The sequence below is a fragment of the Chloroflexus sp. genome, assembly GCF_049970315.1.
Lineage (GTDB): Bacteria > Chloroflexota > Chloroflexia > Chloroflexales > Chloroflexaceae > Chloroflexus.
This window is the reverse complement of the sequence record NZ_JBMFNE010000006.1, coordinates 33,382-148,724: the sequence shown is the minus strand read 5'-3', so window position 1 is coordinate 148,724 and position 115,343 is coordinate 33,382. Positions and strand designations below refer to the sequence as shown.

The window sequence follows — 115,343 nt, the reverse complement described above, 5'->3', positions numbered from 1 at the left end:
GTGGTGCCCTTTGCTTCCTTTGCGTTCTTTGCGCCTTTGCGTTAACCCTTTGCGCCTTTGCGTTAACCCTTTGCGCCTTTGCGTTAACCCTTTGCGCCTTTGCGTTAACCCTTTGCGTTAATGTCCTTTGCGTCAGCGGTGTGGACCACGCAATCGCCATGTACCGATAATACCGTAAGGCAGGAACAACACGATCAGAAGGTAAACAATCCCAAACAACAGCGGCCAACTCGGTCCAAAGAACACATTAAGCCAATAGCCAAGCAACTGGATCACACCGGCACCCAACATCGACCCGATCAACGAGCCAACACCGCCGATAATCGTCATCAGCAGTGCATTGATAGTCGTACCAACCCCAAGTACAGCAGGATTCGCGTTAAGATTCCAAAGCGCGTTGAACGCACCGGCGAGCGCTGCCATCACACCACTAACCGTAATCGCGATCAATTTGAACGTCAGGGTATGGTAGCCCAGCACCTTCGCCCGCGTTTCGTTATCGCGAATCGCCATCACCATCGCAAAGTAGACCCCGCTAACCCGGAGTGAAAGGAGACCGATGATCAGGCTTTGACCAATAGCAATGACGATCACCGTCAAAAGTGCTGTGCCAAGATCCCAGCCCGCATGTTTCAGCAAAATACCGATAGTGTACGCACCGTTCCAAAAAAGAGGGCATGCCCGAATGAAAGAATACCGGTATAGCCCATCAGAATGTCGTAACTCATGACAAACACCGCCAAAATAAAGACCTGAATCAGCATACCTTGCCAGAACTTAGGTACACCGCTATCGACGGCCTGACCAGTTATAAGGGCTATCACGAACGGAAGCTTGCAGACCATGGTGTTGGCGCGCAATCGCAATTGCCTCAAGCAATGCATGGAGCGGCTCCGGCGTTAGGCTGTTCTGGTGTTCTGGTCAGTTAAGCGTAAGGGTGACAACCGGCCTGTCTCGTTGGATGTTGACGACGTTATCCATGCTCGATAGCTAGCACTGTCTCGCCACTGCACGCCGTCTTACCGTCAAGCTGAGGGTTTGTGTGCGCTGTACCCCGCTTGGCACGAGCACACGTAGTGCCGCCCGGATGTAACCGTAGAGCAGCATACCGTGGGCAATGGTGCGGCCAAACCGCGTTGCTGCGGCAGCGGTAGGATCGATATGGATCGGGTTTGTATCGCCGCTTACCGCTGCAAACCGATTGATATCAGCTTGGGAAACGGTGTGCTTACGACTGTAGCGCGTGCCAATCGGAAGTGCTGTCATGCCCCTCCTCCTTCAATCCGCACTTTAGCCCAATGCGGTACGAGCAGCGCCAGAAACCGGTCGGGTGCTTCGAGGTTGGCCGAATGGCCCACTCCGGCAATGATCTGGGCTTCAACCCCTAACGCTTCTGCGGCGCGTTTAACTGTCTCCGTGGTGACGAGCGGATCAAGTTCGCCACCCATCACCAGCGCCGGCACGCCAATGTTTCGCAGCGTGTTGCCCGGCTTCCAAGCACGCAAAGCGTTGATCGCGCCGTTAGCTGCACTGAGCCGCTGGCTATGCCCAATTGCAACCAGTTCACGCCACAAGTCATCTTCAGGGGCAGTAGGCGCCATCGCCTTGATCGCTTGGGCAAAGAAATCGGGGTTGTCTTTCAGCAGTTGCTGGCGATCCGGTTGATAGATCTCATCCGGCATCCCATCAACCCACGGCGGTGCGAGGACAGCGAGCGTGGCGACCCGCGTCGGTTGGTCGAGGGCCGCTTGTAGCACAACTGCTGCTCCCAACGAGTGACCGACCAAATGGCAACGCTCAATCCGTAATGCATCGGCAAAGTGCCAGAGGTCGGCGGCCAACGATGACATCAGATAGTCGTTGTCGGGGCCTTGCGTGGCACCGCGTCCGCGGAGGTCGGGAGCAAGGCCGCGGTACCCGGCTGGAAGGCGTTCGAGGACTCGTAGCCACCAACCACTACTTGCCCAGTTGCCGTGTACAAAGATAACCGGTTCGCCGCTACCGGCTTCAAGGTAGTGCACGGTCAGATCACCTACCTGTACCGTTGGCATTGTTCGCTCCTTCGGCACTACGGCTTAACCCTGCTGCACATGCGCATGAAATTCGCGGTTAAAATCGTCAGCTTTTTCGATGTATGGTGTGTGACCACAATCGGCAAAGACCACTTCTCGGAAGCGGCCACCGGCAGCCGCGTAACGCTCGAGGACGGCACGGGTCTGGCCGATCATCGGTTGCGGTGGATGCAGCTCAGCACCGGGCCAGTCGGGCAATACGCCAAGCTGACCGAGCGTACCAACATCGAATAGCGACATATCGCTTACAATCTGATCATCGGCCCCACGTATCCAAAGGATGGGTGGTTTGGGATCGGCGGCGAGGAAACGTTCGACCGCATTACCGACATACAGGGGTGAGATGGCGTTAATCGGTCCCCATACGCCCGGCGCAACACCTGGCCAATTGGGCGAGGGTTTGAAATCACCGGGATAGCGTTGCGGTCCGACCTTCTCACTCAGCATCGAGGCCAACAGCGCCTCTTCACGGGCTGGTCGAAAGGGCGGTTTCCAGTAGTAGGTATTCATAACCACCCGTGGCGCAGCCGGACCGGCCTCTTCCGTCGTATCACCGGCAGCCATCCGCTCGACAAACGCCTGATTCACGGTGCCACCGCCCGATCCGGCTCCGTCCGGCCAGCAGAGTTCGCCATTGAACCCTTTGCAGCCACCAAAACCGTAAGGTGAACCCGGTGCAGCGAGGGTAGCAGTGATGATGCGCTGCGGTGCTGCGGCGATTAGATTGAAGAGTACCACTCCACCTAATGAATGCCCTACCGCGTGACACCGCTCAATACCGAGCGTGTCGAGCAAGGCCAGCAGATCATCAACCCAATCGCCACAACCGCGTGTCGCGTCGATCAAGCGGTCTTCGGTCTCGCCGTAACCGCGTAGATCAGGCGCAATGGCACGGAAGCGGCTTGGCAAAGCCAGCATTGTCTCTTCCCAGAAGGTGGCCGACGAGGCATTACCATGAATGAAGAGAATCGGCTCGCCGTCAGCCGGGCCATTGCTTAAGACGTGCATCTGCAGCCGTGGCGTCTGAACCATCGTCGAGGTAATCCCGGGGAGGGTGGGAATCTTGCTCATATTACGCTCCGTTCCATGAAACCACTGCCAATCGCATAATGCGGTCGTTATGTCCCTTGTTGAAACATCCGCTTCAAACCTTGTTTGTCAATCTTGCCGGCTCCGGTTTTAGGTAATTCAGGAAGGGTGATAATCCGTTTCGGCAGCTTGTAGCGGGCCAGTCGTGTGCCGGCAAACGCGAGCAGGTCTTGTTCAGCGAAGCTACTGCCGGGTCGTACAACGACTGCCGCCCACCCGACTTCACCCCAGTGCGGGTCGGGCATCCCGATCAATGCTACTTCGGCGACGGCCGGATGACCGGCTAAGACGCTCTCAACTTCGGCAGGATAGATATTTTCGCCGCCGGAGATGATGACGTCTTTCAACCGACCAACGATGCGATAACACCCATCGGTGTCAAAGCTGGCTAGATCGCCGGTGCGCAGCCAACCATCGACGAAAGCTGCCGCCGTCTCGGTCGGCCGCCGCCAATAGCCGGCACAGACGTGTGGGCCGCGAATCTGCAATTCGCCGATCTCGTCGGGACCACAGAGCCGGCCATCGGCTGCGACGACCCGCAGGTCGATGAACATCAGCGGGTAGCCGACCGCGCCCGGCTTCACGCGCACCAGCTCCGGTGGTAGCCAAAAGGTGTTGGGGCCGGCTTCGGTGAGACCGTAACCGGTCTTGAAATCGATGCCGCGTTCCCAAAAGGCGTGGAAGATCGGTTCGGGACAAGGGGCGCCACCGCTGATCACGATCCGCATACGACGAAAATCAACCGTCGGCCAGCGTGGGTGCTGTTGCATAGCGATAAACATCGTCGGTACGCCAAAGAAGAGGGTGGCCGGGCCGTGATCGATCAAGTCGAAGACCTGATCGACGTTGAAGCTGCGGCAGACAATCGAGGCACCACCGATTTGGACGAGTGGTGCGGTGAAGACGTTCAAGCCGCCGGTGTGGAAGAGCGGTGCGTTGAGAATAGCGACATCGTCGGGTCGCAGCCCCCAACTCATCACCGTATTGACGGCGTTGGCGGCAATGCTGCGATGGGTGAGAATAGCACCCTTCGGCGTGCCGGTACTGCCGCCGGTGTAGCAAATGACCCACGGGTCATCCCAGCTTAATTCAACCGGGGTATAGGTAGCGGAAAGCGTATCACGCTGGGTTATGACCGGATCGTGTGGAAGCGCCGGTGCAGCACCGTCGATGGCGAGCCAATGGGTGACAGAAGTAGTCCGTTCTCGCAGCAGGAGGGTGGCTGCGGTGTATTCAGGGCCGTAGGCTAAGACACGCGGCTCGCCGTCGGCGATCAAGTCGCTCAGCTCGGTGGGGGTTAATCGCCAATTGAGTGGTTGCAAGATGGCGCCAATTTTGCCACAAGCAAACCAGAGATCGAGGAGATCGACACAATTTTGAGCTAGTGTGGCTACCCGATCACCACGTTCGACGCCTAATGTGCGTAACAAGTGCGCTGTGCGATTCGCCGTTGCATTCCACTCGCCGTAGGTGATCGGGCGCATGTCGTGTTGGGCATCGAACAACGCCACCGTATGCGGTGATAACAGTGCGCGCCGACCAAGCCAATCGCCAAGGTTCATCACATCCATGTGTTCCGTGCGGCGTCACCGCCGCGGTATGCGCACACGCGCAGCGTACAACCGGGGATTTGCTGCTTAGGGTAGCAACGAGAGGTTGCGGTACAGTTACAAATCGGTAACAGGGGGTAAGATGGGATCACCGTGACGGAGTCGCTCGGCAAAGGCAATGGTCTCCGGCGCCGGTTCGACGTCTAGCTCGCGGGCGAGCGTTTCACTGCAACGTTGAAACATCCGCAGGGCAGTGGCGCGGTTCCCGCACCGGGCGTAGGCCAGCATCAGAAAGCGGTAGGCCCGTTCCCAGCACGGATCGGAGACGAGGATACGTTCAGATAGCGCAATCAGCTCGTCGTCGCGACCTTGCTCGGCTAGAAACTGGGCCAGGCGATCTGCGCTACGCAAGAAGGTATTGCGCAATCGTTCGCGTTCGGCAATGGCCCAACTTTCGTAGAGTGCCTCGGGTAAGAAATCTCCCTGATAAAGCTGTAAAGCGGTTTGCAGTTGTTGGATGCCTTCAGTAATCCGCCCGTGATCGAAGAGGTGGAGACCTCTCGCGCAACCGATACTAAACTCGGCACAGTCGAGCCAGATGTCGGCGTTCGGACGCAGGCGATACGCCCTGCCATCACGCACAATGAACGCCGAGAGAACATCGGTGCGGCTTGGCTCTAAGACGCGGTAGAGGGTGCTGAGCGCCACTTTAAAATCGCGGATTCCCGCTTCTGGCCCAAGGTGTGGCCACAGCATTTCGATGAGTTCTTCACGTTGCAGCCACCGATCGCGATGGACGATTAGTGCCTGAAAGAGTTGGCGAGCTTTGTCGCGCTGCCATTCGCGAGCCTCGATCTCGTGATCGCCACGCCACACGCGAAAGCCACCGAGTGTCTGGACCCGTAACTGATAGCCGGGATGCACATCGAGGCCGCGCAGGCCAAGGATCGATAATAACCGGTCGATGTATTCGCGATGATGACCACGCGAACGTGCCGCCAACAAGATTGGCAATACCCGGCGTGGATCGATCAAGCCAAGAAACGTAGGTCGTGTAAACAGATAGTCGTAGCCGTGCGTTGCACTTAACTCTAGAGCCTCGACGATGGCAGCGATTGCTGCTGCCTCTTGTCGTAACTCGTGATACCCTAACGCCAGCCAGAGCGCTGCTACTGCCTGACCAAATCGGTCACTACAAGCGCGTAAATCGGCACGTGCCGTTACCAACAGCTCCGGCGCCCGCTCTACCTCACCGACCAGCAAATGACTCACCCCACGTTGAATCTGGATCATTGCACCTAACCAGAGATCGCCGGCCCAGCGACAAAAGGCTTGTCCATCGGCGGCAGCGCTCTCGGCAGCGGCCAGATCACCGGCCAGGCCGTAGAGACGGGTCATCCCCCAGAGTGGTTCTACCCGTAAGCGTTCTACGCCCAATGCCATACCTTCGGCTAATGCTTGCCGGTAATAATCGAGCGCACGCGCGCGTGCTGCGCTGCCCTCGGTTGCACTCTTTAACAACCACGTATGACCAATTCGCGCATATGCGACCGAGGTGATGAACCGTGAGTTACGTTCAAACCCGACCTGTACCCCTTCGGTAGCAAAAGCCAGTGCTTGTTCAGGATCGCCCTCAAATGCGGCGATCAATGCTAGTACCAACACTGCTTCACGATGCCCTCGTGGGGCTGGAGTTACACCGCGTGCCGTCACAATTCGTTCATGATCGCGCCACGCCTGTAGTAAGGCACGTGCTGCGGCAAGCTGGCCGGTACGCAGCTTAACCCGTGCGCTCAGTAAATCGGCGGCAGGGCTTGCCGCACGCAACTGTTGAGCCTGTTGCTGCAAGGCTTCCGCTTCAGCCGGCTGTCCCATATTCAGCTTGTTTTCGGCCAGCAACTCCAGTACGCAGGCGCGGGCCAGATGATCTTCGAGCCCTTCGCTCACCCGTAGCGCCTCTTGCAACACACTCTCGGCTTGGGATGGCTGCACTTGATCGATATAAACCTGCGCCAATCCGTATAAAGCGCGGGCCAATTCAGCCCGATCACCGCGCTGCCGACTCGTCGCTTCGGCTTGGAGGTACCAGCGCCGTGCTTCATCAAAGCGAGCACGTAACCGATACAGATCACCGAGGTAGCATTGCAACCGTGGCCGCGCGGCGATGATCTCGGCCGGGAGGGGGTCAATCCAATCGGCTAACGTGTCGAGCCGACCATTGCGCAACACCTCTTCGCCGGCGCTTTCAATTGCATCGGCAGCGATGCTGCCTTCACCGGCGGCAAACCAATGATGGATCGCTTCTTCGGCAGCACCGATGGCGGTATAATGTCGCGCTGCTCGGCGGTGTCGCTCTGCGATATCGGGGTCATGCCGAATCTGCTGACGCAAAAAGTCGTGGAAGAGGTGATGATAGCGGTAGTGTTCGTCGCCTAGCTCGACGATAAAGAGATCGCGATCACGCACCTGGGCGAGTAGCTCGGCACTATCATGGGCCTGTCGTACTGCGTCACACGCTGCCGCTGTTAAGACCCGCAACGGGGCTGTGTCCCGTAAGAAGGCCGCAATCTCTGGTGGCTGTCGAGCCAGTACGTCCGACGCTAAAAAGTCAAACAGTGCCGCCAAAGACGTTGGGCTGTCTGCTAATACCTCGGCCACGCTCCGCACCTGCCTACTACGTAGTCCTTGCCAGACCAGTTGCAGTGCGATGGGCCATCCTTCGGTCTGGTGACTGAGTAGATCGATGTCGGTGTCGCTCAGCACGATGCCAAAAACCTCGGTGAAGAGCGCAGCTATTTCGTCGCGGGTAAAGGACAAAGCTTCGCGGTGTAATTCGAGCACCTCACCGCGCGCACGCCAGCGTACCAATTCGCCACTGACAATCGGGTAGCGGGTGGCGATCAACAAACTGAACCACGGCGGTGCGTAGGTAATTAACCGTTCGGTTAAGGCTCGAATCTCCGCCGAAACAGTGACAAAATGGTAGTCATCGAGAATAAGAAGGGTGGGTTTGGGTGTAACACCTGCCAGCGCATTCAGCAACTCGTCGAGCATGCGCGTCCATACCGTGCGGTCGGCGGGCCGGGCCTGTAGCATCGCCAGTACGTCGGGAACACCTTGCGGCAGCACCGGCGCACATGCTGCCGTCAAGTAGGTAAGAAATGTGACCGGATCACGATCATCTTCGCCGATGGTATACCAACACACCGGCGCCATGCTCGTCGCTAACTCGGCCAGTGCTGTCGTTTTGCCATAGCCGGCCCCGGCCTGTACCAGGGTTACCCGGTAATCAAACGCCTCGCGGAGTCGCGCCGTCACCGCCGGACGGACCAGTCGGTAGCGGTGTGGTCGCGGTGGCGTGACTTTAGCCTGCAACAACACTGTCTCCTCACCCGCCATAGCGGTATGATGATACATGGCCACTGATGGTACCGAGTATTATACCAGCAGCGCAAAGGGGAGCGAAGGCGCAAAGGGCGCAAAGGTGCCGTAGAGCCGGACGGCTGTCCGACCCCGCAGAGGGCGCAGAGATTTTTCACGCAAAGGAGCGAAGGCGCAAAGGGCGCAAAGATTTTGGGGAAGCGCCGCCGCTTCTATTGTCATTGCGAGCGGTAGAAACGATACAAAAACAGACGATTTTTGTGCCTTTTGCATATCTTTGTGGCTATTCCCACCTGCTTGGTGTGCATCCCTGACCCCCTTTGCCTATTCTCCGCCACCTACGGTATACTTCATAGCGGCGTAGTCTTCTGAACAAAGGAGCACAGGCTATGAGTAGCGCAATGATCGGTGTGATCGGTGGCAGTGGACTGTACGCGATGCCTGATCTCAAGAATCCCGAAGAAGTGCGCCTCACGACGCCATTCGGCGATCCGAGTGATGCGTTTGTCATTGGTGAGTTGGAAGGTCGCCGGGTAGCGTTCCTGCCTCGTCATGGTCGTGGTCATCGCCTCAATCCGAGCGAAGTGCCGGCGCGGGCCAATATCTATGCCTTCAAGCTGTTGGGAGTGCGCGCTTTGATCTCGGTGAGCGCTGTCGGTTCGCTGCGCGAGGACTACGCTCCCGGTCACGCCGTTATTCCCGACCAGATTTTCGATCGGACTAAAGGCATCCGTCCCGCCACCTTCTTTGAAGGTGGGGTCGTAGCCCATGTAGCGTTTGACCGTCCCTTCTGCCCCAATCTGAGCAATATTCTCTTGCACGCGGCGCAAACCGCCGGCGCGGTGGTGCATCAAGGCGGGACGTTGGTGGTGATGGAGGGGCCTCAGTTTTCGACCAAGGCCGAGAGTGAAGAGAATCGGCGGCGCGGCCACAGCCTGATCGGTATGACGGCGCTGCCCGAAGCGAAGTTGGCGCGCGAGGCCGAGATTGCCTATGCGACCTTGGCGATGGTCACCGATTACGATGTCTGGCACCCGGAACACGATGCAGTTACCGCCGATCAGGTGATCAAGGTGCTGAGTGCGAATGTAGCCCTTTCTCAGCAGATCGTGCGGTTGGCCGTGGCCCAGATCGATGAAACCTTTACCAGTCCGGCCCACGATGCGTTGCGTCATGCTATCGTCACCCATCCCGATTACATTCCGCCCGCCATCAAAGAACGGTTAGCGCCGATTGCCGGCCGCTATTGGTCGTGAGGCATTATGCAGGGTGAAGTCCGGATTCTACCCCTTCGTGGAATCGGCGAGGTGCGGCCGGGTGATGATCTGGCGGCTATTCTCGCCGCCGCTATCGATGCCGTTGGCGGTCTGGAATCGGGCGACATTGTGGTTGTCACCCAAAAGATCGTCTCAAAAGCCGAAGGTCGTTTGGTCGATCCGGCAACGATTGAGCCATCACCGTTTGCACAGCAGATTGCCCGATCTGCCAAGAAAGATGCTCACTATCAAGAGGTGGTCTTGCGTGAGAGTAAGCGGATCGTTAAGATGGCGAACGGCGTCCTCATTACCGAAACCCACCACGGCTTTGTATGCGCCAACAGCGGCGTTGATGAGTCGAACATTGATGGCGGACGACGGTTGGCATTGTTGCCGCTTGATCCCGATGCAAGTGCTGCCTCGCTACGTACCGCCTTGGCAGCCCGCTACGATCATGCGCCGGCGGTGATTATCACCGACACCTTTGGTCGGCCATGGCGCGAGGGACAGGTCAATGTAGCGATTGGTGTGGCCGGTATGGAGCCATTACACGATTTTGCCGGTATTGCCGATCCCTACGGCTATACGATGCAGGCCACCCTGATCGCCGTTGCCGATGAGTTGGCCGCTGCCGCTGAATTGGTGATGGGGAAGATTGATCGGGTGCCGGCAGCGCTGGTTCGCGGTTTTGCCTATCGTCCCAGCGAGACGGCTACTGCTCGACGCTTGATCCGTGATCCACGCTTCGATCTGTTCCGTTAGTACGTCTTGAGTGATAGTAAGTCGGGAAGGAGTCTCGCCAACAGCTTGTCAGACCCTTCCCGCTGTTGTCAACCCTCGCTTATTTGTATCCACACGGTACATCTATGGATTTCTTCACGCTTGTTCAGACCCGGCGCACGGTGCGCGTATTCCGACCCGATCCGCCGTCCCGAGCGGCGATTGAACAGATTTTGACCGCGGCGAGCTGGGCGCCGTCGCCGCACGGTCGTCAGCCGTGGCGATTTGTCGTGGTTGAGACTGCTGAGCGTAAGCGGGTATTGGTCGATGCAATGGGTGCTGCATGGCGGTACCATCTGACCCTCGATGGTCACGATCCGGCTACCGTCGAAGCACGTCTGCGACGCTCACGGGAACGAGTACTGAATGCACCGGTCATTATCATTCCCTGCCTGTATCTGAACGATCTCGATACCTATCCCGATCCCGAACGGCAAGCTGCCGAAACGACGATGGCAATCCAGAGTCTGGGTTGTGCCGTGCAGAATATGCTCTTGGCAGCTTTTGCCCTTGGTTTAGCCGCCGGTTGGATGTGCGCGCCGTTGTTTGCTCCCGATGCCGTTCGTACCGCACTGCACCTAACTGACGACTTGCATCCACAAGCCTTGATCCCGATTGGGTATCTGGCCCAAGAACCGAAGCGGCGACCGCGTCGTAGTCTTGCCGAGTTGATCGTACAGTGGCAGTAGGTGAAGGAGGTTAATGGCCTCGTTGACTTTCGTCGCTTTCAGGAGGAGAAGTTATTGCAAGCGTTAATCTATCTCGCCGGTTTTGCCGTTATCTGTTTGGCTTCGCACCAGATCGGTGAATGGTTTTCCCGCCTTCGCTTACCTTATATCGCCGGTTATCTCTTTACCGGTGTGTTGGTCGGTTCATTCGGTTTGCAACTGTTACCCTCGAATATCGGCGATTCGCTACGGTTTATCGACCAAATCGCATTAGCGGTGATCGCGTTTGTGGCCGGTAGCGAGTTGTTTTACAAGGATTTGGTCAATCGCTTGCGGTCGATCTTGTGGTCGCTTGGGTTGATCATCGTGGTTGCTCTGAGCTTGATCGGAGGGTCGCTCTTTTGGCTGCTTGATCTGATTCCGTTTACCCAGGGTTTGGCTATCGGTGACAAAATTGCCGTTGCACTGTTAGGTGGGACGATCCTACTAGCCCTGTCGCCACCCTCGACCATCGCCGTGATTAGAGAGCTACGTGCCCGCGGTCCGGCAACGCGCTTGATCTTGGGAATAACGATTGCGATGGATGTTGCGATTATCGTCATCTTTGCCATTAGTTCGTCGTTTGCGGTAGCGTTGGTTGAGCAGCGTGGCGTGAATTTGGTGTTTCTGGCTCTTTTGCTCCTCGATTTGGTGCTGTCAGGGGTGCTGGGGGCTGGTACCAGTTGGTTATTACAACAGGTGTTAGGTCAAGGTTGGTCGCGCTGGCTGAAACTGGCGCTGATCGTCGCCCTTGGTTATGCCATCTTTGCCGGTGCAGCGTGGTTGAAAGCCTTTTCCGCAGCAAACTGGCCGATCAAGCTGGTGATCGAACCGTTACTGGTTGCGTTAATCGGTGGTTTTCTGATCACCAATTTCTCGCCTTACCGTGATGAGTTTGCTGAATTGTTGCACGACATTGGCCCGGTCGTCTATGTGGCGTTTTTCACCATTACCGGTCTTGGTCTAAAGCTCGATATTTTGCTGACTGCGCCGATCTTCGCGGCTGTGTTGTTTGTGGTGCGGGCACTGGCCCTTTGGCTGGGGAGTAATCTCGGTTTGTGGCTTGCCGGTGAACCGATTCGTTTTCGTCGCTTGCTCTGGCTGGGCCTCATCACCCAAGCCGGGATCGCGCTTGGTCTGGCCCGCGAGTCTTCGCTCCTATTGCCGGGATTAGGTGAAGCCTTCGCCACGTTGATTATTGCGGTGATTGTGCTCAACGAGATTGCCGGTCCGTTGACGTTACGGTTTGCTTTGCAGCGGCTAGGCGAGGCAAACTTGCCCGAACCGGGTATTCGTGAAGATGTGCGTGATGTGCTGATCCTTGGGATTGAACAGCAATCGATTGCGCTGGCCCGCCAACTGAGTTCGCGCGGTTGGCGCGTGCGTGTCGCCGATACCGACCTCGATCACGTGCGCCGGTTGGCTGCCGAAGATGTTGATGAGCGTCATATCCCGGAAGTCAGTCTGGAAACGTTGCGTGGCCTGATTGACCACTCGACCGATGCTGTAGTGGCATTGTTGTCAAATGATGAAGACAATCTGCGTGCCTGCCGAATTGCACTCGAGAAATTTGGAGTGCCGCGACTGATTGTGCGGTTGAACCGGCAAGACCTGCGTGAAGAGTTTCATGAGTTAGGTGCGATCATCGTCGATCAGGCCACTGCGATGGTGAATCTGCTCGAGCAAGCCGTGCGCGCACCGCAATCACTGTCGCTGTTGTTGCATACCGACCCGGTTTATGATGTGGTGCAGATGACCGTCACCAATCGTGATGTCGACGGGCGACTGGTACGCGATTTACGCTTACCCGCCGACGTCCTCTTGCTCGAGATTAGTCGGGATGGTCAGGCGATTGTCCCGCACGGCTATACGCGCTTGCGCTGCGGCGACGAGATTACCGTCGTCGGTAAACCCGAGAGCTTGCGGGAGGTGAGTTTGCGGATTGGGTGATCAGCTTGCCCCGCCGATGTCTTGGCGGTTCAGTGTGCGATAGGCGCTGTAGCCGAAGATCAAGCTGTAGACGAGGATCACGATCAGCGCTTGCCACTGCGGTGGAAGCAGAGCAGTGTCGAGAGCTGAAGTCAACACACTCTGGTCGAGACCGAACATACGACTGTTCTCGATAATGAGGCGATTAATGTTTGGCTGCAAAAGCAGATTGACCAACGAGCGGATAAACGGATCGATGGCGCCAATCGTGTTAAGCGAGCCGGCGCTCACATCGAACACGAGAAAAATCAAGCCGGTACTGACGCCGGCGATGACCGAACGGCCCACGATGGCGCCGACGCACGCGATCAACGTGTAGGGTAAGAGGACGAGGAGCGCGCGTAGCATCCCGACCGGCACCAACAGCAGATCGATTACGCTAAGGCGCTGTGGCAAACCGAGCAGCCCACCGAAAATCAACGCCAATCCCGTACCGAGGAATAGTGTTATCGCCATGGCGGCAAGTAAGGCCAGTTGTAGGGCCGTCACTTTTGCCAACAGATAGATCGTTCGATTGGGCATACGGGTAAGCAAAACGCGCAGGGTACCCCAATTGAAATCACTACCAAAGAGACCGGCCGCTAAAATGACAGCAAGTATCCCGCCGGTGCCGTTGATTTCACCGAACATCGCCCCAAACACGCCGGGTAAGCTCAATTGGAGTTTTATCTGATCGATAGCCGCCGGACTAAGCAGACCAAAGGTGATTTCACCACCACTAAATAACCCTTCTTGCAAGGCAACTACCAAAAACCATAGGGTCTCCCGTAAGGTGGCAAGGAACAAAAAGATGCCAAGCAGGAGATGCGCCATCGGCCGCCGGACAATCTTCACCCATTCGGCGGCCAGCATCTGACCAAATATTCTCAAAGGAGAGATTTCCGTGTTCATACCTGAACGACTTTCTCTCTATGGCTCGGCTTTGGTTACCGTCAAGAAAAACTCTTCCAGCGAATTCGTACCGGCGCCAATCTCGGCTACCACAATGCCGGCTTTAATCAGCAAGGTATTAATCTCAGCAGTCCGTTCGGTGGCGGTATCGATCAAAATGGCATCCCCTTGGACGGTAACGCTACCAACCCAAGGTAACGTGGTTAAGATACTCACTGCCGGCCCCGGATCACCTGCTACTCGTACCCGCACACTCTGACCACGTCGTAACAGTGTAGCGACTTCACCGATAGCGATCAGCTTTCCCTCTTTCATAATCGCTACGCGCTGACACAGTTGCTCGACCTCGTGCAACAAGTGGCTGCACAGCAAGATCGTGCGGCCACCGGCGGCGAGTTCGCGGATAAGGTTACGAATCTCAACCGTTCCCGCCGGATCGAGGCCGTTGGTTGGTTCGTCGAGCATGATCAACTCGGGATCGGGGAGCAAGGCCGCGGCAATGGCCAGTCGCTGTTTCATACCTTGTGAGTAGGTCGCTACCTTATCACGCGCTCGATCACTCAACTCAACCATCTTCAGCACCTGCGGGACACGTTCGAGCGCAATCCCACCGGCGCGCGCCAATACCCGCAGGTTATCGGTGCCGCTCAGGTAGGGGTAGAACGCCGGTGCTTCGATCATCGCACCTACTCGCCGCAGTGCCAGCATCGGTTCGCGTTGCACATCGTAGCCGAGCACCATTGCGCGACCGTGCGTCGGCTTGACCAACCCCAACAGCATCGCAATCGTGGTGGTTTTGCCGGCGCCATTGGGGCCGAGGAAGCCAAAAACTTCCCCTTTGTTCACGGTGAGATTGAGCTGATCGACAGCGAGTCGTTTGCCGTAGCGTTTGGTGAGTTCAAACGTTTCAATCGCATACATAGCAGGCTCTCGTTGAGTTTTTCGCTGCTATGATAACACAACGAGTGATAGCTCATAGTGGCGGTTTGCAGCGATTGGGTAACAGCTCGCCTCATTTACGCCCGCTCTCCGGCTAGCAAGTTAAGCAACCGATCATCGTCACGCACCGCCGCGAATGCTACTGCTCGTCCGCAGAGCGCACCGATGACATTACCGGTGCCGTTGTAGGCGCCGATTGCCCATACATGCGAGCGCACCTGACGGGCTATCGGTAAGACGCGCCCAACGTGAAATGCGACCCGGGCCGCCCAACGCCGTTCAATCGGCGCCCGACTGCTAATCCGTTCCCGTAATATCTGTTCGAGCGCCGCTTGTACCGGTGCCGAAGGTTCTGCCGGCGCTTCCCATTCATCCGCTGCAAATCGGTCACGACAGCCACCGAGCGTGATGCGTCCATCCGGCAATTGCTGCCAGTAATCGTACCCCCAGCGCGTATAGACCGGCCACGGGATGGATCGTTCGGGATCGGGCGCTGTTGCCAACATTTGCAGACGTGTGGTACGGACTACGCCACGTAGCTCAGGGAGTAGTTGTTCGAGACCGCCATCGACGGCCACGATTACGTGATGTGCGTGGATCTGACCTTGTGGGCAACGTACTATTGTGTCATCAATCGTCAGCGCCGGTGTGTGGGTGAAGAGCAGTGCGCCACCACGTCGCGCTTGCTCGGCTAATAAGCGACAGCGCTTGAGCGGTTGAAACGAACCATCGGTGGGCAGAAAAAGCCCTTCGCCTTCGGAGCCACGGTACGGTTCAACCGGTAGATCATCTGCCCGCATCGCCTGCAACTGTGCAGCGCAATCGACGATTTCCTCTGCCGAAGCAGCGATGCGTAACGAACCAACCTGCCGCACAGCATTCGGCATCATTACCGCCATTCGTTCGATTTCGGCGATGGTGAGTCGGTAGATCGCTGCCGCGCGCTCACGACCAAGCACAGCGACGGCATTGTGGTAGAACGCGGCAAGTCCGGCCAGTAGGAAGCCACCGTTTTGGCCGGCAGCCCCACCACCAACCGTTGTTGCATCGATCCCGGCCACGCGCATCCCAAGCTCAAGTAAGGTGTGAATACAACTCAACCCCGATCCACCAAGGCCGATCACACAGACATCAACGGCTATGGCATCGGTTAGGGTCGGATAGGCAGGTTCCGGTTCGTCGTACCAAACTGAGCGTTGAGGATGCAGGTGATCGTGTCTCATCGATTAGCTAGCTATTCGACCGTTCGAGCGGTGGCTGCAAGCCTTGCCGAAAAATGCGCACAACCAGCACCGCCGTGGCTTCCGGATCGGCGGCCAATGGCAGGTTCCGTCCGCCCACAAACGGAAAACAGAGCAGCGCAGAGAAGGTGCGGATTACATCCACCGGTTGCAAATCAGCAGCCACTTCGCCGTTGGCAATCGCCGCTTCGGCGAGCCGGAACACTCGCGCTTGGGCTTGCAAGAGTTCATTGCGCGAGTTCGGATGCTTCTCTAGTAACTCGGCCACTTCCGGCAACCAAAGTTGGAACGCAGCAGCGTGATGTTGAATCTGGAAGATGATACTGGCACGCAATAGATCACAGAGTTGTTCAAGTGGCGAGCGGTCAGTCGGTTCACCAACGGCTGCAGCGGCAAAGAGATCGCGGATAAGACGGGCGATCATTGCTGCCAGCAGGTCTTCACGGGTCGGGAATTGATTATAGAGAGTTGGTTTTGAAATACCGACGCGCGCGGCGAGGTCGTCCATCGCGAGAGCGGCAAAGCCGCGTTCAGCGATGAGTTGCTGGGTTGCAGCGAGGATCTCGTCGCGTAACAGTTGGCGACGGCGTTCACGGAGCGTTGTGCTCATAAGCGTCTACACTCAATCGGCCAACGACGTTGTTGTTAGCCGGTACTATACCATAAATGAGAAAACGATACCGCAGCCGAGATACTACGAACTACGGCTGCGGTAGAGGTAAAGCGGCATCATTTATCGGTGAGGATGGTAATCCGCACACTCATCCCGGCGCGCAATCCCTCTTGCTTGTCGAGTTTGACGCGGACGGTAAATGTGCGGACGTTCCCGACGGTGTTCGCCACCGGCGCCACAAAATCAACCATACCGGTAAAGACGGTACCGGGGAGTGCATCAACCCGCACTTCGACCGACTGCCCTTCGCGTACACGGGCAACGTCGGTGTCGCTGATCGCTGCCTCGACGTGCAATTCGCTATCATCAACGATCTGTACCGCCGGTAAAGCCCCTGTCCCGGCTAAATCGCCCGGATCGACGTTTACTCGCGCGACGATCCCATCAAAGGGTGCACGTAATACAGATTTTTCGAGGTTGAGTTTAGCGGCAGCCAACGCCGCTTCGGCGGCTTTCAGGGCTGCCTCGACGGTAGCCAGATTTTGACGGGTAGGCGGGGCGGTGATCCGTTCCAAATTGGCCCGGGCTGCTGCTACTCCGGCTTGGGCAGCGGCTAATGCTCCGGCCCGCTGATCACCGCGCAGACGGTCGAGTGTGGCTTGAGCTTGCGCAACCGCAGCGTCGGCAGCCGCGATCAGATCGGCAGTGGGACCATCGAGCAATCGTTGCAAATTGCTTCGCGCCGTGCGTACTTGCGCTTCAGCGGCGGCAAGACCGTCAATTTCGTTCTGGCGCGCTTGTTCATACGCTAATTGGGCCTGCTTGTAACGCGCTTCCGCCGACTCGACGGCGCGCAGTAGTTGCTCTTCGGCGTCCTTCGCCTCTTTCGGCAGTTCTAACCCGAACTTCGCCAATTGCTGCTCACGTTCGCGGTTCTTCCAGTAGAGATCGGAATAGGCTTGCTGCGCGTCACGTAATGCGTTGGCGGCTAAGGTTAGTTGTAACTCGGCGTTGGTCTTCACCGCCGAGAGGTTGGTGCGCTGAATGTTCAAATTGGCTTCAGCCTGCTCGACTGCGGATCGGGCAGCGGTCAATTCTGCCTCACTTGGTCCGTCGAGGAGATCGTTGCGTCGGGCAATGGCCTGTTGTAGAGCGGCCTCGGCGGCGGCGATGTCAGCATCGGTAACGCTCCCACGCGCTTGACGCAGAGCAGCTTCGGCCTGTGCCACCTGCGCTCGCACCGCAGCAATCTCTTCTGGAGTGGCGCCCTCGATCAGGCGCTCATAATTGGCCCGCGCTTGAGCCAAATTTGCTTCAGCCTGTGTAACCTGCAACTCCAGCTCACGCGCATCGAGCGCCACCAGCGGATCGCCGGCTTTTACTCGGTCCCCTGCCTCCACAAAGACCTCGGCGACCACACCGGGGACGCGGAAGCTGAGATCAGCACTGCTACGGGCTACCACTTCACCACTGGCAGTCACGCCCAGGCTGATCGTTGGCGAGCTACCGAGATCAATGTTCGTTATCGGGGCCGTCGTCGGTTGGCTAACAACCGTTGGCTGTACCTCGACTACCGCCGTTGTAGGTACGGCAGTCGGGGCAGGGGCAGGGGCTGTACAGGCCGCCAATACGACCGCTAGCGTCCCGCCGATCAAACTAGTACCAATCACTCGTCGCATAGTCCGTTGGCTCCTGTAACATGGTGTTTCGTGTCGTGTTCATCTCCGAATCGGTACGTGTTTCCAGGTCGGTTTTGTGCTTTTTCCCTTGCATCAGTCTCGATGCAAGGGACAAGCCAGCGCTAATCTGCCGAAGGTTCGCCGGCCGGTGTAGCCGGTGTGGTCGGTGGTACTGCCGGTCGGGTGACGGGTGAGGTGGCCGGTCCTGATGTCGTTGCGACGTGTGCTCCGGGACCAGGAGCGGGCAGTTCAAAGTCCTCGTGCGGTTGCACACCGCTAAACCGCTGCTTCAGCCACGTAACCGCCGCGTCCATCAGGCTATACACTGTTGGCACGACCAGTAACGTGAGTAAGGTTGACGTAAGCATACCACCGATCAGTACCCATGCAAGCCCTTTGCGGAATTCGTTCCCCTCACCGGTTGCCAAGACGTGGAGGCCGAGCGCTGTCGGCATGGCCCCCGCCACCAGTGAGAGCGCCGTCATCAAGATCGGACGCAACCGGATCGCGCCGGCCAGTTTGAGCGCCGAGTGCTTGTCAAGGCCCAGGTCACGCAGTCGGTTGGTGAAATCGACTAACAAGATCGAGTTCTTCACCACCAAACCGAGGAGCATAATCAGACCGATCATACCGGTGATGTCGAGGTCAATGCCTACCAAGCGCAGCGCAAGGAATGCACCGATGAAACTGAACGGCATTGCCATCATGATCACCAGGGGCTGAGTGAAGCTGCCGAATTGCGAGGCCAGCACCATATAGACGAAGAGCACCGATAAGCCCATGGCGAGGAAGAGCGACGAGAAGCCTTCATTGGTCTGGGCAATAGTACCGACGTAGCTAACAACCACGTCGGCCGGAATGTCCAGCTTCTCCAGCCGCGCTTGTACGGCTGCCTGTGCGTCCGACAGATTGACACCCTCAAGGTTGGCGCCGACAAGCACCTGATTAAGTCGGTCGTAGCGGCGGATCGAGACCTGACTAGACGTCAGTTCCACCGTGCCCAACGCGCTCAGCGGAACCACACCACTCCGGGTAGGGATACTGATCGCACTAAGCGTTTCGATGCCGGCTCGATCTTGTGGCGCTAGTCGCACCACCACGTCGAGATCGGTATTACCGGTGCGGAGCACTGTCGCCCGCTCGCCGTTGATCAATGCACGCACCGAAGCGGCAATGTCCTCGTTGGTAATGCCTAGTTCACCGATACGAGCCGGATCGGCGCGGAGGCGTAATTCCGGTTTACCCAGTTGGAGATTGCTATCGATATCGACCAATCCCGGCACTGCCGCCATCTCACGCTTGATCGCTTCGACCAGCGGGGCGAGTTCGGTAGCGGGACGAGTCGTTTGCAAACTGACTTGCAATTCACGTCCTTCCACACCGGCGCCCGAGGGCTGGAAGCTCGGTACCGAGAAGCTTAGGCGTGGCAAGAAGCTCAACTGATCACGCAGGCGCTCTTGGGTGGGTAACGTTGGGGTACGCCCGACCAGCGTCACCGAGAACTCGGCCCGCTCTGGGAAGCCGGGGAAGCCGACCCGCGTAATCACATTCTCAACCGCAGGATCGTTCAACAAGATTTGCTCAGCCTGGCGGGCCAGCCGGTCGGTTTCGGCCAAAGGCGTTCCCGGGGTTGCCTCGAAGCGCATAATAAACTCGTGTGGATCCTGCTCAGGGAAGAAGGTTAACTTCAACCCACTCGCCACCCACATGCTCAACACAAGGACGGCTAGCGCAATGCCGACCACGATTAACCGATTGCGGAGGCTCGCCAACGTCCATCCGAGCAGCTTTCCGTACCATCGCCCCATCCGACCGGGGTCTTCATTGGCTTCTTGCAATAGCCCAATATCGCGCTCACTCACCTCATCCGAGATCGGTACCTCAACAATCGGCTGATGATCGTTGCGGTGCGGCTTCGGTTTGATTTTGATATTGGGGAAGAGATTGGCCGATAACATCGGTGCAAAGGTAAATGCTTCGGCCAACGACAGCAAGATCGCGATTGAGACGACTAACCCAAACGATTTGAACACGATCCCGGCGACCCCTTCGGCGAACGTCACCGGTACAAAGACGGCTACAATCGTCAGTGTCATCGCAACGACCGACAAGCCGACTTCCCACGTTCCCCGCGACGACGCAACCCGCGCACTTTCTCCACGTTCGAGGTGACGGAAGATATTTTCGCGCACCACAATCGCATCGTCAATGACGAGACCGACGCAGAGCGAGAGGGCAAGCAGTGTGACAAGGTTGATCGTTAGGCCAAAAATCGGCATAAAGATGAAGGTGCCGATCAAGATCACCGGCAACCCCGACATCGTAATGATGGTACTGCGCAGATTACCGAAGAAGAACCAGACCACCAGGAATGCGGCGATGGAAGCAAAGATCAGCTCTTCGAGCGAAGAGGCAACCGATGAACGCACCGCTTCCGAACTGTCAACCGGAATGGTGTAGGTCAATTCGGGGAACGGCGCAAAAGCTTGCTCAAGCGCCTTGTAAACGTTGTCGGCCACCGTTACCGTATTGGCGCCCGACTGCTTGAGCACACTGAGCAGAATCGCCTCGCTGCCGTTGAGCCGTGAGATAGTGGTTACCTCGGCTACCCCCTCGCTCACGACGGCAACATCGCTCACGCGATACGGTGTTCCTGAAATTTGCACATTGGCAATATCGGCTGCACTGCGCAGTAATGAGGGTACCCGCAAACTGATCTCGGTGTTATTCTCGATCAGCGAACCAAGACCAAGATCGGCGTTTGCTTGCTGCAACGAACGGCTGATCTGGGCTGGCAATATGCCGTATGCTTGCAACTTCGCCAGATCGAGCCAGACGTTAATCTGGCGCTCTTGTCCGCCGTTCACCGTCACCGAACCAACACCGGGAGCACGCTGGATCAGCGGTACCAATTGCTCTTCGACCAATGTACGCAACTCAAGCGGTGAACGCCCACTCGTGTCGGCAATGGCGATTTGCATAATCGGTGCCTGGTTCGGATCAAACCGCTGGAAGATTGGTTGCCGAACATCGCGCGGTAACTGGGGGAGAATGCTGTTTACGCGCTGGCGGACATCCTCTTCGACTTGCTTTGCCGAGTTGCCGGCTTCAAATTCGAGGAGAATGGTCGCGATACCTTCGCTCGCCTGTGATGTGATATGCTTGAGACCGGCTAGCGTATTGACCGCATTCTCCACCGGGCGCACGACCTGATCGACGACACTTTCCGGGCCGGCGCCGGGGTAGGTGATGGTGACGGCGACGATCGGGACATCAATTTCCGGTAGTAGGTTGACGGGGGTTGAGCGGAATGAGAGAATACCGAAGGTGATGAACGCCAGCATCACCATAGTGATGAAGACTGGCTGCCGAATCGAGACATCAGCGATCCAGATGCCGTTGAGTTTTTCCCGACGTTGCGGGCCCATGGGTGATCCTCCCACAAGATGCGATTGCAAAGCTTTTGTCAACAACTTGTTTTTACTATACCGTAAAATTTTTTGACGATCAAGGATGAAAATAATGAAGGTTCATCGAGTGCTGAGCGTGCTGTTCGTACTCTGGTGGGCTTGACCGGCTCTCGCGATGGCTCAGCCAACTGAAGTGTCATTGATTGAGTACGAGCGTCTTTTACGGGCGGCGTATGCGGCAGCCCAGCGTGGTGACCGACTCGAATTACAGGTGTTGGCCGATGAGTTAACGATCGTCAGCCACATGCGCATGCCCGACGGGCAGCTCGCTTCGGTCGATCAGCGTTGGTTGACCGAGGTATTGCTGGAGTCGGAACCCGATTTGCTTGCGGTGACAGCTCGCCTCGGTGCGCTAATTGACGCGCTCCCTCCTTCCACTACGCCGCCTGCGCAAGCACTTCAGCGGTGGGAAGAGGTTGTTAACGAATCACCGTTTGATCGCAATGAACCAGGCTGGCTAGAACAATTCTTCGAGTGGTTGTTCGGTCTGCTCGAACGACTCAATCCACCATTGCTGGAGGTGTCAATTGATGGACCACAATCCGATGCCTCGTTCAATCTGCGACCGTTTGTCTGGATAGGGATCGGATTGGCGATGCTGATCTTCGGTGGTGTGCTCTTTTTTTGGATACATGAGGTGCGCTTGACCATCCAAGCGCCGAAGCAGCAGGATCCTCCCGCTGAAGCCGACCCGATTACCTGGAGTGAGGCGCAACGGTTGGCAGCAGCAGCCCGGCAAGCCGGTGATCGGCGTAGTGCAGTGCGTTATCTCTATCTCGCTGCGCTGCTTTGGTTCGATGAACAAGGTCTACTGCACTACGACCGTTCGCTGACTGATCGTGAGTATTTACAACAACTGCGCGACCGACCATCATTGCGTGACCGTCTTGCTCCTGTGGTCAACACCTTCGACGCGGTGTGGTATGGGCAGCAGGTGATTGACGAGCAGGCATTTGCCCGCTACGAACAGCAGGTTGCTGCGATCAAGGCCATCACAACTCAGATAGGCAGAGCCTATGAAGCTACGGCTTGAATTTGTCCTCCTGATCGCGATCTTTGTCGGATTGGGTGGGTTTGCCGCCTACAGTGCCGAACAGAGCGGACAGAGTTCGTTGGGGGCACGGATAACATCGTTTAGTAGCAGCGATGAAGGTGCCCTGGCCCTCTATCGCTGGCTCGAACAGACCTATGGGAGCGTCGACCGACTGGCCTACCGTCCGTTTGGTTTGGCGCCAACCGATGGTCTGCTGCTGGTATTGGGACCAGGTGAGCGCTACAAGCCGGCAGAAGTTGCCGATGTAGTGGCATGGGTCGAAGCCGGTGGTGTAGTGGTTGTGGCCGACGATGTGCCGAGTCCGCGCAGTCAGGTGAGTCCGTTGCTGGAGGCGTTTGGGTTACGGTTGGAGCGAATTGGGCAAGTGGTGCGTAGTGCCGAGGTTGTCCATCCTGCCCTGGGGATCGTGCCGGTAGCTGAACTGCCGATCCAAACCCAAGTTGCCGTAACTGCGACGAACCAACCACCAACGTTCGCGCCATTGGCAGTTGCTGCCGGAAAACCGGTGGTGACCGGGTTGCGTTATGGTCAGGGATATGTGATCGCGCTGTCGAGTCTCTATCCGTTTACCAACGTCGGTTTGCGTGATCCGGCAGCGGCAGCGCTTCTCCTCAATATCGTTAGCTGGTTGCCGTCCGGTGAGCGCATTGTGTTCGATGAGTTTCACCATGGATTCGGTCCGGCTACCAATTTGCGCACACTATTGGCTGCTGTGCGTCCCATCGATCGTGAGGGCCTGCGGCGAATCTTAGCGGCATTGCGCCGTGCCGATTTGAACGAAACCGGTTTGCTTGCGTTGGTCGCAGAGGCCGATCGGTTGGGATGAGGAGGGTACGTGGGAAGTTTTCGTAGTAGTTGGCAGCAGGTAAGTGCATTACTCGATGACGGAGTGTCGTTGTATCGCCGTTACGTGGGTGGCTTTGCTGTGCTTGCCGGTATGTTTAGTCTGCCGGCATTGTTGGTGACGTTCAACGCTATTTTTCACATCGAACGTTTTGAAGATGCCTCGTTCACCGATCTGGTTCTCATTGTATTCGGTCTGTTCCTTTCCTCACACTTCATCATCCCACCGCTCACGCGAGCTACCCGCTTGGAGATCGACGGTGAGACGTTTACGGTAGGTCGCGTCGTGTGGCGGTGGCCAAAGATCGGGCGGTCGCTGATCGCACTGGTCTACGGCGGTGTGCTGGCTATCTTTTGGGGAATAGTTATATCATTCATTAGTAGTATCTTATTCAGTTGTGTCGGAGTATTCTTCATTGTAGGATTTTTGCTGTCATCGGCCGTAACAGAGGCATTCTTGATCTTTTTTCCAATCGTCATTGTTCTCCTGTTAGTCGCCTACGGTGGGTATCTCATGTTCAACAGTACGGCGATCGTGGCTGCGCTGTACGGTGTGCAACCGCTTCTCGACGACACCATCCCGTTGCGCAAAGCGCTCCAATTGTCGTGGAGTCTGCTGTTTCACCGTTTCTCTTATAATACACTCGTGTTTTGTTGTGCTGCCGCAGTCTTCGGGATGGTAGCGATGATTGTTACCTTAACCATCGGTTTGCTGCTACCGGCGCCGTTTGGGATTCAGCTTGGGGTTGAACATCCGCTCTTCCGTGGTCTGAGCGCAGTTGCGTGGGTGATCGGGCTGAATACCGCATTGCCACTCTTGCCGATATGGAGCACACTGCACTACCGGCAGATGCTGGCCGAACGTACCGGTGTCCGGTTTGCGGTGCGTCTTCAGCAGTTACGGCAGGCGGTTACCTCGTCAAGTTGACATAATTTTGCTTGTGAGATAATCTCTATGAACACAATTGGCGTGCTCAAAGTTAGTGGTCACGAACTCGACGATCCACACTTTTTGGCCGGTCTAACCGGCGTCATCCGTACCATGACCCAACCGCTGGTACTGGTGCATGGTGGTGGGAAAGAGATCAGCGTTGCTGTTGAACAAGCCGGATTGCCGGTTGAGTTTGTCGATGGCTTGCGGGTGACGACGCCGGAAATTATGGCGATTATGCAGATGGTTGTCTGCGGTTCGATCAATAAACGGATCGTTACGGCGCTGGTTAATGCCGGAGTACGGGCGTTAGGTCTCAGTGGGCTTGATATCGGCTTGTTACGTTGTGATCCGTACCGGCCAAATGGGCGTGATTTGGGCCGGGTCGGGGTTGTAACTGAAGTTGACGGTGCGGCGCTGCGCCATATCCTGGCGTTGGGCTGGTTGCCGGTGATCGCGCCGGTTGCGTTGGGTAGTGCTGATGGTCTTAGCTACAACGTCAATGCCGATATGGTTGCTGAATCCATTGCCGGCACCCTCGGTAATACCGAGTTGATCTTTGTCAGTAACGTGCCGGGGGTGTTAGTTGATGGTCAAGTTGTGCCGCGCTTGACGCCTGCCGCCGTTGAGGATTACATTGCTTCGGGCGTGATCAGCGGGGGGATGATCCCTAAAGTGCGTTCGGCCTTAGCAGCCTTGCGTCGTGGGGTAACCGGTGTTCGGATTGTCAATCTGGCCGGGCTACGTGATGGTGGTACCCGTTTCGTCGCCGAGGAAGCAGGATCATGACCGACCGGCAACATCTTTTGCGGTTGTTTCCCGATCTCGATCCGGCGGCCCAGGCCGATCTGTCCGCCTTGTGGCAGGTGGCTACCTATCCGGCCGGTCACATTTTTCACCTGCCCAATGAGGTTGGGCAGTATGTCTTTCTGTTGCAGCAGGGGCGGGTACGAATCTATAAATTGTCGGCGGAAGGGCGTGCGTTGACCCTCCTCGTCCTCAATCCGCCGAGTCTCTTTGGTGAGATGACCTTGGTCGGTTCCGGCACACACGACACGTGCGCTGAAGCAATGACCAATTGTGTAGTGGCGCAGATTGACCGTGAGACGTTTCGCGACTTTTTGAATCGGTATCCGGGAGCAGCGCTTGATGTGATGGAGCTGATGGGATCAAGGCTGCGCACAATGGAGCAACGCCTCGCCGATATTGCGTTCAAGAGTGTGCCGCAGCGTTTGGCAGCACTGTTGCTCGATCTGGCCGGTGATTCGGTTGAGGAGGCGGCGCCGGCGAGGTTGGTGCGTTACACACATCAGCAGTTGGCCGAGATGATCGGTACCTACCGCGAGACGGTGACGAAGGCGCTCGGCGATATGCGTGAGGCAAATCTGATCCGCATTGACGATGAGGCAATTGTTTTGGTCGATCCCGATCGGCTCCGGCGGCTAGCGTCGTAACCAAAACGGTTTCATCTACCTCATCGGGAGGCGGGACACGGCAATGCTGTGTCCCGCTCTCGCTTATCGGTAAGGTTATGCCAGCCGCTCAAAAATCCCGGCGGCTCCCATCCCGCCTCCGATGCACATTGTCACCATTCCGTACCGCCCACCACGCCGCTCAAGCTCATCGAGGATCTGGACGGTCAGTTTGGCGCCGGTGCAGCCGAGCGGGTGACCAAGGGCGATTGCGCCACCGTTGACATTAACCCGTTCTTCGTCGAGGTCGAGCTGGCGAATGACGGCGAGCGCCTGTGCCGCAAAAGCTTCGTTTAGCTCGATCAGGTCAATATCGGCCAGCGTGAGACCGGCCAGCTTCAAGGCTTTCGGAATCGCCACAACCGGCCCGATCCCCATCACCTCTGGTTCGACCCCGCTCACCGCAAAACTCACGAAGCGGGCGCGCGGTTTGATCCCAAGTTCGGCGGCGCGTTCGGCACTCATCACAACCACTGCTGCCGCACCGTCGCTGGTTTGTGACGAATTACCGGCCGTAACCGTCCCATCGGCGGCAAAGACCGGCTTGAGTTTTGCCAACGCCTCTGCCGAGGTGTCGGCGCGTGGCCCCTCATCACGGGTAAAGATCTGAACGTGACGTTGCGGTTGTCCGTCTGGCCCCGGTTCGACCATTTCAACCTCAACCGGCACGATGCTGCTATCGAACAGACCGGCTGCTTGGGCCGCTAATGCGCGCCGGTGCGAGCGCAAGGCAAACGCATCTTGATCGGCGCGGCTGATCTCAAACCGACGAGCCACACGCTCGGCCGTCAACCCCATACTCAAATAGACTGCCGGATCGTGTTGGGCAAGGTAGGGATTGGGAGAGAACTTGTTACCGCTCATCGGTACCATGCTCATACTTTCGGTACCACCGGCGACGATGATGTCGTTCTGACCGGCCATTATCTGATACGCCGCCATTGCAATCGTCTGCAAACCTGACGAACAGAACCGGTTTACGGTTACGCCGCAGACACTATCGGGTAAACCGGCACGCTGGGCTGCAATACGGGCAACGTTCAATCCCTGCTCACCTTCCGGCATAGCGCAGCCCATAATCACATCTTCAACTAAGGCCGGCTCGATCCCGGCGCGTTCGATGGCTGCCTTAATCACAATGGCGGCTAAATCATCGGGCCGCACCGTGCGTAATGCGCCACGACCGGCTTTACCGACGGCGGTGCGCACCCCTGATACGATCACTGCTTCACGCATGGGAATACTCCTTATCTAATATCTATGAACGCTAATTCCGCAACGGCTTACCGTGTTCGAGCATGTGACGCGCCCGCGCCTGTGTGCGCTCGTCTTTCAGCAGTTCAATGACAGTCATCCGCTCCAGGTTGTGCATGTAGACGTCGTCAACCCATTGCGGGCTGCTCAACTCGCCGCCACACAGCACATAGGCGAGCTTTTCGGCCAATACTGCATCGTAAGGTGTGGCAAAACCGGCTTCGCGCATCTGGTAGATCCCGATACGCGCTGCCGCTAAGCCATCGCGACCAAGCGCATAACACGGTTTAGCCGTGATCGTCGGTGTGTAACCATCGGCAACCAATCGCAGGACCTCACGTTTTGCTTCACCGATCAGGTAATCCGGGTTAAAGACGATCCGGTCGGTCGGGCGTAGTAAGCCGAGTTCCTTCGCCTCATGTGCGCTGGTGGCAACTTTTGCCAGCGCTATCGTCTCGAACACCTGCTGGAAAGCCTTGAGGGGATCATGGCCGTTGCGGGCAGCGGTCGCAATAATCCGACGATTCATCTCGGTACAACCACCCCATGCTGGGATGACACCGACGCCAAACTCAACAAAACCCATGTAGGTTTCGGCAGCCGCTACCGAGGCAGCCGTGTGCATCGACAACTCAACCCCGCCACCGAGCGTCTGCCCAAACGGTGCACTCACGACCGGCTTGGCGCTATCGCGCATACGGCGGAAGGTTTGTTGGACCAGGGCGGCATACTCATCGATGTCGTCCCATGCACCGGCCATCACCGCCGTGCCTACATCGTTGAGATCAAGGCCGGCCGAAAAGCGGGGGCCTTGGTTGCCGATCACCATCCCCACCCACGGCCCTTGCTCAAGTTCATCGAGCGCCTTGATCAGTATCTCAATGACTGGGCCACCTATCGTATTCGCTTTCGAGTGCAATTCAAAGCAGAGGACGCCATCACCGAGATCGATCACACTGGCGCTGTCGTTGCCGAACAGTTCGCGACCGGCAGCCTTCAGCGCGGCCAGATCGATTGCGCGCGGGTCACGGTTGATCGGCTCCAGCTTGCCGGTTGCCACATTGTACGCCGCCGGTTGGCCGTCAATTTCGCCGTAGAAACGGCCCTCGGTCTTGATAAGTTCGTCAACCCATGACGGAAGTGTTTCGCCGAATGTCCGCATCCGCGCTGCGGTTTCAGCGATGCCCATCGCTTGCCATAGTTGGAATGGCCCCTGTTCGTGAGCGAAGCCCCAGCGCATCGCATTGTCAACGTCGGCCACACTATCGGCGATCTCCGGCAACCGTCGTGCTGCGTAAGCCATCATCGGATAGATCGCCGCTGCTACCAGTTGTGCCCCGCGGTCGTGCTCGGTTTCGGCTTTGTCGAGGATAAAGCGTAACCGTTCGGGCAACGACTTGATCTTGCGTGCCGCTGCAATTAATGCGTCAACCGATGCCGTCCCTTGTGGTGGTATATACTCGAGCGTCTGGAGATCGATGGGCCAAAACTCGCGCTTACCGTCACGCTTCATCTCCTTGTAAAAACCCTGACCTACTTTCTTCCCCAGCTTCCCGGCAGCAACCATCCGTTGGGTGAGATCGTTCTGACGGTAGACTTCACGGCTCTCATCATCGGGAATGGCGTCGTACAGATTACTGGCAACGTAGGTCATGACATCAATGCCGACCTGATCGAGCAAGCGGAAGCTGGCTGTATTCGGTCGCCCAATCAGCGGTCCGGTCAGTGCATCGACCTCTTCCACCTGATAACCGTGCTGGAGGGCGAAGTTGAGCAGCACTTGCCCAGCGTACACAAAGATCCGATTACCGATAAAATTTGGACGGTCTTTGCAGATGACAACTCCTTTGCCCAGTCGCTCTTCGGCAAACTGGCGGAAAGCTGCGACCACCGTCGGGTCGGCGTCATCGCCGGGGATGATCTCAAGCAAGCGCAGGTAGCGGGGTGGATTGAAAAAGTGGCTGCCGAAGAAATGGCGGCGGAACGCTTCACTGCGTCCTTCAGCGATAATACGGATCGGAATACCGGATGTGTTGGTGGTGATGATCGCCGTTGGTTTGCGAACCTCTTCCAACCGCGCCATTAATGCCTGCTTTGGGCCGATCTGCTCGACAATCGCCTCGACGATCCAGTCACATTCAGCTAAGCGGTGAAAGTCATCTTCGGTGTTGCCAAGTGTGATTAGCTCGGCGCTACGCTCGGTGTACAGATTCGACGGACGCGCCTTGCGCATGCGCTCAAAGCCCTGCTGGACGATGCGGTTGCGAACCTGCGGATGCGAGAGGGTAAGTCCCTTGGCTTCTTCGTCGGGTGTCAGCGAGCCAGGTGGAACGTCGAGCAGCAGCACCGGAATGCCCGTTCCGGCGACCAGAGCGGCGATCGCAGCGCCCATCGTCCCGGCGCCGATCACGCCAACACGCTTGATGTGATAGGTCATTGGGTCCTCCTTGACCATTCGATCCAAACGACAATGTTGCGGACGGTGACGCATTGGTCAAGCTTACGGTACGGTCTGCATCGCCCGATAGACTTAGACGCACTGCGTCATGGAATGACACTATCATACCATAAGTTTGCGCAGTTCGTAAGCGAAGCGGGATACATTTGACGTCGTTTCTGCTTATGCTACAATGTTAATCAATCTACTTGACTATTGGAGGGAATGATGCGCATCTCGAGCAAAGGCGAATACGGGCTACGCGCCGTTTTTGACTTGGCGCAGCACTATGGCGAAGGGCCGATCCAGAGTGAGTCCATTGCGATCCGGCAGGGCATTCCGGTCAATTACCTGAACCAGTTACTGATCACCCTACGCCGGGCCGGCTTGGTCGAGAGTTTGCGTGGCCCACAGGGTGGTCATCTGTTGGCCCGTTCGCCGGAAACGATCTCACTCCTCGAGGTGCTGACGGTGCTCGAAGGCCCGATTCTCCCTACCGAAGGTGGTCGCGATGATTTGCAACCGACGGAGCCGCTCGACCGTGCGTTGATCGATGAGGTCTGGAGTGAATTGCGGACCCTGATCGAACAGCGTCTGGCCAGACTTACCCTCGACGACCTTTGTCAGCGTAAGCGCAGTCGCGATGGTGCGGTGATGTACTACATCTGATTCTCGGTCACAATATCAACCCAACGCTTTCCATCCAAAAACGCAACCACGACATTGCCCCCGCGATCAGCAGGGTTGGAATGAGCGCAATGGTGGCCGGCCCGGCGAGTTGGCGCAGGCTGGTAATTTTGCCTTCATACCCCATCAAGAGGCTGGTCAGTAACAGACAAACCAAAAACAGGACGCCGAGAATGCCGAAGAAGGCGAGAAAAGCCAACGGCCAAAAGGTAATACCGAGATTACCGTAGATGGCAGCCAATGCCAGGAGGTCGATCACAATAATGCCGAGGATTTCGCCCCAATGGGCAAACACCGGTTGGTGAGGATCGACGTTTTGGCGAAGACTGTTGTTGAGGACAAGGTGGAGTGCGGTTGCGACGGTGATGCCCATGCCCATCCCGGTGAGCGTGCGGAGAAAGTTGTCTGGCGGGTACCAGTTGGGAAGGCCGAGATCGAGAAATAGGGAGTTGAAGCCGTCAACTGCCATGATACCTACGAACGCTACCAAAAGGAGTGAGATAGGCCACGGCGGGATTTTGCCGGCTCTGCCCCGACCAATTGCGTAGAGATAGATAAACGTGAGCATAAAACTCAAGTAGATGCCACTGTTCCGGGCACAGAGCGGGAATTGGAGACCACCGACGAAGATGTTGTGTTGTTGCGCACAAATCCCATGCACGACAGCGTACATCTTCCATTCAAGTGGCATACCGGGGCTGAAGAGCAGGGCCAAGAGCAAAGCGCTGAAACTGCCCAGAAAGATTGGCCCCCACGGTATAGCTCGTCGTGCTACCACTTTCCGCGCCGCAACCCGCTCTTGCGCCATACGCACGATCTCTTCTGGCGTTTGCTCACTCATTTTACCTCCGCAAGTCGTTCGGTCAGCCGCTCACGTGTGAGGGCGCCGACATGTCGCACGGCAATCGTTCCGTCACGGTTGATGAAGAAGGTGGTCGGTAGGTTGACGACGCCGTACCGCTCACCGATCACACCGTCGCGATCGGTAATGAGCGGGAAGCTGACGCCTACTTTGGGAGCGAAAGCGCTGATCGCTTCGGTTGACTCACTCCGGTTGACGGCCAGGATGACCAGATCTGGGTTAGCGCGACGTGCCGCATCGAGCGTCGGCATTTCTTCGACGCAGGGCAAACACCATGTTGCCCAAAAGTTGATAATCACCGGCTTGCCGTGCAGATCGCTCAGCTTATGCACGCCATCAGGTAGGGTATAGCTAAAATCCGGCGCACGTTCACCGGGGATGGCCGCCCAATCCGGCTTGCGGTCGATTAAAGTACTCTCCGCTGCAATCGGCGTCTCACCGACGACGAGGGGTGGGTTGGTTTGCGATGTTTGCGTGCAGGCAGCGAGTAGTATCGTCAGACTGAGGAAGATAATGAGTCGTTTCATAGGACAATTGTACCACTAACTATCTTGTCGCATCGTTGCGTCTGTTGGATAAACAGCTTTATAATGCTTCGTCGGATCACACGACCGACGCCCTGAGTTGTCAGGTTTCTATGTCTGTATCATACCGCATTCGCCAGTTTCGTGCGGCAATCCGTGCTACCGTCACACCCGCCGAATATGCAATGGTAGCACGCATCTTGCCGCCGGCAGAATATCACCTGTTTCAACAAATGCCGCTCTACGATCAACGGCATTGCCTTGATGTCTATTACACCCTGGTAGCTGCCGGCGAACAAGATCCGTTGCTGTTGCGGGCTGCGCTGTTCCACGATTGTGGGAAGGTTAGTGACGATGGCCGACCGTTAGCGTTGGGATGGTACGTGATAGCAACCATCCTCAAGCGTTGGCCGGCTCTTTACCTGTTCGCTGCCCGTCTTGCCCCGCCGATTGCTATCTATGCCGAACATGCGGCTCGTGGTGCGCGGATGGCGGCGGCCGCCGGTTGTCCGCCGGAGATTGTCGAGACGATCCGGCACTATCACGATCCACACCCAACCGGTCGTGCTGCCCGCTTGCAGTGGGCCGATAATCAACACTGACACACAGAATAGTATGTCGTATGAGATAACGTTGCCTGCCTTTACCGGCCCGCTCGATCTGCTCCTGCGCCTGATTGAGCGTGCCGAGCTTGATATTACTGCGATTGCTCTCGCCAGTGTCGCCGATCAGTATCTGGCTCACGTGCGCATGCTTGATCAGGTTGAGCCGGGAGAGTTGGCCGAGTTTGTCAGTGTAGCGGCACGTCTTGTCTTGATTAAGTCACGAGCGCTTTTACCACGCTCGCCTGTTGTTCCAACGGCGCCGGTTGATGAAGATGCCGAACAGTTGGCGGCGCAGCTCGAGTTGTATCGTCGCTTCAAACAAGCAGCCGAGATATTGCGGGTATGGCAGGAGAGCGGACGCAGTACGTTTGTTCGTGTTACGCCACCATTGTTGCCCCTTACCCCACCACCGGCCACATACCGCGTCGCCGATCTGTTGCAAGCGCTGGCCCGTCGCGCGCAGTTGCAGTTGCCGCTCGCAGCGGAAGAACCGATCGTGCTGACTCCCCGCCTGATGGTAGCCGAAGTAGTCGGTCGTATCCGCGCTCGCCTCGAACGGGCAACGTGGTTTGATTTCAGCGATCTCCTTTCGGCCCAACCAACCGCCGAAGAGGTGATCGTGTCGTTTTGGGCGGTGCTTGAGTTGTTGAAACGACAGGCCATTGTTGTGGAACAGACAACGCTGTTTGGTCCCATTCTTATCGGGCGTGGCACCGCACCGATTGAGACGACCGACACCGATGAACGAGAGTTGTAATCGGTGTCGGTATGTGCGACAATGCAAGCAACACCGGCATGCTTCGTTGTGTGAAGAGACTGCTATGAGCGGTATTTCGTCCGATCAGATGAACCGTGCGCTGCCCCTCGGCGATCTGCTCGCCTTCGATGATGCGCTGCGGGCCGACGATACGCCGGAAAGTTTGCTCGGTGAAGTGGTTGAAACCCTGCGGCGGATTGTCAACAGCCCGTGCGTTTATGTCCGCCTGCGTGATACCGAACGCGAGCTGCTGCACGCGGTCGCGTTTGCCGGGATTGCGCCGGAGTTGGTCGAGCAATTGCGGGCAATACCGATTGGACCTGACGTGTATCAACCGTTGTTGCACGATGCGTATCGCCAGAGTAGTTCGTTTCTCGTACCTGCTGAGGCATTGCCGGTCGGGGTACCGGATACGGCGGCGATTGCCCGGTCGGCGGCGTTACTGACTCCATTGCGTGGCCGCGGTGACCGTCTGATCGGGGTGATCGTTATCGCATGGCCTGTACCACCCGATCCGGCAACGGTGCGGATGGTTGAAGCGGTTGCCCGGCAAGCAGCTTTGGCGGTTGAGAATGTGCGATTGGCCGAGCGAAGTGCTCGTTTGCTGGCGAAGGAGCAGTTGCTGGCCGAGTTAGGGCGGGCGGTTGGAGCAACCCTTGATCTTAACACCATCCTGCGCCAGACCGTGGATCGCCTGGCCGCGGCTTTCGGTAGTGGGTTGGTAGCCTTACTTGATGACGAAGGCGAACTCCTCGTTGCTGCCGCAGCATCGCCCTTGACCGAACTTATTGGTCGGCGCTTGCCTTTAGCCGATAAAGCGTTGGCGTGGGTTGTGCAGAATGGTCGCCCGTTCGTGATCGAAGATTGCCGGTCGCCGGAGGGGGCACAATCCATCTTCCCACCCGACGTGATGTCGTGTGTCATTGCACCGCTGCGCAGTGGTGGACGAGTCATCGGTTTGCTCAGCGTGGTGAGTCGTCGCGTTGGGGCGTTTAATGATGAAGATGTCGATCTGCTCGAAGCGATTGCTGCGCAAGTGAGCGGCCCCATCGTAAGCGCCCAACTCTACGCCGAGTCACAACGATTAGCCAGGCAGGTACAACGCCGCGCCGATCAATTGGCGGTGCTCAATTCGATAGCGCGGATTGTCACCGCAACGCTTGATCTCCACGAATCATTGCCACTCGCGACACAACAGATTCAACAGGGATTTGGCTACCCACAAGTCGATCTCTTTCTGCTCGATGAAGACGCCAGCGAATTGGTGCTGGTTGCTTCTGCCGGTCAGTACGCGCCGGCCCGGGTTGGTCATCGCCAACATATCAATCTGGGCCTGGTCGGGCGGGCAGCCCGGAGCGGTAAGATTGTGCGGGCCGAGGATGTTGCCGCCGAGGCCGATTATCTTGGCCTCCGTGAGCGGCTCGATATTCGCTCTGAGCTGTGTGTGCCCCTGATCGCCAACGGCAAAACCTTAGGAGTACTAAATATCGAATCACCACAACCGGCCGGGCTAACCGCCGAGGATGCGGCAGTGTTGGAGACGGTGGCCGATATGTTAGCCGGCGCCGTCGAGAATGGGCGGCTCTACCAGCGGGCGCAGCAGGCAGCGGCCCTCGAGGAGCGCAACCGATTGGCGCGCGAATTGCACGATAGCGTAAGCCAACAGCTCTTCAGTATGACCCTCACTGCCCAAGCCGCCCGTTCCCAATTTGAGCGCAATCCGGCGCGCGTTCCCGTGTTGCTCGAACGCCTGCATGAGACGGCAACCGCAGCTCTCGCCGAGATGCGGGCGCTTATCTTTCAATTACGCCCACCGGCGCTACGCGATCAAGGCCTAGTGGCTGCAATCCAACAGCATGCTCAACATCTTGCGCATCGAGAAGGCTTGCGCATCGAACTCAATGTGATCGGTGATGAGCGGCATGTCCGTGGCATTGAACAACCGCTCTTTCGTATTGTGCAAGAGGCTCTGAACAATATCGTGAAACATGCGGCAGCACGCAATGTGCGTATCCAGCTCGAACTCACCGCCGATCAGGCACGCCTCTGCATCGCTGACGATGGGCAAGGCTTCGATCCGCATGCCTACCCCTCCGGTGAGGGTCGTCATCTTGGGTTACTCGGCATGCGGGAACGGGCCGCCGAACTTGGCGGATCGTTTACGGTTCGTTCGCAGCCTGGCTCAGGAACAGAGATCGAGGTGATCGTTCCCTTGCGCGAGCGTCATACTGCAGGCGAGTAAAGCTGCTGCTCATAACGAAAAGGTGGTGGTATGGAACAGATTACGGTACTGCTCATTGATGATCATCGGGTGGTACGGCAAGGCCTGCGTGACTTCCTCGAACTGCAATCCGACATTGAAGTGGTCGGTGAAGCGGCCAGTGGGGAAGCAGGGATCGAACTTGCCCGTGAATTGTTGCCAGACGTCGTCTTGATGGATCTCGTGATGCCCGGCATCGATGGCGTCGAAACAACGCGCCGGATCAAGGCAGTTAGTCCTTCCTCACAAGTGATCGTGCTCACTAGCTTTGCCGACGACGATAAAGTGTTTCCGGCGATCAAAGCCGGTGCGATCTCATACTTGCTCAAAGACATCTCACCCGAAGAGTTGGCGCACGCCATCCGCGCTGCTCGTCGTGGTGAAGCGGTGTTGCACCCCGATGTCGCCGCCAAACTGATGCAAGAGTTCAACACACCGCGCCCCAATGAGGCACCGGTCGAGCAACTCACACCGCGTGAAATGGATGTTCTGCGGCTGGTAGCGAAGGGTATGTCGAATAAAGAAATCGCCGACACCCTGATCGTTTCGGAAAAGACGGTAAAGACCCATATTAGCAATATTCTCTCGAAGCTGCACTTAGCCGACCGCACGCAAGTGGCGATCTACGCGCTACGGAAGCGGCTTGTGCCGATTGATGAGGAATGATAGTATGCAGCATGCGCGCATTGTTTTACTCGGTACCGGCACCGGTCTTCCCGATCCGGATCGATCCTATACGCATTTAGTGTGGGATGGACCAGGAGGGCCGTTCCTTATCGATGTCGGTGGCGAGAGTTACCGTCGGCTCCTCGCCACAGGGATCGACCCACAACAGTTGCGTGGTGTGTTTTTGACCCACAGCCACTGCGATCATATCAATGGGTTAGCGGCGTTGATTTTCAGCTTGCGACTCGGCGGGCGTAACGAACCGCTACCGATCTACGGCCTTGCAACCACCCTTGAGTTGGCATCAGGATACGTGACGGCAGCAGGTTTGGAAGAATGGGCCGCCTTGGCCGACTGGCGACCGGTTACTGCCGGTGAGCAGGTATCCCTTGGCGAGGGTCTTGAGCTGGCAACCGCAGTAACGGCCCATAGCCGGCCATGCCTTGCCGTTCGGCTGAGCGCATCCAACGTTAGCCCCATCTGCTATTCGGCCGATACCGAACCGTGTCCTGCGGTGACCGAACTGGCGACCGGAGCCGACCTGCTGATTCACGAGGCAACCGTGGCCGAACCCTTTGCCGGTCATACGACACCGCGACAGGCCGGTGCAGTTGCGGCAGCAGCCGGTGTGCATCGTTTGGTGTTAGTCCACTTCAGCCCGCGCTGGACGATGCCGGTTGCCCAGGCCCTGGCCGAAGTAGCGGCAGGTGGCTTCACCGGCGAAGCTCAGGTTGGCACGGATCTGCAAGAACTGTTGGTATCGCAACAGTGAGTCGATTTGCGTACTCTAGCGAATCAAGGACAGCGGAATCAACACGCTGGAAGATATGAACGGCGCAACCATCTGTGTGCAGACCGGTACCACGACTGAGTTGAACCTGGCCGACCAATTCCGCGCCCGTGGTCTGACCTTCACGCCGGTCGTCTTCCCCGACGGTGACTCGACACGCGCCGCCTACGACGCCGGTCAGTGTGATGGCTTCACCACCGACAAATCGGGGTTGATCTCGAGCTTAACCCTGCTCTCCAACCCGGCCGACCACAAGATTCTCGAAGTCACGATGTCGAAAGAGCCACTTGGGCCGGCGGTGAAACAGGGTGATCCGCAGTGGTTCGATGCAGTACGCTGGATTGTCTTCGCTACCTTCCAAGCCGAAGAGTACGGAATTACGTCGCAGAACGTGAACGAGTTCTTGAACAGTGACGTGCCTGAGATTCGTCGCTTCCTCGGGATTGAAGGCGATCTCGCGGCCGGTATCGGATTGCCCAATGATTTTGCGGTGCGTATTATCCGTCACGTCGGTAACTATGCGGAGATTTATAACCGCAACCTTGGCCCCGATACCCCCTTCAACCTGCCTCGTGGTTTGAATGCGCTGTATACTGACGGTGGTCTGCTCTACTCGCCACCCTTCCGCTAAGCGCTGATCAGGTCTGGTAGAGACGTTGCCCGGCAACGTCTCTACCACGAATTGGCCGGTGGTAAGCTCATTATTCGATGATAAGGAGTAACGCATGGCCGTTGGTTCGCCGCCACTTCCCTCTGGTAAAGTTAACATCCCCTTTTACCGCGATACGCGCATTATTGCGATCATTGTGCAGGTTGTGTTTGCGATTGCGGTCGTTGCTCTGCTGTGGTACCTCTACTCGAATATGATGAATGGATTGCGGCAGGCGAATCTGTTGCCGACGTTTGCCTTCTTGTCGGTACCGGCCGGTTTTCCGATTTCAGAAAGCGTGATCGAGTACGATCCTTCCAAGACGTATGGGCAAGCGTTTATCGTTGGTATTCTGAATACGATTCGAGTGGCCGGGATCGGAATTATCCTGGCTACTTTGCTGGGATTGATACTCGGTATTGCTCGCCTGTCCGATAATTGGTTGTTACGAAACGTAGCGTTGGTGTATGTCGAAATTGTGCGAAATATTCCGTTACTTTTGCAACTCATTTTCTGGTTTTCGCTTACCCGTCTCTTTCCCCGCATCCAAGAGAGTATCGAGGTCGGTGGTCTCATGTTTCTGCACAACCGCGGGGTTACTCTGGCATGGCCACAGACTGCCAACGACTTTGATAAGTGGATGTGGTGGGTATACGGTGGGATAGTCATCGGGATTATCTTCTATGTGGTACGGCGTATTCAGTTCGCCCGTCGTGACCGACCCGGCGTTGCGTTACCTTACGCCATCCTTATCGCGTTTGCGATAGCACTCGTCGGCTTTTTGCTCTCGTATGTCCTGTACGGTGCATGGCCGGTAAGCCTCTCGATCCCTGAGCGGCAACGATTTAACTTCGTCGGTGGAATTACCGTTACCAACAGCTTTGCTGCGCTATTGGTAGGGTTGGTCATCTACACCGCCGTCTTTATCGGTGAAATTGTGCGCAGCGGTATTCTGGCGGTGAGTAAGGGTCAGCGTGAAGCGGCTCGTGCCCTCGGTCTTACACCCGCCCAGACAATGCGGCTCGTGATTTTGCCGCAGGCACTGCGGGTGATCATTCCACCACTGACCAGCCAGTACCTGAACCTGACCAAGAATAGTAGTCTGGCGATTGCCGTCGCGTATCCCGATCTCTTCTACGTAGCAAATACGATCAATAACCAGACCGGGCAAGCAGTGCCTGTCATCCTGATGTTGATGGCCAGCTATCTCTCGGTCAGTTTGCTGACCTCGCTGTTTATGAATTGGTACAACCGCCGCATTCAGCTCGTCGAGCGCTAAGGAGACGCCAGTGGCTACCGATGTTAGTCGCCCAACTTCACGCCGCGCCCCACGCCAGCAGCTCGGTCTGGTTGAATGGCTGCGCAAAAACCTCTTTTCGACGTGGTATAACGTGATCATTACCCTGGTACTGCTGTACGTGATCGTACAAGCCGTCACGAGCTTTGTGTCGTGGATGATCACTGCGCCCGGTTGGCCGGCGGCGTTTACCAATATCAAGCTGCTTCTGACGTGGACGTATCCGGTCGATCAACTCTGGCGTCCCCAAGCGGCGATGGGGCTGGTATTGCTGTTGTTCGGTTTGAGTGCCGGTGTATGGGGTGGGATTGTGCGGACAGTCGCGATGGGGGCGGCGCTTGTCTGTGTTGTTATCGGTATTGCTGCCTTTACCTTCCCCGATTTACCCGACCAAACCTCGTTGCCCGGCTGGTTGTTCTTGTTTCTCTGCGCTGTCCTATTGGTTGGTGGCGATCAAGGGGCACGCCGGATCAGGGCTACGCTGCGCTGGCCGTTGATCATCGCGTGGATTTTGTCCTATCCGGCGGTGATTCTCATCTTACGCGGCGGTTTGGGTCTACCAATTGTCGAAACGAAGCTGTGGGGTGGGCTGATGCTGACCCTCCTGTTGGCAATCAGCGGTATTGTCCTCTCCTTCCCACTCGGTGTGTTGCTGGCTTTGGGTCGGCGCAGCTCACTACCGGTTATCCGCACATTCTGCGTGCTCTATATCGAACTGATTCGTGGTGTGCCGTTAGTGACGGTGCTCTTTATGGGCGCTTTGCTGCTGCCACTCTTTCTCCCCGGTGGTGAGAGCATCGATGCGCTGGTGCGAGCTACGGTGGCCGTCACCCTGTTCAGCGCAGCATACCTTGCCGAAAATGTGCGTGGCGGTCTCCAAGCTATTCCGCGTGGCCAAGTCGAAGCTGCCCGCGCATTGGGTTTGAATGTGGTGCAGACGACCTTGCTCATTACGCTACCGCAAGCACTACGGGCAGTGGTGCCGGTGCTCGTTGGGCAGTTTATCGCTCTTTTCAAAGACACCTCATTGGTCGTTATTATCGGCTTGGTTGACCTGCTCGGTGCCGCGCAGAATATCGTTGGTCAACCACAGTGGCTTGGTACCCCCGGTGGTGTGTGGCGTGAGACGTTTCTCGTCATTGCCGCAGTCTATTGGCTCTTTAGCTTCACGATGTCGCGGGTGAGTAAGCAAATCGAAGACCAGATTGCGCGTAGCCGGCATTGAGCACGTGAGACTGAGCACGTAAGGTTGGTCGTCACGATGGACATCTTCGATCGTGTGAAAGGTATATCCCTATGAGTGGTAATGGGAATAGTGAATATATCATCATCTGCGAGAACGTAAATAAATGGTACGGCGATTTTCATGCACTGAAGGATGTGAGCTTACGGGTCAAACGTGGTGAAGTTGTTGTAATTTGTGGACCATCAGGTAGCGGTAAGAGTACCTTCATTCGTACCATTAATCGGCTTGAAGAACACCAAGAAGGTCGGATTATCGTTGATGGCATCGAGATGACTAATGATATTCGCAATATCGATGCTATTCGTCGGGAAGTAGGAATGGTCTTCCAGCAGTTTAATCTCTTCCCGCACCTCACCGTGATGCAGAATATTACCCTCGCCCCGATTTGGGTGCGCAAGAAAACCCGCAAAGAGGCCGAGGCAAAGGCGTTGGAACTGCTCGAACGGGTGGGGATCAAAGAACAAGCCCACAAGTACCCCGGCCAGCTTTCGGGTGGTCAGCAGCAGCGGGTGGCCATTGCGCGCGCATTAGCGATGGAGCCACGCATTATGCTGTTTGATGAACCAACCTCGGCGCTTGACCCGGAAATGGTCAAAGAGGTGCTTGATGTTATGAAGACACTGGCCCGTAGCGGTATGACAATGCTCTGCGTTACGCACGAGATGGGGTTTGCCCGCGAAGTGGCCGACCGGATCATCTTCATGGATCAGGGCCAAATCGTCGAAGAGGGTACCCCTGACCAGTTCTTTACTAATCCACGTAATGAGCGCACGAAGCTCTTCCTCAGCCAGATTTTGTAAAGGTGTGGTGGCGTTAAGCCTCTCCGTCCTCTTCATCGGCCGTATTTTCGCGGCGGCGAGCAATTGCCGCCGCGTAGATTGCCTCAATCGCAAGTGCTGCTCGTTCCCACGATAGTTCAGCCACCGCTCGTGCGCGCGCTCCGGCGGCACGCTCGGCGGCTAGCTCGCGGTTGGTAAGGGCCAGCTCCAACTGCGCCGCAAAATCTTCGGTACTACCGCGTTTGGCGTAGAACCCATACGGCCCTAGAATCTCACGATTGACCGGCGTGTCAAATGCTACTGTCGGTAGCCCCATCGCCATGTAGTTGCCGATTTTGCCGTTCCCTTCGGTCAGACTCATCTTTGGGGCGACGGCTACTTCGCCCAACGCTAAATAACTGTGCAGATCGCGGTAGATGATTCGCCCCGGCAACGTGACCCGATCGGCAATGCCCAGGCTCGCCGCGAGGTTACGGTAGCTTTGTGGGTCAGGATGGCCCATGATCAGAAAATGAAGATCATCGTATTTTTGACACAAACTCCGGGCAACTTCGAGCAATAAGTTGGTACCCTGATAGGGCGCGAGCAAGCCGATGTAGACAACGATCCGCCGGTCAGGCGGAATGCCGAGTTGTGCGCGTAATTCAGCGCGCTGGGCAGCCCACGCCGGTGAACCGTCGTAGGGCCGGAATCGTTCGGTGTCCACCCCATCGGTTATTGTAAAAAGGCGGTCTTCCGGTACCGACCCATCGCGCCGCAACAGATTCGCAGCGTTGTGCGTAGAAGTCATCACTGCATCGGCCGAACGATTCAGCATTCGTTCGAGCCGCGTCAGTGGAATAAAGAGCGGGTTCGTCTGCCGAATAAAGCCGTGGTCGAGCATTTCGCTCGTCATACTGCCCTGATAGTCGAGGATAAGCGGTCGGCGGAGCAGCCTCTGCAACGGTAGCCCGATGGCTGCGGCTTCGTGGGTATGGGCATGGATAATGTCGGGGCGGAGTGCAAGGGCGGTACGGAGGACACGCCAGCCCAATCCGACATCAAGGTACAGTTTATGACGCGAAGAACCGACCACGGCACGTTTGATCCACGGTACATCCCACGAGCGATAGATAGTAATGCCGGGAATATCATCACCGTTGTGGTAGGTGACCAGGACAATCCGATGTCCACGCCGTTGTAATGCGCGAATCTCTTCGAGAATACGAACATGATTACCGTAGTCGGAAAAGAAGCTGGTCGAGGCTATCATCAAAATGGTGTACGGCATAGCAGTCTGTGCGTTAACCGCGCGATGCAGCAGAGATGGCGGGGTCGGTGCTGCGTTGCACAACGAGGTGCAATGGTGGCTCACCTGGCAGTTGCGCGCCGGCTAGAATCGCTTCATAATGCAATTCAGGGTATGGTAATCCCAGGCGGGTGATCCAATCCTCTGGTAACAGATCGGGGTCGAAGGTAAGATGAACCACGCCACGTTCACCGTAAAACATCGTTTCAACCGCTTCAAAACGCTCTTCAATAACCGTGGAGCCGTCATAGAGACCACGTGCCCAACTGACACCGTTACCGCCAACTTCGATCCAGACACTACGGGTGTTGAGGAGAGCAGCCAGGGTGCGGGCGAGCGTGCGATCGGCGAAGTAACGCGGATCTTCCCAGATCGTCACCCATCCTTGGGCAGGTGGCGCAATGAAGAAGTGGCGCAAGGGCTTGTCGGGTATCATGATCAGGCCGCTGATAGCGTGCGGCGGTTGATCAACGGCGGTATAGCCCTGCTCAAGGAGAATTGCCAGCAGAGTCGCTGCTACGCTCTGGTGGCTCGCATGAGCAACGTAAATGGCGGCGCTGTTGTTCATCATCGGCGCTATTGTATGCCAGCCGCTAGTTATGTGCAAGTGGAGTTTGTGATGAATTTCGCCGAACTACGTAAGGAGTATACGCAACGAGGTTTACTCGAATCTGAAGCCGATCTCGATCCGATTGTGCAGTTCACACGCTGGTTAGACGAAGCGGTAGCTGTCGGCTTGATCGAGCCAAATGCGATGACATTGGCAACGATTGATCCTGATGGTCGACCCTCGGCGCGGATGGTCTTGCTGAAAGGAATTGATGAACGTGGGTTCGTCTTCTTTACGAATTATCAGAGTCGGAAAGGACAGGCCTTGGCCGTGCATCCGGCCGTTGCGCTGGTCTTCTATTGGCCGGAACTCGAACGGCAAGTACGGGTCGAAGGCTTCGCCGAGCCGATCAGCGCCGAAGAATCGGATGCCTATTACGCGAGTCGACCGCTTGAGAGTCGGATTGGAGCGTGGGCTTCACCGCAAAGCCAGCCGATTGCGAACCGGGCCGAACTCGAACGGCGTGTTGCTGAGATGGCCGAACGCTTCGCCGATAACCCACCACCACGCCCACCATTTTGGGGCGGGTATCGAGTGGTACCGGATCGGATCGAGTTCTGGCAGGGGCGGCCATCTCGTCTCCACGACCGATTACGTTACACGCGCACAGCCAATGGTTGGCAGCGTGAGCGGTTAGCCCCTTGAGCGTGTCGTAGATAGAGGTATCGATCAAAATTTGGTAAAATTGGATCGTTGCCCTTCCTGCTTGTATCGTTTATAATGGCGACAACGATTACCCGATCGTGATCGGGCAGTCTCCCGGCCCTTTGTGTTTCTTCTCATACTAAAGGTGGCCGGTTATGTGGAGGAGGATCGCACGCATGTTTGGTTCTAATCGCAAATCCGCCCAACCGCAACCAGTGGTCAATGGCCGAGCAGAAACCGTGATCGGGGCCAATACGCGCTTTGTGGGTACCTTGAATGCCGAAGGGAATGTCCGCATCGATGGTGCGGTGGAAGGCGATATCGAGGTCGTCGGTAATCTGATCATTGGCGAGACGGGTCGGGTGATTGCGACGATCAAGGCACGGAATGTGCATGTCTCAGGTGCCGTTAAGGGGCAGATTACGGCACTTGAACAACTGGAGATCTCACCTACCGGTAAGGTTTGGGGCGACATCACGACTGCGGCGCTACATATTGAGCCAGGTGGTTTGTTCCGTGGTCAAAGCTCGATGACGACCAATATCGAAGAACCACTCCTACTGGAAGCACCCCGTTCATCATCAGAGGCGTGAACGGCACGAGCCGAGCATGCCGTCGCAGCTTGTGCGCGACTGGAAGCACCCCGTTCATCATCAGAAGCGTGAACGGTCTTGTGTTCGATCACCGATGAGCTTGTCTCTTAGGTCAGGCTTCCTACTGGGAAGCTACTTCTAATTCATTATGCCACGGCACCGCCATTCCTCGCTGCCAACCAATATGACGACACGCCTCCGGCGAAGCTGGGCGATGCTGCGTGGTCGATCACGACGTTGGCTGGCAGCGACGTTCCCCGGTGGTGGGCGTACCGTGATCTCATTAGCGGTGATCGCGCTGCTGATACTCTTCGCCGGTGGGATTGCGGTCAATTTAGTCAACCAATTGATCATCGCCCGCCACCTTGAACGTGAGTTAGCCGCAGCTCACAGCGAAGTGAGTGCGTTGCAGGCGACAACACAAGCTTTAGCAGCTCGCCTTGAGTATGAGCGTTCCGATGCTGCTACCGAGGCTTGGGCGCGCGATTTAGGGTTGGTTCGTGATGGCGACATTGTTATTGTCCCTGAGCGGGTGCCGTCGGCCATCCCGCAGCCTCCGCCCACGACACCGGTGCCTTCACCGTTGCCTACTCCACCGCCGAACTGGCAACGTTGGTGGCATGCGTTTTTTCCCTAAGCAGTGTGCTTATCGGGCTGTTTCCTCCCCTAGCTCTGCAAGTTGGTTGAGTAACATCATCTCAAGAACTCCGATCTGGGTACTGTTGGCAATGGCAATCGCTTGCCACAGGAGCCGGCGGGCCATCTGCCGATCACCCCGATGGAGGCATAGCAACGCTTGTGTGTGCAAACCCAGCACTTGTCCGTATCGGTCACCGAGCGAGCGCGCAATATGGAGCGCTTGCTGAAGTTGATGCTCGCTTTCGCTGTTTGGATTGTCGGCGAATTGGATACGACATAATCCGATAATGGCTCGGTTTTCGGTAAGCCAATCGTTGGTCACACGGGCAATCGCAACGGCTCGCGCCAAGCGACGTTGGGCCTGGCGCAAGTTACCAAGCTCGATCAGGATCCAACCTTGCAGTTCGTAACTCTGAGCCAGTAGCGCACGTGGTGAGAGGAGTCTGTTCAGTTCATTTTTTGCGGTAGTTTGACGTAATATGTTAGTAAACAGACGGTTGATGCCGTGAAGATGGGTAAGTACTTGATGCTGCTGTCCGTTGAAGGTGAAGTATTGGGCCTTGATCAACTCGATACACGCTTGTAAGAAGCGACTTACAACAGGCGACTGCTGCCCAAGCTGTGCGACCTGTGCTTGGGCAGAGGCTGTGTGGGTGTCGAAGAGTTCAAACTGCCCACTGATAAAGGTATGGTGAAGTTGCATTACCGCCACGATGGCTTGAAACGTTGGTTGATGATACGCACCGAAGAGGTCTTGAATCTGCGCAATATCCTCTGCCTGATGAAGATGGTTACCAATCCGATAGTTGAGGATGATCCGAAGAACGAGTAATTCGACACGTTGATCAACGTGGCCTGTTAGCCTGAGGCCGTGCTCAATGTAATGAAAGGCGCTACTGAACAACGATTGGCTAGTCGCGATCAAGGCCGCACGTCGGCAATATTCCATCGCTATTGACGCTTGTTCGGCGCGCAACGCATGCGCGATGATCACATCGTAGACCGCCAGTGGCGCTTCCCAACGTTCTAGCTCAGCCTGGTAGTTGGTGAGATACCACTGATAGACGGCTTGGTGCAGGTCGCGGCGTTGCCCGAAAAGGAGGCTGGTATATGCCACTTCGTGAGCGAAACCAAAGGTGAAACGGTAGACCGGCTCTGGATCGGTCATTTCCGTCTCAATTAATTGATAGTTCAGCAAAATGTCGATGTCTTGGCGTAATTCTGCCTCACTCAGATGAGCCGGATGGATATGGTGAAGTAATCGTAACGGAAAGCTGCGGCCGATCACTGCCGCAACTTTGAGGGTTAAGCTCGTCCGCTCTTCCATCTGATCGATCCGCGCCTGCACGATTCCCACCGCCGAACTTGAAAGCTGGACGTGTGGGGGCGAACCGAGCAAGTGCGCAGTGTCACCTTCAATCCTGATCAACCTTTTTTCTAATAACGAACGAACGTATTCTTTGATGAAGAGCGGTTGTCCGCCGGCATACCGTTCGAGATATTGCAACAAGCGTGCATCCACGGTGGTAACACCGATCAGCTCGCAGACGAGCTGAGTTCGGTCAGCACTGGCCAATCGTTCAAGTATCCGATGGATGCTAAACGGATAGTGCTGTAACTGTTGCATCAATGGTGCAAGATGGTTTGGGAGCGGTCGATATGAAACAACCACCAAGAGGGGGTATTGCGGGAGGAGGGCTTCGACCACTTCTTGGAGCAGGAGCAACGTTTCCCTATCGGCCCAATGTACATCTTCAAGTATGAGCAAAACCGGTTCATATTTCAGCCGTTGTAAGAGGAGTTCGATGACTAACGGTGCCAGATCAAGTGGTTGGAGCGGTGCTAAACATCCTTCAATGTCGAGGAGGTGGGCAAGGGCTGCTACCTGATGCGATGCTGCGAATGGCAGTTTGGCCAAGACTTGTTGAAACCGAGCGCGACGTACTGGCGTCGGCTCACTATCGTCGATCCCGCACAGTTCACCGAGTATTGTCCGCCACGGATACAATGTTCGTTCTCTGGTCCCGATCCGACATTCGCCACGCAGACCCATATAGCCGCGTTTGAGCCACTCGATCCCGATGTAGTGAAGCAAGCTCGATTTGCCGATCCCCGTCTCCCCCTCGATCAACAGGAGCTTACCTTGCTGTCCGGCATCTTCTACCAGTTGATCAATGAGTTGGCGTTCTTGCTCGCGTCCGATCAACGTCACGTGATCGGGTAATGCGGCCCGCAGCGCGTGCGAGTCATGATCATCGGTATGGATCCGTTCGATGAGTACGCTCGCGACAGGAATGAGCTGCTCATACCCCTTGATCATCATGAGTTGTGGTACGCTTGTACGGTATCGCCCAAGTACGTCTTGGCGGACACGGCCTGAGATGAGGATTTCGCCATCGGTAGCCTGTTTCATGAGATGCGCCGCTAAATTCATATCTTCACCTTGGGCAGTATAGACACGGCGCAAGCGACCCCCAACTTCACCAACAAAGAGTGAGCCGACCGAGATGCCGGCCTTCCGAATAACACCGCGATCGCGCAGCTCGAGCGCACAGCCGATAGCCCGGCTGGTATCATCGCCGTGTGCTACCGGTGCCCCGAATAAGAAAACCAGTACCGCACCCTTGTTTCCGATTTCGATTTCGTTGAGCCATCCTCCCCATCGCATTGCAATCGCTTGGGCTTGGGTCACGAGCGGTTGGAGATCCATTGGGTTAGCAGGGAGATCGAAGGCGGCAAATACTGGTACACAGCGACGGTATTCGGCTACGAGCGTGTTTAAGCGTAGACGGCGGGCGAAGCTCGGTGGCAAAAAATGTTCCCATGTGAGTACCGGTGCGTCAAGTGGCGATTGATACGGAGGTGTCGGTTTGTAAACCGAATTCGTCAACAGGAGTTGCACTTGCCCGGGTTGGGCGTGTTGTTCGGCGAAACTAGCAGCATAGATTGGTGTACCCATTAACACTGGATGAATGCCTTGGTTTGGAATGCCGGCCAGCAGGAGATGCACCTGACCCGCACTCACCCCAACGCGCAGCTCAAATGAGTACGGGCCGAATGGAGTTGGGATAGGGTTCAGTGCAGCGATGGCATTGTGCAATGCATAACCACAATGAATGGCGAGTGTCGGATCGGCTATACTGGGCCACCACGCGCTCAGCGCATCACCGGCAATATGGATTACATCACCGCCGTTGGCAGTGATTGTCGCAATCATAGTTTCGAAATAATCGCGCAGAATGCTATGGAGCCGCTCGGCACCATCGGCTAAGGTGGCAAAAGCGGCAGTTAAGCGGGTGAAACCGCTCAGATCGGCGTAGAGAATACTCGCTTGATATGTCCCTATTTGACCGGCCCGGAGTAACCCGGCATCGAGTGCATCACGGAGAGCGGCAGGCACGTAGGGTCGAAAAAGTTGGTTTGAGGCTTGCTGATTCATTGGTATGGACTTGGTGACCGTTTGTTTGCCTTCTATTGTACTCTGACTCTGCTGAAAAGAGTGGTATACTAACAGACGCATTGTTGCGCCTATCCCTCGCCACGTGCGCGTCGTACAGATATTCGGTTCGCTCTCTTTTTTATCTATTGGTCAACATGAAAGGTTGTCTGTGAGCCCTGAACGTTTACAGAAAGTATTGGCTAGTGCTGGGATCGCGTCGCGGCGCGATTGTGAAGAACTCATTGCTGCTGGTCGAGTGACGGTAAATGGCCGAGTCGTGACTGTACCCGGTACGCGCGTCGATCTTGAGCATGATGAAATTTTGGTTGATGGTCAACCGCTGCGGATACCGGCTAAGCGTACCTATATTATGCTGCACAAGCCGGCAGGGGTAGTTTCAACAGCGGAAGATACCCATGGTCGTCCCACAGTTGTCGAACTGGTCGATGTCCCGGCACGTGTTTTTCCGGTAGGACGGCTTGATCTGGATAGCGAAGGATTGATCTTGCTGACCGATGATGGCGAGTTGGCCTATGCCCTTACGCATCCGAGTTTTGAGGTCGAGAAAGAGTACCGGGTATTACTTGATCGAGCATTAACGCCCGATGCATTGCGGAGTTGGCGTAATGGTGTGCTGCTCGAAGGTGAGATGACCGCACCGGCATGGGTTGAATTGCTTGAGACAACTCCTGAAGGTGTGTGGGTGCGGATTGTGTTGCGAGAGGGGCGCAAACGCCAAATCCGCGTTGTCGCCAAGTTGTTAGGCTATGAAGTGCGTCGTCTGATTCGGGTGCGCGAAGGTCCGCTACAGCTCGGTGATTTGCCGCCACGTGCGTGGCGTCATTTGACCGATGAAGAAGTAGCTGCACTTCGCGCACATGTTTCGGTGCGCCGATCGTTAGCGGATGCGCCAACCAGGCCGACCGACGTAGTGAAGTCTCGCGCTCTTGATGAAAAATCTCACCATGCCGGAGCCTCAGCGCCGGTAACGCGGCAGCGATCTGAGCAAAGCGAGCGTCGAATCGCTGACCGTTCGCCTCGGACACAACGTGACGAACGTTTTGCAGAAGGTTCAATGCGGGGCGAGCGGGACACCCGTGCAGGTCGGGCGCCGCGTGGCCGGCAGGACAGCCGCGGTGAGGCCGGTCGTGGGGCGTGGGGCGAGCGGGACGCACGCACAGGTCGGGCGCCGCGTGGCCGGCAGGATGAGGGGAGCCGCGGTGAGGCCGGTCGTGGGGCGTGGGGCGAGCGGGACGCACGCACAGGTCGGGTGCCGCGTGGCCGGCAGGATGAGGGGAGCCGCGGTGAGGCCGGTCGTGGGGCGTGGGGCGAGCGGGACGCCCGTGCAGGTCGGGCGCCGCGTGGCCGGAGCAGTACCGAACGAAATCTGCGACATCGGGACCACGAAGGGCGACCACACCAAGAGCGGGCGTCAAAATCTGAACACCGCTCGCCAACGTCACACCATGATCCGACCAACACATCGGTGGAACGCACGAATCGTTTTGATCACAAGCCATCCAGTATGCGCCGTTCAGTGCAGGAGACTCGCCGTGATACCGAACAAGAATAACTCTCCATCGACACTACCTACTCTCCTTGTTATTTCGAGCGGAGCGAGCCATCTTCCTAACCTAATTTGTCATGTCAAGCGGAGCGAGCCATCTTCAGCAAGCATAATATCCATCGAAACTACCTATTGCGAATGTATGCGATGAGACTTGACAAGAGTCGAGACAGTGGTATACATGATTAGCGTAGCTTTGTGACAGATCGAACAAGAAAGAAAGGTTTCTCATGAAGACGTTGTTTCGAGTGATGGCTATCGCTGTATTGGCAGTAATGGCAATGGCCCTTGCTGCGTGTGGTGGTGGTAGCAGTGGTGGTTCAACCGGCGGTAGCGCCAGCAGTGGTCCGGTAACGCTCGAGATCGGCTCGAAAGGCGAAGAGTTGGCTTTTGACAAGACGGAACTAACGGTTGCTCCCGGTCAGACCGTGACCCTTCGTTTTAAGAACAACTCGGCGGTGCAGCAGCACAACTGGATCCTAATCAAGGGTGGTGATGCCGAGGCGGCTGCGATTGCAAATGCCGGCCTGAGTGCTGGCCCGGCAGCCAATTATCTGCCGGCAGATAAGAGCAATATTCTGGCCGAGACTCCGCTGGCTAACGGTGGTGAGACGGTAGAAGTTACCTTTACCGCTCCCGCAGCAGGTAGCTATTTGTTCATTTGCACAGTACCCGGTCACTATCCGTTGATGCAGGGTAAGTTGATTGTGAAGTAAGGATGACAAAGGGGGCACGACTAGCATGCCCCCTCATCCATCATCCGGCAAATCCTTCTTAGGCTGGCACTTTATGATGGTTAGGGGAACGGTACAGGCGTATCATTAGATGTAACAGGTGACGCTCGACCTCCATCGCCACGGTACGTTCGGCTGACGATAGAGGAAGACGGTTCAATTCCTCAAAATACCAACGGATCATTGCAGTGGTATGTTCGTAAGATACCCCCCAACGCGGCAAGACCCCTCGTGCCCAGCGTAACTCCGTTTCGGCAATCTCCAGTGCGTCAAACAACAGCATCGCACGGATCAAGTCGCTCAGCGGGCGTACCGCAACCTCGGCCATTCGTTCCACCGGGCCGTAATTCTCTTCGAGACGTAGGGTATGGGTAAGCTCTGGGAAGGCCCGTAATAAACGGGTCGCGACCCGTTCGGCAATGACCTGGCGATGCTCTTCCACGCGACGCGCAAGCTGAGTTGCAGCGACTTCATCCATGGTAGATTATCCCTTCCCACTGAGGTCCTGCTTGATATGTTGTTACGCAGTTGGGGACGTAAATGGTAGTGTAATCGTTTAGTGATGACGGATAGATGAGTAGACTTCACAACGTGCTATCTGCTCCCATTATAGCACGCCGGTCAGGAATGGTACCTGTGCATAAGAGCTGAGTTATTTGGAAATTGGTTGTGCAGACCACTTGATGAAAGGGAGCGGTATTGTCCGGTCAGCTAAAGAGTGACTGAGCCGCCCGGACGATCGCTTTCAAGCGTGGTCGGTGCAACCGTTCAAGTGCTTTGGCTAACGGTACCCACTCGACATCAACAATCTGCTCGTCGCCGCCGCACGGACGGGCACGTCCTTTGTAGGCACGCAGCAAGTAGTAATCAACAATTTTTCGCTGTTCACCCTTGGGTCCGCTGATTACATAATCGACACTTCCGACCACATCGATGACTTCAGCACTCACGTGGGTCTCTTCCCATACTTCGCGCACAATTGCCGTCAGTGGTGGTTCGTTGGGTTTGAGCTTGCCTTTCGGTAGTGACCACCACCCATTACGTTTACGGATGAGCAATATCTCAATGGTGCCATCGGGTTTTGTTCGGTATACGACGGCGCCTACACCTCGAATTGGTAGCATGATCCTCTATCCTGTTAGGTTATTTGATAGGTAATAACAGTCGATTGTTTTGATGTATCATACCGCGTTTCACTATCAGGTATGATTAATAGTTGATCAAGTTGGTTAGAGATAGACACCGTTTCAAAGCTGTGGTGTTATGAGCCGGTTCGATCTGTTACTCTTACTCGAAGTAGGTACAAACTGTAGGGAAGGATGGAATGGGACAGGCTGCTGTTGCACGTCACACCGCAGGTCTGGCACACAGTTACCCTATCGCACACCACAGGGGGGCTGGCATAGGCAGGGGACGGCTTCACCCCACCGCAGGTCTGGCATACAGTTACCCTATCGCACACCACGGTGGGCTGAAGTCAAGCGAGGTTAACGACATAGGTGGAATGAGGATGTGGTGTGCGAGGCAAATACACCTCTCTTACAATACACCATACCACACCGCACTCGAAACATGTTACGTCGGGTTTTGGGCATCGTTTATCCTACCGTTGCAGGTTGTTGACGCAAAAGCGCAACAATATCGTTTTCGATCACCGAAGGTAAATTGGTAGGAGCGTAGCGCCGGTATGGTTTGCCATTTCGATCGACGAGAAACTTGGTGAAATTCCACTTGATTGCCGTACTGCCAAATAAGCCCGGCTGCTGACGCTTGAGATAGGCAAACAAGGGATGCTCATTTGGGCCGTTCACGTCAACTTTTGCGAAAAGCGGGAACGTTACCTGATAGGTTCGTTCGCAGAACTCGGCAATCGCTTCGTTGCTGCCCGGTTCTTGCATAAACTGGTTGCTTGGAAAGCCCAGGACGGCAAACCCTTGATCGCGGTAGCGACGATAGAGCTGTTCTAAACCGACATATTGTGGGCTAAGCCCGCACATACTGGCAACGTTGACGATCAATAGCACTTGCCCGCGATATTCGGAGAGCGGTTGCAGAGTGCCGTCAATGCGTTGAGCGGTAAATTGATAGATCGACATACAAAGACCCTCTAACTACATAGTTCCTGATCATTATGCACTCAGGTATATCCTGGCGCAAGAGCAGAAATAACCAAGATGGATTGCTCACTTGCTATGTCCGGCATTGACACTATTGTCTAAAATGATATAATGTATCAATAATGGTTCCAACCTTTACTTACATCGATAGATCTCTATGCCAATCTACGTCTACGAATGCCCCGAATGCGACATCGAGCTGGAAGAGCTGCGTCCTGCATGGCAAGCCGACATACCGGTTGAATGCCCTATTTGTCACGGATGGTGTACACGGGTCGTCAGCACCTTTCACACACGCCGCCAAGCAGAGCCGGTATACGCTACTCCGGCACAGATCGCGCGGGTTGTCCATGGTCTTGACTGTTCGTGTTGCCGGCCGCGCCGGCGTTCATAATCCATGAAAGGAATGATGGAATGGAAGTGCCTCAGCAACCAATTCCGGTAACCATTCTGACCGGCTTTCTCGGTGCCGGGAAGACGACGTTGCTCAATCGCATCTTGAAAGCCGATCATGGCTTGCGGGTTGCCGTTCTCGTCAACGATTTTGGTTCGATCAATATCGATGCGCAGCTCGTAATTGATGTCGAGAGCGAAACGATCTCCTTGGCGAACGGGTGCATCTGCTGTACGATCCGCGATGATCTACTCCAGACAGCATTTACCTTGTTAGAAAGACCACAGCTGCCAGAGTATCTGATTATTGAGGCAAGTGGCGTAAGTGATCCGTGGGCAATTGCCGATACCTTCCTGCTACCGGAACTACGCGCCTATTTTCGCCTCGATAGCGTGATCACGGTTATTGATGCCGAGTATGTACACCGGCAACCTTCGTATGAGTCGTTGATTGTCGAACAGATCAGCGCTGCTGATATTGTCGTGCTGAACAAAATTGATCTCGTGCCGTCCGATCGGTTAACCGAGCTTGAAGCATGGGTGCGGCGGATTGTCCCACAGGCACGTATTCTGCCGGCGATGTATGCCGATGTACCGCTGCGTTTGCTCTTAGATGTGGGCCGGTTGCAACATCGTATGCCACTCCCGCATCTCGTTGTCGCTGCGGAATCCGACCATCACAACCATGATCATCACGACCACGACCATGATCACGGCTCTGCATTTGCAACGTGGAGCTATGTTGCCGATCAACCTTTTACGCTCCAGGCGTTTCGGCGCGTGATTCTTGACTTACCGCCGGCGATCTTTCGTGCGAAGGGATTAGTCTATCTTGCCGAAGTACCGCAGCGTCGAGCGGTGTTACAATTGGTCGGATCGCGTGTGCAGGTCACGGTTGGTGAGCCATGGGGCAATCAGCCACCGCAGACACAGATGGTCTTTATTGGTTTACCGGGCCAGCTCGATGAAACGACATTGTGTCAGGCATTTGACCGTTGCTTGATCGAGCACGCAGCAGGAGTGACCGAGTCGGTTGCTCTCCAACAAACCTGGCAACGCCCCCAGGTGTCGTCAGCCAACCGCAACGCCGACAGTGATCAATCGTGAATTGAGGCAGTTTTATGTTATACTAAAGCTCTTGTGAGAACCGTCGGTCGTTGCACAGGAAGTCATGTATCGTCAACACTCGTTCTGTTCATTTTGCGGTCATCCGTTCGCCGAGTACCAGCCGTGGCCGCGGATTTGCACCAATTGCGGCAGTACAACCTACCGTAATCCGTTACCGGTTGTGTTGTTATTACAGCCGGTTGATGATGGTCTGCTCTTGATTCGGCGGGCCGCTTACCCACGTCGTGGACAATTGGCATTACCCGGAGGTTTTATCGAGATGGGCGAGCGATGGCAAGAGGCCGCAGCTCGCGAACTGTATGAGGAAGCGGGCGTAGAGGTCGATCCGGCACTGATCGGTGATTTCGCGGCTCGTAGTACCCCCGATGGTTATCTGTTGGTGTTTGGTATCGGGCCACAATTGTCGAGCAAAGATTTACCGGCGTTTTTGCCGAATAGTGAAGCGGTGGAACGGGTCATCATTACCTCACCGGTTGAATTGGCGTTTCCCCTGCACACAGAAATGGTGATACGCTTCTTTACCCAGTTGCGCCAATAGCGCCCACTGATGTAATTTCAGATCAATCCGGCCGTACAGGGGTGTTCCATCGGGTTACTCGTACAGCGATCGCTCCGTCGGGTAGGCTGTCCAGCGGTTATTCCGTCGCTCGTCCCTTGCCTATTCGGTATAATCCGTAACTATGAGTGGGCACTACACGATACCAACTCGAATCAGGCTGACCGAAGCACAGCGTGAACAGCTCTACTGGCTGCTCCGTGAGCGTGGACAAGAGCTTGACGATCTTATGACCGACTTAGTCGCCGATTATCTAGCTGGCCAGTCGTTGCCACCCTCGCCGCCGCCGGTTGATCGACAAGCGACGATTCGTGAACAATTGCGGCTGCGACGGAATCAGTTACGTATGTTACGTAACCATTTGCACGATCCGCATAACCCGCCGCCTGACTGGCTACGCGCGATGGTAGCCGAGCTGGAAGAGGAAATTGCACGCCTCGAAGTTGAGTTGCATCGGGAAGGCTAGCATGACCCGGCAACGGCTTGATACCTTGCTGGTTGAGCGTGGTTTGGCCGAAACGCGCGCCAAAGCACAGGCGCTGATTATGGCTGGTCAGGTGTTGGTAAACGGGCAGGTGCAAACGAAAGCCGGTACCCAAGTTGCCGCCGATGCCCAGATTGAGGTGCGCAGTGGTCTACCCTACGTTAGTCGTGGTGGTTTCAAGTTGGCCCATGCGCTTGACCAATTCGAGCTTGATCCGACCGGTTTGATCGCACTTGACGTTGGCGCATCCACAGGTGGCTTTACCGATGTCTTGTTACAGCGTGGAGCTGCTCAGGTGGTGGCGGTTGATGTTGGCTATGGTATTCTCGACCACCGCTTGCGCAATGATCCGCGGGTGATCGTCCTCGAACGCACCAATATTCGCTACCTGACGGCATTACCCGACAATATGCGCGCGGATTGTGCCGTGATCGATGTTAGTTTCATCTCTCTCCGCCTCGTCTTACCTACCGTACAACGGTTGATCACACCGGAAGCGTGGATTGTGGCGCTGATAAAGCCGCAGTTTGAAGCTGGCCCCCAACTCGTCGGTAAGGGTGGTGTTGTGCGTGACCCGGTAGTGCATGCTCAGGTAATACGCGATGTTGTAGCGTTTGCCGTCACTCAGCAGCTCAACCCGGCCGGTCTGACGCGCTCACCGATCACCGGTCCGGCGGGGAACGTGGAGTTTCTCGTGCTGTTCCATCCCAAGCGGCCACCACTTGCCGGCGAATCGGCAATAGAGCGTGTGTGTTCGCCTGAACCGTCCTCTCGATAGGGGTGATACTCCTTCCCGGTGGCGTGTGCCACGTCTTGTCTACCATTTGCACACCTCTCTTTACTCAGCTTTTACTTTGTGTGAAGAATTCATAACTAGCAATGAAGTGCAAAAATGTTACATTTAAAGCATACGTTGACATCTCAAGCAATGGCGAGTATTCCATGCGAGAAGTAGCGCACGCTTCTGCTATTACCCAAATCGGACCAAACTCGATCATCCAGACCGTCGCTGCGTTGCGGGAGCACTACGGAGTCGAGCAGACAGCGGCCTGGCTACGTCGCACCGGGCGGGTAGATTTGCTTGAACGCATGCCCGATCACATGTTGCCTGAGAGTGATTTTGGCGCCCTGATACACGATCTCCGCGCATGGCTTGGTATGCCGGCAGCAATGCGGGTGCTCGACCGGTCGGGTGAACTGACGGCTCATTACGTTGCAACCAACCGCGTACCGACACCGATTCGGCTGATCTTGCCGCATGTGCCTATCGGTCTTGCCTTGCGCATCTTTCTCCCGGCGATTGCTCAACATGCCTGGACATTTGCGGGCAGTGGGCGGTTTAGTTATTCCTTCAAGCCTTCGTGGCAGTTGACGCTGGCCGATAGCATTGAGTCGCGTGGGGTGCGCGCGAGCAATCCGGTCTGTAGTTACTATCGAGCTGCCTTCGAGGGACTACTGCGCTTGGTTGTGAATGACCGGATCCGCGTTCAAGAAGTTGCGTGTCGAGCAATGGGTGCGCCGCATTGTACGTTTTCTATCACCGTCAATCGGTGATCAAAAGGGAGTTTTGCTTTCCTTTTTTCTCTTGCTTGTAGTTCAGAGTTGGTTGTCAGTAAGGAAGAGAGGCTACGCATGCGGATCATGATGATCCAACCGAACTACCATGCCGGTGGAGCTGAGATTGCCGGGTTCTGGCCACCAAGTTGGGTGGCGTACATCGGTGGCGCATTGCGGACTGCGGGATTTGATAACCTGCGTTTCGTTGATGCGATGACAGAGGATTTGCCCAACGATAAGCTACGCCTTATTCTGCGCCACAACCGACCGGATGTGGTGATGGCAACGGCCATTACCCCGATGATTTACAAGGCGCAAGAGACGCTCCAGATCGCGCGTGAAGAACTACCCAATGCGCGCCTCATCCTTGGGGGAATCCACCCAACGTTTATGTACGGGCAGGTCTTAACCGAGGCACCGTGGATTGACTACATTGTGCGCGGTGAAGGCGAAGAAATTATTGTCGAGTTAATGCAAGCAATCGCCGCTGGTAGCGATCGACGTGATCGTTCAAAGATCAAAGGCATCGCGTACCTCGAAGATGGTAAAGTAGTTGCAACACCGGCGCGTGATCCGATCGCCGACCTCGATAAACTTACGCCCGATTGGAGCCTCTACGACTGGAAGCGCTACATTTATGTGCCCCTGAACGTGCGCGTGGCCGTGCCCAACTTTGCCCGTGGCTGTCCGTTTACATGCCGCTTCTGCTCGCAGTGGAAGTTCTGGCGCCGCTATCGCTCGCGCAGCCCACAAAAGTTTGTTGATGAGATTGAGACGTTGGTGCGCGATCACAAGGTTGGCTTCTTCATTCTGGCTGATGAAGAGCCGACGATCAATCGGAAGAAGTTTACAGCGCTGTGCGAAGAGTTGGTCCGGCGTAAACTGCCTGTTTACTGGGGTATCAATACCCGTGTGACCGACATCCTCCGCGATGAAGCGCTTCTCCCACTTTGGCGAGCTGCCGGTCTGGTTCACATCTCGCTCGGCACAGAGGCAGCAGCACAGATGAACCTCGACCGCTTCCGCAAGCAGACGACGATTGAGCAAAATAAGCGTGCAATTGAGCTGATCAAGAAGCACGGGATGGTAGCCGAGGCCCAGTTCATTATGGGCCTGGAAAACGAGACGCCGGAGACAATCGAAGAGACCTATCGCTATGTGCTCGACTGGAAGCCGGATATGGCCAACTGGAATATGTACACGCCGTGGCCATTTGCCGAGCTGTTTGAGGAATTGGGCGATAAAGTCGAGGTACGTGACTACTCCAAGTACAATTTCGTTACCCCGATTATGAAGCCCGAAGCGATGGATCGCGAGGATGTGCTCAAAGGTGTGTTGCGCAACTATGCGCGCTTCTACATGCGGAAGGCGTTCCTGGAATACCCCTTCATCAAGGATCCATTCAAGCGGCGCTATATGCTCGGCTGTCTCCGTGCCTTCATGCAAACGACGATTACCCGCCGCTTCTACGACCTTGGGCGGGTTCATATGCGTGGAACCCAACTCGAGATCGATCTTGGTTTCGATGAGTCACGGGTACTCACGCCTGAGCAGATCGCCGAGATGAAGCGGCGCAAAGAGATGCAAGCCGATACGACCTTTGGCGGGGCCGCGCCCGGCCTTGATCCCGAAGGGATCAAACTGCAAGCCGAGAATCCGCTGAATGTGCCCCTCAATATTCCCGTGAACGAAGCGGCATCTTCCACTCAGTCAGTATCATAGGGCGTGATGATCAGTAGGGATATAGCGGCGCTATATCCCTACCTATTTACCCATTCCCAAGGAGATCACGTAAATCGGGAAATGTACTCGACCGGCGTGGCTGGGTGATCTGTTCGGCGTAGGTACTCAGTTCACGGAGATGGTGCAAAATGCGCTCCATCTCTTCTTCGTTGTCGAGTTCGCGCAGCCGTTCGTTGTAGCGCCGAATGCGTTCCACAACTTGGGCCTTGCGCAAGATCCGCGCACACTGTTCGGCTTCGTGGCGGAAGCGAACATCATCAGGGCGACGTTCGAGTAACTCGAGCAACGGCTTGGCTCCGCCGGTCAGGGGTTCGCCGAGCGTTTCAATCCATGCTTGCAAACTCTCCTGATCGGTTGGACGCTGGTCAAGGGGTGTTGCCAAATATGCCTGCCAAATTGCCTGATGGAGCGGTTCTTCCAGCAGATCTTCGACGCCGGCCCCAAAGAGTTCGCCCGCCTCCCGACAACGGGCATGGTACTCCTCAAGGAGCTTCTCAATCGCAATATTGACGCTCGGATAGCGTAAGGCAAGTGCCAGTAGGTAGGCCTCTGTCTTGCGACGACGTTCATCGAGCGGTGTAGGGGGAGTAGGTGGGAGCGGCGGTTCCTCCGGTCGTGACAGTGGACGTTTGTTCCGGCTACGGTCGCTGCGACGTGCCGGTTGTACTCGTGCGCGCAGCAGATCGACAATCAGTTCGCTCCGTACACCGGTAATCTGTTCTACCCGCGCAACATACACCCGCTGCGCTGCACCATCGAGTTCGCTTAAAAGCGGTATGATTCGTTCTATCGCTTGCCGCTGCTGGATCGGGTCGTGCATGTCGAGTCCGGCAGTGTACGCCTCGAGATAGAAATCCATCACCGGTGCTGCTTGTTCGACCAACTGCTGCCAAAGGTCGGGGTCGGCGGCAATTACTTCGTCGGGATCGCGCCCCGCCGGTAGTCGGATGACACGAATGGTGACATCGTTCTCCAGTCGAACGATTCCCTGGGCGGTTGTTACCATCCGCCCCTCACCTTCCTCCTCACCGGTCGTGCGAATCGTTTCAAGGCCGCGGAGGGTAGCTTTCTGGCCGGCGGCGTCGGCATCAAGCGCTAGATAGACGTTATCGGTCAACCGCTTGAGTTGGTTAATATGCGCTTTACTCAGGGCTGTGCCCAGCGGTGCTACCACATTGCGAAAGCCGTACTGATGCGCAGTAATCACATCGACATACCCTTCCACCACAATCGCGCGGTTGGTAGCCCGGATCGCGTCACGAGCCAGATCGAGACCGTAGAGCACTTCACTCTTCTTAAAGAGGGATGTTTCCGGTGTATTTAAATACTTGGGCTGCGCATCTCCTAATGCTCTCCCGCCGAACCCGATGACCTCACCACGCACGTTACGGATCGGGAAGATGATCCGATTGCGAAACCGGTCATACGGTCCGCGCTCGCCGGGAATGGCGAGACCGGCGGCAATGATGTCTTCGACACTGTACCCCTTTTTATCGTGGAGGTAAGAAAAGAGATGGCCCCATTCATCGAGACTATAGCCGATCTGAAACGCATCAATTGCGTCCTGATTGATCCCGCGACGTGCAACGTAGGCGCGGCCGGGTTCTCCGCGGCTGAGGTTGAGTAACACATTATTGAAGTAGCGCGCAGCGATCCCGTTGATCTCCAGAAGACGAGCACGGCGGGCGTCTTCTTGGCGTTGTGCGTCATTTTTGGGTTCGAGCCGGATTCCGGCGCGCTCGGCCAATAGCTCCAGCGCCTCTTTGAAATCAATCCCCTGTTTGCGCATTACGAAGTCGAATACCGTACCGGCGGCGTGGCATCCGAAGCAGTAGAAACTTTGGGTGTCCGGGTAGACGTAAAAAGCTGGAGTTCGTGTGTTGGGGTGAAACGGGCAAAAACCAACAAAGCTGCGACCACTGCGGCGTAACCCGACTCCCATTGAGTTGATCAGGTCAACAATGTCGATATTGGCTTTAATGTCATCGATGACGCTCATAGTGGTGCATACAGGAATGGGCGGCGTTTTACCATCAAACGACCGGTCTGTAAACGGTATACCGCTGGGTGCTTCGGTATGATACCACACCGGCGAGTAAAGAGGGGCGAGGCAGTGCCTCGCCCCTCCCATCGTTGCTACGCTACCGTGATCAACCGCGTCGGAAGACGAAGTTGCCGTTTTCGACATCGACGATGATCGTGCTGCCTTCCGGGAACGCGCCTTGCAACAGTTGCAACGCCAGCGGGTTCTGGATGCGTTGCTGGATCACCCGCTTGAGCGGACGCGCACCGTAGACCGGATCGTAACCTTCGGTAGCCAACTGGGCACGGGCAGCATCGGTCAACGTTAAGTTGAGCTTGCGGTCGGCCAACAGCTTGCGTAGCCTGTTGAGCTGGATCTCGACGATCTGATCGATGTGTTCGCGGCTGAGCGGCGAGAAGACGATTACTTCATCAATCCGGTTTAAGAACTCAGGCCGCAATACACTGCGCAGCTCTTCCATCACCGCAGCCCGAATCTCACCTTGCGGTGCTCCGGCCCGCGCCAGCTCTTGAATAGTTGCGCTGGCGATATTGCTTGTCATAATGATGACCGTGTTCTTAAAGTTGACCACTCGACCTTGTCCATCGGTCAAACGGCCATCATCAAGCACTTGCAGCAAGACATTGAAGACATCGGGATGCGCCTTCTCGATCTCATCGAATAGCACAACACTGTACGGTTTACGCCGCACCGCCTCGGTCAACTGGCCACCCTCATCATAGCCGACATAGCCGGGCGGCGCACCGATCAAGCGAGCGACCGAGTGCTTCTCCATGTACTCCGACATGTCGATCCGCACCATCGCCTGCTCGTCATCAAAGAGGAACTCGGCCAGCGCACGGGCCAGCTCGGTCTTACCGACACCGGTCGGACCAAGAAAGAGGAAGCTGCCCAACGGTCGGTTCGGGTCTTGCAAACCGGCACGGGCACGGCGTACTGCATTAGCGACAGCGGTAACTGCCTCGTCTTGGCCGACAACGCGCTGGTGCAAGCGCTCTTCCATGTGTACCAGCTTCTCAAGCTCGCCTTCGAGCAGCTTGGTCACCGGGATACCAGTCCACTTCGAGATAATTTCGGCGATGTCGGTCTCGGTGACCTCTTGCCGCAGCAGACGATTTTGTCCACCCAACGCAGCCTCTGCCGCTTGTAACTCACGTTCGAGGCTGACAAGCGTGCCGTATTGTAATTCAGCCGCCTTGTTGTAATCGTACTGGCGTTGTGCCTGTTCGATAGCGGCGCGGGTCTGTTCAATCTTTTCTTTCAATTGCTGGATGCGCTCCAGCTCTTTCCGCTCACGCTGGATCTGAGCTTCCAGCGCCGATCGCTGCTCGCGCAGATTGGCCAGTTCTTGCTCAAGCTTCTCAAGCCGCTCCTTGCTGGCCTGATCCTTCTCTTTGCGCAACGCTTCCCGCTCGATCTCCAACTGCATAATCCGCCGCTTCAGATCGTCAAGCTCTTGCGGATCGGAGGTAATCTCCATACGCAGACGGGCCGCCGCTTCGTCGATCAGGTCGATTGCCTTGTCGGGCAAAAAGCGGTCGGAGATGTAGCGATCCGAGAGCATCGCTGCGGCAATGATCGCACCATCAGTAATGCGCACACCGTGGTGTGTCTCGTAACGCTCCTTGAGACCGCGCAGGATCGAGATAGTGTCTTCGACTGACGGCGGATCAACCATCACCGGCTGGAACCGTCGTTCAAGGGCCGCATCCTTCTCGATATGCTTGCGATACTCGTCGAGGGTTGTCGCACCGACCATGTGCAGCTCACCGCGCGCCAACATCGGTTTGAGCATATTACCGGCATCCATGGCACCTTCGGCAGCGCCGGCCCCGACAACGGTATGCAGCTCATCGACAAACAGAATGACATCGTCGCGCTCTTGAATCTCTTTGAGCACGGCTTTCAACCGCTCTTCAAACTCGCCGCGATATTTCGCACCTGCGATCAAAGCACCGAGGTCAAGCGCGATGACCCGCTTGTTCTTGAGCGACTCGGGAACGTCACCGCGCACAATGCGTTGGGCTAGCCCCTCGACAATCGCCGTCTTACCGACACCCGGCTCGCCGATTAGCACCGGGTTGTTTTTGGTACGGCGCGACAAAATCTGGATCACGCGCCGGATCTCTTCATCACGACCGATCACCGGGTCGAGCTTGTTACGTGCCGCCAGTTCAGTCAGGTCGCGCCCATACTGCTCGAGGGCCGCATACGTCCCTTCTGGGTTAGGACTGGTTACCCGTTGCGCACCACGTACCTCGCGCAGGGCTATCAATAGCTTATCGCGTGTGAGACCGGCCTGCTTGAGGACACGCTCAGCCGCACCACCGGCATGGTCGAGAATGGCCAACAGCAAATGTTCGGTGCTGACATATTCGTCACCGAATTGAGCTAGCTCGTCGTGGGCTTTAACCAGCACCGTGCGCAAGCGCGAACCAAGCTGAACTTGGGCACTGCCACTCGTTATGCGTGGAAAGCGTGCAATTTCGTTATTGATCTGTTGCTTAATCGCACCGACCGGCAGGTTCAGCTTGGCCAGCACCTTCGGAACAACGCCGTCACTTTGATCAAGCAGGGCATAGAGCAAGTGTTCGGGTTGGACTTCGGCATTACCGAGACGCTCCGCCGCTGCCTGCGCTGCTGCAATCGCTTCATACGATTTTTCCGTAAACCGATTGGTATTGAAGGACATACGTCCACCTCCTTAACGTTTCTGCTGCTGTTACTGTAGCAAATCGATATCTGTGACGCGATAGCACAACGTTAACGTTCTATTGGAAAACCTGTGCGCGTCTTTTGCGCATGGATTGCGGTTTACTTTATGACGATAGTTTTTTTGTGAGACGGTGCAAGTGATGGAGGTAGCGTATGAATACGAATGGCGAGACGCCATGGTATCGGCGACCACAACGGCTCTTAGCGATAGCTTGTGCGTTACTCGGTGGTTTGTTAATCGCGTTTGGCCCTGAAACCCGCGCTGCATGGTTGGCAACGGCCACTGCCTCGCAGACGAATCCTGAACCATTGTGGGATGATGTGATACCGACGCCAATCCCTTCACCACTGGTCGTCTATGTCTCAGGGGCAGTCGTTGCACCGGATGTGTATCGCTTACCGCCGGGATCGCGTGTGATCGATGCGTTGCAAGCTGCCGGAGGCCTTACCGAATTGGCCGACATCGATGGGATTAATCTAGCCGCGCTCGTGCAAGATAGCCAGCATATTCGCGTGCCATACGCTGGGGAACGGATGGCGCTGCCGGCGGAGAGTGATCGCAGTACCGATAACGGACTGATTAATCTGAATCGGGCGACTGCCTCCGATCTGGAGGAGTTGCCGGGTGTTGGGAAGACGCTCGCAGAACGGATTATTGCTCGCCGCGAAACCCAAGGGCCGTACCGCAGTGTTGATGAGTTGCGTGAAGTAAGTGGGATCGGTGAAAAGCTATTCAATCAGATTGCACCGCTTGTCACAATTGGGCCATAGGGAACAATTGCATTGACAACCTTGCACAAATCGAGCGACTCGCATATACTCGCGGTGATGTACAAGTGGCGGGAGACGTGCTGGTTGTCGTGTCGTAATGTGTGCTCGGTATGTGCCGCAGCCCGGTGATAGTTGTCGGTTCTCATAGATACGACTGCGGTACCCATCTCAACACCGTTCACCAGCATGTGGGAGTCATACGGGTACGGCTCCGCTGAAGAAGGTATACGCATACCCGTATTTCGATAACCAACATACGCAGTTAGAATCGAGTAGAGTTATGCGTCGGACAAAAATTGTTGCTACGCTTGGGCCGGCGACGAGTACCCCCGAACGGATCGCCGGATTGATTCGTGCCGGAATGAATGTGGCCCGTCTCAACTTCTCGCATGGTACTCATGCCGAACACGCAGCGCGGATTGCGATGGTGCGACGAGCGGCTGCCGAAGCTGGTCGCCATGTCGCTATTCTCCAAGATTTACAAGGACCGAAGATTCGCACCGGGCCACTGGTTAACGGTCAGCCGGTCGAGCTGGTTGCCGGCCAGCGCTTTGTGATCACGACCGAACCAATTATCGGTGATGCTCAGCGCGTCAGTACCACCTACCGGGCCTTACCACTCGATGTGCGGCCACGTGACCGGATTTTGTTGTCGGATGGGTTAATCGAGCTGGTGGTCATCAACCATACCGACACTGAAGTTGAGACCGAGGTCGTGCATGGTGGAAAGTTACGCGAACATCAGGGCATCAATTTGCCGGGTGTGCGGGTCAGTGCGCCGGCCGCGACCGAGAAGGATCTTGCCGATCTCGCCTTTGGTCTCGAACAGGGTGTGGATTTCGTGGCGTTATCGTTTGTCCGCCGCGCAAGTGACGTGCGTGAGGTGAAGGAGTTCATTCGTCGAGCCGGCAAACAAACGCCGGTCATTGCTAAGATAGAACGACCGGAGGCGCTTGAAGTTTTACCGGAGATCTTAGCCGAAGCTGACGGGATTATGGTGGCCCGTGGTGATCTTGGTGTCGAAATGCCACCCGAACGGGTACCGATTGTACAGAAGCAGATTATCGCCGCGGCTAATCAAGCGATGCTGCCCGTCATTACCGCCACCCAGATGCTCGAGTCGATGATCCACAACCCACGACCAACTCGCGCTGAAGCGAGCGATGTGGCAAATGCGATTCTCGACGGTACCGACGCCGTGATGCTCAGCGGTGAGACGGCAGCCGGTGCGTACCCGATTGAAGCTGTACAGATGATGGCGCTGATTGCCGATGCTGTCGAGTCATCGTTGAGCGGTAATCATTCACATACAACACCGCGCTGGTCGATTGTGTCTTCACAATCAACTCCACGTGCAATTGCTGCTGCGGCGTGTACTATTGCGAGTACCTTGCCGGTGCGCTTTATCGTGGTGCTCACCCAGAGCGGCGCAAGTGCTCGGCTCGTCTCCCACTACCGGCCTGAAGTGCCGATCCTCGCCTTCTGCCCAACTGAAGAGACGGCACGTCGCACGAGTCTCTACTGGGGTGTGACACCTATTGTGATTGAGGCGCGTGACCGACTCGACGAACTGGAACAGCAGATCGTGCGGATGATGCGTGATATGGGGATGGCCCGGCGCGGTGATTTGATCGTCCTGAGTGGCGGGCATCCGGTGTATCGCTATGGGCCAACCAACTTTTTAAAGGTCATTACGATTGAATAATATTCTTGACACCAATGCACGTGAATGCTACGCTGTAGCTAATAGCATACCACGTCGGGCAGGATGACCATGCGTATTGTCTCGCTGCTACCGAGCACAACCGAAATAGTCTGTGCATTGGGTCTTGCAGACCAACTTGTCGGCGTGACCCATGAATGTGATTATCCGCCGACGGTGCGCGGTTTGCCGGTGGTGACACGGAGCGTTCTCGACCTACCAGAGACGGTGTCTTCCGCCGAAATCGATACAGCAGTTCGTGAGCGAGCACGCAATGACCTCTCGATCTACCAACTCGATATGGCGTTGCTGCATGCGCTCCAGCCCGACGTGATCCTGACCCAGGCCCTTTGCGAGGTGTGTGCTGTGCCCCTTCGGCAGGTCGAGTCGGTGATGGCCGGTGGTACGGCGCACATTTTATCATTTGAACCGACCAGCTTGGCCGGGATTTTCGGTTCGATCAAGGCGATTGGGCGGGCGCTGGGCGTTCCCGAACGGGCCGATGCTCTGGTTCAGGCGCTGAACGAGCGGGTTAAACGAGTACGTGCGCAAACAGCGCGCGTATCGTATCGTCCACGGGTTGCCTGTTTGGAATGGCTCGATCCGGTGTTTGGGCCGGGGCATTGGAACCCGGAGCTGGTCACTATTGCCGGTGGCCATCCGGTGTTAGGAGTGGCTGGCGAACGAGCACAACGCGTAGCATGGCCAGATGTGATTGCATGTGCTCCGGAAGTCATCGTTGTCATGCCGTGTGGTTTTACCCTCGAACGGGCAGTGGCTGAGGCGCAAGCTCTCTTACCGCAACGTACCGGTTGGTATGCGCTGCCGGCAGTTCGCAATGGTAGAGTCTTTGTTGTTGATGGCAACACCTATTTTAGTCGACCCGGTCCACGGATCGTTGATAGTTTAGAATTGTTGGCTGCGCTCATCCATCCTGACCTATTCGCCGGATGGAGTCTGCCAAACGCAGCGGCCGTCCTGCGATAATTGATGACGGTTGAGCAGAAGACAAGGTTGTAGTTAGGGGAGGTCACGTGCATGGCAAAGTCAGAGCTCACCATTGCCGAGTTATTACAAACGCTCGCTCATGAGCTAGATCAGCCGTTCAGTGTCGGTGAACTTTGCCACCTTATGAAGGCGCGTTGGCCTGTTACCTTTACCGAGGCGTCGGTACGTGATACGTTGCGTTGGGAAGGTATTCGCCACGGCTGGGTGAAGCTCAACCGTAAGCAGTATATGCCGTTGCGTTCGGTGCTCGATGGTCTCCGATTTCGCTGCTGGCCACGACCGCAAGACATCGCCAATGGTCAATTACCGATTGCGCATCTGTATCCATTCTTTGGCGCGCGCCAGCGCGCGTTGCCTCTGATGTACGACGAACAGAATAATGTACTGCGGGTACATGAAGTGTCATCGCCCTCCGGTGCAACATGGCTTGCCCTTGATCTGCACGAATGGTTTCGCCATCACCACTTCGCCGTCGGTGATAGCATCTTGGTGGAAGTACGGTACCGATCACATCCAGAAATGTATCTCACCTACGAACCGGTAGCCGCGTTTCGCACCGATGAGGTTGTAGCACAAGAACAAGCACTTATTGCGGAATTGGTAAAGCGCGTCGGGCACCAGCAGGTTGCGGTTGATGAGGTCGTGTTGCCGATCTTTGCCGGAGCTGCGTGGCGGACTGCCTATCCCGGTCGGCCATGGCAGTACCTTGTGTTGAACGATAGACGGCTGCAATTGATCGATGACTTCTATCTCCAGTTGGTCACCGATCCGTTCGATGTTGATGCAGTAATGATAGTCCAACCCACAGACGAGCGTGTGGTCTTCTCGCCAGCGATCCTCGATCAGGTTCAGGCCCAATCGCTGATTCGCTCCTCTGATCAGACGACCCTCTTAGCGGAAATTGCAGCGTTACAGCAAGCAATTCAGCGTTCGCGGGAACAGGATCGGCAGGCAGGCATTTGGGATGGTCGTTTGACCCGCGAGTCGTATCTGTCCGATGAGGAGGATGATGAAGCTTTCTTGAAAGCCATTAATGAGGAGCTAGGGCCGTTTGCAATCATAACAAGTGATGAAATGGCCTATGCGTTTTTGCGCATGCAAGAAGTATTACCACCTGAGGTGCAAGAGCAATTAAACCACGCTACTCAAGAACAGGCCGAGGTAATTATCGCCGGTCAGTTGAATTGGTTATTGGTCAAGGCACCTGATCTCTTTCCTGCGCTCGATCCGCAGACGATCCGGTATGCATCCGATACCCTGACCGATCAGGTTCAAGCTCATGCTTTGTCATTCGATAACGATGACATTGTCGGTTTGACCGATGACGACGATTGGTACAATGACGATGATCTCGATTGGGATGATGATGATGACGACGAAGATGCATGCCATCTGCAAAGTACCAGTCTCATCAATCAGTATGTTGACTATTTACAAGAGTGTGGGAAAAAGCGCTCGACTGCCCAGACTCAGGCTCGTCTCTTGCAACCGTATGCGTGGTTTTTAGCGTCGTTCTATCGGTTAGCGCTCAGTGAGGGTAGCTATGCGACCCTCGATGAGTTTCTGTTTTACTACTATCCGAATCATTACGATGTCTCGGAGCGACATGTGCGCGAGATGTGTAGTGCACTCAAGCATTTTTACGCCTTCCTCCGCGAACGTGGTATCATCCAAGATGATCGCTTTGCACTTGCCATCTGGCAACGGCGTGATCAAGCGGCCCGCTTAATGGTGCTAACACGTAAGGTTGAACACGAACATCCCGATCAACCGCAGCTTTTGCGAATGCTTTTTAAATCGTTTACGTCGTAATATGGAATTGCGCTTGTTACGATGAGAGTGCGCCGACCTGGGCGCACTCTTACTTTGTGGAGACATGATGATAACCTATACCATTGCAATGCCCGTGCCTCATTCCCATCTCTTTCATGTTCACATTACTATTCAACGGACAGAGACTGGTGATGTTCAATTGTCGTTACCGGCCTGGACGCCCGGTTCGTATATGATCCGTGAGTTTGCCCGCCATGTGCAAGAGTTTCAAGCGACTGACGGTGCAGGTGTCCGTTTGCCGTGGCACAAGGTGCGCAAAGATAGTTGGATCGTGCAGGCCGGTGCAGCAACCCACGTCATTGTTTCGTATAAAGTCTATGCGTTTGATTTGACGGTACGCACCAGTCATCTCGATGGCACGCACGGCTATTTCAACGGCGCGAATGTGTTTATGTACGTTCACGGCCATACGCGCGAGCCGTTGATCCTTCACGTCGATCCACAGCCCGGCTGGCAGGTGACGACCGGTCTCATTCCGTTGCCGACCGATCCGGCGCACCCACAGCGGGCATCGTTTCAGGCAGCCGATTACGATGAGTTGGTCGATTGCCCGGTGGAATGTGGCACGCATCGTCTCTTAACCTTTACCGTCGATGATGTACCGCACCGGATTGCCATTTGGGGCCACGGGAATGAAGATGAAGCGCGTTTGTTGGCCGATACCAAACGTATTGTTGAAGTACAACGGGCGCTGTTTGGTAGCTTGCCGTACCGCGACTATACGTTCATTCTGCATCTGACCGATGGTCGGGGCGGTGGCCTTGAACATCGCAATAGCGCTACCAATATGGTCGACCGCTGGACGTTTACCGACCAGTATGAGCGCTATCTGAGCCTTACCTCACACGAACTGTTTCATGCATGGAATGTGAAACGACTGCGTCCGGCAGTACTTGGCCCGTTCGATTACCAGAACGAAAATTACACGCGCCTGCTGTGGTTGATGGAAGGGGCAACGAGCTACTACGATGAGCTACTGCTGGTACGAGCCGGTCTGATGAGCGAAGAGCGCTATTTGCAAAAATTGGCCGATAAGATCGTACAACTTCAACAGCAACCCGGTCGTCGGTTGCAAAGTCTCGAACAGAGCAGCTTCGACGCTTGGATTAAGTTCTACCGTCCTGATGAGAATAGCATCAATTCCAGTATCTCGTACTATCTCAAGGGCGCGTTGGTATGTTGGATGTTTGATATGGCGATCCGGTCACAGACGAACGGCGAGCGGAGCTTTGATGATGTGATGCGTTATCTGTACCAACGCTATCCGGTCGAAGGGCCGGGTATTCCCGAAGAGGGTGCAGTGCTAGCTGCAATCGAGGCGGTTGGTGGTCAACAGAATGGGTTTCGCGACATGTACGAACAGTATGTAGCAGGAGTTGCCGAACTCGATTATCATGCCGCCCTGGCCGTCGTTGGGCTGGAACCACGCTGGCAATACCGACGGCCACGGCCCAATGGGCAGCCACCGGCCTGGTTGGGGATCAATTGGCGTCAACAAGGTGAACGAACTATTGTAGCTTCGGTGCGCAGTGATGGGCCTGCTTACGAAGCGGGTGTCTATGCCGGTGATGAGTTGGTCGCGCTCGATGGCTGGCGGGTGAATGAGGAACGTCTCAACCAACGCCTGCTGGAACGCCGGCCCGGTGATGCAGTGCGGTTGACCCTCTTCCGTGGTGATGCGTTGATCGATGTCGTTGTGCCATTGGCGGTTGCGCCGTATGATGCGCTATCGTTGGTACCGGTGGCGATTCCAACTGCCGCCCAACTGCGTATGCGGGCGGCATGGTTAGAGCGAATGGTGTAAGCAACGTTGCGTGGACGTAGGGCAGACTCCGTAACCTGCTGTGGATGTCGTTGTGGTATAGTTGCAGATAATCGGGTAATGTGATGAATTCTGTTGAAACGCTGAAAGCAATGGCGGCGGCGGCGGCCGTAGGACTGATCGAGCCGGGAATGGTGATCGGGTTGGGGTTTGGGAGTACGGCCGCGTATGCAACGCGGATGATCGGTGAACGCTTGGCAAATGGCGAACTCCGCGAGATCGTCGGTGTACCGTGTGCTGAAGGGACCGCAGCACTAGCCCGTGAGCTGGGTATTCCCCTCACTACCCTTGATGATGTAGAGAATGTTGATATAACCATTGATGGCGCCGATGAAGTCGATCCAGATATGGCCCTGATCAAGGGTGGTGGTGGCGCATTGCTCCGTGAAAAGATGGTTGCTCAGGCCAGTCGGCGGGTTGTGATTATCGTTGACGAAAGTAAGCTCTCACCGGCCCTTGGGACGCGCTTCGCATTGCCGATTGAAGTGGTTGATTTCGGCTACCGAGCAACGGCTCGCTGGTTAACTGCCCAAGGTGGGGGCGTGCGCTTGCGCCTTCGCTCTGATGGGCAACCGTTTCGCACCGATCAAGGTCATCTGATCCTCGATTGGGCATGTGGCCCGATTGCCGACCCGGCTGCACTGGCCGACCGCTTAGCTGCACGAGCCGGTATCGTCGAGCATGGCCTGTTTATCGGCTTGGCAACTGATTTGTTCGTTGCCGGAGCAACAGGCGTGCGGCATATTGTTCGCACAGATTGCGGTAGAGTAGCGCCATAAGCGTGTCATACCATGTAGAGAAGATTATGCGCTTAGCACCCTCCATCCTCACGGCAGATTTCTCTCGTCTAGGTGAACAGGTCGCCACGGCATGCGAGGCGGGAATCGGTTGGATTCACCTCGATGTTATGGACGGCCAATTTGTTCCCAATATTAGTTTTGGGCCGCCGGTGGTGCGCTCGTTGCGCCCGTTGGCCGACCGATACGGCGCACTCCTCGATGCGCATCTGATGATTGTTGAGCCGGAGCGTTATCTCGCTGATTTTGCCGCCGCCGGCGCCGATCTCATAACCGTGCATGTCGAAGCCACCCCGCACGTCTATCGGGCTATCCAGATGATCCACGACTTGGGTAAAAAGGCCGGTGTTGCCCTGAATCCGGCAACACCGCTCAGTATGGTCGAAGAGGTTATTGATCAGGTTGAATTGATCCTACTTATGACGGTTAATCCCGGTTTTGGGGGGCAAACGCTGATCCCTTCGGTGTTGGCGAAAGTACGGCGGCTGGCAACCATGCTCGGTGATCGTCCGGTGGAGATTATGGTTGACGGCGGTGTGCATCCGGCGACCATTGCGGCTTGTGCTGCGGCCGGTGCGACGGTAGCAGTTGTTGGTTCGGCCGTCTTCGGTGACCAGCCGATCCCGGCGGCGATTGCCGCACTTCGGACAGCGCTCGCCGATTCGGTGCAGACACGCTGAGAAGTAATCTCGACAGCTCTGGTATTCGCTTGCTCGACAGTGGTTGAATGGTAGGTGATAGTATGTATCTCGCCGGCGACATTGGTGGTACCAAGACGATTCTTGCCCTCTTCGATCAGAATACTGGGCCACACACGCCATTGAACATTCAGACATTTCCCAGTGCTCGCTATCCGAGCCTTGCAGCGATCATTGCCGAGTTTCTGTCTGTCCATCCTACGCCGATCGCTGCGGCTGCATTCGGAGTGGCCGGTCCGGTCGTGGCCGGACGGGCCAGCATCACCAATTTAGCCTGGACAATCGATGCCGCTGAGCTGAGTGTGGTGTTGGGTGACGTACCGGTGCGCCTCCTGAATGATCTTGAGGCGATTGCGCAATCGGTGCCAATCCTCAAACCGGCTGACCTCGTGACCCTCACCGCCGGCACACCGGTTGCCGATGGGGCAATTGGCGTCATCGCACCGGGAACCGGTCTCGGTGAGGCGTTTCTGACGTGGGATGGTACACGCTACCGACCACATCCTTCCGAGGGCGGACATACGACGTTTGCGCCACGAAATCAGATCGAAAAAGATTTGCTCGACTATTTACATCAACGCTTTAGTCACGTGAGTTATGAACGTGTCTGTTCTGGGATCGGTATCCCCAATCTGTATGCGTTCGTCCGTGACTGCCTACTCCAACGTGAAACGCCGGCTGTAGCCGAGCAGCTTGCCGCTGCGACCGATCCTACGCCGATTATCGCGCAAGCCGGCATGGCAACCGAAGATATGTGTCTCGTTTGCCGTACAACCCTTGAGTTGTTTGTCGATATTCTGGCTGCTGAAGCCGGTAATCTAGCCCTTAAAGTGTTGGCAACCGGCGGTATGTATATCGGTGGTGGTCTGCCCCCGCGGGTATTGCCGCTGATCAAGCGTGAACGCTTTTTACAGATCTTCCGTGACAAGGGTCGCTTCAGTGATCTCCTGGCTAACGTCCCTATTCATGTCATTCTCGAGCCGAAAGCCGGGTTGTTTGGAGCCGCTGCTGCTGCGATGACTTGACGAGCTGCTATTTTTAGTGTATTACTAACACTAAATCATTGCAAGGGAGAATGCGCGCTCATGCAGGAAGAACGCCCAACTCGCTCTGATATCAGCAAATATCCGTTACCAGCAGTAACGGTTGATGTGGTGATCTTTAGTTTGATCAATCGTACCTTGCACGTGTTGCTTGTGCAACGAAAGCGTTGGCCTTTCGAGGGACGATGGGCGATTCCGGGAGGCTTCATTCGGCTCGACGAATCGTTGGAGGAAGCGGCGCGCCGCGAACTCGAGGAAGAGACCGGTGTGCGCGACGTATACCTCGAACAATTGTATACGTTCGGCGATGTCCAGCGCGATCCGCGCCATCGCGTCATTAGTGTTGCTTACATTGCCTTGGTTCGCGCCGATGCGCAGACGATCCGGGTCAGCGATGAAAGTAGTGATGTCCGGTGGTTCCCGGTTGATAACCTACCAACGCCACTCGCTTTCGATCACGATCAGATACTCGCCTATGCCCTCTCACGTCTGCGCTCGAAGCTTGAATACACGACGCTGGCATTTCAACTTCTGCCCGAACTCTTTTCGATCCTCGAATTGAAACATATCTACGAACAGATTCTGGGGGAAAAGCTCGATAAAGGAAACTTCTACCGTAAAATCAAAGAAGCCGGTATCCTTGAAGAAACACCGTACATCCGCGAGGGACGTGGCCGACCGACTCGTCTTTGGCGCTTCCGTCGTGAACGTATCGGCGATAAGCAGTTTGTCTTTCGCTGGCGAGAGGATCGACGCGATTGAGGCGTGCTTGATACGACGTGGGCGTTCGTTGTTGGTTCAGGCACGTTGGTCGATTGGGTAGACGATGTCCATAGCCGTAATCCGGTTGTTCACGTAAGCAATCTCCACCGGCTCGTTCGAGTGGGTGAATACGATGTATCTTATCAACCCATTCACCCGTTGCCGGACAGCCTATCTGTAGGTACCCTGGCTCTACAGGGTACATTTGGTGATTGCCTTGTAACGTTACACGCTATGATTCAAATAAACAACACAGCAGCTCCGCAAAGCGAGGCGCAATATGCGTATGCTCGAAGTGTTGATTGTTGGCGGCGGGGTGATGGGTGCGGCTACGGCGTATGCACTCGCCCGGCGCGGTCGGCGGGTGCTGCTCCTCGAACAGTTTGCTCTTGGGCATGCACGTGGTAGTTCGCATGGGTTGTCGCGTTTGTTTCGTTATGCCTATCCGCAAGCCATCTACACTCAATTGGCAGTAGCGGCTCGCCAAGCCTGGGCTGCGCTCGAAGCAGATGCTTGTCAGCGTTTGTTGATCAACACCGGCGCACTTGACATAGCCCAGACCGATCTGCCCTACCTAAAGGCATGTGCGGCTCAGTTGGCGGCTGCCGGGGTACCTTTCGAGCAACTCTCTGCGGATGAATTACGCTCCCGTTTTCCCGCGCTCGCAGTGACCGATCAGACGATTGGGCTGTATCAGCCTGATGCTGGTATTTTGCCGGCTTCACGCTGTGTTGCGACGCTGATCGAGCAGGCCCGTCGTTATGGTGCCGTCGTTGCAACCGGGGTTCGGGTTGATCGGTTGTTGCCAGATGGCACCGGGGTACGGGTTGATGCTGCCGGTGCAACGTACCGTGCACAGCGTGTGGTGATTACTGCGGGCTCGTATACACCGGTTCTTCTGCGGCAATTAGGATTATCGTTTCCGTTGTTGATCACACGTGAACAGTCGGCATTCTTTTTGCCCCACCATCGAGTGCTGAGTAAGATCGGGTATCTACCAGTGGTGCGTGATCATGGTCACGGTGACGGTGAATCGTTGTTGGTGTGTTATCCCGATATGGGAGAGGGTGTGAAAGCAGAGCTATTCGGTACTGGCGTTGTTGTTCGTGATCCGTATGTGCTACCGCCACTTCCCGATCCGGTTGAGAGTGAACGGATTGCTCGACGGCTCGAAGCAACGTTGCCTGGTTTTGCAGCACGTCTGTTACGCGCGGAAACCTGTCGGATGACCCACACACCGACTGGTGATTTTCTGATCGACCATCATCCTGAGTATCGCCAGATTTTGTTGGCGGTGCCGTGTTCTGGTCATGGTTTTAAGTTTGCACCGTTGATCGGTGAGATTCTTGCCGATCTTGCGATGCAAGGTACGACCAAGTACGATATTACGACGTTCCGGATCGACCGCTTACGAATGTCACCTGCATTGACATAATGAAGACGAATTTAGGTTCGGCAACCAAAGGCCGGCAATGAGACCAAGCCGAACGAGAGTTGCTTGGGCTGACGACAATACGCCATCAGGCCACACCGCAGACCAACCAGGACAGTGATGGTACGTCGGTGGCACGATGCTCAATCTGCGAAATGTTCTTGCGTTGGTCAAATGGGTTCGACGATCGCCCGTTTCTGAAAAATGATGGTATCTATCAGCAGCATACGGTCATGCCGCATGGTGGAATGATCACCGTTCACCGGTGCAACACGGACGGTGCGCAGGCGCGCGGGACGGTGGGCGGGAGCGTGGTCGGGTGCCGTGGCTCCGGCGGGAACGGTACACCGGTGTGCGTGGGGCGACGCGCGGGACGGTGGGCGGGAGCGTGGTCGCCTTGCTTACCCAACACCGTGCCAACTTGGGTATGCACGATCTTGCGAACCGGGTGACGCTTATCCCCCGTGCCCGGCGCACGCATCAGATAGAGGCATTCGCTGCGGTCGGTACCCATCAGATGGAGGGTGTAGTCAACAACCCAGCCGGTTGCGGTTGTTCCTCGCTCTGTCGATCCGGCAACGACCTATGGTCATCGGTTCTGGGGTTATTGCAGACCGCCGAAGTGAATTGCACGTATGAGTCTTGACGACTTCATCTCAGCCGAGGATTGACTCACCGGATTAGCTTTTCCTACTCGGTGACCCGAATAGCTTAGGCTACCGATAGTTCATCCAGAACGGCTTCGCTGCTGTTACTGCAGATGGTGGGTAGGTCGTTAGCCTGCCAAGCCGGGAGGCATAAAATGCGTTATTTGGCAGAGCTGTACTACTTTCAAGACCAAAGGGAATTCCCCTTCCAGAAATCTGTGATCGTCACAGCAACAACCGTCGCTCGGTGGTGCTCCCATTTTTATGCAGGGATCATCGTTCCTTGGAACTGTAACATCCCCCTTGAGAAGAAAGGACTTCTGCCAACACCATTCAGAAGTAAAGAGATCTTTGTCACCGAATTAGTAAATTGGCTTTTTGAAAACTCGATGTCCGAGGAGTTATTTTGCTTACTTTTAGACGACAAACCGGTGTCACCATTGGGAGAAATCGCCAGGTTTGATCATCGCGATGACACGTGTTGTTGGTTGCTCGATTTGACCGACGATGAGTTCGCCGAATGTCAAGTTCAATGGCAGGTGAACGGTCTACCGAGAGATCTGTTCTATCCAGAGCATCAGACTGTGTGCATTCCATATCCTGGCAGAGGGTTGAAGGCGAAACTGCTAAGGGTATTGTTATACACCTAAACAATGGCAAAAGGAGCAAAGGGCAATGTCTGCTACGACCTAACCGCCCGCAATTCGAACCGCAGGTAGGCCAACGTACTCTCGCAACCGATGGGGATCATAGTGGGACTGTTGGAGAAAGAGCACAAGCTTCTGGGAATCGTAAATAAACTGTTCAGCAACAACGGCACCAAGGAAAACAGCTATGGCTTTTGATCCTGAAAAGCATCATCGTCGGTCAATCCGCCTCAAGGGCTATGATTATCGCCAGCCAGGTGCTTATTTCATCACCATCTGCACCCAGGATCGAGCATGCTTTATGGGAAAGAACACCGGAACGGTTTCCCAATGTGGAATTGGATGCATTCATCGTCATGCCTAATCACATCCACGGTATCATTGTCATAACCCAAAATATTGCCCCCGACGAAACCACCGTAGGGGCAGGCCTCGTGCCTGCCCCCGTGCCTGCCCCCGTGCCTGCCCCCGTACCCGCCCCCACCGTGGGGGATATTATCGGGGCATTCAAATCCATCACACAGTTCGATATATCCAGGGCATCAAACAACACGGATGGCCGCCGTTTCAGGGGCGATTGTGGCAACGCAATTATTACGAACGCATCATCCACACCGAGGAAGCTTTGCATCGCATTAGGGAATATATCGCACGAAACCCCATGAAATGGCGCCGGGACCGGGATAATCCCTAGCAGGTGTGGGAGATGAACTATGGAGTCATCATCACAAAACGCTTCAATGGGACTTACTCATCGGGGTTTTTTTCGCACGGTTAGTTTGGCACATTCCACGGCTCCATCAAGGAACCTCTTATCCCAAACATTTAAAGATGCTTACCGGCATGAGCCGTCGTCACAAGTCGTCGGGTTGCCGCCAAACAAGTAGCGATTGCGCGCAACAAATTCGTAGACGGGCTGCGCCAATGTGAGTGCGCCGGGCAGACGCAATAATTCACCTAACCCACGCAACGCCGGTAATTGCAATAATAATTCCCGTACTGCTTCAGCACCCCGGTAGATCGTACCGTCGGGGCCAACGACGTGTAGTTGCCCCATAGCTTCATCAGGGGTAATCTCGGGAAACCGCGCACGGGCTTCGGCACTGCTGGCATCGATCAGCTCGATCTGGTGGTGCTCATCATACGCCGCTACCAGCGAGGCTTGGCTGCGACACAGACGACAGTTACCGTCGTAGAGCATCGTGTAGGGCATAGATCACTCTTTCCAATTAATACGGTACTATCGCCGTTACCACCAGCGCCAAGACGAGAATACCGATGATAATTGCACTCAGTACGCGGAACCATTGCTGATACCGTTTACGGCTCATCGTTACTACCTCTTCAATGCTCTCACTTGAAGTTTCGTTCAGTTCTAGTTGTATTATACCCACGTTTCATGCTATCGCGCAGCCGAGCGTCGTAACGACTGCATGCACCACCTCAGCAATCACCGAAATATGCTGCGGGGGTGGCGGTGTCCGCTGCGGATACGTGCGGTTACAGAGGACAACAACTGCAATGTCTGCGGTAGGAATGCCAAGTATTATCGGCCCGGTAAACCCACTATGCCCGAATGCAGTCGCTACTGCCGGCCCCATGTACGGTCGTTGTAGCATCCAACCCAATCCACTAATCTTCTGATTGTCAATCGGAGGTTGTGGTGTGCGAGCAGCGAGAACGGTTTCGGGACGTAAGAGCTGTACCCCTTCCCACGAACCTTCACATAACCACAGTTCGATTAGCCTCACAACATCGGTAGCAACACCAAACATACCGGCATGACCGGCGATTCCTCCCAATGTATACGCACTTTCGTCGTGGACGACGCCATGTACCAACCCACCACGCCATTCCCAATCCCATTCGGTTGGCGCAATCCGTCCGCGCCATTCGAATGGTGGGCAAAAGCGCGTGTACTGCATCCCAAGTGGCGCACAAACTAGCTCATCAATCACCGCCTCGAGTGGACCACCGTAGACGGTTGCGACGACCTCACCAAGGAGAAAGGTGTTGAGATTGGCGTATTCGGTGACACTGCCAGGTTGATGTACGGCAGGTGCTGTATAGACGGCACGTCTGATCGCATGCGCACCGACACGGGCCAGTGGTGCCAATTGTACGGCTAGTCCACTCCGGTGACTAAGCAGATGGCGCACGGTGATCGCGTCATTCGCCAGTTCCGGTAACCAGAAACGAGCCGGTAGATCAAGTGGCAACATTCCGGCATCGTGCAGGCGTAATGCCGCTATCGCAGTGAATATTTTGGTAAGCGAGGCTAAATCATAGATGGTGTCGAGCGTTACCGTTTGGGTGCCGGGGTCATCGTACATTGTCGTTCCATAAGCCGCAGCGTGGAGTACACGACCACGTTGGGTGACCAGTACCACTGCCCCGGGAAAGATGCGTTTGGCGATGGCGGTCGTGATAATCGTATTGATAGCAGGGATCATCGTTGTGTCATTCGTATAATTGGTTACGTCGCAGGGCTATTTCTCCAACCCACAAGGCCAGAGCGAGTGAAGCCAGCCACGGCCAGAGTTCTTGCGGAGAAGCCGGCATCGCTACTGATGCTTCGTCTATGACTATGACCTCGGTGCTCCCACCGGTAATTGCAGCAATCTGACGCAAGCGCTCCACACCCTGCGCCGGATCGTGGATCGCGTATTCGGTCGGCGGTACCTGCACATAGCCGATACTACGTTGCAGTGTTTGCCCATCGGCAAATAAGGTTACCACAACCTGGTACGGACCAACTTCACCAAGTGCCACATCACGACTGTAGCGCCCCGGCCCAATTTGTAACAAACTGATGCGCTGGCTGCTTTGGTCAGGGAACGTGATCTGTGCACTCACCTGCGCTAAATCAATCGGTACCCCACCGACAGTCTGGGCATCGACCATCAGCCGAATCCCACGCGAAAGCGGTTCGACCCAAACCTGGAGCGGCCCACTGTCAGGGGTCGGAATGGTGTACTGTACGACTTGGTTCCAAAATCGGTCGTACTCAGACCAAGCCGGCCAACGTGTAGCCCACGGCGCCGCAGTACTGGCCGTCCACGCGACACTGCGACCTAAGCCGTATTGCCAGACGGCCAACAATGGATCGTCCGCCGGACTACTCAGGACTACGGTGGCCTCCGGGCGAGATTGTAACGCGATATAGCCATCGAGGAGCGGTAGGGTGCTCGGATCGAAGTTCCGTACCAGCGGATGCGGCTGGTTGAGACGCACGGGGGAAGGTTGTTCGACGGTCAGTTCGGAGCCGGCGATTTCACTCTCTTGCAACGTGATGCGCGGTAAATCGGCGGCGTCGGGCACAAAGTAGTAGCGTCCATTCCCCCAACGTGCCAATTGATCGAGGAGATCGGTATCGGCGTCAGTGCCGATGGCAATGGTCGAAAGCGTAATCTGAGCAGCACGGGCCGTCTCAACCAACTGCTGGTAGCGTGGGTAGTTGTTGCTATAGCTGCGACCATCGCTCAGTAAGACGGCGTGGCGTACACTGTGTGGCTCAGCGGCCAGCGTCGGTAGCCCAATTGCCAGCGCCCGTTCGATGTTCGTGCCACCGCCAATTGCCATCGTGGCAATACGAGTCTGCAATTCGGCAACGGCCGATCCCTCGCCAACCGTTTGGAACGGTATCGTCCAGATCGTATCGGTGTCGAAGGCGAGGATGCCGATGCGGTCGTCGGCTTGGAGCGCAGTGAGGGCAAGAATGGCGGCCTCTTTCGCCAAATCAAACTTACTCACTCCGAACGAGGCACTCATACTGGCCGAACGGTCAATAATCAGCAAGAGCGAAATCGGTGTGCGTTGTGGGCGTGGTGGAGGTTCCATCAGGAGAGGCAACGCTTCGGCCAACGGCGTGCGGGCATAACTGCCAAGGGTAAACGATTGATTGCCGCCGATGACCGTCAGCCCTTTGCCTTCGCTCCGCACGACTTCGCGCAACGACATCATCTGTTCAAATGAGAGCTGATTCGCCGATACGTCAACCAACACAATCCCGTCGTACATTGCGAGACGGTTGAGCGCTACCGGTACGGCACTAACCGACACCCGCTCAACCTCCATCCCTGCCTGAGTAAGCGCCGCACCAAGTACGGCGCCGTTTTCACGAGACCCTTCGACCAGTAAGATGCGGGGTGGCGGCATCACGAGGGCTGTCGCTGCAGCAACGTTGTTCGCTGCGAAGGTGTCGTTGCCGGTCGGAATGATCTCGGTGCGCAGACTGAGTAGACCTGGCTGCTCTGCGGTATGGGTGATAGTAAATTGGTACTGACCGGGTGGAATGACCACCGATTCCTCGCCGAGCAGCTGTTCGTCAACCCAAATCCGCAAATCGGCAGCGATTGGTGTCGGATCGTCAATCGGTTGGTAGGTTGTAGTGACGGTAATGTCAAACGGTTCGCCACTCCGCACGAGTGCCGGAACATCGAGGCGTGTCACGGTGATTTCGGGAGTAGCCGGGGGTGCGATAAACCGTACATCGACGCGGATACCAGCAGCGGCTGCCCGTTGCGCTTCAGCCAGCACATCACCCCCTGTATTGTGCCCATCACCGATCAAGATTACTCGCCCACCTGACGGCAATAACTGGCGGGCAGTCCGTAACGCATGCGCAAGATCACTCCCAGCGCCGTCAGGCATTCGCTCATTTCCGGCCACGACGTTCGCCCCAAATGCGAGTAAACGTGTTTGGGGGCCGGCTGCAGTGGCAATTGCTTCAGCCTCGGCCCGGATCGCTGCTTGACCGGCGGGGGTCAGGCTATCCGATTGATCGTAGATCACCAACAATGGCCCGGTAACCGGTGTATCAGCCTGTTGCCTCACCGGGTTTGCGAGCGCACCGATCAACAGGGTCAGGATCATTAATCGCAGGCCAACCACCCTCCAAGGTAGCCGCCGTCCGGCACGGCGCCAGATGAGCACCAATGCCGGTAGCGCGAGTAATAGCCAAAACATGTGTGGAGCTTGCCAAATCATCTTGCCTCCACCGATGGTCGGCGCTGCACGTAGAACCATTCAACCACGAGTACAATGATGGTTGCGATAAGCAGCCACGACCACAACGGTTGTGGTACCGTTACCGGCTGCGCGGTTGGTGTTGTTGCTACCGGGCCAAGCGTTGTACTGGTCAAGCGTGGAGTCGGATCGGCTTCACCGATTGCGCCGGCGTTGACCGGGATGGTCGTCTCGGAGAGTAGTTGTGTGCCGGCCCATTCGTATAGGTGATAAAGACCGACTTGCTCCGGTTCAATAATGATCGGGATTGCCGGTTGCAACGGATACGTCTGCCGGCTACCATCTGGGGCTTGCACGTCCAAATGGGTAGCGCGCAGATCGGCCTTGTAGGTCAGTGGTGTGCCGAGGGTTAGTGATGGCGGGAGGGGTGGCGGCATTAAATCGCGTACCGTCCGCACCACGAGCAGAGGAAACGCTAACCGACCGACCAGCGGGCTATTGTTCAGATCAAAATTCCAGACCGCGATCTCGCTACGCTCGAAACGTCCACGCGCCAGTAACGGGGTATCCCCGCTCAAGGCCAACGGGGTCAGCCAATCCGGTAGTTCCAGCACCCCGATTTGTCCCCAAGCAATGCCGCTCAGATTGACATCACGCAACAGCGACTCACCGGCAGGGGTCAGGGTAACGACCGGTTCGGCGAGGCGTGTTCCCGTGTTCGGGAGTAAGACACTGCCAGGCGGGTTAATCACAAGTACGCCGCCACCCGGCCATTGTGTCGGCACAGTGTTGATAAATATCGTCACATCGGTGGTCGGATCGGGGGTGTACGTTGCCGGGTCAACGACGGTGAGGGTTACATCCGGCATCGCCTGTAACACCCGTACTAGTGCCGATGCTGTTTGGGCTACCAGCGTGACTCTGGCAGGACGTTGACTATCCACATTCACCGTAGCAGTGTCATCGAGCGGTAATCCATCATTACCGGCGAACTCGAGTTGGATCTGTTGAGCCGGACCGGGTAATGTCCATGTCAGCTCGATAGCTGCGTTAGGTTGAATACTTACCGTCTCGGTTTGTGTAAGCTGATCATCTGCGAGGAGGCGAACCGGCCCGCGAAATGATTGCGTACCGTAATTAGCTAGCCGCGCATAGAGATAGACTCCAGCAGAGCCTCGGTGGGCCGCCAACGTGACAACTGCCCGGTTGGGTTGGGATGTACCGAGTACTTCAATCTGGAGTGGAAGGCGTAGGTCCATCGTGTTGGGTGGTGGTAACGCGCCGTCGGTCAACCACACCACTCGCGCACCGGGCTGATCGAGCAATAACGTCTCGGCAATGGTAAGGGCACCGCCAACATCACTACCGGTACCCTCGACACGCACTCCTGCGAGCGCTGTCAGCAAACGCGACCGCTCGGCGGCGCTGTCATGGTCGATCAGGCGAGCACTTGGGCCGGCGCTAATCAAGACTACCCGATCTTGCCATCCCATCTGTTCAATCACCGTTGCTGCGCGTTGCCGTGCTCGTTCTAGCCGCGTCGTTCCACCTTCGGCGAGTGCCATACTGGTCGAGGTATCGATAATGATCGCAATTGACCGATGCGGACCAAACCACGGCAACACGATTTGCGGCTGGGCCAACGCCAACCCAATCAGCAAGGCGGCAATGAGATGGAGGAGCAATAGCAGCGTTAGTCGCAGTCGCCGACGTCTCGTCGAGGGACGTAACGGGATCTGCTGCCATAACAGCAGTGACGGGACAACGACCCGCCGCCGGCGTGAGCGCACCATATGGAGCACAACAATCACCGGGAGGGTCAAGAGGGCGAGTAATCCGAATGGTGCTAGCAGCGACATGCTCGCTCCGAAGCTAGGGTCGATATGAATAGCTATCGTGTTGTTCGTCAGCCTAAAAAGCGACGGATACGGAGAAACGGAATAATCTGGCGTTCGAGCGGCCAATCGCACATAACCGGCGCATAGTCGATCCCTCGACGTGCGCAGCGTTGGGCCAGCGCCGTCCGCCATGCACTGGCAGCCGATCGGTAAGCCGCCAACGTCTCATCATCAAGATCAACGGTCAATTGCGTTCCGGTCTCGCTATCAACCAGTTCGAGCGACCCGGAGAGATTGGGGTCCAGCTCGGCCCGACTCAACAGATGCAAGATTTGCACCTGCCAGCGCGGTGTAGGTAAGTGCTGAGCCAAGACCTCAACCGGCATCGGTGTCAATAAATCGGAGATCAGGAGAACCAACCCACCGTGCGGATTCCGACGCGCTGTTTGTCGTGCGATCTGGGCAACGTCGATAGACGGTGCCGGCGAAAGGGCTTGTAAGCTACGAAACATCACTGTCGACAGCGTCTTCCCACGCACCGGCCCAAATATCGGGTGCTCCTGATCGCCGGCGAACACCGAAACTTGATCGCCGTGGGCAAGGGCCACATACCCTATTGCGCCGGCTAATTGCAATGCCAGGCGGAACCGTTGCGGATCACCGGTTGCCATACTACGCGACGTATCAACGATCACGCTGACGGTGACATCTTGCTCAACTTCACCCAGTCGCACCAACAAATGTTCTTGGCGCGCATACGCATGCCAATCGAGGTAACGGGGATCGTCGCCGGCCACATACGGGCGGTGATCGGTAAACACCGTCGCCGGCATCTGCCGTCGGCTCGGATGGTGACCAACAATCGGCGTACCGCGCAAGGTGCGTTGCGCTTGTACGCTCAACTGCTCAAGCCGGCGCAAAAATGCCTCAGTGAATAACGGCGGTTCGGTCGGTGTTGTTTTACGGCGAAAAATAGTCGCGAACCACATCGCGCACATCCGTAGGTATCCGAAGCGGATCGTCGGCAGTTTGCACGATACCACCACCGGTGGTGCTACTCGACCGGATCGGCAACCGACCCGACTGTGTACCGGTTGGTGGACGGTTGGTATCACCAGTTGTCGAGATTTGACCGGAGCCGTTGGTTGACAACTCTAACGGCGTACCATCAAGGCCAAGCGGTGTAAACGGTTGTTCACGACGCTGACTACCGGGACTATTCCCTGCTCCGCCACCTGAACCTTCGGCAGCCATTTGGGTTTGGGTGGGTATTTGTTCAAGCGCATCGGCGAGAGCCTCAAGGCCGACGGCGCCCGCCGTCGTATCACCGAATTGCAGCGCATCGGCCGTTGCACGCAACTGATCGGCAAGGTCGGGGAGCGATTGATCGACCACACGCGCCGCTTCTCGCAACGTCTCACCTAACGAATCACGGGCTGCCGGCGATACATTACCTACCTGATCGGCTAATTCGCGAAGTGCCTCGGCGGCGCCGGCAATATCACCCCGATCCAGCGCCTCTGCTGCTGGACGAGTCATACTCTGATCGCGTAACGCATCGGCTAGCGCCGATAATGCACGCGGATCGCCACTGCTCACCGATCTGGCTTCATTTCCCGTTGGCGATGAAGGATCGGGCCGTGGTGGTTGAGCCACCGGATCGGGCCGGTTGAGATCGGGTAATGGTTCGGCAACGCCAACCGATGCGATGGGCGGAGGTACTAAGACCAGCAAGCCGGCGATTACCAACAAGAGGGCACCGAGCATCAGTGTATCCGGCCAGAGGGGTTGACGTTTTTGATCGACATAATATTGAATACGGGTTACCATCTCTTGGGCGTGGTTCTGCAAGTAACCCGCGACCCCCTGTTGTTCACCGCTCCATTCCACCGCCGTACTCAGCATTTCGTGCAGCCGAAAACGACGGTCGAGGCGACGGGCTGCATCAGAGGGTGATAAACGAAAGGTAAGGGTACGGACGCAGCCGAAGAGGACACTGCCAACGACGAGCCAGCCGAGGAACGGACGTGGCAACGTTGGCAAACCAACCACCGGTAAGATGAGACCGAAGCAGACCAAGATCAAACCGGCGCCGGTTGTGCGCACAAGGGTTTCGATGGCATATTGGCGCCATCGTTGATTGCTGAGTGCCCGCAGTTGTTGGAGAAGTTGCCGCTTCATACTGGCAGTGTACCACAATCTGATCGGGTACAATAATGAAACTTAGATGATTCTAGCTCAGTTGGTGAGGAATGTATGAATGATCTCCTCTCGCTGTTGGCGCGTCGGGCCGCCGAGAATCGCCCGTTGCGGGTTGGTTTGATCGGCGCCGGTAAATTTGGGACGATGTTTTTGGCACAGGCGCGTCGGGTTGCCGGATTGCACGTGTTGGGTGTAGCCGACTTGTCCCCGGAGCGGGCGCGGATGGCGTTAGCCCGTGCCGGATGGCCAGAGGCGCAATATGCGGCGCTCTCACTCAGCGATGCACGTGATCGTGGCACAACCTATGTAGGTGATGATGCAGCGGCGCTTATCGCTGCCGATGGTCTTGATGTGGTCGTTGAAGCAACCGGTGTACCGGCAGCGGGTGTGTCGCACTGTCTGCTGGCTATCGAGCACGGGCGTCACATTGTGATGGTCAATGTTGAAGCCGATGCACTGGTTGGCCCGCTACTTGCCCGTCGTGCTGCCAAAGCCGGAGTTATCTACTCGTTGGCTTACGGTGATCAACCGGCGCTGATTGCCGAACAGGTCGAGTGGGCGCGCGCCTGTGGTTTTGAAGTCATCTGCGCCGGAAAAGGGACACGTTATTTGCCGCATTACCATCAAAGCACACCGGATACCGTCTGGCAATACTACGGGTTGAGTGCCGAACAGGCTGCAGCCGGTGGTATGAATCCGCAGATGTTCAACTCGTTCCTCGACGGCACCAAATCGGCAATCGAGATGGCCGCAGTGGCGAATGCCTGTCACTTGCGTCCACAGCCTCACGGTCTCAGCTTTCCACCGTGTGGTGTTGATGATTTACCGCACGTGTTGCGTCCACAAACGGCCGGTGGGCAACTCACCCATGCCGGCACCGTCGAAGTGGTCTCGTCACTCGAACGTGACGGGCGCCCGGTGTTTCGCGATCTACGCTGGGGTGTTTACGTCGTATTTGCCGCCCCCAACGACTATGTACGCCGGTGTTTTGCTGAATACGGTCTTGTGACCGATGCCAGTGGCGTCTATAGTGCATTGTATCGGCCCTACCATCTGATCGGTCTCGAATTGCCGATCTCGGTCTTACGTGTAGGGCTGCGACAGGAGCCGACCGGTTACCCACAGGCGTTTCTCGGTGATGTAGTGGCGGTTACCAAACGCGATCTGGCTGAAGGTGAGATGCTCGATGGTGAAGGCGGCTACACGGTGTACGGCAAACTAATGCCGGCGGTGGATTCGGTGGCTGCCGGTGCGTTACCGATAGGCCTCGCGCACGGGCTCCGTACCCTGCGCCCAATCGCTGCCGGAACAATTGTTCGCTGGGAGGATGTGGCTTACGAAACGAACCATCCGGTCGTTCGCTTACGACGTTTGATGGAACGGACGATGACACCAGAGGCAAACCTATGACGATTGCGTTACTCGGCCTTGGTTTAATGGGCCGTCCGATGGCGCGCACGCTGCTCAATGCCGGTTGGTTGGTGGTGGGGTGGAATCGGTCCCCCCTCGATCCGACGTTAACCGCCGGGATTCCGCTGGTATCTTCACTCAGCGAGGCGGCACAGGCCGAGACGATCATCCTGATGGTAAGTGATGCGGCTGCGGTTGACGATGTGCTGACCCAGATCGATCCGTGGCTACACGCCGGCCACCTTGTGATCGATATGGGCAGCTCCGATCCACGTCACTCACAGGCGCATGCAGCAGCGTTCGCGGCACGTGGCATTGGTTGGGTTGATGCACCGGTTTCGGGTGGGCCAGAAGGGGCAGCGCATGGTACGTTGGCAATTATGGTCGGTGGGACTGAAGCCGATGTCTCCCGTGCGTGGCCTATCCTGAATGCCTTGGGACGACCGACCCATGTTGGGCCACCCGGCACCGGTCACACAGCCAAAGTCATCAACCAACTGATCGTCGGGCTGACCATTCAGGCGGTTGCTGAAGCGATGGTATTGGCCGAACGGTATGGTCTTGATCTGGCCGTCCTACGGGCTGCTTTAGCCGGTGGTTTTGCCGATTCGAAAGTGTTGCAGCTCCACGGCGCCCGAATGGCGGCACGGCAATACATTCCCGGCGGTAAAGTCACGACGCAGCTTAAGGATCTGCGTATGGCGGCGGCAATGGCCGCTACTGCCGGCGTTGAGTTGCCACACTTGGCCGATACCATTCGGCGCTACGAGACGTTGGTAGCGCTTGGGTACGGTGATCTCGATCATTCGGCGTTGCACATGTTGTTGGTGGAAGGGGTGAAGTGAACCGAGCAGTGTTTTATCCGCCGACTGTTGCATTGTCGTTGAAGCGGTAGCCAACGTGCGGTTCGGTGATGATGTAGCGCGGGTGTGAGGGATCGGGTTCAAGCTTTACCCGTAAGTGCCGGATCACGCCTTTGACATAAGCGGCACAACGCTACATTTTGGGCAGTAAAGTTACAATACAGCTCAAGGATCTGCGTATGGCATCAGTGTGGTCGCCGCAGTTGGGATCGACTTGCCGCATCTACACAATACTATTGCCTGCGATGCAACCCTTGCTACACGTGGGTATAGTGATCTCGATCATTCGGTACTGCGTTTGTTGCTAGCGGGCAGGATTGATCGTTGGAGGGATGGTATTACGATGGCAAGTGCATTGTCCTTCCACTGCTAGTCTTAAGAAAGCAACTGACAATAGGCGAGGATCGGGGTTTTGACCATGGGTCGTTTTACTCGGTCGAGCGGCATAGGCATAAGCTAATGATACTTCATTCCATCCCGTGTTAACTACTGTGGCTGGAATCAGTATAGTTGCCTTACGTACCTCACAATCTCGCCACCGAAACGATCCGAAATTCTCACCATTCACACGAATTGAAATATGCTGCTTACGATCGGGCACACAGAATGGTGCCGCAGTTAAATGGAGGAAATAATCTTGTGCCGTCTCAGCTATCCATCCGGCTGTAGAATTGTGTCCATCTGCCCACCTCCCCCATGGCTCCCGTCCAAACCATCCTTTATTCGTCATAAGTGGTATAGAGCGTGTATCAGCATGCAACTCTGCTACGCAGATAGGATAGGGCCATGGATTAGGGGTAGGAAGTGGATCAAAACACGTAATTGGTTTGATTACCGGGTTATTTTGTACCATCGTCCACATTTCTTGTGATCGGTCATTGATGATATGCACCAGAATGTAACGTGCTCCATATGATTTGAATATACTTCCCGTTTCAGGATCAGATAAAGCTGTGTGATAATTTGCCATATAATCCCACAACCCGAAAATATGCAATGGCCAGGATGATCCCGAACCTGAAACAGTTGGCTTCTGATGCAAAGTTGTGGCCCATAGGATTTCACCACTTATCCGCAAGGTAGGATACATCAGATCAATAATCCCTTCGCCATCTTGCAAAGACTGTTGTGAAAGCCAAGCGTAGGCAGGATGTGGTTGAAGGGGTACAGGTAAGCTTTGAGTAGGTGAAGGCAGTATCTCGACTAACCAAAGTGCAATTAGACCAATACGGACTGCTTTGGGAAGAGTATCTAATGCAACACCGGCCAACACGGACAATCCCAACATTCCAAAGACTGCATAGCGACAGGCGGTTCTCGCTCCTTCCCAGAATGGAACGATTGCGGTTAAAACAAAGCCTGGAAGTGGCACTCCATTTGCGAATGGTTCTGGAATAGTTTCGGCAAATACATGAGGTTTTAAAGTGTGCCCTATATCCCATAGCCAATAATTGATAGGTCGAAATATTGGAATCTGAACAAATTGTCCATTCCACCGTAGGAATATACCTAGACTTAAGATGATACCTGCGAACGTAAGTATGACAAGACTTCTTCCTCGTAACTGGAACTTGAGTGATATACCATATCCTACTAATCCGAGAACGATTGTCAACAGTCCAAGATTCATGACACCCGATTCATTATACGGTCCCTGATAAAACGCACGGGCCAAATTCCGAATCGGTTCTATCGCGTGCCCAACTGAAGGGACTAAGAGACTGTTCAAACTAGCTCCCCAATAAGCATTATTCTCCGCTCCATAAACATACGTGCGATCTGCGCGGGTACCCACAACATATAGACCAATAATAGGGAGACCTGTCAGAAGTGCAATGCTCCCTACAATCAGAACTTGTCCTAATCTATGAGGACGAAGAAGTTGACGCCCCCAGATCAGTAAGGTGAGCCCACCAATAAATATTCCATACAGGGCAAAGTGAATCATGAAACCCCATAGTAAACCGGCAATTATGAGCCATCGACGTTGTTGCGATGACGATGCATCCTTGGCTCTCTCTAAACTCCAAGCTAACCATGGCAACAAAGCTGAGATCCATGCTATATTCAAATGACCCATAATAAAAGACCAGCTTGTCTGCCAAAAAGTGAATGCCAAAGCTACGAATATCGCTGTGTATTGAGATACAAATAGTTTTGAAAAGCGCATCATGCCGCTGAAAGTAACAAGAAGGGCAGCAATAGCAACAATGTTATAAGCAAAACCAAGACCACCGATAAAATAGAAAGGTAATGATACTAAAAACAAGGTAGGTGTATAAGCTAGTGTTGCCGTATGCCACCCAAGCGGATGAAATACTAGTAGTGTAAAAAGAGGAGAGACGTGTGAAACGAATAGCGACTGATAGTACCACTGAATTCCCCAAACAACCTCTAGTACATCACCATACGCAGGGAGATTTGTAAAAAGGTTTTCAACCCGCCAGCCCCAACCAAAGAAAATTCCAAAAACCATCCATGGTATTAGCTTGAAAACAAGAGGATGACGAAATATTTGAAGTTTCATAGACTTAGCAACCTCCCAAGAATTTATATGTCTATCGACTACTCAAGAGCGTGTTACAAACTTTTCAGAAGTGGTGAGGCTCCAGCAAGCAGCGAGCATCAAAAAAGGGTAATAGGGATCTTTAGCAGCCCTTTACTGGTATAAACCAAATGTTACCTCTGCTCTAGACCATCTCTTTCGTCTCCATCTGTTCTGCTATTGGCTAGTTGTCACAACTGTGTTATCTTTATATCATACTTTTCGTTCCTACCCTAAGCACAATAGTACGTACTGGTTGTGTACATTATATACACATCCATGCCATCGGCTTTGGTCGAGTTTTGGGTCTGACGGTAGCTTCCTGATCGGATAAGAACTTCGCGCGACAGAATACGCTAAAGTACACCTGTCCAACGCAGAACATTGAAGATCACTCGGAGCTACTTCTCGCGCTAACAGCATCAAAGGTAAGTAGGGCCTCACAAATATTTCTGCTTTGCCCACTCTATCATCTCTCTCCAGCTCTTGATCGTCCTGTCAACAGCTCATGCAACAATTCCTCTTCCGGCAGCGGTGATTGCAGGAGTGTAGTGAGGAGGTGCTCATCGTCTTCGACTGCCGGTGATGGTATTCGCTGTCGAACCGGCCAAAACTGCAAACCAAGCCCGCCAGCAAGCAGGATAAAACCAATCACAAACCAGAATTGGGTATTGAACGGGATGGTGGTTGCCGTGCGTGGTAGGCGATTGGGTTGCCGATCGATGGTGGCGGCAGGTGTATCTGCAACACCGGTATACGGCAGTTTGGGTGGGATGACCTCTGGTAATGCCGGTACAACTGCTACCGGCTCGCTTATCGGTTCGGTTGTAGGAGCCTCGATCGTTATCGGAGCTGATGATTCGTTGGGTGCCGGACTGGTAAAGAAGAGATGGGCCACCACGGTATCACCGGGGCCGACCGCAATGGTGAGTGGTGGTTGACCAGGTGACCCCTGCTCGTCGCGTAATTGGAGGGTGACGGTGTAATACCCCGACTCAACCCAGCGATCATAGTTGCCATTGGTATCGCTGTAGACTACGGCATCTCCGATCTGTACGGCGATATTGGGTGTTGGAGCATGGGTGCGCAGATCGATAATGGTTCCGGTGATCCGTCCCATCGGTACCGGTGTTGGTTCGCTATACGGGATCACCGTTACCGGCGGAATCGTGGGCCGTGGTGATGGTTGTAAGGCTGGTGCGGCGGTTGAAGACGCCGGCAGCGGCAAAAGGGTGAAACCGATCATCATCGCCACAATCCCACAAATTATCATGCTGTAACTAATCATACGACGTTGCATACGCAACTCCTTGTTGGGTACAAGAAATGATGGCTATCGCTGCCGGCGTACAACTATGATAGCAGGGTTGCAAGCCAATTGGTATTCCTATAGTGTCCAATCTGTGGAATGCCTAGCACCACAGATTGGACACTGCTGACCGAACCTTTCCGCTGCAACCGAAGTTTATTCCGAGACCATAATCATAATTTCTGCACGGTTATTGGTCTCGTTGACCTCTTCGATGGCTCCAAACGGACTGACCACATCGCCGGTAATACTGCGGTTCCAACTATCGACGTAGACGTAGATGGTATTTCGTCCCGGAGGCAGGCGTCCATTCCACGTTGACGAACTGGTGGCCGGATCGTACCCAAGTGGGTTCGTTGTACTGCGCGGCAGACTGATCAGGGTGACACTTTCACCGGGCTGGAGGGTGCCGTCGAAGAACCACGCCAACCCTTGGCGCGAGAGATCATTCCAGCGTTCGTTGACGTTCGGTGGTCGCGATGGATTGACATAAAGATCGACCCAGAAATTACTGGCTGGTTCGCGTCCGATGTTCGTCACTGTGACGCGGTATGTGACCGGTGTATTCTTGTTTGGACTGGTTGGGGTCGCTTGCACGGTGACAATCAGGTCTGGCGGTATCTGAACGATGGTCATCGGTAAATAGACCAGTACCCGTTTGTAATACCCCATATCGACGACAGCTTGCTGACCGGCGGTCAGCGTAAATGTCACTACAGGACCATCGCTGTCGGTTGCGTCATCCCCGATATTCGGTTGAGCCGGTACATACCCGTTCCGGTCGGTGAAGGTAACGGTGACCTGACCCGGTGGCAGACCGGTGACACTGTATGCTCCGCTGGTATCAGTTGTCGTCTGCACCGTTTGCGCATAAGCGGTCAGTAAGGTTGGTGTATACGTAACCGTCACTTGTACACCGGCGAGCCGCTCGGTTTCTGTCAGATCACGTTGGTTGTTCTCATTCGTGTCGAACCACGCAATACCGCTTACCCCACCGGTACCGCGGAGGCCGGCATCGATACTGCCTAAGGCTTGTCCGCTTAGGATGGTGAAATTGGCGGTTGTGCCATCGGTACGGAAGTCGTTGTCATCATCGACGGTGATAGAACCACTGCCATTGTTGGTCGTAGTATACCCGGCCGGCAGGGTGATCTGGAGCGAATAGGTGCCCGGTGTCACATTGTTAAAGGCATAGCTGCCATCACCAAGGGTTGTGGTCGTCGTGATTGTAGACCCACTACTGTTGCGGAGGGCAACGGTTATGCCGCCGACCCCCGGCTCACCGGTGTCACGCAGCCCGTTGCCGTTTGCATCAAACCAAACCAGATTGCCAATTGCAGTAGTTCGGTAGAGGCCAAAGTCAATCGTGGGGTTATTGGTCGTGAGCGTAATGCTCTCACCAACCGCATTGCTATCGATAGACGAGTTACTGCCTTGATTCGCCGGTGACAGCACGTAACCGAACCGGCTCACCGATTGGATTGTGACCGTGCTACCTGGTGGGATGTTACCAATCGTATAGTTTGGTGCGAGGCCGGTGCCCGTTGTTGAGGTGGTGCTGAACGTAAATGACGGATTCGTGGCGTTGATCACGTTGCCGGTAGTCGCTACGTTTACCGTGATCACCACCCCGTCAAGCGCCTGCTCACCACTTTCTTGAATACCATTCGCGTTCGCATCCTCCCACACTAGATCACCGATTGATAAGGTACCGATCATCCCGGCATCGATATACGTCAGGTTGGCACCTGAGGTGATCGAGAAAGCGACCGTACACCCGGTTGTAAGGTTGGCATCGCTATTGTTATCGGTGGTTAATGTGTCGCCAAGGCTGGTAAAGGTGAAGCCGGCAGGTAATGCGAAGCAGAGCTGGTAAGACGTGTTAGTGAGACCGGTCGGCTCGATGTTGGTTATCGTGAACGAACCGTTGCCATCAGTAGTGACCGGTGGGCGAGGACCACTGCTGTTACCGTTCAAGGTAACATTGATGTTCTCCATACCCGGCTCACCACTGTCAAACAGGCCGTTGCTGTTAACATCGAACCACACAGTGCCGCTAATCTGAGCCGGCCGATAATACCCGAACGGGACTGGATCGGGGGTTTGACCGCTCAGTACTAGACCGGTGCTAGCCGTACCGCTATTGCCCGGTGAGCGAATATACCCGGTCGGATCGGTCGGCACGGTAAAGGTGTACGTTCCGGGCGGGCCGCTGAAGGTAACAATCCCAGACAGATCGGTGAGCTGTGAACTGGAAACCGGCCCGCTGATGTTAACCAGCACTGCTCGTAAACCGTTTTCACCGCTCTCAAATGTGTTGTTGATCGTCACCGTCTCGTTAAAGACTCGTGCTTGCACGATCACTGCTTGGTAGTAGCCCTGATCGCGGCTCTCGGTTGTACCGACGCCGAGTGCTTGGCTACTCAATTCGGTGGCGCCATCGCTATCGGTGGCATTATCGCCTATATCGGCCTGTGTGACCTGATAGGGTGGTGTTACCGACGGTGGAGTGAAGGTAAGACTAAAGCTTGCTTCGCTCGTTGAGGTACCACCTGGCAATCCGGTGAAGCTAAAGTTCCCGTTGCTATCGCTACTTGTCGTGCGTGTAATTGTTGTATTCAAGTTAGGTAGATTGATCGTTGCGGTGAGCGTTACGGTCACACCGGCTAATCCCGGGTCGCTCACACGCTGCCCGTCGTAGGCTTGATCAACGAACGTCACACCGTTCACGGTACTCCGCCCGATGATGGCTGCATTGCGGGTCGTCGTTTGTCCATCGATGACGGTGAAGGTATTGGTGCGACCATTGTTACTCGCAATTGCAGCCACGTTATTATCGCCCGTGTTGGCGGCAACGAAGCTGAAGTTGGAAGCGGCAGGATTAACAAACTCGAGCCGGTAGGTACCGCCCTCAACATCGGTGATGGTGAAATTTCCGTTGCTATCGGTTGTCGCCGTCTTTCCACTAATCGGGTTCCCGCCGGCATCCAACAACTGTACCGTGACGCCGCTTACACCCGGTTCACCGGTCGCCAAATTGTCGGCCGGGCCGGTTGTCCCGTCAAAGAAGACCCGTCCGCTGACGGTGCCGAAGGTAAAGAACCCGAAGACATGGGTTGTCCCCGGCGGGCTAGTCTCAGTCAGTGAGCTACCACCACTACTCAGCGGACTACCAACAACCGGTATCGCCGCAGTTGAGCCGGACGACGGCTGCAAACCGCTCAGGGCTGACGAGGTTTCGTCAACGTTGAGCTGATACGAGCCGGGGCGGACGGTGAAGGTCACCAGGCCACCGGTTGTTGTCGTGGCGGTCTGCACGCGAGTACTATCGAGTCGTTCGAGCCAGACTCGCACGCCGGTAATGCCATTTTCACCGCTATCCCACTGATTATTCCGTCCGGTCGACGGTTCACGGAAGACACGGGCGGTGATGGTCACATTGCGGAAATAACCTTGATCGAAGTCAAGAGTACCACCGGGTGCCGGCCCGGTTACGGTGACGGTCGGGCCGTCGCTATCAATCGCATCGTCACCACCGACATTGGCATCGCTGGCGATGTAACCACTGGTTGGTGGGGTAAAGGTGATGGTATAGGTAATAGTGCCGATAGTACCGCCGGGCAATTCGGTGAATTGATAGTTAGGCGGCGCGGTAGTAATCGTTGCCGGGAATGTAGCAACGAGATTCGGTAAGTTGGCTGTTACCGTTAAGGCTACTGTTGCGCCGGTTAAATTGGTATCGCCGGTATCTTGTAAATTATCACCGTTATTATCCTCGAAGATCCGCCCGCTGACCGTTGTTTGACCGCGGAATCCGGCGTTAATATTGGTCAGTGAGCCGTTGTAAGGTGCCGTAAGCGTTGCAGTGCTGCTGTTAGACACCGCGCCCGGTGTTGTAACAGAACTATCGCCACCGGTAATGAAGACGTAGTTGCCGGTATCAGGGTTGGTGAAGCGTACTGTATAGTTGCCGGGCAACAGATTAGTGAAACTGTACGTGCCGGATGGTGAAGTGGTAGTAGTAGCAACCACGCTGCTTGACGAATCGAGTAATTCGACCGTGACATTGCGCATACGCGGCTCGCCACTGTCGGCAGTACTATTCTGGTTAGCATCGAAAAAGGTCACGCCGCTGATTTGACCCGGTCGGTAGTAGCCGAAATCGGCATTGACAACATCTTGGCTAAGCAGGTTCGAAAAGCTGAGGCTGCCGCTGTTGCTAGGCGATGGTAGATAGCCGCTTGGGGTCGGTACAGTAACGGTGTACGATCCGGGGGGAAGTTCAAAGATCGCATCACCACTCACGTTATTAGTCGTGAGAGACGTCGTCTCACTGGTAGCTGTGTTAGTGACGGTCACCGCTACGCCACCGATACCGGGTTCACCAGTCTCAAGTGTGTTATTAATGTTTACCGTTTCTCCGAAAAGCCGTACCACGATCTTTGCCGGACGGTAAAAGCCGGCGTCAATTCCGTTATAAATAACACCCGGATTAGGGAGCGTAAACGTAGCGGTACGCCAAATACTGCCGCTGACATTCGTGCTCAAATCGCTATAGTTGGTATATGTTGATTCAGATGGGTCAATAATAGTACCCGACGGAGCGATACTACCCACAAAACCAATGTATCCAGCCCCCGCGGTTGAGATGTCGAACGTGACATAGATTTCTTCGGCAGGTAAGCCGGGAATAGCATAGATGCCGCTACTATCGGTTGTCGCGGTACCAAGCAAGACATCATCACTAGCGCGGTAAGCATTTACTGTTACATTGGGAATGGCCGGTTCACCGGGGTCATAGATGCCGTCGCCGTTGCGATCCTCAAAGACGCGGTTCCCGATGGTCGCCCGCGTGAGACCAAAATCGACATTCGTATCTTCTGGAGATGAGGTGTTTAGAGTGCTTGAATCACGGTATACATAGGTATTCCCGTTGCCGTTCGTACCCTGTGTACCGGTTGAGCTACCTAGCCCGACCAGCGCACCACCTGGTAAGAAATTATTCTCATCGAGGACAATTCGGTAGCTCACTCCTAATGGCAGATCATCGAACGAGTAGTACCCAGGTTGGCCGCTGTTGGGATTATTCGTGGTGACGGTAGTGATCTCACCTCCATCACGAATACCGTTATTCGCGGTTCCACCGCCGCGACCGTCATCAACAAAGACGATGACACCATTGACACCGATTTCACCGCTATTCGGTGAACTATCCCCGTTATCGTCGAGCCAAACGTAATCACCGACGACACCTTTGTAGAAGCCGAAGAGCTGGTCGTTGCGCGTATTACTGCCTGAGGTGAGAGAAAATAAGGGACCGGTTACATCACCACTCGGTATACCGTCCGGTGACCCAACATCGCCGCCGGTCGCATTGGTTGAATTGGCCGCGCCGAACAAGCTTGCACCAACGGTAAATTGGCTGTTGGGAATAACCACCTGATAGGTTGCACCCAATGGCACGGCGGGAAAGACAAAGATACCACCGTCGGCCGGTTCGGTTGAGCCGATACGTTGGCGAGTGGTAGTTGTCGCAATCGTCGCACTTGTGGTGGTATTCACCAACTGCACGGTTACCCCATTGATCCGTGGCTCACCCACATCCCACAGGCCATTCCGATTACTATCGCGCCAGACAAAGCCACGTACCGCACCTTGGGCAAAGCCAATATCAATGCTATCAACATTCACACCGCGGCCGGTATTCGGTAATGTTGCTTCGACGTTCCCGCCTACCAAGACGGCCTCCGAGTCACGGATACCGGGGTTAGGGGCGCCATCGTTGACAAAGGCTTGTGTCAAGATATAACCGCTGGGAACATTGGCTGCGAGAATCCGCAATCGGTACCCGGCACCGGTTGGGGCGGTGTTGAAAATAGCCCGGCCTTGGCTATCGGTGTTCACCGGGCCGGCCACCAGGTTGCCGAGACTATCGATTAACTGAACCGGGATACCGCTCAGTCCCGGTTCACCCGCATCTTGGACACCGTCGGCGTCGCGATCATCCCACACCCGCGCCACGATACTGCGGGTCCCGATCGGCGCATTATTATCGGTTGGTGTAGCCGGACGCAGACCGACCCGTTGGGTGACTGCACTACCGGCGATAGTGACAAACGAGAGTAAGCCAGCGTTACCGGCACCCGGTACCGAAACGACACGAGCACCGAGATTGCTAACCTCGATCCGATATTCACCATCGGGTAGTGCCGGAAACACCACGTCGCCGTTGCTGTCGGTTGTATTCAATCCAACCAGCACACTATCGGCGGTATAGACCGATACGAGTACACCGGCGATGCCATTGCCCGGCCCATCATCGTCCAGACCGTTACGATTGGTATCGGTGTAGACATGTACGGTCAGTGTACCGGCGGCAAATGCAGTTATGGCTGCGCCGAAGAGAATACTCACCAAAAGGATGGTCACGATGAGCGAGATAATGACCCGGTTTTTTCGGTATGGGTGTGGAATGATTACTGACGACTGTTGTGACATAATGTTCCCTTTGCCGAACAACAAGTGCAATCTATAATTTGGTATCGTAGTACAACAATTCTATCATATTGGTATCAGATTACCGCGACAATAAGCATTTGCTCCCATCAGCCGTTAGTACTAGGTTGATGCAGTGATGTTTCCGATCAGCGAACGTTGTAAGGCGATCATGCGTTCTGTATACACGGTGACGATCTCAACCACCTCAGCCGGCAGTAGTTCACGGATCACTGCATCGTAGATTTCGAGGCGGTGTAGCACGTGTTCAGGCATAACCCCATCGTAGAGCTGGCGTTCGTTTCCCCAGCGTATCTGTTCGTCGAGCAGTTCCGGTTGACCGGGAGCGAGGGCTGCTTCCAGGGTGCGCGTGACAAACTCGTATCCGGCTGCAATAATCGTAGGGGCTTGCGCACCAAGAGACTGTGTCTCATCATGCTGTTGCAGGGCGAGCGTCGTTGCGCGGTCGATGATCTGACGACGGAGGGCTTGTACGGCATGCAGTGCAGCATTACTGTGAGGTGTGGATGGTACGCGGATTGGAACAGGAAACGCATGATTAGCCGCAGCAACTGCAGCAGCAGCGTTGGGCGCACTGAGGTGGATGTTGAGAGCACGGTGTAAGCCGGGTTGACGGACAAACGGCAATCCACCCACCATTAGTGGAATACCATCAAGATCGGCGGCGTGCAATGCTCGCACCAGATGGGTGACGTGTGGCAGATGAAACACCATTGCCGCTGAGACCCCGACGAGATCGGGTTGAGCGATCTTGATCGCATCGACGAACGCCGGTATCGGTACGGCAGCGCCGAGATAGATGACTTCCCAACCTTCAGCTTCAAAAAAATCGGCCACCATGCGGATACCGACACGGTGCCATTCATCAGGTGCACAGCCGAGCACGATTCGCCGCTGACGCCGCATGCGGGGCCGAAAATAGGGATGTAGTTCACCCATCTGTCGTTCGATGATTGCCGTAGCGAGGTGCTCTTGTGCAATGCTGATCCGATTTACTTGCCAGAGTCGACCGATCTCATAGGCAGTGGGCTGGAAAATATCGAGGTAAATGTGCGGCGCGTTGATCCCTTGGGCCAGTGCCTGTTCGACCACACGATCAGCATCCCGTCCGCTGCCGTGCAGCATTGCCGCGAGATAGCGACGCTGGAACTCGCCGGGCATGGAAATTGTCATTGCGGTTATCCTTGATGAAATGATGAACACGGCACGGAATGCGATATCTGGGAATAGTGTATCTGCATCATGGACTGAAAACAAGTTGCAACGTGTCAACGAACAAGAGGGTGAATATCGTAACACGTTTACCTTGTTACCACGATCGGTTGCCGTAATGCATCGGCCAGTGCATCACCTCGTTGGAGACGATACACATCGATATGTAGGGCAATAAGGTGGTTGAGGAGAGGCGCCGGATCGTAACGGCCACCGTAACTCTGCGGATCGATGAAGATAACAACGGCGTGTGTGCCGCGGTAGAGATGGTGTTGCAGTGCTGCCAGCCAACGGGGATCGAGATCAGAAGTGATGATGATCAGTGTTGTGTCGCGTCCAAAGCGCTGTCCTTCAGCGATGAGGAGTTCGGCAAGGGTGTGTTGCCCGGTCGCACGTAAGACGGCCAGTAGTTCGAGCATCTTCCATAATTGACGTTCCTCACGCTCGGCGGGGATGACTTCCAGCCGTTCGCCCCACGCTAAAAGCCCAACGATTCGGTCTTGGTTGAGCAGCGTGCGCGCGAGCGATGCCGCTACCGTGACGGCTTGTTCTTCAGTTGAGATGGGAGAGACGTGACGGTGGATTGTCGGTTGGCGCTGCCACCACGGTACACCGGCCCGTTCATGAGCGAGCAGCGTCGGTGCGTCGATCCGCGTGACTGCCTGTTCATTGAGGTCGAGAATGAGATAGATGTCTGCCGCCGGATCAAGCTCGAATTCTTTGACCATGAGACGGTTGTAACGAGCCGTGCTGCGCCAGTGAATGCGGTTGAAGCCATCGCCGGGTTGGTAATCGCGGATGGTGGCAACGTTGGGGGTAACACTGTGGACACGCACCAAATTGCTCGCACCGCCGGACCGTTCGGCAGAGGGGAGGCGGAATGTAGCGATGATTTCAGAGGCGGGGTAGACGATAAGTTCACCACTACCGGGGATCAGGCGTGAGAAGCGGAAGAGGCCAAACGGATCGCTACTGATAACGCGGGTTGGACCGAGGCGAAATCGGCCACGTTGGGTACAGAGCGTGCGGGTTGTCCAACGGGTTGATTCGCGGCCTGCCAAGTAGGTTACGAAACCGGACTCGTGCTGCGGCAGATCAGACTCATCGTGGAGTTCGATCCACAGTTTGGGTAACCACCATCGGTTATGAATGGTAATCCGTTCGCGGATATATTCACCAACGCTGGCCCGCAAGGAGGTATGGGCGCGCTCGATGCGCAGACCACGTAAGTTAAGCCACGTCCAGATCAGCGCCACGAGGGGCAGCCCGGCCAGAATATAGCTGAGATGAAAAAAGAGACGCTGACCGGTTGTTTGGGCAGCGAGGTAACTTGTACCGGCAAGCAGTAAGATAAAGATCGGTCGGGTTGTATTCATAGAGGGTCAGCTCGGGCAGACAGCTCTGTCGCCCGAGCAGTTATCTACTTCCCTTCAGTAAGTGCTTCGGCCAGCAAACCGGCAACGGCGGCACGTGGGAGTGAACGTTGCTCACCACGCTGGAGATCTTTCACCACCACTTCATCACGTGCTAGCTCATCGGGACCAAGGACGAGAGCAAAGCGAACCCCACGGCGATCAGCTTCTTTGAATTGCTTGCCGAGGTTGCCCGGTTCGAGGGCGATGAGTGTATTGATCCCGGCAGCGCGCAGTTCGGCGGCCAAAGTGAGGCTGACTGCGACGTAATCTCCACTAAACAGGGTAACATACGCGACCGCAGTCGTGCGCGGGCGTGGGCCAAGGTTGAGTTCGAGCATCACATCGTGGAGACGGTCGATACCGAACGCAAGGCCTACCGTGGGGATGGTACGTCCGGCGAACAGACCGATCAGGTCGTCATACCGACCACCACCGAGCAGTGAACCTTCTGGCCAGTGCGGGGTTGTTGCCTCAAAAACGACACCGGTATAGTAAGAGAGACCCCGGGCGAGACGTGGCGCAACACGGTATTGATCGGTCGGCACCCCCATTGCAGCTAAACCGTCAAGGATTGAACGCAGATTGGCAATCGCAGCGACAGCCCGCTCGTCGTCGGCGAGACGTTGGGCAAGTGCCGCGAGTACCTCGTCGGCGGAGCCATCGATCTGCACGAGTTCGAGAATCCGATCAGCAGCGCCGGTATCGACGCCTGCTTTCAGCAACTCGTTACGGACGCCGGCGACACCGATCTTGTCGAACTTATCAATAGCGCGATAGACCCCACCGGCAGCTTCCTCCGAGAGACCACTGACGCGCGCAATCCCACCGATAATCTGGCGGTGATTGAGCAGGGTCACAAAGTCAGGAAAGCCGAGCGTCGAAAGCGCTTCACACAGCATTGCGACAATCTCGGCATCGGCCAACGGCGAGGCACTACCAACGATATCGATATCAAACTGGTAAAACTCGCGATAGCGTCCGCGCGCGGGCCGTTCACCCCGATAGCTTGGCCCGTAGGCATAGCGACGCCAAGGTAACATCAACTGGCCGGCATATTGGGCAGTCACACGGGCAAGCGGTACGGTCTGATCGTAGCGTAACGCCAGCCGACGTCCACCATGATCTTCAAAGCGATAAATCAGCTTTTCATCCTCGCCAAGCTTGCCCTCAAGCGTTTCGGCATACTCGATAATCGGGGTTTGTAAAGGCTCGAAGCCGTGCGCTTCACTGATACGGGTAAGCGTACTAACGATATACTGCCGCAGCATCATATCTGTCGGCAGATGATCGCGCATTCCTTTCACGTTTTGCATAACAGCCATGGCATGTCTCTACAGCATTTATCGAGCAACCACGTACATTCTACGTTATCTCAACCATCAGTGTGGTTTGACCGGCCAACTGACCACAAGCCGCAGCAATCTCGATGCCACGTTCAACCCGCACGGTACAGGGGATACCGTAGTCGGTCAAGATCTGCTGAAAGGCAGTCACCCGTTCCCATTCTGAACGTCCCAAGGGCGTACCGGGTACCGGATTCCACGGGATCAGATTAACGTGAACGAGCATTGGCCCCGGTGGAGTTTCGCGTCGCAGCAGACGGGCGAGAGCGATGGCCTGATGCGGGTGATCGTTCTTGCCTTGCAACAGAACATATTCAAAAGAAACCCGTCGTCGTGTTTTGGTGATGTATTGTCGCGTTGCCGCCATCAGTTCAGCAATGGGATAGCGGCGATTGACCGGCATCAATTCGCTCCGCAGGGTATCATCAGGTGCGTGGAGCGAGATCGCAAGATTGACCGGCAATCGTTCGTTCGCCAATCGCTCAATCCCTTTCACCAGCCCGACGGTTGAGACGGTCATACTGCGGGCGCCAAGGTTAAAGCCTTGCGGGTCGTGCAATCGTTCAACGGCTTGCCACCACCGATCATAATTAGCGAATGGTTCACCCATCCCCATAAAGACCAGATTGGTCACTCTGCCGGTGGGACCGGCGGCATTCATCGTGCGCAGTTCTTGCGAGGCCCATATCGCTTGCGCCACGATCTCGCCGCTGCTTAGGTTCCGCAGCAAGCCCAGCCGACCGGTTGCGCAGAAGACACAACCCATCCCACAACCGGCTTGGGTTGAAACGCAAACCGTTGAACGGTTGGGATAGACCATCAACACCGTCTCGACCACTGCGCCATCGGGCAAACGGAATAAGGCTTTACGGGTCAGACCCGCATCGCCGGTCTGTACTCGTTCGAGACGCAATGTTGAAAGCGGTAGCTCGGCCAGGCGAACGCGTAGGGTGGCTGGGAGATCGGTCATCCGCTCGATGCTAGCGGTGAGGTTCACGTACAAATGGCGGTAGAGTTGGCGAGCGCGAAACGATGGCTCCCCCCACCCTTTAAGGAGTTCAGTTAGTTCAGCGAGGTTGTAATCATACAGACAGCGTTGTTCCATAGCATGTTCCATTGTACCACGTTGTCATGGACAAGATACCGATTAGGAACCAATCGGTTGTTGCTACCGTCTGCACAATGGATAAGCTAACAGATAGAGGAGGGGAGCATGATCCGTCGCTTGGTTATCGTGGTTATTATCGGATTGACGCTCTTGCTGACAGCGTGTGTACAGTCTTTGCGACCGGGTATAATAACTATTGATCGGGTTGATTTGGTGGTAATGGAATCCAATCCACCGCGGGTGCAAGCACACATTGTCGGGCATTTAGGCGATGGTTGCACAACGTTAGCCAGCATTACCCAGCACCGTGACGGCAACACTATCACGATAACCGTGAAGGCTATCCATAGTGGTGCCGAGGTATGTACGGCGATTGCTCCCGTGTTCGATCAACGGGTGATGATCGAGGGGACGTTTACGCCTGGCGAGTATACCGTCATCGTCAATGGGGTGGCACATCCGTTGACGATCTCGTGACGGTCCAGGCGTGGAACAGACACGAAGAGGGGTGAGGCCATACCTCACCCCTTTCAGATATACGCGTCGGTATGCTACCTACTCATTACTCTGATGTGTTTCAAGATACTGGAGCGCATCGGCGACCGTCTGAATCTTCTCGGCATCTTCATCAGGGATCTCGACACCGAACTCTTCCTCAATTGACATAATCAGTTCGACCAAATCGAGCGAGTCGGCGTTTAAATCCTTCGTAAACGATGCGCTCGGCACGACCTGCGCTTCATCCACGCCGAGCTGATCGACAATAATCTTGCGCAGGCGTTCCTCCATTTCAGGCGAAGCCATACTCGTTGTATTCCTTCCTTTCAAAAAGACCTATCCCTCATTTGCCTCGCGCTCGGCGAGGTAGCGGGTCACTACCGTACCGAGCACGCCGTTCACAAACCGACTAGAATTATCGCTGCCGAACTCTTTTGCCAGTTCGACTGCTTCATTAATCACTGCCTTAATCGGCGTCTTCTCTACCTCATCGATCAACAGCTCAAAGAGTGCGATCCGCAACACTGCCTTATCGACGCCGGGCATGTGGTTGACCGGCCAGTTTGGAGCTGCTTCCTCGATAATCCGGTCGAGGTACGATCGATGTTCCCAAGCACCGAACACCAGGCGACGCAAAAACTCAGCGCTTTCAGCCGACATTGGTTCATCAGTAAGTCGGCGTTCGAGTACCTGATCGATTGCGTGATCGGTTTCGTCGACCTCGAACAGGATCTGTAGCGCTGCGATCCGCACGCGATGCCGCTGACTTGCCAAGCGTACCCTCCCCATACACATCCCGCAGACCGACTTACGCCGGGCTGAGTGACTCTTTCCATTGGCGGAGCAATTCGGCGACATAGCCGGTATGGATCCTCCCGGCGCGAAATTCAGGGTCGTCGATCAACGCCAATTGGAACGGGATGGTTGTTTTGATACCGGTAATCACACACTCATTCAGCGCTCGCCGCATCCGGTTAAGCGCCTCATCACGTGTATCACCAAAGGTAATAATTTTCGCCAACAACGAATCATAGTTACCGGGTGGCATATATCCTGAGTAGAGGTGCGAGTCAACCCGCACTCCAGGGCCACCAGGTGGGAGATAGAACTCCACCTCGCCACTTGCCGGTAAGAAGTCACGCTCCGGATCCTCGGCGTTAATCCGGCATTCGATAGCGTGCCGCGCTATTGTAATGTCTTCTTGACGCAGCGTCAAGCGTTCACCGCTGGCGATCAGCAACTGCCAACGCACCAAATCAACGCCGGTCACTTGTTCGGTTACCGGATGTTCAACCTGAATGCGCGTATTCATTTCGATGAAGTAATAGTTACCCTCTTCATCGAGGAGAAACTCGAGGGTACCGGCGTTGACATACCCGATCGACGTAATCCCACGCACCGCATCGGCGCCCATTCGTGCCCGCAATTCAGGGGTCACAACCGGTGATGGTGCTTCCTCGACGATCTTCTGGTGACGACGTTGCGCGGAGCAATCGCGCTCACCAAGGTGAATGGCGTGACCGTACTTATCGGCGAGCACCTGAATTTCGACGTGGCGGACCCGGGTTAGATACTTTTCCAAGAGGAGCGCACCATTGCCAAAGGCTGCTTCGGCCTCGGCGCGGGCGGTTGCGAAGGCACGTTGGAGATCGGCTTCATCATACGCGACGCGCATGCCGCGCCCACCGCCACCACCGGACGGTTTCAGTAAGACGGGGTAGCCGATCTGGCGTGCAATATCGATTGCCTCATCGAGCGAGCGTACCTCGCCGTCCGATCCGGGTACGGTCGGCACACCGGCTTTACGCATGGTTTCGCGTCCAATCGCCTTATCCCCCATCAGACGGATCGGTTCAGGTGGTGGACCGACGAAGATCAGATTACAATCGGCGCACATCTCGGCAAAATAGGGGTTCTCCGAGAGGAAGCCGTAGCCCGGATGGACTGCATCACAGCCGGTGATCAGGGCAGCGCTGATCAGTGCGGGCGCATTGAGGTACGACTTTGCCGGTGGGGGCGGCCCGATACACACCGCTTCGTCGGCTAAACGAACAGCGAGCGAATCACGGTCGGCAGTACTATAAGCGGCGACCGTCCGAATGCCTAACTCTTGGCAGGCCCGAATGATACGCACGGCAATTTCGCCGCGGTTTGCTACAAGAACTTTGCGAATCATCAGGACATCACCATCCCGCCGTCGATCGTCAGCGTTTGACCGCTGATATATGCGCCGGCATCAGAGGCCAAGAAACACACCAAACCCGCAACTTCGGCCGGCTGGCCGAACCGGCCGAGGGGGATTGTTGCCAGAATAGCTTTGCGCGTCTCCTCACTGAGCGTGGCGGTCATTTCAGTTTCGATAAACCCGGGAGCGATAGCGTTTACCGTAATCCCACGGCTTGCCATCTCACGGGCAGTGGATTTGGTGAAACCGATGATACCGGCTTTTGCCGCCGCGTAGTTCGCTTGACCGGCATTGCCGATCAAACCGATCACCGAGGTAATATTGATAATCCGACCAAACCGCTGCTTGGTCATTGGGCGTAGCACTGCGCGTGTACAGAGAAAGACACCGCGTAAATTGGTTGCGATAACCTCATCGAAATCGCTCTCCTTCATACGGAGGATGAGCGTATCGCGGGTAATACCGGCGTTATTCACCAGAATATCGATTCGACCAAACTGTTCGAGGGTCGTTTTGACAATCTGTTCGACATCAGCCGGCTGGCCGACATCACCCTGCACGGCTACCGCCCTGCCACCGGCAGCGTGAATTGCGGTGACCGTTTCCTCGGCGGCAGCAGCGTTACCGCGATAATTCACCACGACAGCCGCACCGCTTGCGGCCAACCGCTCGGCGATTGCGCGGCCAATACCGCGACTACCACCGGTGACAATTGCAACGCGCCCATTCAGATCAAGGAGCATGGTCGGCTACCCCTCTGCAATCGCAAACAGCGTCTTGCCATCGATCAGGATCACATTACGGCGGCCACCGGCCGCTTTGACGGTATCAGGCGTAAATTCAGTTGACGTAATAACAACGCCTTTTGGCACACCCAACCGCTTCATATCTTGCAACAAACTCTCGAGGGTACCGGGTCGAACCTTATCGGCCACTGAGAGGCGGAGGAGATACGGCACGCCTTCATAAGAAAGGAAGAGATCGAGGTGTTTGTCTTTATCGGTAAAACGATAATCCGTAAACTCAAAGCCCTTCTTGCGAAAGAGGTTCAGCACATACGACCCCAACTGAGGCAGCGACAGTCCTTGCAGGTCTTCGAGCGTGCGGACCACACCGGGGCGTTCGAGGCGTCCGCCGCGTTCGGCGATTTCCCGTTGCATCTGGCGATTCCGCTCTTCGGCCCGCGCCGACATAACGGTGCCAAATGCCGGGAATGGAATGAGGGCAAATGCCGAGAAGATGAAATAGATGGTAAGTAAATCTATCAATGTCGCGGGAGCCGGTGGCTGCGCGGTGTCGAGTTGGATGACCGGCATCGGAGCGATACCGGCCTCACCGACCAACCCGTAGCCGGCCATGATCGCCAAGCCGAAGAGAAACGTTACTATGCCAAGGGCAAGACCGTTGGCTAACGGTTCACTCCGAATCTTGCGACCGAGATAGATCCCGGCCAACACCGGCACGACACCGGCCAAAATCTGCAAGAAATTATTGGCCAAGAAGAGCGAACACCATGCAATGGCCGTAATCAGGCCAACCAGCAGCACCTGAAGCCACTCGATGGCCCGAAACGAATGAACAATCCGTTGCCATAACGACGGTTTTACGGTTGGTTCTGACACCGGTTGTGGTGTCGTTTCGACGTTCATAGTCCCCAATCCTCATCTAACGATTACATACGGCTGTGGTTATCGGTGGTGCCCTGATCGGTGGTGACAGCCGATAAATGACTGTTCCGAGTACCTTCGCGTTCTAACAATTCATCAACTGCTTCCCGGAGTTTACCGATGTCGGCAAACGAGCGATACACCGAGGCAAACCGGATATAAGCCACTTCATCGAGATCGCGTAATCGATGCATCACCGCATCACCGATGAATTGCGAGCTAATTTCTTGCTGATCGGTTGCCATCACTGCTGTTTCTACTTCATTGACCAATTGCTCAATCGCATCAGCCGAAACAGGGCGACGGTAGCAGGCGGTGCGCACACCGCGGGCGATCTTCTCGCGATCATACGGTTCACGGGTACCGTCCTTTTTGACGACCATCAGACTAACCGATTCGATCCGCTCGTAGGTCGTAAACCGTCGTCCGCAGGCGCGACATTTTCGCCGGCGACGTATCACCTCGCCCTCATACAGCTTACGGGTATCGATCACATCGGTCTCTGGAAAGTGGCAAATTGGGCACCGCATGAACAACTTCCTCTTTGTTGCTTTAAGGCATTATAGCATACGCTCATGCGGCTCTGATCTGCACATCACGCCCAAAGCTACGCCGGAGCAGCCCGCTCCGGCGCGAGGCTTCCCAGATTTCCACGTGCGCATCACCATCGGCCAGAATGTCAATGACGATCTCTTCGCCGAGGTGTACGCGCACATCGCGCACAATCTGACTTTTGCTTCGCTCAAGGTATTCGGCCAAGCGCAGCATTGCGCTCAGACGCGCGATGCGGGTTTCGTCGTCTGGGGTTAGGATGGGCGCGTAGGGGGCTAATTCACCCCAGCCCTTGCGATGATTACGTACCAAACTGGCGATAATCACGATCTCGCGATGACTGAAGCCGAGCAATGTTGCGTTGTGGATGAGGTACTCACCGTGTTTGTGATGGTCGTAATAGCCAACACTGATACCGATGTCGTGAAGGATGGCGGCATAGCCGAGGAGCTCACGTTCCCAGGCACCGTAGCCGTGGAGGGGAGCTAACTGATCGAACAACGACAGACTCAGGTGGGCAACACGCGCGCAGTGCTGAGGTTCGTAGTGGGTGAGGTGAGCGAGATTGAGCACGCTGAAACCTCGTGGATCGGCGATCAAGGGTTGTGGTTGATCGGCGAGGAAGTGCTGATAGAAAATACCTTCGCGCACACCTTGACCGCTCACCAGCAGGCTAGCGAATCCTCCGCGATCCATCAATGTTGCAATAATCACAGCACCGGCCAGGGTAATATCTACCCGCTCCTCTTTCATTCCCGGGATCTGCAAACGATCGCGGCGTGAGCGACGGGCTAATTCTTCAATGATGCGTTCGATTGCCTCACGGGAGAGGACATAACCATGCACCCGTTCAAGCGGGTAATGGCGCATTTTTTGATCAATCCGGGCCAGTTGACGCACGGTGCCCCCGATCCCGCCCAATTTACCGTCGCTGAGGTCGGCGATCCAATCGATCGGGGCAAATGCTGTACGCGCGGCTTCACGCAACCGGCGGAGATCGGCGCGGCTGACCGGATCACTCTGCACATACTGCTCGGTAAAGCGGACGACACCGGCTTGCACAGAAAAACTCTGGGTGAGTTCACGATTGCGCACCGCCATGACTTGAGTCGAACCGCCACCGGTATCGAACAGGGCGCCAGTATGAAGGGGTAAGGCGTTGATTGCACCCAAATAGCCAAAATATGCCTCCTCTTCTGCCGAGATAATCCGTAAGTCGAGCGCTGTTACCTCGCGCAATGCCGTCCAAAACTCATCTTGATTGGCGGCTTCGCGGATGGCACTCGTTCCAACGGCGATCACATGATCAACACCGGTCGACTGACAGAGTGAGTAGAACATACGCAGCGCTTCGACGGCACGGCGAATGGGTGTCGGTTGCAGCATACGAGACGGCCCAATCCCCTCGGCGAGGCGTACCGTTTCGCTGACTTCATCGGTGAGGCGAAAGCTATATCCCGGCTCATACGCCATCACAATAAGCCGCGTCGTATTCGAACCGAGGTCGATCACGCCAAGTTTTTTCATAGCGGTTTCCTAGTACAGCAGCAGGAAGTAACGTGTAGGTAATTATCTGTTTTCAACGCGATTATGGAATGTTACGGACGGAATGTCAACTATGGCCTGATGTTACTCTTAACGGTACAATCAACTATGTTCGGACACGTTTTGGTGAAGCGGTGGAGCAGGTATGGCTCGTACCATCGCTCTGGCAATGCAAAAAGGTGGTGTCGGTAAAACGACGACGGCTCTCAATCTCGGTGTTATGCTGGCTAACCGGGGGCGGCGGGTGTTGTTGGTCGATCTTGACCCACAGGCTAACCTTACCCAGGGGTTGGGAGTCGATCTCAACACCATAACGTATAGTGTGTATGAAGTGCTGCTTAACCCGGAACACGGTATCGGTTTCGCAACCCGCTCGATCGCCGATCGCCTCGATCTCATCCCGGCCTCACTCGATCTGGCTGGTGCCGAACTCGAATTATCAGGACGGGTCGGGCGTGAATTACTCTTGCGTAAAGCGTTGCGGGCTGCGCAAAACGAGTACGATTATATCCTGTTCGATCCACCGCCAAGTTTAGGCTTGTTTACCCTAAACGCATTAGCCGCTGCCGATTCGGTCATTGCACCGTTGCAACTGCACGCTTACGCTCTACGGGCACTGCCGCAGCTCGAGGCGACCATCGAACTGGTACGTGAGATTAATCCACCGCTTCGGCTGGGTGGCATCATTTGCACGATGGCCGACCGACGGACCAACCTGAGCCAGCAGGTTGAGCAGCAAGTACGGTCGCAGTACGGTGATCTCGTCTTTACAACCGTCATACCCTTTACCATTCGTCTTGCCGAAGCACCGGCTGCCGGTGTATCGATTGCCACCTTTGCACCGAACAGTACGGGAGCGAAGGCGTATGCTGCACTGGTAACTGAATTGGAGGAACGGTATGGCAGATGAAACGCGCGGGCCGATCCGACGCGGGCAAGGATTACGTCTTTCAGTACCGTCTCAGGCAGAGGTTGGTGAAATGTCTCCGGCGGGTAACGAGATTGTCCGCGGACAGGGTTTGCGCTTGTCGACCACACAGGCCACGGTTCAGACGGCAGTCGTGCGGATGGCAAACGGGCCACTATATTACCGCCGTGTCGGCGAAGGCTTGCCACTGATCGCAATCCATGGTGTTGGTGCATCAGGTCAGCTATGGCGTGACGTGTTGATCGGCGTAGCCGACATTCGTACCGGCTACGCGATCGATCTGCCGGGGTGTGGTGGTTCACCAGCGCGTGGTGGAGCACCGACGCTGGCGACGCTGGCCGATGAGGTGGTAGCCTTTGCCAATGCCATGGGGCTACGTCGCTTCGATCTGATGGGGCACGGGCTTGGGGCAGGAGTCGCTGCAACGGTTGCAGCCACGCAACCGGCTCGGGTCGGCAAGCTGATCCTCGTTAGTTTTGGAGTTCGGCCGGGCACGCCTGATGTCCTCACCCTGGCCGTTGTGCGTACACCATTCGACCTCTTCCTTGGTCTTGCCCGCCCGATGATCAACACATGGGCCGGTTGGGCTGTGGGAATGCCGGCCATCGATCAACTGATGGCAGCGTGGCTCATGGCTAGTCCGCCGGCAGATCCGGCGTTGTGGGAAGCGTACCTGGCCGACCATGGTCGTGCCGATGGTCGCATGTATATCACCATGCAGACAATGGCCGCCGATCCGCTTTTGCAGCGGCGATTACAGACCATCAACGCACCGACACTCCTGATCGGTGGTGAAGCAGATCGGCTGGTACGGCCGGCAGAGCTGGCAGCAGCACAGGCACTCATAGCGACTGCCAAGCGTGAGCTTATCCCGGTCTGTGGTCATCTGCCACCGATAGAGCATCCGAATGAGTGTCGGCGGCTGATCCGCTTGTGGCTCGGGGAATAAGACCATCTGACGGTGAAGTGGAGCAGCATAACGAGCGGGGTACGTGAGCATGTACCCCGCTCAATGTATGCTGATGGTGTACTTGACAAAGGTAGTTACCCCATGCTATAGTCTACTTAACCGATTAAGTGGTTAATCGGTTAAGTTCTCGAAGTGCGGAGCAACCGTTGTGGCTACCATCAGAGATGTCGCCCGGCGCGCACACGTATCAACCGCTACCGTCTCGTATGTCCTCAACGGCACCGGTGTGGTCAGTGAAGCCACCCGCGAGCGCGTACTGGCGGCAATTGCCGAACTGGGCTACCAACCCAACCATAGTGCCCGTTCCCTCCGCACCCGTTCCCGCACCATTGGCGTCGTTGCGCCTGGCATTGCCGGGCGGTTAGCCGATCCGGCTACGGCTGAAATCATTGCCGGTCTCAGCGAAGCGGCTACGACGGCCGGTTATTGCCTCTTGCTGGCTGCCCCCACCGATACCGAAAGCGAAACTGAATTAGCCGTGCGTCTCGCGCGTAGTGGCCGGGTTGACGGTCTTGTGCTCTTTGATTTACAGATCGAGGATGAGCGGCCGGCGTTACTGACCGCGGCGCGAGTTGCTACCATCGCCATTGGTGCGCCGGTAGCCGGCGTTACATGTCCGATTGTCGGCTACGACCTCCGCACCGGGGCAGAGCAGGCGACCCAACATTTGATCCGGCTTGGTCATCGGCGGATTGCGCTGTTAGCGGCTCCATCGTATCTCAGCATCAGCGAACCGTTTTACGCCGGATATCGCGCTGCGTTACATGCTGCCGGTTTACGTCGTGAAGCGGCGTTGGTCATTGAAGCCGGTAGCAGTGAAGATGATGGCATGGTAGCAATGCAAGAGCTATTGGCAGCCCGCACACCACCTACGGCGGTACTGGCAGCAAGTGATACGCTTGCGTTTGGGGCAATGCACGCCATCCGCGATGCCGGTCTCACGGTAGGTCGTGATATATCGGTCGTCGGTTGCGACGATCTGCCACTCGCTGCGCATACCTTCCCACCGTTGACAACCCTGCGTGCGCCACGTCGTGATCTCGGTGCAACACTCGCTCGTTATCTAATTGCCCATATCGAGCAGCGGCCGGCGCTGCCGGTAACGTTGCTGCCGTTACGGTTGGTTATCCGTCATTCGACTGCCACGCCATCGCGTGTGGTCCACTAGGGGTATCGTCTGTTTTGCCAAGGAGTAAGCGGTCATGGCCTCAATCAAGTACGATCACGTGTGGAAGCGGTTCGGTGAAGTAACCGTCCTCAAGAATCTCGACCTCGACATTGCCGACGGAGAGTTTCTCGTGCTGGTCGGACCATCGGGTTGTGGGAAGTCTACGGCGTTACGTTGTCTGGCCGGTTTGGAAGAGGTGACCGAAGGCCGTATCTTCATCGGCGATCGTGATGTCACCGACATTCCACCCAAAGATCGCGACATTGCAATGGTATTCCAGTCATACGCTCTCTACCCACATATGAGTGTGTATGACAACATGGCGTTTGGTCTCAAGCTGCGCCGCGTCCCAAAGGCAGAAATCGACCGGCGGGTAAAAGAGGCAGCCGAGATGCTCAGTATCGCCCACCTGCTCGACCGCAAGCCAAAAGCGCTATCCGGTGGGCAACGTCAGCGGGTCGCACTTGGTCGTGCGATTGTGCGCGACCCAGCAGTCTTCTTGATGGACGAGCCGCTCTCGAACCTCGACGCCAAGCTGCGCGTGCAAACCCGTGCCGAGATTAGCAAGCTCCATCAGCGGCTTAAGACCACCTTCATTTACGTGACCCACGATCAAACTGAGGCGATGACGATGGGTTCGCGCATTGCGGTGATGCGTGATGGGATTTTGCAGCAGATCGACACACCACAGAACCTGTACGATCACCCGGCGAATATGTTCGTCGCCGGTTTTATCGGCAGCCCGGCAATGAACTTCTTCGAGGCGCGGCTCGAACGTACTGACGGTGGGGTACGTGTGGTGGTCGGGAAAGAGTTTGTTTTACCGATACCACAGAGCAAGCTCGATCACGTGAGCAGTCATATCGGCAAGACGGTCTACTTCGGCATTCGCCCAGAAGACCTGCACGATGCCCATTATGTGCCGCGTGGCGTGGACGAGCGGGCGAAGGTGAAAGCATCGGTCAACGTGGTTGAGCCGATGGGGTCTGAAATCTACGCCTACGTTGAGAATAGCGGCAAAGAATTCATTGGCCGCTTTGATCCGCGCTCAACGGCTCGGACTGGTCATACGATCGAGGTCGTCTTCGATATGGAGAAGATGCACATCTTCGATCGGGAGAATGAAAAGGCGTTGACGTAATGTATGAATGGTGGTGGGGGGGACACGGCCGTTGTAGGGACGCACGTCGTGCGTCTACAACGGCCGTGCGTCCCTACATTAGGGGTAATCCGGTGGTTTCGGGGAAACCTAACATCAGGTTCATATTTTGCACGGCCTGTCCTGATGCGCCTTTGACCAAATTGTCGACGACTGCGACCACAATTGCTCGCCCCGGTTCGACCATCTGGTAGCCGATGACCACATGATTGGTATGTTGGACGTGGCGCAGTTCCGGTAGCCGACCGGCCGGTAACACGTGAACAAACGGTTCGGTAGAGTAAGCGTCGGCGTAGACGGCAGCGAGCGTCGTGTCATCGACATCTGGTTTCAGGTTGACATATATCGTTGACAGGATGCCACGGAAGACGGGCAAGAGGTGCGGTGCGAAGATAATGTGCAAGCCGGTCTCTTGCTCCATTTCGGCCAGATGGCGATGAACGCGGCCGACGTTGTAGGCACTAAACGTCTCGTGCGTTTCACCGAAATGGGTTTTGAGAGATAGCGAACGACCGGCACCGGAGACGCCGGATTTGCTGTCGACAATCACCGTTGGGTCGGCGAGCAGGTTGGCGCGGACTAATGGCACCAGTGGCAGAATGGCGGTCAATGGATAACATCCGGTATTCGCTACCAGCCGCCCCTGACGAATCCGTTCGCGGTGGAGTTCCGGTAAGCCATACACCGCTATGGCGAGCAATTCTGGTGCCGGGTGTGGTTTACCCCGTCGAGCTGTGTACGTATCGGGGTCGGTGATTCGGAAGGTATCGGAGAAATCGATCACCTTCGCACCGGCCGCAAGTGAACGTTGCACAATCGGGATAAGCTCGGGGGTATTGTGCGGGAGACACGTAAAGACGAGATCGACACCGGTAGGATCGACCTCTTCCACCGCAACAAGCCGTAAATCGCTCACAATTGGAAAGACCTCGCTGAGGCGTTGCCCTGCCGCCGAGCGAGCAGTGGCAAAGGCAATCTCCACCTCTGGATGGCGAAAGAGCAGCTTGAGTAGCTCAATTCCGGTGTATCCGGTTGCGCCATAAATGCCAACACGGGCCATAGTGCGCTCCTCATACGATAAACGAGTCCTTACTCAATTGTACCGTACTCGTTACCACGTGCGGTCAGGCGCAATCGCGATCACGGCAGGGTGGATTTGGCTAAGCCGGCGTAAGAACTTGAGCAGACGAGTAAACATACAGCACCCTCCTCTCAAAGACGACCGTACATCTGTGCGAGATGCTTCCCGTCGGCGCATCGAACCTCTCAGTGGGAAGGCATCGGCCGCACACGCTGCTTCACGCAGGCGCAAGCCGGCGCTAACCGGCAGATGAACGATCATCGGTCAATACCGATGCGCCATGATCACCATAGCACAGCCGTGTTATGATTGCATCAGGCGAAAGATAGAGAAATGTTAACGCAGTGGTAGCATTGGTAGACGAAAAAAGGGGTTACTTTATGTCAAAATGTATTCTTTTAGTGAAACATATCGGATGCTATGTTTCACTAAATATAGAGAGCGGGAAATCAAGGATGCGGAGGGGAAAATGGAGCGGGCGACCGGACTCGAACCGGCGACATTCTGCTTGGAAGGCAGATGCTCTACCAACTGAGCTACGCCCGCGCGGGGAGCACTAAAACGCAGAGACGCAAAGAGCGCAAAGGTAGCAAAGCGACCTAAAACGCAGAGACGCAAAGAGCGCAAAGGTAGCAAAGCGACCTAAAACGCAGAGACGCAAAGAGCGCAAAGGTAGC

General features: G+C 55.7%; 94 protein-coding genes, 1 tRNA gene and 3 pseudogenes. 50 read left to right on the top strand and 48 right to left on the bottom strand.

From position 1 onward, the window contains the following. Positions 1–132: 132 nt before the first annotated feature. From ACP5OT_RS06580 to ACP5OT_RS06550, 7 genes are all read right to left on the bottom strand, one after another. A complete protein-coding gene (locus ACP5OT_RS06580; RefSeq protein ID WP_424676986.1) occupies positions 133–639 on the bottom strand; it encodes a branched-chain amino acid ABC transporter permease in 507 nt (168 codons plus the stop codon). Continuing rightward, positions 633–824 carry a hypothetical protein gene (locus tag ACP5OT_RS06575; RefSeq protein WP_424676985.1) on the bottom strand — a complete coding sequence of 64 codons (192 nt, stop codon included), beginning with the start codon at positions 822–824 and terminating at the stop codon, positions 633–635. The genes ACP5OT_RS06580 and ACP5OT_RS06575 overlap by 7 nt, the downstream gene beginning before the upstream one ends. A gap of 166 nt (positions 825–990) precedes the next feature. After that, complete coding sequence (locus ACP5OT_RS06570) at positions 991–1,266, bottom strand: MaoC/PaaZ C-terminal domain-containing protein (protein ID WP_428131696.1); 276 nt, start codon at positions 1,264–1,266, stop codon at positions 991–993. Beyond that, positions 1,263–2,051: an alpha/beta fold hydrolase gene (locus ACP5OT_RS06565; RefSeq protein WP_428111590.1), complete on the bottom strand. Its 789-nt coding sequence runs from the start codon at positions 2,049–2,051 to the stop codon at positions 1,263–1,265. The genes ACP5OT_RS06570 and ACP5OT_RS06565 overlap by 4 nt, the downstream gene beginning before the upstream one ends. 24 nt (positions 2,052–2,075) lie before the next feature. Then, on the bottom strand, positions 2,076–3,143 hold the full coding sequence (locus ACP5OT_RS06560) for an alpha/beta hydrolase (protein ID WP_428111588.1): 1,068 nt from the start codon (positions 3,141–3,143) through the stop codon (positions 2,076–2,078). Positions 3,144–3,190: 47 nt separating this feature from the next. Further along, entirely contained in the window at positions 3,191–4,732 is a 1,542-nt protein-coding gene (locus ACP5OT_RS06555) for an acyl-CoA synthetase (protein ID WP_424676981.1), read from the bottom strand. A 96-nt stretch (positions 4,733–4,828) separates the two neighbouring features. Continuing rightward, entirely contained in the window at positions 4,829–8,128 is a 3,300-nt protein-coding gene (locus ACP5OT_RS06550; RefSeq protein WP_428131693.1) for a BTAD domain-containing putative transcriptional regulator, read from the bottom strand. Positions 8,129–8,481: 353 nt separating this feature from the next. Here ACP5OT_RS06550 and mtnP point away from each other — a divergent pair, with 353 nt between their 5' ends. From mtnP to ACP5OT_RS06530, 4 genes are all read left to right on the top strand, one after another. Then, positions 8,482–9,348: an S-methyl-5'-thioadenosine phosphorylase gene (gene mtnP, locus ACP5OT_RS06545; RefSeq protein ID WP_424676978.1), complete on the top strand. Its 867-nt coding sequence runs from the start codon at positions 8,482–8,484 to the stop codon at positions 9,346–9,348. A gap of 6 nt (positions 9,349–9,354) precedes the next feature. Then, positions 9,355–10,110 (top strand): coenzyme F420-0:L-glutamate ligase, encoded by a 756-nt coding sequence (gene cofE / locus ACP5OT_RS06540; protein WP_424676001.1) that lies wholly within the window; start codon positions 9,355–9,357, stop codon positions 10,108–10,110. Positions 10,111–10,214: 104 nt separating this feature from the next. Further along, a complete protein-coding gene (locus ACP5OT_RS06535; RefSeq protein ID WP_424676000.1) occupies positions 10,215–10,817 on the top strand; it encodes a nitroreductase family protein in 603 nt (200 codons plus the stop codon). Beyond that, positions 10,818–12,785, top strand: coding sequence for a monovalent cation:proton antiporter family protein (locus ACP5OT_RS06530; protein WP_428111583.1), 1,968 nt, complete (start codon positions 10,818–10,820; stop codon positions 12,783–12,785). On the opposite strand, the gene ACP5OT_RS06525 is transcribed toward ACP5OT_RS06530, so the two are convergent. From ACP5OT_RS06525 to ACP5OT_RS06500, 6 genes are all read right to left on the bottom strand, one after another. Next, a complete protein-coding gene (locus ACP5OT_RS06525; RefSeq protein ID WP_424675998.1) occupies positions 12,786–13,715 on the bottom strand; it encodes a hypothetical protein in 930 nt (309 codons plus the stop codon). An 18-nt stretch (positions 13,716–13,733) separates the two neighbouring features. Further along, the gene (locus ACP5OT_RS06520; protein ID WP_424675997.1) at positions 13,734–14,636 is read right to left on the bottom strand and encodes an ABC transporter ATP-binding protein; all 903 of its coding nucleotides are present in this window, start codon (positions 14,634–14,636) and stop codon (positions 13,734–13,736) included. A 95-nt stretch (positions 14,637–14,731) separates the two neighbouring features. Next, a complete protein-coding gene (locus ACP5OT_RS06515; protein ID WP_428111581.1) occupies positions 14,732–15,877 on the bottom strand; it encodes an NAD(P)/FAD-dependent oxidoreductase in 1,146 nt (381 codons plus the stop codon). 7 nt (positions 15,878–15,884) lie between these two features. Beyond that, positions 15,885–16,505 carry a TetR/AcrR family transcriptional regulator gene (locus tag ACP5OT_RS06510; protein ID WP_424675995.1) on the bottom strand — a complete coding sequence of 207 codons (621 nt, stop codon included), beginning with the start codon at positions 16,503–16,505 and terminating at the stop codon, positions 15,885–15,887. A 119-nt stretch (positions 16,506–16,624) separates the two neighbouring features. After that, complete coding sequence (locus ACP5OT_RS06505; protein WP_428131690.1) at positions 16,625–18,187, bottom strand: HlyD family secretion protein; 1,563 nt, start codon at positions 18,185–18,187, stop codon at positions 16,625–16,627. A gap of 122 nt (positions 18,188–18,309) precedes the next feature. After that, positions 18,310–21,615: an efflux RND transporter permease subunit gene (locus ACP5OT_RS06500; protein ID WP_428131688.1), complete on the bottom strand. Its 3,306-nt coding sequence runs from the start codon at positions 21,613–21,615 to the stop codon at positions 18,310–18,312. Between the two features lie 157 nt (positions 21,616–21,772). Between ACP5OT_RS06500 and ACP5OT_RS06495 the strand changes: the two genes are divergently transcribed. The 5 genes from ACP5OT_RS06495 to ACP5OT_RS06475 are packed head-to-tail and all read left to right on the top strand — an operon-like array spanning position 21,773 to position 25,939. Then, entirely contained in the window at positions 21,773–22,690 is a 918-nt protein-coding gene (locus tag ACP5OT_RS06495; protein ID WP_428131686.1) for a DUF4129 domain-containing protein, read from the top strand. After that, a complete protein-coding gene (locus ACP5OT_RS06490; protein ID WP_424675991.1) occupies positions 22,674–23,537 on the top strand; it encodes a DUF4350 domain-containing protein in 864 nt (287 codons plus the stop codon). The genes ACP5OT_RS06495 and ACP5OT_RS06490 overlap by 17 nt, the downstream gene beginning before the upstream one ends. A 9-nt stretch (positions 23,538–23,546) precedes the next feature. After that, positions 23,547–24,482 carry a hypothetical protein gene (locus ACP5OT_RS06485; RefSeq protein ID WP_428131683.1) on the top strand — a complete coding sequence of 312 codons (936 nt, stop codon included), beginning with the start codon at positions 23,547–23,549 and terminating at the stop codon, positions 24,480–24,482. A gap of 27 nt (positions 24,483–24,509) precedes the next feature. Beyond that, positions 24,510–25,274, top strand: a complete 765-nt coding sequence (gene argB / locus ACP5OT_RS06480; RefSeq protein WP_424675989.1) for an acetylglutamate kinase — start codon at positions 24,510–24,512, stop codon at positions 25,272–25,274. Continuing rightward, positions 25,271–25,939 (top strand): Crp/Fnr family transcriptional regulator, encoded by a 669-nt coding sequence (locus ACP5OT_RS06475; protein WP_424675988.1) that lies wholly within the window; start codon positions 25,271–25,273, stop codon positions 25,937–25,939. The genes argB and ACP5OT_RS06475 overlap by 4 nt, the downstream gene beginning before the upstream one ends. A 75-nt stretch (positions 25,940–26,014) precedes the next feature. Here the strand turns inward: ACP5OT_RS06475 and ACP5OT_RS06470 are convergent, their stop codons facing one another. After that, positions 26,015–27,193 (bottom strand): thiolase family protein, encoded by a 1,179-nt coding sequence (locus ACP5OT_RS06470; RefSeq protein ID WP_424675987.1) that lies wholly within the window; start codon positions 27,191–27,193, stop codon positions 26,015–26,017. Positions 27,194–27,224: 31 nt separating this feature from the next. Further along, positions 27,225–29,648, bottom strand: coding sequence for a 3-hydroxyacyl-CoA dehydrogenase/enoyl-CoA hydratase family protein (locus ACP5OT_RS06465; RefSeq protein ID WP_428131680.1), 2,424 nt, complete (start codon positions 29,646–29,648; stop codon positions 27,225–27,227). Positions 29,649–29,876: 228 nt separating this feature from the next. Between ACP5OT_RS06465 and ACP5OT_RS06460 the strand changes: the two genes are divergently transcribed. After that, on the top strand, positions 29,877–30,317 hold the full coding sequence (locus ACP5OT_RS06460) for an RrF2 family transcriptional regulator (protein WP_424676003.1): 441 nt from the start codon (positions 29,877–29,879) through the stop codon (positions 30,315–30,317). Between the two features lie 7 nt (positions 30,318–30,324). On the opposite strand, the gene ACP5OT_RS06455 is transcribed toward ACP5OT_RS06460, so the two are convergent. Both ACP5OT_RS06455 and ACP5OT_RS06450 read right to left on the bottom strand, forming a co-directional pair. Beyond that, complete coding sequence (locus ACP5OT_RS06455; protein WP_424675985.1) at positions 30,325–31,176, bottom strand: DUF2085 domain-containing protein; 852 nt, start codon at positions 31,174–31,176, stop codon at positions 30,325–30,327. Then, positions 31,173–31,724, bottom strand: a complete 552-nt coding sequence (locus ACP5OT_RS06450) for a redoxin domain-containing protein (RefSeq protein WP_424675984.1) — start codon at positions 31,722–31,724, stop codon at positions 31,173–31,175. Before ACP5OT_RS06450 ends, ACP5OT_RS06455 begins: the two co-directional genes overlap by 4 nt. Before the next feature lie 110 nt (positions 31,725–31,834). Between ACP5OT_RS06450 and ACP5OT_RS06445 the strand changes: the two genes are divergently transcribed. The 9 genes and pseudogenes from ACP5OT_RS06445 (at position 31,835) to ACP5OT_RS06405 (ending at position 40,791) form a co-directional block, all read left to right on the top strand. After that, a complete protein-coding gene (locus ACP5OT_RS06445) occupies positions 31,835–32,323 on the top strand; it encodes an HDIG domain-containing metalloprotein (RefSeq protein WP_424675983.1) in 489 nt (162 codons plus the stop codon). A 13-nt stretch (positions 32,324–32,336) separates the two neighbouring features. Further along, positions 32,337–33,083, top strand: coding sequence for a segregation and condensation protein A (locus ACP5OT_RS06440; RefSeq protein WP_428111568.1), 747 nt, complete (start codon positions 32,337–32,339; stop codon positions 33,081–33,083). A 64-nt stretch (positions 33,084–33,147) separates the two neighbouring features. After that, a complete protein-coding gene (locus ACP5OT_RS06435; RefSeq protein ID WP_424675981.1) occupies positions 33,148–35,325 on the top strand; it encodes a GAF domain-containing protein in 2,178 nt (725 codons plus the stop codon). 30 nt (positions 35,326–35,355) lie between these two features. After that, positions 35,356–36,009 (top strand): response regulator, encoded by a 654-nt coding sequence (locus ACP5OT_RS06430; protein WP_424675980.1) that lies wholly within the window; start codon positions 35,356–35,358, stop codon positions 36,007–36,009. A gap of 4 nt (positions 36,010–36,013) precedes the next feature. Beyond that, complete coding sequence (locus ACP5OT_RS06425; protein WP_428131677.1) at positions 36,014–36,781, top strand: MBL fold metallo-hydrolase; 768 nt, start codon at positions 36,014–36,016, stop codon at positions 36,779–36,781. A 25-nt stretch (positions 36,782–36,806) separates the two neighbouring features. Next, positions 36,807–37,430: pseudogene (locus ACP5OT_RS06420) on the top strand (amino acid ABC transporter substrate-binding protein); the annotation flags it as partial. A 94-nt stretch (positions 37,431–37,524) separates the two neighbouring features. Continuing rightward, entirely contained in the window at positions 37,525–38,727 is a 1,203-nt protein-coding gene (locus tag ACP5OT_RS06415) for an amino acid ABC transporter permease (protein WP_424675978.1), read from the top strand. Positions 38,728–38,737: 10 nt separating this feature from the next. Further along, positions 38,738–39,970 (top strand): amino acid ABC transporter permease, encoded by a 1,233-nt coding sequence (locus ACP5OT_RS06410; protein WP_424675977.1) that lies wholly within the window; start codon positions 38,738–38,740, stop codon positions 39,968–39,970. 71 nt (positions 39,971–40,041) lie between these two features. After that, a complete protein-coding gene (locus tag ACP5OT_RS06405; RefSeq protein ID WP_424675976.1) occupies positions 40,042–40,791 on the top strand; it encodes an amino acid ABC transporter ATP-binding protein in 750 nt (249 codons plus the stop codon). 13 nt (positions 40,792–40,804) lie between these two features. Here the strand turns inward: ACP5OT_RS06405 and ACP5OT_RS06400 are convergent, their stop codons facing one another. After that, entirely contained in the window at positions 40,805–42,040 is a 1,236-nt protein-coding gene (locus ACP5OT_RS06400; RefSeq protein WP_424675975.1) for a glycosyltransferase family 4 protein, read from the bottom strand. Between the two features lie 13 nt (positions 42,041–42,053). Further along, positions 42,054–42,629 (bottom strand): hypothetical protein, encoded by a 576-nt coding sequence (locus tag ACP5OT_RS06395; RefSeq protein WP_424675974.1) that lies wholly within the window; start codon positions 42,627–42,629, stop codon positions 42,054–42,056. 48 nt (positions 42,630–42,677) lie between these two features. Between ACP5OT_RS06395 and pdxH the strand changes: the two genes are divergently transcribed. The 3 genes from pdxH to ACP5OT_RS06380 all read left to right on the top strand — a co-directional run bounded on the left by pdxH (position 42,678) and on the right by ACP5OT_RS06380 (position 44,543). Continuing rightward, positions 42,678–43,313, top strand: a complete 636-nt coding sequence (pdxH, locus tag ACP5OT_RS06390) for a pyridoxamine 5'-phosphate oxidase (RefSeq protein ID WP_424676002.1) — start codon at positions 42,678–42,680, stop codon at positions 43,311–43,313. A 176-nt stretch (positions 43,314–43,489) separates the two neighbouring features. After that, positions 43,490–43,906, top strand: a complete 417-nt coding sequence (locus ACP5OT_RS06385; protein ID WP_424675973.1) for a bactofilin family protein — start codon at positions 43,490–43,492, stop codon at positions 43,904–43,906. 184 nt (positions 43,907–44,090) lie between these two features. Then, on the top strand, positions 44,091–44,543 hold the full coding sequence (locus ACP5OT_RS06380; RefSeq protein ID WP_424675972.1) for an FtsB family cell division protein: 453 nt from the start codon (positions 44,091–44,093) through the stop codon (positions 44,541–44,543). A gap of 9 nt (positions 44,544–44,552) precedes the next feature. Here the strand turns inward: ACP5OT_RS06380 and ACP5OT_RS06375 are convergent, their stop codons facing one another. Beyond that, positions 44,553–47,984 carry an AAA family ATPase gene (locus ACP5OT_RS06375; RefSeq protein ID WP_424675971.1) on the bottom strand — a complete coding sequence of 1,144 codons (3,432 nt, stop codon included), beginning with the start codon at positions 47,982–47,984 and terminating at the stop codon, positions 44,553–44,555. A gap of 169 nt (positions 47,985–48,153) precedes the next feature. Here ACP5OT_RS06375 and ACP5OT_RS06370 point away from each other — a divergent pair, with 169 nt between their 5' ends. Then, a complete protein-coding gene (locus tag ACP5OT_RS06370) occupies positions 48,154–49,557 on the top strand; it encodes a pseudouridine synthase (protein ID WP_428131673.1) in 1,404 nt (467 codons plus the stop codon). Between the two features lie 224 nt (positions 49,558–49,781). Next, complete coding sequence (locus ACP5OT_RS06365) at positions 49,782–50,267, top strand: plastocyanin/azurin family copper-binding protein (RefSeq protein WP_424676818.1); 486 nt, start codon at positions 49,782–49,784, stop codon at positions 50,265–50,267. Between the two features lie 58 nt (positions 50,268–50,325). Here the strand turns inward: ACP5OT_RS06365 and ACP5OT_RS06360 are convergent, their stop codons facing one another. The 3 genes from ACP5OT_RS06360 to ACP5OT_RS06350 form a co-directional block, all read right to left on the bottom strand. Further along, entirely contained in the window at positions 50,326–50,763 is a 438-nt protein-coding gene (locus tag ACP5OT_RS06360) for a hypothetical protein (RefSeq protein ID WP_428111555.1), read from the bottom strand. A 229-nt stretch (positions 50,764–50,992) separates the two neighbouring features. Next, the gene (locus ACP5OT_RS06355; RefSeq protein WP_424676816.1) at positions 50,993–51,409 is read right to left on the bottom strand and encodes an NUDIX hydrolase; all 417 of its coding nucleotides are present in this window, start codon (positions 51,407–51,409) and stop codon (positions 50,993–50,995) included. A gap of 474 nt (positions 51,410–51,883) precedes the next feature. Beyond that, complete coding sequence (locus ACP5OT_RS06350) at positions 51,884–52,381, bottom strand: glutathione peroxidase (RefSeq protein WP_424676815.1); 498 nt, start codon at positions 52,379–52,381, stop codon at positions 51,884–51,886. Between the two features lie 178 nt (positions 52,382–52,559). Here ACP5OT_RS06350 and ACP5OT_RS06345 point away from each other — a divergent pair, with 178 nt between their 5' ends. The 7 genes from ACP5OT_RS06345 to bchE all read left to right on the top strand — a co-directional run bounded on the left by ACP5OT_RS06345 (position 52,560) and on the right by bchE (position 58,242). Next, a complete protein-coding gene (locus ACP5OT_RS06345) occupies positions 52,560–52,796 on the top strand; it encodes an FmdB family zinc ribbon protein (RefSeq protein ID WP_424676814.1) in 237 nt (78 codons plus the stop codon). Between the two features lie 20 nt (positions 52,797–52,816). Next, positions 52,817–53,902 (top strand): CobW family GTP-binding protein, encoded by a 1,086-nt coding sequence (locus ACP5OT_RS06340; RefSeq protein WP_424676813.1) that lies wholly within the window; start codon positions 52,817–52,819, stop codon positions 53,900–53,902. A gap of 64 nt (positions 53,903–53,966) precedes the next feature. Beyond that, the gene (locus ACP5OT_RS06335; protein ID WP_424676812.1) at positions 53,967–54,461 is read left to right on the top strand and encodes an NUDIX domain-containing protein; all 495 of its coding nucleotides are present in this window, start codon (positions 53,967–53,969) and stop codon (positions 54,459–54,461) included. 142 nt (positions 54,462–54,603) lie between these two features. Next, positions 54,604–54,945, top strand: coding sequence for a hypothetical protein (locus ACP5OT_RS06330; protein ID WP_424676811.1), 342 nt, complete (start codon positions 54,604–54,606; stop codon positions 54,943–54,945). Between the two features lies 1 nt (position 54,946). Then, positions 54,947–55,741: a TlyA family RNA methyltransferase gene (locus tag ACP5OT_RS06325; protein WP_428131670.1), complete on the top strand. Its 795-nt coding sequence runs from the start codon at positions 54,947–54,949 to the stop codon at positions 55,739–55,741. A gap of 164 nt (positions 55,742–55,905) precedes the next feature. Further along, positions 55,906–56,517, top strand: coding sequence for a bacteriochlorophyll 4-vinyl reductase (gene bchJ, locus ACP5OT_RS06320; protein WP_428111550.1), 612 nt, complete (start codon positions 55,906–55,908; stop codon positions 56,515–56,517). A 78-nt stretch (positions 56,518–56,595) separates the two neighbouring features. Next, a complete protein-coding gene (bchE, locus tag ACP5OT_RS06315; RefSeq protein ID WP_428131667.1) occupies positions 56,596–58,242 on the top strand; it encodes a magnesium-protoporphyrin IX monomethyl ester anaerobic oxidative cyclase in 1,647 nt (548 codons plus the stop codon). Positions 58,243–58,288: 46 nt separating this feature from the next. On the opposite strand, the gene dnaG is transcribed toward bchE, so the two are convergent. Further along, the gene (gene dnaG, locus ACP5OT_RS06310; protein ID WP_428111547.1) at positions 58,289–60,262 is read right to left on the bottom strand and encodes a DNA primase; all 1,974 of its coding nucleotides are present in this window, start codon (positions 60,260–60,262) and stop codon (positions 58,289–58,291) included. Between the two features lie 151 nt (positions 60,263–60,413). Then, on the bottom strand, positions 60,414–62,999 hold the full coding sequence (gene clpB, locus ACP5OT_RS06305; RefSeq protein ID WP_424676806.1) for an ATP-dependent chaperone ClpB: 2,586 nt from the start codon (positions 62,997–62,999) through the stop codon (positions 60,414–60,416). A gap of 176 nt (positions 63,000–63,175) precedes the next feature. On the opposite strand from clpB, the gene ACP5OT_RS06300 reads away from it, so the two are divergent. The 12 genes and pseudogenes from ACP5OT_RS06300 to ACP5OT_RS06245 all read left to right on the top strand — a co-directional run bounded on the left by ACP5OT_RS06300 (position 63,176) and on the right by ACP5OT_RS06245 (position 76,878). Continuing rightward, positions 63,176–63,793 (top strand): helix-hairpin-helix domain-containing protein, encoded by a 618-nt coding sequence (locus ACP5OT_RS06300; RefSeq protein ID WP_428131665.1) that lies wholly within the window; start codon positions 63,176–63,178, stop codon positions 63,791–63,793. Positions 63,794–64,073: 280 nt separating this feature from the next. Continuing rightward, on the top strand, positions 64,074–65,498 hold the full coding sequence (gene pyk / locus ACP5OT_RS06295; protein ID WP_424676804.1) for a pyruvate kinase: 1,425 nt from the start codon (positions 64,074–64,076) through the stop codon (positions 65,496–65,498). A gap of 69 nt (positions 65,499–65,567) precedes the next feature. After that, on the top strand, positions 65,568–66,482 hold the full coding sequence (locus tag ACP5OT_RS06290; protein WP_424676803.1) for a cobalamin-binding protein: 915 nt from the start codon (positions 65,568–65,570) through the stop codon (positions 66,480–66,482). Between the two features lie 51 nt (positions 66,483–66,533). Further along, complete coding sequence (locus ACP5OT_RS06285; protein ID WP_424676802.1) at positions 66,534–68,315, top strand: hypothetical protein; 1,782 nt, start codon at positions 66,534–66,536, stop codon at positions 68,313–68,315. Between the two features lie 67 nt (positions 68,316–68,382). After that, positions 68,383–70,140 (top strand): M61 family metallopeptidase, encoded by a 1,758-nt coding sequence (locus ACP5OT_RS06280; protein ID WP_424676801.1) that lies wholly within the window; start codon positions 68,383–68,385, stop codon positions 70,138–70,140. An 83-nt stretch (positions 70,141–70,223) separates the two neighbouring features. Continuing rightward, positions 70,224–70,937 (top strand): ribose-5-phosphate isomerase A, encoded by a 714-nt coding sequence (gene rpiA, locus ACP5OT_RS06275; protein ID WP_428131663.1) that lies wholly within the window; start codon positions 70,224–70,226, stop codon positions 70,935–70,937. Positions 70,938–70,963: 26 nt separating this feature from the next. After that, positions 70,964–71,635, top strand: coding sequence for a ribulose-phosphate 3-epimerase (gene rpe, locus ACP5OT_RS06270; RefSeq protein WP_424676799.1), 672 nt, complete (start codon positions 70,964–70,966; stop codon positions 71,633–71,635). A 62-nt stretch (positions 71,636–71,697) separates the two neighbouring features. Continuing rightward, a complete protein-coding gene (glk, locus tag ACP5OT_RS06265; RefSeq protein ID WP_424676798.1) occupies positions 71,698–72,678 on the top strand; it encodes a glucokinase in 981 nt (326 codons plus the stop codon). Positions 72,679–72,738: 60 nt separating this feature from the next. Then, entirely contained in the window at positions 72,739–73,458 is a 720-nt protein-coding gene (locus ACP5OT_RS06260) for an NUDIX hydrolase (protein WP_424676797.1), read from the top strand. Positions 73,459–73,744: 286 nt separating this feature from the next. Next, a complete protein-coding gene (solA, locus tag ACP5OT_RS06255; RefSeq protein ID WP_428131660.1) occupies positions 73,745–74,893 on the top strand; it encodes an N-methyl-L-tryptophan oxidase in 1,149 nt (382 codons plus the stop codon). A gap of 316 nt (positions 74,894–75,209) precedes the next feature. Further along, complete coding sequence (locus ACP5OT_RS06250; RefSeq protein WP_428131657.1) at positions 75,210–75,536, top strand: hypothetical protein; 327 nt, start codon at positions 75,210–75,212, stop codon at positions 75,534–75,536. Between the two features lie 835 nt (positions 75,537–76,371). Further along, a pseudogene (locus tag ACP5OT_RS06245) lies at positions 76,372–76,878 on the top strand (transposase). Positions 76,879–77,019: 141 nt separating this feature from the next. Here ACP5OT_RS06245 and ACP5OT_RS06240 read toward each other — a convergent pair. From ACP5OT_RS06240 to ACP5OT_RS06215, 6 genes are all read right to left on the bottom strand, one after another. Continuing rightward, complete coding sequence (locus tag ACP5OT_RS06240; RefSeq protein ID WP_424675082.1) at positions 77,020–77,397, bottom strand: thiol-disulfide oxidoreductase DCC family protein; 378 nt, start codon at positions 77,395–77,397, stop codon at positions 77,020–77,022. Positions 77,398–77,581: 184 nt separating this feature from the next. Further along, positions 77,582–78,637, bottom strand: coding sequence for a serine hydrolase domain-containing protein (locus ACP5OT_RS06235; protein WP_428112435.1), 1,056 nt, complete (start codon positions 78,635–78,637; stop codon positions 77,582–77,584). Positions 78,638–78,644: 7 nt separating this feature from the next. Continuing rightward, positions 78,645–81,173, bottom strand: coding sequence for a VWA domain-containing protein (locus ACP5OT_RS06230; RefSeq protein WP_424675084.1), 2,529 nt, complete (start codon positions 81,171–81,173; stop codon positions 78,645–78,647). Next, the gene (locus ACP5OT_RS06225; protein ID WP_424675085.1) at positions 81,170–83,011 is read right to left on the bottom strand and encodes a vWA domain-containing protein; all 1,842 of its coding nucleotides are present in this window, start codon (positions 83,009–83,011) and stop codon (positions 81,170–81,172) included. The genes ACP5OT_RS06230 and ACP5OT_RS06225 overlap by 4 nt, the downstream gene beginning before the upstream one ends. 47 nt (positions 83,012–83,058) lie before the next feature. Then, positions 83,059–83,979, bottom strand: a complete 921-nt coding sequence (locus ACP5OT_RS06220) for a DUF58 domain-containing protein (protein WP_424675086.1) — start codon at positions 83,977–83,979, stop codon at positions 83,059–83,061. Next, positions 83,951–85,171: a hypothetical protein gene (locus ACP5OT_RS06215; protein ID WP_428112438.1), complete on the bottom strand. Its 1,221-nt coding sequence runs from the start codon at positions 85,169–85,171 to the stop codon at positions 83,951–83,953. Before ACP5OT_RS06215 ends, ACP5OT_RS06220 begins: the two co-directional genes overlap by 29 nt. Positions 85,172–85,246: 75 nt before the next feature. Between ACP5OT_RS06215 and ACP5OT_RS06210 the strand changes: the two genes are divergently transcribed. Next, positions 85,247–86,602 carry an NAD(P)H-dependent oxidoreductase gene (locus tag ACP5OT_RS06210; protein ID WP_424675088.1) on the top strand — a complete coding sequence of 452 codons (1,356 nt, stop codon included), beginning with the start codon at positions 85,247–85,249 and terminating at the stop codon, positions 86,600–86,602. Further along, on the top strand, positions 86,599–87,447 hold the full coding sequence (locus tag ACP5OT_RS06205) for an NAD(P)-dependent oxidoreductase (protein ID WP_424675089.1): 849 nt from the start codon (positions 86,599–86,601) through the stop codon (positions 87,445–87,447). Before ACP5OT_RS06210 ends, ACP5OT_RS06205 begins: the two co-directional genes overlap by 4 nt. Before the next feature lie 13 nt (positions 87,448–87,460). Here the strand turns inward: ACP5OT_RS06205 and ACP5OT_RS06200 are convergent. The 8 genes and pseudogenes from ACP5OT_RS06200 to rlmN form a co-directional block, all read right to left on the bottom strand. Further along, positions 87,461–87,586 (bottom strand): annotated as a pseudogene (locus ACP5OT_RS06200) (winged helix-turn-helix domain-containing protein); the annotation flags it as partial. 183 nt (positions 87,587–87,769) lie between these two features. Beyond that, positions 87,770–89,992 carry a hypothetical protein gene (locus ACP5OT_RS06195; RefSeq protein WP_424675090.1) on the bottom strand — a complete coding sequence of 741 codons (2,223 nt, stop codon included), beginning with the start codon at positions 89,990–89,992 and terminating at the stop codon, positions 87,770–87,772. Positions 89,993–90,479: 487 nt separating this feature from the next. Next, the gene (locus tag ACP5OT_RS06190; protein WP_424675091.1) at positions 90,480–91,310 is read right to left on the bottom strand and encodes a hypothetical protein; all 831 of its coding nucleotides are present in this window, start codon (positions 91,308–91,310) and stop codon (positions 90,480–90,482) included. A 165-nt stretch (positions 91,311–91,475) separates the two neighbouring features. Next, complete coding sequence (locus ACP5OT_RS06185; RefSeq protein WP_428131654.1) at positions 91,476–97,817, bottom strand: SdrD B-like domain-containing protein; 6,342 nt, start codon at positions 97,815–97,817, stop codon at positions 91,476–91,478. Positions 97,818–97,937: 120 nt separating this feature from the next. Further along, positions 97,938–99,008: a cobalamin B12-binding domain-containing protein gene (locus tag ACP5OT_RS06180; protein ID WP_428131652.1), complete on the bottom strand. Its 1,071-nt coding sequence runs from the start codon at positions 99,006–99,008 to the stop codon at positions 97,938–97,940. 128 nt (positions 99,009–99,136) lie between these two features. Beyond that, entirely contained in the window at positions 99,137–100,423 is a 1,287-nt protein-coding gene (locus ACP5OT_RS06175) for a DUF58 domain-containing protein (RefSeq protein ID WP_428112445.1), read from the bottom strand. 44 nt (positions 100,424–100,467) lie between these two features. Beyond that, entirely contained in the window at positions 100,468–101,775 is a 1,308-nt protein-coding gene (gene hisS / locus ACP5OT_RS06170; protein WP_428131706.1) for a histidine--tRNA ligase, read from the bottom strand. A 49-nt stretch (positions 101,776–101,824) separates the two neighbouring features. Then, complete coding sequence (rlmN, locus tag ACP5OT_RS06165) at positions 101,825–102,922, bottom strand: 23S rRNA (adenine(2503)-C(2))-methyltransferase RlmN (protein ID WP_428112448.1); 1,098 nt, start codon at positions 102,920–102,922, stop codon at positions 101,825–101,827. 96 nt (positions 102,923–103,018) lie between these two features. Between rlmN and ACP5OT_RS06160 the strand changes: the two genes are divergently transcribed. After that, positions 103,019–103,390, top strand: coding sequence for a hypothetical protein (locus tag ACP5OT_RS06160; protein WP_428112449.1), 372 nt, complete (start codon positions 103,019–103,021; stop codon positions 103,388–103,390). 78 nt (positions 103,391–103,468) lie between these two features. Here ACP5OT_RS06160 and ACP5OT_RS06155 read toward each other — a convergent pair whose 3' ends face one another. From ACP5OT_RS06155 to ACP5OT_RS06125, 7 genes are read right to left on the bottom strand one after another with little or no spacing between them, the layout of a single operon-like run. Continuing rightward, positions 103,469–103,717, bottom strand: coding sequence for an acyl carrier protein (locus ACP5OT_RS06155; protein ID WP_012615598.1), 249 nt, complete (start codon positions 103,715–103,717; stop codon positions 103,469–103,471). 30 nt (positions 103,718–103,747) lie between these two features. Next, positions 103,748–104,200 carry a transcription antitermination factor NusB gene (nusB, locus tag ACP5OT_RS06150; protein WP_424675097.1) on the bottom strand — a complete coding sequence of 151 codons (453 nt, stop codon included), beginning with the start codon at positions 104,198–104,200 and terminating at the stop codon, positions 103,748–103,750. A 19-nt stretch (positions 104,201–104,219) separates the two neighbouring features. Then, on the bottom strand, positions 104,220–105,587 hold the full coding sequence (gene accC / locus ACP5OT_RS06145) for an acetyl-CoA carboxylase biotin carboxylase subunit (RefSeq protein ID WP_424675098.1): 1,368 nt from the start codon (positions 105,585–105,587) through the stop codon (positions 104,220–104,222). Beyond that, complete coding sequence (fabG, locus tag ACP5OT_RS06140; RefSeq protein ID WP_424675099.1) at positions 105,587–106,339, bottom strand: 3-oxoacyl-[acyl-carrier-protein] reductase; 753 nt, start codon at positions 106,337–106,339, stop codon at positions 105,587–105,589. Before fabG ends, accC begins: the two co-directional genes overlap by 1 nt. Positions 106,340–106,345: 6 nt before the next feature. After that, complete coding sequence (locus ACP5OT_RS06135; RefSeq protein WP_287907001.1) at positions 106,346–107,245, bottom strand: restriction endonuclease; 900 nt, start codon at positions 107,243–107,245, stop codon at positions 106,346–106,348. Positions 107,246–107,268: 23 nt separating this feature from the next. Next, complete coding sequence (gene nrdR, locus ACP5OT_RS06130) at positions 107,269–107,793, bottom strand: transcriptional regulator NrdR (protein WP_424675100.1); 525 nt, start codon at positions 107,791–107,793, stop codon at positions 107,269–107,271. 43 nt (positions 107,794–107,836) lie between these two features. Further along, on the bottom strand, positions 107,837–109,342 hold the full coding sequence (locus tag ACP5OT_RS06125) for an HD domain-containing protein (RefSeq protein ID WP_424675101.1): 1,506 nt from the start codon (positions 109,340–109,342) through the stop codon (positions 107,837–107,839). 163 nt (positions 109,343–109,505) lie between these two features. Between ACP5OT_RS06125 and ACP5OT_RS06120 the strand changes: the two genes are divergently transcribed. From ACP5OT_RS06120 to ACP5OT_RS06105, 4 genes are all read left to right on the top strand, one after another. Further along, on the top strand, positions 109,506–110,270 hold the full coding sequence (locus tag ACP5OT_RS06120) for a ParA family protein (protein WP_424675102.1): 765 nt from the start codon (positions 109,506–109,508) through the stop codon (positions 110,268–110,270). Further along, positions 110,260–111,237: an alpha/beta fold hydrolase gene (locus ACP5OT_RS06115; RefSeq protein WP_424675103.1), complete on the top strand. Its 978-nt coding sequence runs from the start codon at positions 110,260–110,262 to the stop codon at positions 111,235–111,237. Before ACP5OT_RS06120 ends, ACP5OT_RS06115 begins: the two co-directional genes overlap by 11 nt. Before the next feature lie 169 nt (positions 111,238–111,406). Beyond that, positions 111,407–112,426, top strand: a complete 1,020-nt coding sequence (locus tag ACP5OT_RS06110) for a LacI family DNA-binding transcriptional regulator (protein WP_424675104.1) — start codon at positions 111,407–111,409, stop codon at positions 112,424–112,426. A gap of 34 nt (positions 112,427–112,460) precedes the next feature. Beyond that, positions 112,461–113,567, top strand: a complete 1,107-nt coding sequence (locus ACP5OT_RS06105; RefSeq protein ID WP_424675105.1) for an ABC transporter ATP-binding protein — start codon at positions 112,461–112,463, stop codon at positions 113,565–113,567. Positions 113,568–113,640: 73 nt separating this feature from the next. On the opposite strand, the gene argC is transcribed toward ACP5OT_RS06105, so the two are convergent. Then, positions 113,641–114,645: an N-acetyl-gamma-glutamyl-phosphate reductase gene (argC, locus tag ACP5OT_RS06100; RefSeq protein ID WP_424675106.1), complete on the bottom strand. Its 1,005-nt coding sequence runs from the start codon at positions 114,643–114,645 to the stop codon at positions 113,641–113,643. A gap of 491 nt (positions 114,646–115,136) precedes the next feature. Continuing rightward, positions 115,137–115,212: transfer RNA gene (locus tag ACP5OT_RS06095), tRNA-Gly, on the bottom strand. Positions 115,213–115,343: the final 131 nt, after the last annotated feature.

Bases quoted from the DNA above. Each gene is read 5' to 3' on its own strand.
- ACP5OT_RS06570 (WP_428131696.1), bottom strand. From the start codon at position 1,266: ATGACAGCACTTCCGATTGGCACGCGCTACAGTCGTAAGCACACCGTT.
- ACP5OT_RS06565 (WP_428111590.1), bottom strand. From the start codon at position 2,051: ATGCCAACGGTACAGGTAGGTGATCTGACCGTGCACTACCTTGAAGCC.
- ACP5OT_RS06560 (WP_428111588.1), bottom strand. From the start codon at position 3,143: ATGAGCAAGATTCCCACCCTCCCCGGGATTACCTCGACGATGGTTCAG.
- ACP5OT_RS06555 (WP_424676981.1), bottom strand. From the start codon at position 4,732: ATGGATGTGATGAACCTTGGCGATTGGCTTGGTCGGCGCGCACTGTTA.
- ACP5OT_RS06550 (WP_428131693.1), bottom strand. From the start codon at position 8,128: ATGTATCATCATACCGCTATGGCGGGTGAGGAGACAGTGTTGTTGCAG.
- mtnP (WP_424676978.1), top strand. From the start codon at position 8,482: ATGAGTAGCGCAATGATCGGTGTGATCGGTGGCAGTGGACTGTACGCG.
- cofE (WP_424676001.1), top strand. From the start codon at position 9,355: ATGCAGGGTGAAGTCCGGATTCTACCCCTTCGTGGAATCGGCGAGGTG.
- ACP5OT_RS06535 (WP_424676000.1), top strand. From the start codon at position 10,215: ATGGATTTCTTCACGCTTGTTCAGACCCGGCGCACGGTGCGCGTATTC.
- ACP5OT_RS06525 (WP_424675998.1), bottom strand. From the start codon at position 13,715: ATGAACACGGAAATCTCTCCTTTGAGAATATTTGGTCAGATGCTGGCC.
- ACP5OT_RS06520 (WP_424675997.1), bottom strand. From the start codon at position 14,636: ATGTATGCGATTGAAACGTTTGAACTCACCAAACGCTACGGCAAACGA.
- ACP5OT_RS06515 (WP_428111581.1), bottom strand. From the start codon at position 15,877: ATGAGACACGATCACCTGCATCCTCAACGCTCAGTTTGGTACGACGAA.
- ACP5OT_RS06510 (WP_424675995.1), bottom strand. From the start codon at position 16,505: ATGAGCACAACGCTCCGTGAACGCCGTCGCCAACTGTTACGCGACGAG.
- ACP5OT_RS06505 (WP_428131690.1), bottom strand. From the start codon at position 18,187: ATGCGACGAGTGATTGGTACTAGTTTGATCGGCGGGACGCTAGCGGTC.
- ACP5OT_RS06500 (WP_428131688.1), bottom strand. From the start codon at position 21,615: ATGGGCCCGCAACGTCGGGAAAAACTCAACGGCATCTGGATCGCTGAT.
- ACP5OT_RS06495 (WP_428131686.1), top strand. From the start codon at position 21,773: ATGGCTCAGCCAACTGAAGTGTCATTGATTGAGTACGAGCGTCTTTTA.
- ACP5OT_RS06490 (WP_424675991.1), top strand. From the start codon at position 22,674: ATGAAGCTACGGCTTGAATTTGTCCTCCTGATCGCGATCTTTGTCGGA.
- argB (WP_424675989.1), top strand. From the start codon at position 24,510: ATGAACACAATTGGCGTGCTCAAAGTTAGTGGTCACGAACTCGACGAT.
- ACP5OT_RS06475 (WP_424675988.1), top strand. From the start codon at position 25,271: ATGACCGACCGGCAACATCTTTTGCGGTTGTTTCCCGATCTCGATCCG.
- ACP5OT_RS06470 (WP_424675987.1), bottom strand. From the start codon at position 27,193: ATGCGTGAAGCAGTGATCGTATCAGGGGTGCGCACCGCCGTCGGTAAA.
- ACP5OT_RS06465 (WP_428131680.1), bottom strand. From the start codon at position 29,648: ATGACCTATCACATCAAGCGTGTTGGCGTGATCGGCGCCGGGACGATG.
- ACP5OT_RS06460 (WP_424676003.1), top strand. From the start codon at position 29,877: ATGCGCATCTCGAGCAAAGGCGAATACGGGCTACGCGCCGTTTTTGAC.
- ACP5OT_RS06455 (WP_424675985.1), bottom strand. From the start codon at position 31,176: ATGAGTGAGCAAACGCCAGAAGAGATCGTGCGTATGGCGCAAGAGCGG.
- ACP5OT_RS06450 (WP_424675984.1), bottom strand. From the start codon at position 31,724: ATGAAACGACTCATTATCTTCCTCAGTCTGACGATACTACTCGCTGCC.
- ACP5OT_RS06445 (WP_424675983.1), top strand. From the start codon at position 31,835: ATGTCTGTATCATACCGCATTCGCCAGTTTCGTGCGGCAATCCGTGCT.
- ACP5OT_RS06440 (WP_428111568.1), top strand. From the start codon at position 32,337: ATGTCGTATGAGATAACGTTGCCTGCCTTTACCGGCCCGCTCGATCTG.
- ACP5OT_RS06435 (WP_424675981.1), top strand. From the start codon at position 33,148: ATGAGCGGTATTTCGTCCGATCAGATGAACCGTGCGCTGCCCCTCGGC.
- ACP5OT_RS06430 (WP_424675980.1), top strand. From the start codon at position 35,356: ATGGAACAGATTACGGTACTGCTCATTGATGATCATCGGGTGGTACGG.
- ACP5OT_RS06425 (WP_428131677.1), top strand. From the start codon at position 36,014: ATGCAGCATGCGCGCATTGTTTTACTCGGTACCGGCACCGGTCTTCCC.
- ACP5OT_RS06415 (WP_424675978.1), top strand. From the start codon at position 37,525: ATGGCCGTTGGTTCGCCGCCACTTCCCTCTGGTAAAGTTAACATCCCC.
- ACP5OT_RS06405 (WP_424675976.1), top strand. From the start codon at position 40,042: ATGAGTGGTAATGGGAATAGTGAATATATCATCATCTGCGAGAACGTA.
- ACP5OT_RS06400 (WP_424675975.1), bottom strand. From the start codon at position 42,040: ATGCCGTACACCATTTTGATGATAGCCTCGACCAGCTTCTTTTCCGAC.
- ACP5OT_RS06395 (WP_424675974.1), bottom strand. From the start codon at position 42,629: ATGATGAACAACAGCGCCGCCATTTACGTTGCTCATGCGAGCCACCAG.
- pdxH (WP_424676002.1), top strand. From the start codon at position 42,678: ATGAATTTCGCCGAACTACGTAAGGAGTATACGCAACGAGGTTTACTC.
- ACP5OT_RS06385 (WP_424675973.1), top strand. From the start codon at position 43,490: ATGTTTGGTTCTAATCGCAAATCCGCCCAACCGCAACCAGTGGTCAAT.
- ACP5OT_RS06380 (WP_424675972.1), top strand. From the start codon at position 44,091: ATGACGACACGCCTCCGGCGAAGCTGGGCGATGCTGCGTGGTCGATCA.
- ACP5OT_RS06375 (WP_424675971.1), bottom strand. From the start codon at position 47,984: ATGAATCAGCAAGCCTCAAACCAACTTTTTCGACCCTACGTGCCTGCC.
- ACP5OT_RS06365 (WP_424676818.1), top strand. From the start codon at position 49,782: ATGAAGACGTTGTTTCGAGTGATGGCTATCGCTGTATTGGCAGTAATG.
- ACP5OT_RS06360 (WP_428111555.1), bottom strand. From the start codon at position 50,763: ATGGATGAAGTCGCTGCAACTCAGCTTGCGCGTCGCGTGGAAGAGCAT.
- ACP5OT_RS06355 (WP_424676816.1), bottom strand. From the start codon at position 51,409: ATGCTACCAATTCGAGGTGTAGGCGCCGTCGTATACCGAACAAAACCC.
- ACP5OT_RS06350 (WP_424676815.1), bottom strand. From the start codon at position 52,381: ATGTCGATCTATCAATTTACCGCTCAACGCATTGACGGCACTCTGCAA.
- ACP5OT_RS06345 (WP_424676814.1), top strand. From the start codon at position 52,560: ATGCCAATCTACGTCTACGAATGCCCCGAATGCGACATCGAGCTGGAA.
- ACP5OT_RS06340 (WP_424676813.1), top strand. From the start codon at position 52,817: ATGGAAGTGCCTCAGCAACCAATTCCGGTAACCATTCTGACCGGCTTT.
- ACP5OT_RS06335 (WP_424676812.1), top strand. From the start codon at position 53,967: ATGTATCGTCAACACTCGTTCTGTTCATTTTGCGGTCATCCGTTCGCC.
- ACP5OT_RS06330 (WP_424676811.1), top strand. From the start codon at position 54,604: ATGAGTGGGCACTACACGATACCAACTCGAATCAGGCTGACCGAAGCA.
- ACP5OT_RS06325 (WP_428131670.1), top strand. From the start codon at position 54,947: ATGACCCGGCAACGGCTTGATACCTTGCTGGTTGAGCGTGGTTTGGCC.
- bchJ (WP_428111550.1), top strand. From the start codon at position 55,906: ATGCGAGAAGTAGCGCACGCTTCTGCTATTACCCAAATCGGACCAAAC.
- bchE (WP_428131667.1), top strand. From the start codon at position 56,596: ATGCGGATCATGATGATCCAACCGAACTACCATGCCGGTGGAGCTGAG.
- dnaG (WP_428111547.1), bottom strand. From the start codon at position 60,262: ATGAGCGTCATCGATGACATTAAAGCCAATATCGACATTGTTGACCTG.
- clpB (WP_424676806.1), bottom strand. From the start codon at position 62,999: ATGTCCTTCAATACCAATCGGTTTACGGAAAAATCGTATGAAGCGATT.
- ACP5OT_RS06300 (WP_428131665.1), top strand. From the start codon at position 63,176: ATGAATACGAATGGCGAGACGCCATGGTATCGGCGACCACAACGGCTC.
- pyk (WP_424676804.1), top strand. From the start codon at position 64,074: ATGCGTCGGACAAAAATTGTTGCTACGCTTGGGCCGGCGACGAGTACC.
- ACP5OT_RS06290 (WP_424676803.1), top strand. From the start codon at position 65,568: ATGCGTATTGTCTCGCTGCTACCGAGCACAACCGAAATAGTCTGTGCA.
- ACP5OT_RS06285 (WP_424676802.1), top strand. From the start codon at position 66,534: ATGGCAAAGTCAGAGCTCACCATTGCCGAGTTATTACAAACGCTCGCT.
- ACP5OT_RS06280 (WP_424676801.1), top strand. From the start codon at position 68,383: ATGATAACCTATACCATTGCAATGCCCGTGCCTCATTCCCATCTCTTT.
- rpiA (WP_428131663.1), top strand. From the start codon at position 70,224: ATGAATTCTGTTGAAACGCTGAAAGCAATGGCGGCGGCGGCGGCCGTA.
- rpe (WP_424676799.1), top strand. From the start codon at position 70,964: ATGCGCTTAGCACCCTCCATCCTCACGGCAGATTTCTCTCGTCTAGGT.
- glk (WP_424676798.1), top strand. From the start codon at position 71,698: ATGTATCTCGCCGGCGACATTGGTGGTACCAAGACGATTCTTGCCCTC.
- ACP5OT_RS06260 (WP_424676797.1), top strand. From the start codon at position 72,739: ATGCAGGAAGAACGCCCAACTCGCTCTGATATCAGCAAATATCCGTTA.
- solA (WP_428131660.1), top strand. From the start codon at position 73,745: ATGCTCGAAGTGTTGATTGTTGGCGGCGGGGTGATGGGTGCGGCTACG.
- ACP5OT_RS06240 (WP_424675082.1), bottom strand. From the start codon at position 77,397: ATGCCCTACACGATGCTCTACGACGGTAACTGTCGTCTGTGTCGCAGC.
- ACP5OT_RS06235 (WP_428112435.1), bottom strand. From the start codon at position 78,637: ATGATCCCTGCTATCAATACGATTATCACGACCGCCATCGCCAAACGC.
- ACP5OT_RS06230 (WP_424675084.1), bottom strand. From the start codon at position 81,173: ATGATTTGGCAAGCTCCACACATGTTTTGGCTATTACTCGCGCTACCG.
- ACP5OT_RS06225 (WP_424675085.1), bottom strand. From the start codon at position 83,011: ATGTCGCTGCTAGCACCATTCGGATTACTCGCCCTCTTGACCCTCCCG.
- ACP5OT_RS06220 (WP_424675086.1), bottom strand. From the start codon at position 83,979: ATGTGGTTCGCGACTATTTTTCGCCGTAAAACAACACCGACCGAACCG.
- ACP5OT_RS06215 (WP_428112438.1), bottom strand. From the start codon at position 85,171: ATGAAGCGGCAACTTCTCCAACAACTGCGGGCACTCAGCAATCAACGA.
- ACP5OT_RS06210 (WP_424675088.1), top strand. From the start codon at position 85,247: ATGAATGATCTCCTCTCGCTGTTGGCGCGTCGGGCCGCCGAGAATCGC.
- ACP5OT_RS06205 (WP_424675089.1), top strand. From the start codon at position 86,599: ATGACGATTGCGTTACTCGGCCTTGGTTTAATGGGCCGTCCGATGGCG.
- ACP5OT_RS06195 (WP_424675090.1), bottom strand. From the start codon at position 89,992: ATGAAACTTCAAATATTTCGTCATCCTCTTGTTTTCAAGCTAATACCA.
- ACP5OT_RS06190 (WP_424675091.1), bottom strand. From the start codon at position 91,310: ATGCAACGTCGTATGATTAGTTACAGCATGATAATTTGTGGGATTGTG.
- ACP5OT_RS06185 (WP_428131654.1), bottom strand. From the start codon at position 97,817: ATGTCACAACAGTCGTCAGTAATCATTCCACACCCATACCGAAAAAAC.
- ACP5OT_RS06180 (WP_428131652.1), bottom strand. From the start codon at position 99,008: ATGACAATTTCCATGCCCGGCGAGTTCCAGCGTCGCTATCTCGCGGCA.
- ACP5OT_RS06175 (WP_428112445.1), bottom strand. From the start codon at position 100,423: ATGAATACAACCCGACCGATCTTTATCTTACTGCTTGCCGGTACAAGT.
- hisS (WP_428131706.1), bottom strand. From the start codon at position 101,775: ATGCAAAACGTGAAAGGAATGCGCGATCATCTGCCGACAGATATGATG.
- rlmN (WP_428112448.1), bottom strand. From the start codon at position 102,922: ATGGAACATGCTATGGAACAACGCTGTCTGTATGATTACAACCTCGCT.
- ACP5OT_RS06160 (WP_428112449.1), top strand. From the start codon at position 103,019: ATGATCCGTCGCTTGGTTATCGTGGTTATTATCGGATTGACGCTCTTG.
- ACP5OT_RS06155 (WP_012615598.1), bottom strand. From the start codon at position 103,717: ATGGCTTCGCCTGAAATGGAGGAACGCCTGCGCAAGATTATTGTCGAT.
- nusB (WP_424675097.1), bottom strand. From the start codon at position 104,200: ATGGGGAGGGTACGCTTGGCAAGTCAGCGGCATCGCGTGCGGATCGCA.
- accC (WP_424675098.1), bottom strand. From the start codon at position 105,587: ATGATTCGCAAAGTTCTTGTAGCAAACCGCGGCGAAATTGCCGTGCGT.
- fabG (WP_424675099.1), bottom strand. From the start codon at position 106,339: ATGCTCCTTGATCTGAATGGGCGCGTTGCAATTGTCACCGGTGGTAGT.
- ACP5OT_RS06135 (WP_287907001.1), bottom strand. From the start codon at position 107,245: ATGAACGTCGAAACGACACCACAACCGGTGTCAGAACCAACCGTAAAA.
- nrdR (WP_424675100.1), bottom strand. From the start codon at position 107,793: ATGCGGTGCCCAATTTGCCACTTTCCAGAGACCGATGTGATCGATACC.
- ACP5OT_RS06125 (WP_424675101.1), bottom strand. From the start codon at position 109,342: ATGAAAAAACTTGGCGTGATCGACCTCGGTTCGAATACGACGCGGCTT.
- ACP5OT_RS06120 (WP_424675102.1), top strand. From the start codon at position 109,506: ATGGCTCGTACCATCGCTCTGGCAATGCAAAAAGGTGGTGTCGGTAAA.
- ACP5OT_RS06115 (WP_424675103.1), top strand. From the start codon at position 110,260: ATGGCAGATGAAACGCGCGGGCCGATCCGACGCGGGCAAGGATTACGT.
- ACP5OT_RS06105 (WP_424675105.1), top strand. From the start codon at position 112,461: ATGGCCTCAATCAAGTACGATCACGTGTGGAAGCGGTTCGGTGAAGTA.
- argC (WP_424675106.1), bottom strand. From the start codon at position 114,645: ATGGCCCGTGTTGGCATTTATGGCGCAACCGGATACACCGGAATTGAG.